The 114,003-nt window shown below is 34.9% G+C and carries 83 protein-coding genes; 43 read left to right on the plus strand and 40 right to left on the minus strand.

Features of this window, described 5'->3' with window-relative positions:
- Window positions 1-45 precede the first annotated feature (45 nt).
- Complete coding sequence (locus VB776_RS05785; protein WP_323326920.1) at window positions 46-1,056, minus strand: GntR family transcriptional regulator; 1,011 nt, start codon at window positions 1,054-1,056, stop codon at window positions 46-48.
- A 358-nt stretch (window positions 1,057-1,414) separates the two neighbouring features.
- Here VB776_RS05785 and rhaT point away from each other — a divergent pair, with 358 nt between their 5' ends.
- From rhaT to VB776_RS05800, 3 genes are all read left to right on the plus strand, one after another.
- Window positions 1,415-2,491, plus strand: a complete 1,077-nt coding sequence (gene rhaT, locus VB776_RS05790) for an L-rhamnose/proton symporter RhaT (protein WP_323326922.1) — start codon at window positions 1,415-1,417, stop codon at window positions 2,489-2,491.
- A 446-nt stretch (window positions 2,492-2,937) separates the two neighbouring features.
- The gene (locus VB776_RS05795; RefSeq protein WP_323326924.1) at window positions 2,938-4,077 is read left to right on the plus strand and encodes an FIST signal transduction protein; all 1,140 of its coding nucleotides are present in this window, start codon (window positions 2,938-2,940) and stop codon (window positions 4,075-4,077) included.
- A gap of 5 nt (window positions 4,078-4,082) precedes the next feature.
- Window positions 4,083-5,606: an ATP-binding protein gene (locus VB776_RS05800; RefSeq protein ID WP_323326926.1), complete on the plus strand. Its 1,524-nt coding sequence runs from the start codon at window positions 4,083-4,085 to the stop codon at window positions 5,604-5,606.
- A 60-nt stretch (window positions 5,607-5,666) separates the two neighbouring features.
- Here the strand turns inward: VB776_RS05800 and VB776_RS05805 are convergent, their stop codons facing one another.
- Both VB776_RS05805 and recQ read right to left on the minus strand, forming a co-directional pair.
- Window positions 5,667-8,546 carry a PAS domain S-box protein gene (locus VB776_RS05805; RefSeq protein WP_323326928.1) on the minus strand — a complete coding sequence of 960 codons (2,880 nt, stop codon included), beginning with the start codon at window positions 8,544-8,546 and terminating at the stop codon, window positions 5,667-5,669.
- 637 nt (window positions 8,547-9,183) lie between these two features.
- The gene (gene recQ, locus VB776_RS05810) at window positions 9,184-11,328 is read right to left on the minus strand and encodes a DNA helicase RecQ (protein ID WP_323326930.1); all 2,145 of its coding nucleotides are present in this window, start codon (window positions 11,326-11,328) and stop codon (window positions 9,184-9,186) included.
- Between the two features lie 121 nt (window positions 11,329-11,449).
- Here recQ and VB776_RS05815 point away from each other — a divergent pair, with 121 nt between their 5' ends.
- Together VB776_RS05815 and VB776_RS05820 are read left to right on the plus strand one after the other, a co-directional pair.
- A complete protein-coding gene (locus VB776_RS05815) occupies window positions 11,450-13,411 on the plus strand; it encodes an ATP-binding protein (protein WP_323326932.1) in 1,962 nt (653 codons plus the stop codon).
- A gap of 37 nt (window positions 13,412-13,448) precedes the next feature.
- A complete protein-coding gene (locus tag VB776_RS05820; protein WP_323326934.1) occupies window positions 13,449-15,173 on the plus strand; it encodes a M3 family oligoendopeptidase in 1,725 nt (574 codons plus the stop codon).
- A 174-nt stretch (window positions 15,174-15,347) separates the two neighbouring features.
- Here the strand turns inward: VB776_RS05820 and rpsJ are convergent, their stop codons facing one another.
- The 3 genes from rpsJ to VB776_RS05835 all read right to left on the minus strand — a co-directional run bounded on the left by rpsJ (window position 15,348) and on the right by VB776_RS05835 (window position 17,198).
- Window positions 15,348-15,653 (minus strand): 30S ribosomal protein S10, encoded by a 306-nt coding sequence (rpsJ, locus tag VB776_RS05825; RefSeq protein WP_184135098.1) that lies wholly within the window; start codon window positions 15,651-15,653, stop codon window positions 15,348-15,350.
- 121 nt (window positions 15,654-15,774) lie between these two features.
- On the minus strand, window positions 15,775-16,278 hold the full coding sequence (locus VB776_RS05830) for an SgcJ/EcaC family oxidoreductase (RefSeq protein ID WP_323326936.1): 504 nt from the start codon (window positions 16,276-16,278) through the stop codon (window positions 15,775-15,777).
- Window positions 16,279-16,364: 86 nt separating this feature from the next.
- Complete coding sequence (locus tag VB776_RS05835) at window positions 16,365-17,198, minus strand: helix-turn-helix domain-containing protein (RefSeq protein ID WP_323326938.1); 834 nt, start codon at window positions 17,196-17,198, stop codon at window positions 16,365-16,367.
- Window positions 17,199-17,428: 230 nt separating this feature from the next.
- Here VB776_RS05835 and VB776_RS05840 point away from each other — a divergent pair, with 230 nt between their 5' ends.
- Window positions 17,429-18,136, plus strand: coding sequence for a hypothetical protein (locus tag VB776_RS05840; protein WP_323326940.1), 708 nt, complete (start codon window positions 17,429-17,431; stop codon window positions 18,134-18,136).
- Between the two features lie 6 nt (window positions 18,137-18,142).
- Here VB776_RS05840 and VB776_RS05845 read toward each other — a convergent pair whose 3' ends face one another.
- Window positions 18,143-18,853, minus strand: coding sequence for a pseudouridine synthase (locus tag VB776_RS05845; protein WP_323326942.1), 711 nt, complete (start codon window positions 18,851-18,853; stop codon window positions 18,143-18,145).
- A 463-nt stretch (window positions 18,854-19,316) separates the two neighbouring features.
- Between VB776_RS05845 and VB776_RS05850 the strand changes: the two genes are divergently transcribed.
- A complete protein-coding gene (locus tag VB776_RS05850; protein ID WP_323326944.1) occupies window positions 19,317-20,588 on the plus strand; it encodes an aminotransferase class V-fold PLP-dependent enzyme in 1,272 nt (423 codons plus the stop codon).
- Between the two features lie 135 nt (window positions 20,589-20,723).
- Here VB776_RS05850 and VB776_RS05855 read toward each other — a convergent pair whose 3' ends face one another.
- The 8 genes from VB776_RS05855 to VB776_RS05890 form a co-directional block, all read right to left on the minus strand.
- Complete coding sequence (locus VB776_RS05855; RefSeq protein WP_323326946.1) at window positions 20,724-20,972, minus strand: acyl carrier protein; 249 nt, start codon at window positions 20,970-20,972, stop codon at window positions 20,724-20,726.
- 92 nt (window positions 20,973-21,064) lie between these two features.
- A complete protein-coding gene (locus VB776_RS05860; RefSeq protein WP_323326948.1) occupies window positions 21,065-24,127 on the minus strand; it encodes an efflux RND transporter permease subunit in 3,063 nt (1,020 codons plus the stop codon).
- 31 nt (window positions 24,128-24,158) lie between these two features.
- Entirely contained in the window at window positions 24,159-25,208 is a 1,050-nt protein-coding gene (locus VB776_RS05865; protein ID WP_323326950.1) for an efflux RND transporter periplasmic adaptor subunit, read from the minus strand.
- Between the two features lie 32 nt (window positions 25,209-25,240).
- Entirely contained in the window at window positions 25,241-25,804 is a 564-nt protein-coding gene (locus VB776_RS05870; protein ID WP_323326952.1) for a glutathione peroxidase, read from the minus strand.
- Between the two features lie 19 nt (window positions 25,805-25,823).
- Complete coding sequence (locus VB776_RS05875; RefSeq protein WP_323326954.1) at window positions 25,824-27,206, minus strand: TolC family protein; 1,383 nt, start codon at window positions 27,204-27,206, stop codon at window positions 25,824-25,826.
- Between the two features lie 120 nt (window positions 27,207-27,326).
- Window positions 27,327-27,773, minus strand: a complete 447-nt coding sequence (locus tag VB776_RS05880; protein WP_323326956.1) for a PaaI family thioesterase — start codon at window positions 27,771-27,773, stop codon at window positions 27,327-27,329.
- Window positions 27,766-28,380: a TetR/AcrR family transcriptional regulator gene (locus VB776_RS05885; RefSeq protein ID WP_323326958.1), complete on the minus strand. Its 615-nt coding sequence runs from the start codon at window positions 28,378-28,380 to the stop codon at window positions 27,766-27,768. The genes VB776_RS05880 and VB776_RS05885 overlap by 8 nt, the downstream gene beginning before the upstream one ends.
- Before the next feature lie 43 nt (window positions 28,381-28,423).
- Window positions 28,424-28,846, minus strand: coding sequence for a DUF2147 domain-containing protein (locus tag VB776_RS05890; RefSeq protein WP_323326961.1), 423 nt, complete (start codon window positions 28,844-28,846; stop codon window positions 28,424-28,426).
- Between the two features lie 320 nt (window positions 28,847-29,166).
- Here VB776_RS05890 and VB776_RS05895 point away from each other — a divergent pair, with 320 nt between their 5' ends.
- Entirely contained in the window at window positions 29,167-29,928 is a 762-nt protein-coding gene (locus VB776_RS05895) for a phosphosulfolactate synthase (protein WP_323326963.1), read from the plus strand.
- A gap of 117 nt (window positions 29,929-30,045) precedes the next feature.
- Window positions 30,046-30,687: a VTT domain-containing protein gene (locus VB776_RS05900; protein WP_323326965.1), complete on the plus strand. Its 642-nt coding sequence runs from the start codon at window positions 30,046-30,048 to the stop codon at window positions 30,685-30,687.
- Between the two features lie 80 nt (window positions 30,688-30,767).
- Here VB776_RS05900 and VB776_RS05905 read toward each other — a convergent pair whose 3' ends face one another.
- The 3 genes from VB776_RS05905 to VB776_RS05915 all read right to left on the minus strand — a co-directional run bounded on the left by VB776_RS05905 (window position 30,768) and on the right by VB776_RS05915 (window position 32,714).
- Window positions 30,768-31,583, minus strand: coding sequence for a phytanoyl-CoA dioxygenase family protein (locus VB776_RS05905; protein WP_323327086.1), 816 nt, complete (start codon window positions 31,581-31,583; stop codon window positions 30,768-30,770).
- A 33-nt stretch (window positions 31,584-31,616) separates the two neighbouring features.
- A complete protein-coding gene (locus VB776_RS05910) occupies window positions 31,617-31,835 on the minus strand; it encodes a hypothetical protein (RefSeq protein WP_323326967.1) in 219 nt (72 codons plus the stop codon).
- A gap of 156 nt (window positions 31,836-31,991) precedes the next feature.
- Window positions 31,992-32,714: a phosphatase PAP2-related protein gene (locus VB776_RS05915; protein WP_323326969.1), complete on the minus strand. Its 723-nt coding sequence runs from the start codon at window positions 32,712-32,714 to the stop codon at window positions 31,992-31,994.
- Between the two features lie 275 nt (window positions 32,715-32,989).
- On the opposite strand from VB776_RS05915, the gene msrA reads away from it, so the two are divergent.
- Complete coding sequence (gene msrA / locus VB776_RS05920) at window positions 32,990-33,556, plus strand: peptide-methionine (S)-S-oxide reductase MsrA (protein ID WP_407653796.1); 567 nt, start codon at window positions 32,990-32,992, stop codon at window positions 33,554-33,556.
- A 227-nt stretch (window positions 33,557-33,783) separates the two neighbouring features.
- Window positions 33,784-35,862, plus strand: coding sequence for a protein-disulfide reductase DsbD family protein (locus tag VB776_RS05925; RefSeq protein ID WP_323326973.1), 2,079 nt, complete (start codon window positions 33,784-33,786; stop codon window positions 35,860-35,862).
- Between the two features lie 54 nt (window positions 35,863-35,916).
- Here VB776_RS05925 and VB776_RS05930 read toward each other — a convergent pair whose 3' ends face one another.
- Window positions 35,917-36,402: a YdcF family protein gene (locus VB776_RS05930; protein ID WP_323326975.1), complete on the minus strand. Its 486-nt coding sequence runs from the start codon at window positions 36,400-36,402 to the stop codon at window positions 35,917-35,919.
- A gap of 146 nt (window positions 36,403-36,548) precedes the next feature.
- Here VB776_RS05930 and VB776_RS05935 point away from each other — a divergent pair, with 146 nt between their 5' ends.
- The 5 genes from VB776_RS05935 to VB776_RS05955 all read left to right on the plus strand — a co-directional run bounded on the left by VB776_RS05935 (window position 36,549) and on the right by VB776_RS05955 (window position 44,184).
- Window positions 36,549-37,070: a cupin domain-containing protein gene (locus VB776_RS05935; protein WP_323326977.1), complete on the plus strand. Its 522-nt coding sequence runs from the start codon at window positions 36,549-36,551 to the stop codon at window positions 37,068-37,070.
- Between the two features lie 458 nt (window positions 37,071-37,528).
- Window positions 37,529-38,131: a TetR/AcrR family transcriptional regulator gene (locus tag VB776_RS05940; RefSeq protein WP_323326979.1), complete on the plus strand. Its 603-nt coding sequence runs from the start codon at window positions 37,529-37,531 to the stop codon at window positions 38,129-38,131.
- 7 nt (window positions 38,132-38,138) lie between these two features.
- Entirely contained in the window at window positions 38,139-39,488 is a 1,350-nt protein-coding gene (locus tag VB776_RS05945; protein WP_323326981.1) for a TolC family protein, read from the plus strand.
- A gap of 59 nt (window positions 39,489-39,547) precedes the next feature.
- Window positions 39,548-40,711, plus strand: coding sequence for an efflux RND transporter periplasmic adaptor subunit (locus VB776_RS05950; protein ID WP_323326983.1), 1,164 nt, complete (start codon window positions 39,548-39,550; stop codon window positions 40,709-40,711).
- A gap of 119 nt (window positions 40,712-40,830) precedes the next feature.
- Window positions 40,831-44,184: an efflux RND transporter permease subunit gene (locus VB776_RS05955; RefSeq protein ID WP_323327088.1), complete on the plus strand. Its 3,354-nt coding sequence runs from the start codon at window positions 40,831-40,833 to the stop codon at window positions 44,182-44,184.
- Window positions 44,185-44,244: 60 nt separating this feature from the next.
- Here the strand turns inward: VB776_RS05955 and VB776_RS05960 are convergent, their stop codons facing one another.
- Window positions 44,245-44,481 (minus strand): hypothetical protein, encoded by a 237-nt coding sequence (locus VB776_RS05960; RefSeq protein ID WP_323326985.1) that lies wholly within the window; start codon window positions 44,479-44,481, stop codon window positions 44,245-44,247.
- A 137-nt stretch (window positions 44,482-44,618) separates the two neighbouring features.
- A complete protein-coding gene (locus VB776_RS05965; protein ID WP_323326987.1) occupies window positions 44,619-45,875 on the minus strand; it encodes a T9SS type A sorting domain-containing protein in 1,257 nt (418 codons plus the stop codon).
- A 335-nt stretch (window positions 45,876-46,210) separates the two neighbouring features.
- On the opposite strand from VB776_RS05965, the gene VB776_RS05970 reads away from it, so the two are divergent.
- The 3 genes from VB776_RS05970 (at window position 46,211) to fusA (ending at window position 50,392) form a co-directional block, all read left to right on the plus strand.
- Window positions 46,211-47,164: a N(4)-(beta-N-acetylglucosaminyl)-L-asparaginase gene (locus tag VB776_RS05970; RefSeq protein WP_323326990.1), complete on the plus strand. Its 954-nt coding sequence runs from the start codon at window positions 46,211-46,213 to the stop codon at window positions 47,162-47,164.
- Between the two features lie 293 nt (window positions 47,165-47,457).
- A complete protein-coding gene (locus tag VB776_RS05975) occupies window positions 47,458-48,003 on the plus strand; it encodes a hypothetical protein (RefSeq protein ID WP_323326992.1) in 546 nt (181 codons plus the stop codon).
- Between the two features lie 295 nt (window positions 48,004-48,298).
- Window positions 48,299-50,392, plus strand: a complete 2,094-nt coding sequence (gene fusA / locus VB776_RS05980; protein ID WP_323326994.1) for an elongation factor G — start codon at window positions 48,299-48,301, stop codon at window positions 50,390-50,392.
- A gap of 80 nt (window positions 50,393-50,472) precedes the next feature.
- Here fusA and VB776_RS05985 read toward each other — a convergent pair whose 3' ends face one another.
- The gene (locus tag VB776_RS05985) at window positions 50,473-51,426 is read right to left on the minus strand and encodes an AraC family transcriptional regulator (protein WP_323326996.1); all 954 of its coding nucleotides are present in this window, start codon (window positions 51,424-51,426) and stop codon (window positions 50,473-50,475) included.
- Between the two features lie 281 nt (window positions 51,427-51,707).
- Between VB776_RS05985 and VB776_RS05990 the strand changes: the two genes are divergently transcribed.
- The 3 genes from VB776_RS05990 to VB776_RS06000 all read left to right on the plus strand — a co-directional run bounded on the left by VB776_RS05990 (window position 51,708) and on the right by VB776_RS06000 (window position 55,597).
- Window positions 51,708-53,258, plus strand: coding sequence for an aldehyde dehydrogenase family protein (locus tag VB776_RS05990; protein ID WP_323326998.1), 1,551 nt, complete (start codon window positions 51,708-51,710; stop codon window positions 53,256-53,258).
- A gap of 182 nt (window positions 53,259-53,440) precedes the next feature.
- Window positions 53,441-53,818 carry a DUF779 domain-containing protein gene (locus tag VB776_RS05995; protein WP_184135146.1) on the plus strand — a complete coding sequence of 126 codons (378 nt, stop codon included), beginning with the start codon at window positions 53,441-53,443 and terminating at the stop codon, window positions 53,816-53,818.
- A 753-nt stretch (window positions 53,819-54,571) separates the two neighbouring features.
- Window positions 54,572-55,597, plus strand: a complete 1,026-nt coding sequence (locus VB776_RS06000; RefSeq protein ID WP_323327001.1) for an NAD(P)H-dependent glycerol-3-phosphate dehydrogenase — start codon at window positions 54,572-54,574, stop codon at window positions 55,595-55,597.
- 76 nt (window positions 55,598-55,673) lie between these two features.
- Here VB776_RS06000 and VB776_RS06005 read toward each other — a convergent pair whose 3' ends face one another.
- The 3 genes from VB776_RS06005 to VB776_RS06015 form a co-directional block, all read right to left on the minus strand.
- Window positions 55,674-56,066: an HIT family protein gene (locus tag VB776_RS06005; RefSeq protein WP_323327003.1), complete on the minus strand. Its 393-nt coding sequence runs from the start codon at window positions 56,064-56,066 to the stop codon at window positions 55,674-55,676.
- A gap of 18 nt (window positions 56,067-56,084) precedes the next feature.
- Window positions 56,085-56,594, minus strand: a complete 510-nt coding sequence (locus VB776_RS06010; RefSeq protein WP_323327005.1) for a gamma carbonic anhydrase family protein — start codon at window positions 56,592-56,594, stop codon at window positions 56,085-56,087.
- Between the two features lie 161 nt (window positions 56,595-56,755).
- On the minus strand, window positions 56,756-57,313 hold the full coding sequence (locus VB776_RS06015; protein ID WP_323327006.1) for a hypothetical protein: 558 nt from the start codon (window positions 57,311-57,313) through the stop codon (window positions 56,756-56,758).
- A 211-nt stretch (window positions 57,314-57,524) separates the two neighbouring features.
- Here VB776_RS06015 and VB776_RS06020 point away from each other — a divergent pair, with 211 nt between their 5' ends.
- Window positions 57,525-58,631: a DUF2911 domain-containing protein gene (locus VB776_RS06020; RefSeq protein ID WP_323327008.1), complete on the plus strand. Its 1,107-nt coding sequence runs from the start codon at window positions 57,525-57,527 to the stop codon at window positions 58,629-58,631.
- A gap of 55 nt (window positions 58,632-58,686) precedes the next feature.
- Here VB776_RS06020 and hemB read toward each other — a convergent pair whose 3' ends face one another.
- The gene (gene hemB, locus VB776_RS06025; protein ID WP_323327010.1) at window positions 58,687-59,658 is read right to left on the minus strand and encodes a porphobilinogen synthase; all 972 of its coding nucleotides are present in this window, start codon (window positions 59,656-59,658) and stop codon (window positions 58,687-58,689) included.
- A 617-nt stretch (window positions 59,659-60,275) separates the two neighbouring features.
- On the opposite strand from hemB, the gene VB776_RS06030 reads away from it, so the two are divergent.
- The 6 genes from VB776_RS06030 (at window position 60,276) to VB776_RS06055 (ending at window position 68,478) form a co-directional block, all read left to right on the plus strand.
- The gene (locus tag VB776_RS06030) at window positions 60,276-62,099 is read left to right on the plus strand and encodes a glycosyltransferase (protein WP_323327012.1); all 1,824 of its coding nucleotides are present in this window, start codon (window positions 60,276-60,278) and stop codon (window positions 62,097-62,099) included.
- Between the two features lie 145 nt (window positions 62,100-62,244).
- Window positions 62,245-63,789 carry a GH3 auxin-responsive promoter family protein gene (locus VB776_RS06035; protein ID WP_323327014.1) on the plus strand — a complete coding sequence of 515 codons (1,545 nt, stop codon included), beginning with the start codon at window positions 62,245-62,247 and terminating at the stop codon, window positions 63,787-63,789.
- A gap of 118 nt (window positions 63,790-63,907) precedes the next feature.
- Complete coding sequence (locus VB776_RS06040) at window positions 63,908-64,261, plus strand: winged helix-turn-helix domain-containing protein (RefSeq protein ID WP_323327016.1); 354 nt, start codon at window positions 63,908-63,910, stop codon at window positions 64,259-64,261.
- A gap of 119 nt (window positions 64,262-64,380) precedes the next feature.
- A complete protein-coding gene (locus VB776_RS06045) occupies window positions 64,381-65,118 on the plus strand; it encodes a sulfite exporter TauE/SafE family protein (protein WP_323327018.1) in 738 nt (245 codons plus the stop codon).
- 189 nt (window positions 65,119-65,307) lie between these two features.
- Window positions 65,308-65,808 (plus strand): molybdopterin-dependent oxidoreductase, encoded by a 501-nt coding sequence (locus VB776_RS06050; protein WP_323327020.1) that lies wholly within the window; start codon window positions 65,308-65,310, stop codon window positions 65,806-65,808.
- 111 nt (window positions 65,809-65,919) lie between these two features.
- A complete protein-coding gene (locus tag VB776_RS06055) occupies window positions 65,920-68,478 on the plus strand; it encodes a TonB-dependent receptor (RefSeq protein WP_323327022.1) in 2,559 nt (852 codons plus the stop codon).
- 86 nt (window positions 68,479-68,564) lie between these two features.
- On the opposite strand, the gene VB776_RS06060 is transcribed toward VB776_RS06055, so the two are convergent.
- From VB776_RS06060 to VB776_RS06085, 6 genes are all read right to left on the minus strand, one after another.
- Window positions 68,565-71,021 carry a TonB-dependent receptor domain-containing protein gene (locus VB776_RS06060; RefSeq protein WP_323327024.1) on the minus strand — a complete coding sequence of 819 codons (2,457 nt, stop codon included), beginning with the start codon at window positions 71,019-71,021 and terminating at the stop codon, window positions 68,565-68,567.
- A 121-nt stretch (window positions 71,022-71,142) separates the two neighbouring features.
- Entirely contained in the window at window positions 71,143-71,964 is an 822-nt protein-coding gene (locus tag VB776_RS06065) for a helix-turn-helix domain-containing protein (protein ID WP_323327026.1), read from the minus strand.
- A gap of 65 nt (window positions 71,965-72,029) precedes the next feature.
- Window positions 72,030-72,602, minus strand: a complete 573-nt coding sequence (locus VB776_RS06070; RefSeq protein ID WP_323327028.1) for a cytochrome c oxidase subunit 3 — start codon at window positions 72,600-72,602, stop codon at window positions 72,030-72,032.
- A gap of 167 nt (window positions 72,603-72,769) precedes the next feature.
- Entirely contained in the window at window positions 72,770-73,576 is an 807-nt protein-coding gene (gene ispE / locus VB776_RS06075) for a 4-(cytidine 5'-diphospho)-2-C-methyl-D-erythritol kinase (RefSeq protein WP_323327030.1), read from the minus strand.
- 48 nt (window positions 73,577-73,624) lie between these two features.
- Window positions 73,625-74,470: a glycerophosphodiester phosphodiesterase family protein gene (locus tag VB776_RS06080; protein WP_323327032.1), complete on the minus strand. Its 846-nt coding sequence runs from the start codon at window positions 74,468-74,470 to the stop codon at window positions 73,625-73,627.
- A gap of 104 nt (window positions 74,471-74,574) precedes the next feature.
- Window positions 74,575-75,417, minus strand: coding sequence for an AraC family transcriptional regulator (locus VB776_RS06085; RefSeq protein ID WP_323327034.1), 843 nt, complete (start codon window positions 75,415-75,417; stop codon window positions 74,575-74,577).
- A gap of 121 nt (window positions 75,418-75,538) precedes the next feature.
- On the opposite strand from VB776_RS06085, the gene VB776_RS06090 reads away from it, so the two are divergent.
- From VB776_RS06090 to VB776_RS06100, 3 genes are all read left to right on the plus strand, one after another.
- Window positions 75,539-76,408, plus strand: a complete 870-nt coding sequence (locus tag VB776_RS06090; RefSeq protein WP_323327036.1) for a 3-keto-disaccharide hydrolase — start codon at window positions 75,539-75,541, stop codon at window positions 76,406-76,408.
- 33 nt (window positions 76,409-76,441) lie between these two features.
- Window positions 76,442-76,837, plus strand: coding sequence for a Dabb family protein (locus VB776_RS06095; protein ID WP_323327038.1), 396 nt, complete (start codon window positions 76,442-76,444; stop codon window positions 76,835-76,837).
- A 198-nt stretch (window positions 76,838-77,035) separates the two neighbouring features.
- Window positions 77,036-77,497 carry a GNAT family N-acetyltransferase gene (locus VB776_RS06100; protein ID WP_323327040.1) on the plus strand — a complete coding sequence of 154 codons (462 nt, stop codon included), beginning with the start codon at window positions 77,036-77,038 and terminating at the stop codon, window positions 77,495-77,497.
- Window positions 77,498-77,549: 52 nt separating this feature from the next.
- Here the strand turns inward: VB776_RS06100 and VB776_RS06105 are convergent, their stop codons facing one another.
- Both VB776_RS06105 and pdxR read right to left on the minus strand, forming a co-directional pair.
- Complete coding sequence (locus VB776_RS06105) at window positions 77,550-79,064, minus strand: serine hydrolase domain-containing protein (RefSeq protein ID WP_323327042.1); 1,515 nt, start codon at window positions 79,062-79,064, stop codon at window positions 77,550-77,552.
- A gap of 266 nt (window positions 79,065-79,330) precedes the next feature.
- Complete coding sequence (gene pdxR / locus VB776_RS06110; protein WP_323327044.1) at window positions 79,331-80,785, minus strand: MocR-like pyridoxine biosynthesis transcription factor PdxR; 1,455 nt, start codon at window positions 80,783-80,785, stop codon at window positions 79,331-79,333.
- Between the two features lie 93 nt (window positions 80,786-80,878).
- Here pdxR and VB776_RS06115 point away from each other — a divergent pair, with 93 nt between their 5' ends.
- The 7 genes from VB776_RS06115 to VB776_RS06145 all read left to right on the plus strand — a co-directional run bounded on the left by VB776_RS06115 (window position 80,879) and on the right by VB776_RS06145 (window position 92,730).
- Window positions 80,879-81,535: a pyridoxamine 5'-phosphate oxidase family protein gene (locus VB776_RS06115; RefSeq protein ID WP_323327046.1), complete on the plus strand. Its 657-nt coding sequence runs from the start codon at window positions 80,879-80,881 to the stop codon at window positions 81,533-81,535.
- 83 nt (window positions 81,536-81,618) lie between these two features.
- Window positions 81,619-82,140 (plus strand): DinB family protein, encoded by a 522-nt coding sequence (locus VB776_RS06120; protein ID WP_323327048.1) that lies wholly within the window; start codon window positions 81,619-81,621, stop codon window positions 82,138-82,140.
- 106 nt (window positions 82,141-82,246) lie between these two features.
- On the plus strand, window positions 82,247-82,840 hold the full coding sequence (locus VB776_RS06125) for an RNA polymerase sigma factor (RefSeq protein WP_323327050.1): 594 nt from the start codon (window positions 82,247-82,249) through the stop codon (window positions 82,838-82,840).
- Between the two features lie 165 nt (window positions 82,841-83,005).
- Window positions 83,006-84,124 carry a FecR family protein gene (locus VB776_RS06130; protein ID WP_323327052.1) on the plus strand — a complete coding sequence of 373 codons (1,119 nt, stop codon included), beginning with the start codon at window positions 83,006-83,008 and terminating at the stop codon, window positions 84,122-84,124.
- Between the two features lie 150 nt (window positions 84,125-84,274).
- Entirely contained in the window at window positions 84,275-87,628 is a 3,354-nt protein-coding gene (locus VB776_RS06135) for a TonB-dependent receptor (RefSeq protein ID WP_323327054.1), read from the plus strand.
- Between the two features lie 11 nt (window positions 87,629-87,639).
- Entirely contained in the window at window positions 87,640-89,277 is a 1,638-nt protein-coding gene (locus VB776_RS06140; protein ID WP_323327057.1) for a RagB/SusD family nutrient uptake outer membrane protein, read from the plus strand.
- Window positions 89,278-89,358: 81 nt separating this feature from the next.
- Window positions 89,359-92,730, plus strand: a complete 3,372-nt coding sequence (locus tag VB776_RS06145) for a VCBS repeat-containing protein (protein ID WP_323327060.1) — start codon at window positions 89,359-89,361, stop codon at window positions 92,728-92,730.
- A 1-nt stretch (window position 92,731) separates the two neighbouring features.
- On the opposite strand, the gene VB776_RS06150 is transcribed toward VB776_RS06145, so the two are convergent.
- From VB776_RS06150 to VB776_RS06160, 3 genes are all read right to left on the minus strand, one after another.
- Complete coding sequence (locus VB776_RS06150; protein ID WP_323327062.1) at window positions 92,732-93,964, minus strand: alkaline phosphatase family protein; 1,233 nt, start codon at window positions 93,962-93,964, stop codon at window positions 92,732-92,734.
- A gap of 225 nt (window positions 93,965-94,189) precedes the next feature.
- Window positions 94,190-95,305 (minus strand): Fic family protein, encoded by a 1,116-nt coding sequence (locus VB776_RS06155; protein ID WP_323327064.1) that lies wholly within the window; start codon window positions 95,303-95,305, stop codon window positions 94,190-94,192.
- A 164-nt stretch (window positions 95,306-95,469) separates the two neighbouring features.
- Window positions 95,470-95,607: a hypothetical protein gene (locus tag VB776_RS06160; RefSeq protein WP_323327066.1), complete on the minus strand. Its 138-nt coding sequence runs from the start codon at window positions 95,605-95,607 to the stop codon at window positions 95,470-95,472.
- 84 nt (window positions 95,608-95,691) lie between these two features.
- On the opposite strand from VB776_RS06160, the gene VB776_RS06165 reads away from it, so the two are divergent.
- On the plus strand, window positions 95,692-96,681 hold the full coding sequence (locus VB776_RS06165; protein WP_323327068.1) for a sterol desaturase family protein: 990 nt from the start codon (window positions 95,692-95,694) through the stop codon (window positions 96,679-96,681).
- A 262-nt stretch (window positions 96,682-96,943) separates the two neighbouring features.
- On the opposite strand, the gene VB776_RS06170 is transcribed toward VB776_RS06165, so the two are convergent.
- Both VB776_RS06170 and VB776_RS06175 read right to left on the minus strand, forming a co-directional pair.
- Window positions 96,944-98,650, minus strand: coding sequence for a restriction endonuclease (locus VB776_RS06170; protein WP_323327070.1), 1,707 nt, complete (start codon window positions 98,648-98,650; stop codon window positions 96,944-96,946).
- A gap of 398 nt (window positions 98,651-99,048) precedes the next feature.
- On the minus strand, window positions 99,049-100,689 hold the full coding sequence (locus tag VB776_RS06175) for a M28 family metallopeptidase (RefSeq protein WP_323327072.1): 1,641 nt from the start codon (window positions 100,687-100,689) through the stop codon (window positions 99,049-99,051).
- 663 nt (window positions 100,690-101,352) lie between these two features.
- On the opposite strand from VB776_RS06175, the gene rpoB reads away from it, so the two are divergent.
- From rpoB to rpoC, 3 genes are all read left to right on the plus strand, one after another.
- Window positions 101,353-105,213, plus strand: a complete 3,861-nt coding sequence (gene rpoB / locus VB776_RS06180; RefSeq protein WP_323327074.1) for a DNA-directed RNA polymerase subunit beta — start codon at window positions 101,353-101,355, stop codon at window positions 105,211-105,213.
- 77 nt (window positions 105,214-105,290) lie between these two features.
- Window positions 105,291-107,282, plus strand: a complete 1,992-nt coding sequence (locus tag VB776_RS06185; protein WP_323327076.1) for a glycosyltransferase family protein — start codon at window positions 105,291-105,293, stop codon at window positions 107,280-107,282.
- A 52-nt stretch (window positions 107,283-107,334) separates the two neighbouring features.
- The gene (rpoC, locus tag VB776_RS06190) at window positions 107,335-111,669 is read left to right on the plus strand and encodes a DNA-directed RNA polymerase subunit beta' (RefSeq protein WP_323327078.1); all 4,335 of its coding nucleotides are present in this window, start codon (window positions 107,335-107,337) and stop codon (window positions 111,667-111,669) included.
- 247 nt (window positions 111,670-111,916) lie between these two features.
- On the opposite strand, the gene VB776_RS06195 is transcribed toward rpoC, so the two are convergent.
- Window positions 111,917-113,845, minus strand: coding sequence for a hypothetical protein (locus VB776_RS06195; protein ID WP_323327080.1), 1,929 nt, complete (start codon window positions 113,843-113,845; stop codon window positions 111,917-111,919).
- Window positions 113,846-114,003 lie beyond the last annotated feature (158 nt).

Raw genomic sequence — 114,003 nt, forward strand, 5'->3', positions numbered from 1 at the left:
CTTTGGGCAAGGACAATTTATAATTCATAATTCACAACTCATAACTCAAAGTGTTTCTCTCCGAATCATATAAAAAGGATTTTTTACTTTTATTTTCTTTTTATCTAACAACAAAGCCGCAGCAGTTCTACCCATTGTTTCAAAGTCAGTTGTGATAACAGTGATGCCTAAGAGTTCTTTTAAGGTAGTTTCGTTGAAAGAAACCACTCCGATTTCATTACCTAAAGTATAACTTGATTGACGAACTTTTTTAACTAATTCAGCCAAATCGTGTTCTTCAACAACTACATAAGCTGTTTGTGGAGTGAGTAATTCTTCATCAACGTTTTCTCTGATGATAAATTCTTTGTGTGCATTTACACAAAAGTAACGAACGCCTCTTACAATATCAGCAGGATAATTACCATCACTCGGAAAAACCAATACAACTCGCTGATACTTAGCAAATAAATCATTGGCACTTTCTAGTGCTTCTGCTACATCACGCTCAAAATCTTGATAGACCGACAAACACTCGTTTTTATATTCTGGTAAATCTTTATCAAGTAAAACCAATTCATCTGAAGGGATTTTCTCCAAAGCCTTCATGGCAATAGCTTTTTCTGAATCTGGAAAAAAATGTGGCATAACTACATAATAGTTGTATTTACCAAGATTTTTATCAATGATTTCATCGAAAAGGCGAGCATTATAATGATGAATTTGTAAGTCAACTGAAGCTTTATCGCCCAATACTTTCAGAAAAGCATAGTAAATTAATTTCTTATAAGAACTTAATTTGTTGAAAATCAACAGGATTCTCATTTTTCTGCTTTCTCCGCTATTCACATAATATCCTTTTCCTTGTACAGAAGTAATAAAGCCTCTTTCTTTTAATTCACGATAAGCTTTTTCTACGGTGTCACGGGCTAAATAATACTCTTCACTGAGTTCACTGATAGATGGAAGCTGTTCGTTTTTCTTCAATACATTGCGTTCAATATCCGAAATAACCGATTGGATTATCTGCTTGTATTTGGGTGTTTTATCGTTTGGATTGAGTTTGAGCTGGTACATGATTCTTTGGAAACTCAGCTTCACACATTTTCTCTAGATAAGAAGCGTTAAGGCTGAGCATTAATTTTACTATACATTACTTTTAATTTAAATCTTTTGAGCAGGGAAGTGCATGATAGTTCCCTTTTGTTTTTGGTTTATCCTTGTAAAATTTTATACGATTCCAAGAAACAAATTTACAAACTATTCTTTCAAAGAACTAGATTTATAATAATTACTCTAAAAATGTTATTCAATTTTTAAGATGATGTTTTGGGGCAATTCTTAGGTTTCGCTTAGATACAAAATATTCATTCTAACAAAAAGCAAACATAAAAAAGGAGTGTTTGCCAAGCAAAATTCAAATATATAATTGATTATGGGAGCAATTTTAGGTGTTATTTTTCACTTTATTGGTGGCTTTGCATCAGGGAGTTTTTATATTCCTTACAAGAAAGTTAGAGGTTGGTCATGGGAAAGTTATTGGATTACAGGTGGTGTTTTTTCATGGTTAATCGTTCCACCTTTAGCGGCTTATCTCACCATTCCAGATTTTACTTCCATTATTTCTAGTAGCGAAGGAAGTGTATTGTTTTGGACTTACGGAATGGGTGTTTTGTGGGGAATTGGGGGCTTAACTTACGGTTTAGGAGTACGGTATTTAGGCATTTCATTGGGTAGTTCTATCATTCTTGGGCTTTGTTCTGTTTTTGGTTCTTTGATTCCTTCGGTATATTATTACTTCAATAAAACGGCTGGAAAAGATACAATCTATGATTTGGTATCTACCAATTGGGGACAAATGGTGTTGCTAGGCTTGGCTGTTTGTGTGTTAGGAATTGTGATTTGTGGAAAAGCGGGTGGAAGTAAAGACAAAGATTTAGCAGGAAAAGCAAGTGCTGAAAATCAGGAGTTTGATATTGTGAAAGGACTTACTTTCTCGATTATCTCTGGTTTGTTGAGTGCTTGTTTTAGTTTTGGTATTGAAGCTGGTTCGGCGATGTCGAATGTTGCAAATGAAATTTGGGTAGCTAGTAATCCTGGACAAGGTGAATTTCTGTATCGTAACAATGTTGTGTATATCGTTATTCTTTGGGGTGGCTTAACCACCAATTTGATTTGGTGTATGTACTTGAATTTCAAGAACAAATCTTTTGGTGATTATACCAATGCTGAAACGCCTTTATTGAAAAACTATATATTTAGTGCCATCGCAGGCACAACTTGGTTTTTACAATTCTTCTTCTACGGAATGGGCGAAAGTAAATTAGGAAACGGCCCAAGCTCTTGGATTCTCCACATGGCATTCATTATTTTAGTTGCTAATTCATGGGGATTAGTATTGAATGAATGGAAAGGCGTTTCTAAGAAAACTTTAACTACAATCATCGTAGGTATTTTAACGATTGTACTTTCGGTATTAATTGTAGGTTATGGTAACTCTTTGAAAGGTTAAAGAAATAAAAAAATATAAAAAAAGGAGCATCAGATTGAAAAATTTGATGCTCCTTTTTTTTATGTTAAAATATTATCTTGTGGTAATAAATATTTGTACTAAACGATGAAATTTTTTGATAAATGTCTTTTTTTAGCTCAAATATTTTTTTTGATTAAAATTGGTATGTTATTTGACTTATTTATTATGATAAATGAAGGATATTATACGTTAATATTTATTTAAATATGAAATGCGTCAAATATTTTTTTTTTAATAATAGTAGTATCTTTGAGTAAGATGACAAATTTTTTATCCAATTACAGATAAAATTAGCCTAAGGTTTTATCTGAAAATAAAAAATTTGAGATGAATAAATCCAAGTTTGTTCGTCAATATCTGCAAAATTGGTTTGATGTAAATTGTGAAATTTCCTAATCTCAATAATTTCCTAAGCTTTACTGACTATGAAAACCCAACAAACTGTATTCAAAAACAATCAATGGAAAACAATCTCTGAAAATGAAGGCTTTGTTGCCTCAAATGCTAATTGGGTATTAGTATTTGGTGAACGCATTGTTTTAGAGACTATCAAACCTTTTGATTATCTTAAAAATCTTTATCCTAATGCCGATATTGTTATTAATTCAACTTCTGGAGAAATCTACCAAGATTCAGTACACGATGACTCAATCATTGTAACTGCCATACAGTTTGATAAAACCTTGGTAAAAAGCGTTGAAATAGACATTAATTCGCACCATGAAAGTGGTATTGCAGGTGAAAAAATAGCTGAAGCTTTAGCGGGAGACGATTTGAGAACAATTTTTATTATTTCGGATGGAGCAAGAGTAAATGGAAGTGAATTGATAGCCAGCTTAAATAAAAAGACAGATGAAGAAATTCTGATTTCTGGAGGTTTGGCGGGTGATGCAGCAAGATTTGAAAAAACCTTAGTTGGACTAAATCATAATCCTGAAGAAGGAAAAATTGTTGCGATAGGTTTATACAGTAAAAATCTCAGTGTTGGGCATGGCACAATGGGAGGTTGGGATGGTTTTGGTCCTGAACGTGAAGTAACAGAATCTGAATACAATATATTATATAAAATTGGGGATGTAGCCGCTTTAGATTTATACAAAGAATACTTAGGGAAATATGTGGAAGGTCTTCCAGGAGCAGCTTTACTCTTCCCTTTATCAATGCGTGAAACCGAAGATGCAGAACCCGTTGTAAGAACTATACTTTCTATTGATGAAGAAAAGAAAAGTATGACTTTTGCAGGAGAATTACCAAAAGGCTCTTTGGTTCGTTTTATGAAAGCAAATTTCGACCGTTTGATTGACGCTTCTGCAAAAGCTGCTCAAGATTCAATTCAACCTTTTGGAGCTTCGCCAGAATTAGCAATTTTAGTGAGTTGTGTAGGTAGGAAACTTGTACTTGGGCAAAGAACTGAAGAAGAAGTAGAAGCGGCTCGTGAAATAATGGGCGATGAAACCGTAATAACAGGGTTTTATTCTTATGGCGAAATATCACCATTAAACTCTAATGCTCGTTGTGGCTTGCATAACCAAACCATGACAATCACCACACTTTCTGAAAATTGATTAGAATGAATAATACAACATTTCACAGATTACTTGCCAAGCAAATCAAAAAACATTTGACAGACGAATGTCTGGAAAATGAAAATTTTCAAAATTTTATTAAAGCAGTTAATGAATCTTACTTGAGCTTTGATAGAGATAAGGAACTGTTTGAACATTCATCTCAATTGAATGAAAGAGATTATGCCGAAATCAATAATAAGCTCAAAGATGAAATCAAACAGAGACGTCTTTCTGTAGAAAAATTGATTGAAGCGATTTATTCTTTAGAGGTAAGTGAAGAAACAGAAGAAAAACCTTTAAATCCTGATGATATGTTAGGATTGATGGATTTCTTGAAAGTTCAAATTGATAATCGCAAGCAGCTTGAAGCAGATTTAAGAAAATCAAAAGAATTAGCAGAAGCAGCTACTCAGGCAAAATCGGAATTTCTTTCAATGATGAGTCATGAAATTCGCACGCCTCTAAATGCCATTGTGGGGCTTACTTATTTGATGCAACAAGAAGAAGTATCAGATTCATTGGCTGAGAATTTGAAAATCCTTCAATTCTCAACGAATAATTTGCACGTACTTATCAACGATATTTTAGATTTCAGTAAAATTGAAGCAGGAAAAGTTGAGCTTGAAAGAGTGCCATTCGACATTAAACAATTGGTTTCAAACATCAAGAAGGCTAATCAAATAAAGGCTGAGGAGAAAGGGAATAAAGTGAGATTAATGATTGATGATGATGTACCAAATGTTTTGATTGGCGATGCCTTGCGATTGGGGCAAATTATCACAAATTTAATTTCAAATGCGGTAAAATTCACCAAAAATGGAAGTATTACGATAGAACTTTCTCAACGCCGCCGTACTGCAACTCATGTTACAATTGACATCTCTGTTATTGATACTGGAATAGGTATTCCTTTAGATAAACAGGCGATGATTTTTGATAAATTTACGCAGGCGAATTCAGAAACTACTCGTCAGTTTGGTGGTACTGGTCTTGGGCTTGTCATCACAAGAAGTTTGTTGCAGTTGCACGGAAGTGATATTCATCTTGAAAGTGAAGAAGGTAAAGGTTCAACATTTTACTTTACTTTAGACCTTGAAATAGGAACAGAATTAAGAACGAAAGTAAACGAAGCACACACAGAATTATTGAATGAGAATACGCTGAAAGGCGTAAAAGTACTTTTGGTAGAAGATTATCCAATGAATATCAAAGTTGCTACCAAATTCTTGGAGCGTTGGCAAATTGTAATTGATGTAGCCGAAAATGGGCAAATCGCTTTGGATAAATACGAAAGAGGAAAATACGATGTGATTTTGATGGATATTCAGATGCCAGTATTAGATGGTTACACGGCTACAGCAAGAATCAGAGAAACAGATACAGATACTCCAATTATTGCTTTGACAGCCTCTGCAACACTCAATAATCAAGACAGAGCATTTTTAGTTGGGATGAACGATTATGTAACCAAGCCTTTCAACCCCAATGAATTATTCCAAAAAATTGCAAAATATAGTTATCGATAGATAATAGAAATACTAATAAAATTAAAAGGCTCAACGAATTTTTCGTTGAGCCTTTTAATTTTATTGTGCTAATAATTTGTCTAATTCTGCTCTCAGCACAGGAACACTTTCGGCTAATTTTACTTGAAATAAGCTCCACATGTATTGTAAACTTTCATACTCTGGTTTTTCTTTTGCTCGATTTTCAATGCCAATTAATGATTGCTCCAGTTCTGTAAGCCCAACCATTCCTAATGTTGGTTTTAGTTTATGTGCCAGCTTTCTTAGGGCTTCCCAATTTTGTTGATGAATTAAGTTAGATATTTCTTGAAAATCAGGCAAAACATCATCTAGGAAAGTCTGAAAAATATCAGCAGCATATTCTCTGTCATCACCATAAAGGTCGGTTAGTCGTTCATTATCAAGGAAAATATTGTTTTCGTAAGTTTTCGTAGCAGTATTTTCTTCATCTGGAACCATTACAGCATATTCAGATTTCGTATTTACATAATTCTGAATAACACTTAATAAATGGTTAGGTGAAAATGGTTTAGTAACGAAATTATCCATTCCAACTTCAAATGCCTTATTCTTTTGGTCGAGCATGGCAGATGCCGTCAGAGCGATAATTGGCGTATTTTGATTCGGATTTTTGGTATTTCGTATCGTAATTGTCGCTTCATATCCATCCATATTTGGCATTTGGATGTCCATCAAAATAATATCAAAACGTTCTTTTGATGCTTTATCGACTGCTTTTTTACCATCAGAAGCTATTGTATAAGTAAAATGCCATTTGTTTAATAAACTGCTGATGTATTTTTGGTTCATCGCATTATCTTCTGCAACAAGTATTTTGCAAGATTCTAAGCTACGGTCAGCCTCTTTAATTACATGGTTATTTTTAACGACTTCATTCTTAGACCTTTGGAAAGGCAACGTAACCGTGAAAGTAGTACCATCACCTTCTCTACTTTTTACAAGAATGCTACCGCCTTGAAGCTCAACTAATTGCTTGGTAATGGCAAGTCCTAGCCCAGTTCCTTTATGTTTATGACCTTGTTCTGAATCTACTTGTTTGAATTTTTGGAAGATTAAATCCAATTTATCTGCTGGAATTCCGATACCTGTATCTGAAACTTTGAATTCAATCCAGCAAGTTTCATCTTCTTCTTTTAAAAGCTTAACCATTACATCAATACTGCCATGTTCTGTAAACTTTTCAGCATTGCCTATAATATTCAACAAGATTTGGTTTAGGAGTAAATCATCTCCTAAATAATTACCAGTGATTTTGACATCCGTCAAAAGATTAATTTCAACAGGGCTACTATCCAGTTTTATCTGGAAAACTCTTTGAATTGTGCGTAGCAAACCAACCAAATCGAACGGATGCTTGTGAATTTCTATTCGTCCTGCTTCTATCTTTGCCATATCAAGTAAATCTGAAATAAGACTGTGTAAAAAGTCAGCTGATGTTTTCAAGATGTCCAAGTATTCAAATTGTTCATTTGTTGGACGAGTATCAAACATCAAGTGTGTCATCCCAATAATAGCATTCAGCGGAGTACGAATCTCATGACTCATGTTTGCCAAGAATTGCTTTTCAGCCTGTCTGGCTTCTTCTGCAACTTCTTTCGCTTTTTCTAGTTCTTGTTCTAGTAATTTTCTCTCAGTGATGTCATAATGAATACCCATTGAGGCGACGGTAACACCGTTTTCGTCTATAATAGGAGCACCACTGATTAATACCCAAATAGGAGTACCGTCTTTTTTAATTAAGCATAGCTCATAAGAGCTTGCTTCTCCTTTTTCACGTTCTTCTTGCTTTTCGTTTACTTTCCCTTTTTCGTCTTCGGGTAAAAATAATTCTTTGGCGTTCTGCCCTACAAGTTCTTCATTGGTGTAGCCCAACATTTCGCAGAAACGATCGTAAGCTCTTAGAATTTTATGGTTTTTGTCAACTTCCAATAAGCCGAGTTCCATATTATCCAAAATACCTCTGTACTTTTCTTCGCTTTTACGAAGACGCTCATGAGCAAAATGTTTATCTGTTACATCTGAAAAATTATATAAATGACCTCTGTATTGTCCTTCAATAAAAATTGGAATATAGTCTCTTTCAAATATTCTACCATCGACCATCTCAAGTCGTTCATCAACAACAATTTCTCTTTTTTCTAGCACTTCAGTTACTCTGCTAATGAAATTTTCAGGGTCTTTGAAGTGCCCTTGAATTTCGTCAGCTAATGAAACACAATTCATCCCAATAAGGTCGGAAGGAGATAAATTGATTGCAAATAAATCACAAAAAAGCTGATTGACTAAAATGATGGTACGATTTTCGTCTTCAACAAGTATTCCTTTTTGAAGATTAGAAATAAAATTGCTAAATCTTGCTTGAGTAGCTCTAAGAGTATCTTCTGTTTTTTTGCGTTCAGTAATGTCACGGGCAACTGCTACCAATTCAATAGACTCGTCATCGTTTTCGATGCGTCGTACATTCTGCCCAATCCAAACAAGATTACCGTTTTTAGCTTTAATTGGAAATTCATTATAAGTACTTTCTTCCTTATTCTGAACCATTTCCGCATAAAAATTAATGAGTGCTTCCTGATAGCTTGGTAAAACTAAAGTAGAGAAGTGACGACCAATAATTTCTTCTTCAGAAAAGCCTAATCTTTCTTTGATAACTGGATTGACATAAGTAAAAATGCCATCAGTAGAAATTTTATAAATAATATCTTGAACAGATTCTATTAAGTGGCGATATCTTTTTTCAGTCTTTTTTAGTTCATCAACAGAACTTTTTACTTGTTGTTCAAGATTTTCGTTGAGCATTTGCAATTGTTCGCTGGTCTCGTAGAGTTCCAAAGCCTTTTTTTCCAAGATAATCTCGGTTTGCTGATGAGCTTGTTTTTCTAGCTCTATTTGGCGTTTGAGCTTTTCTATTTCTTCCATATTAATTTTTACACAATCAAAAGTTTTACCTCAACTTACTTATTAAGTATCAACTCATCATAAATTATTCCAAAATATCATTTTGATGATTTTTCTGATACTTTTCTTTACTTAGGCTACAAGTTGAAGCTTTTACTCAATTTTTATAATGAATTATAAATGATTAATGCTTTTTAGTACTCAATATTTGGGGTCAAAAGATATCTATTTTAATAAAATATTCAGGAGTAAAAATGGCTTGTGGATATAGCCAGTTCAATACCCATTCATGTTTTCTACATTTTATAATTAATTGAAGCTTTTGTAGGAAGATAAATTGTGAGAATATTTCGCATTTTACCGAATTAAGCAAGTACATCAATGCTGTTTTGTTTTTATAAAATGATGATAATTCAAATAAGTAAATCTTGCTTGCTTTGCTTTAAATTGCTTTCAAAAATTGAAAACGTGAAATAACGAAATCTAATTTAGGATTAAGAGTGAAACACTTGTTGTTCGTGAATCTTCGAGATTATTTGAAAAAGGTTCAAGTTAAATATCAATGGTTTTATTATGTTAAAAATTTGATGAAATTTAGCAAAATTTTATCAAAAAAAATGTGTAGCAACAATAATTGTATAAATAAAATATTAAAGTTTTATTTTTTCTTTTCTGCAATTAAAAGAGCAATTCTGATTTTATGGTATTCGAACCTAGCATCCATGGCTTCAAAGAGTGGCTTGATAGGATCTCCTTTTTTTACATTCATTATTTTTGCGGCTCCAATAATCTGTTGGTATTCTGTTTCAGTTATAAATGCTGAAATATTAATATCTTCGCCGTCTTCATACAATTTTGCAAGGTGTGAAAAAATCGTGACTGGATTCAAATTTCGCTGTTCTGCAATTTCTTCTACTGACAAGCCTTCTTTGTATAACTGAAAAGTATAATGAAAAGTATCAATGCCAGTTGATGTACTTCCTTTCGGAATTGTTCTCAGAAAATCTCTGATTTCTTTTAAAAATACTTCTCCGAATTGTCGATACTTTTGTTCACCAACGCCCGAAACGTTGAACATTTCTAATTGATTCAAAGGCTTTTTTTGTGCCATGTCCGAAAGTGTCGCATCCGAGAAAACCACAAATGGCGGAATATTTTTTTCATCAGCAATTTGTTTTCTGAGTACTCGCAGGCGTTCAAAAAGTTCATCTTTAATGATTTCTCTTTTCGATTTTTCTTTCGGAATATTGGCTTCACGTTCGGCTTGTTTTTCTTCAAAAGGTCGGTAACGCACCAACTGTACTTTTCTGCCTTCCTTTAAAATTGCCCAAGAAGCATTATTGAGCTTGTAAGCATGGGCTTCGTCGTAAGCAATATCCATCACGCCCGAATTCAACATTTGCTGTAAATAGTCTGCCCATTCGTCTGCTTTTAATTCTTTCCCAGCACCAAAGGTTTTGATTTCGTGATACTTATGTTCAATGATTCGTCTATTGTTCGAACCTCTCAGAATATCAATCAACATACTCATCGCAACATTTTCACCAGTTCTGGCAATGGCTGAAAGGGCTTTTTGGGCAATCAGCGTAGCATCAAAACGGATGGGCGGATTTTTACAAACATCGCAATTACCACAGTCGTTTGTAACCTCTTCGTTAAAATAGCTCAAAAGGATGCGTCTGCGACAAATTTCTGCTTCGGAGTACTGCTTCATACGGTCGAGTTTGGCTACTTGTACTTCTTTCATTTCCGCAGGAAGTTCAGAATTTGCAATCATATCTTTTCTGACCAATAAGTCATTGTAAGTATAAAAAAGCAAAGTGTCTGATTTTACGCCATCACGCCCAGCACGACCAATTTCTTGATAAAAACTTTCTACATTCGAGGGCATCGAATAATGAATTACCCAACGCACATTCGATTTATCAATACCCATTCCGAAGGCAATTGTGGCTACAATTACCTGAATATCATCTTGAATAAATTGATTTTGTACTTCTGAACGTTCTTGTGCTGGCATTCCAGCATGATAATACTTGGCATTGATGCCTACTTTCCGAAGAGCTTCAGCTACGGTTTCGGTATTTTTTCGACTCAAACAGTAAATAATTCCACATTGTCGAGGACGCTCAGTAATGAAATTTTGAATGATTTTAATACGATTTCGCCCCGCTTGTACGGAAAGCGAAAGGTTGGGTCTATCAAAAGATGAAATAAATATTTTAGCCTCTGGAATTCCCAGTTGTGTCAGAATATCTTTACGAGTTACTTTGTCAGCAGTAGCCGTTAAAGCAATCATCGGAACGTTTGGAAGTGCTTTCTTCAAAACACTCAATTTTGTATATTCTGGTCTGAAATCATGTCCCCAAGTAGAAACACAATGCGATTCATCAACGGCAAAAAGACTGATATTAAGCGAAAGTATCCACTCTAAATATCCTTGCGTAAAAAGTTTTTCAGGCGAAATATATAAAAGTTTTAGTTCACCATTTCTGCATTGGCGTTCTATGGTACTTTGTTCCTGAGAAGTAAGGGAAGAATTAACATACTCTGCCGCAATGCCGTTCGCTTTTAGGGCTTGCACTTGGTCGTGCATCAGGGCAATTAATGGTGAAATTACCAGCGTTAAACCTTGCATCACCAAAGCTGGAATTTGAAAGCAAAGTGATTTCCCACCACCCGTTGGCATCAACACCATAGCATCTTGCCCGTAAAGTACCCAGTCGATAATTTCAGCTTGTAATGGACGAAAGGCATTGTAGCCGTAATATTGTTTTAAGATTTGTTCTTTGGTGAGTGACATGAAGTATAAGAAGTTTAAACGAAATTACAATTTTCATTTAACTTTTTAGGCAAAACTAAGGCCTATCTATTACATTTGATAATATTTTATATAAAAGCATATTAAATAAATAATCATTCTCATGAATTTTAATATTGATTTAAAAGAGCTTTCTACTCGTGAAAGTGAAAGAGTAGAATGGAAAGAAAATGGAGATAATGTCAATATTGTAAATAGTATTGTTAAAACTATTTCAGCTTTTGCTAATGATATATCAAATTTTGGAGGAGGTTATGTCGTTTGTGGGGCAAAAGAAACAAAAGACGAATATGGTTTTCCTAAAGTTCAATATACAGGTCTATCAGCTAATAAATTAAAGGAAATAGAAGGTAAAGTAACTCAACATTGCAGAGATTATGTTAGTCCCACGATTGCTCCGATTGTTCACGAAATCAACAATCCATTTGATGCCAGTACCAAAGTGTTGGTTTTTGTGATTCTTGCTACTTCTGAGGCGCATAGTTACAGAGATGGGACGACTTCCAATTACTATGTTCGTATCAGTAGAGAAACAAAAGAAGCAAGAAATGGTGTACTTGCTCAGCTACTTATTAAGAAACAGAAATTAGAGTATTTTGATAAAAGAGTAAACCCAATTGCTACTCAAGCAGACATTGATATTCTTTTTTTTCGAGACATTTTACAAGAAATGAGTCTTCTTTCTCCTGAAAAATCTTTAGAAGATTATTTTTCAGATAGAGAGCAAATTGCAGAATTAGTTGTGCCATTATTTGCAAAAATCAACTTGGATAATATACTTAGACCAAGGAATTTTACAGTACTCATATTTGGAAAGAAACATAGTATTACAGTATTTTATCCAGAAGCATATACTATTTTTTCAATTTATAAAGGAGTTGATAGAAGTGAACCTACTGCTGAAAGATATACTCTGACTGGCAATATTATTGAGCAAGCAAAAAAAACTATTGAACTCTTAAACACACAATCTTATACAGCTTTCGATAAAACAAGCCATAAGCCTAATCAGGTAAAATATCCAATGAGAGCCTTGCAAGAGGCTGTAGTTAATGCTATCGTACATCGAGACTATGAAATTCCTGAACCAATTCGTATTACTGTATTTACTGATAGAATTGAAATCAAATCTGCAGGCTCACTTCATTGGGGAGTTGATAAAGAAAAGTTTTTGAAAGGAAAAGCAAGCCCTAAATGGAGAAATCAAAGTTTTGCTTATTTATTTAATAAATTACAGTTAGCTCAGTCAGAAGGACAAGGAATTCCCACTATTTTTAGAACGATGAAAGAGGAGGGGTGCCCTGAGCCTATATTTGAAATTGAACCTGAGAATGTTACTTGTATTCTTCCTGCACATCCTCGACATCAAATTATTAGAGAACAACAAGAGATACAGGATAAAATAATTTTAGAAAAGTATCAAGAAGCTAAAGAACAAGTATTAACATTATTAGATAAGGATTTATATAATTTTAGGACTATTGACCTTTATTGTGAAATAATTACTAAGCTTAGACAACCTCAAGATTTATTCAACCTCTTAGAAACTAAAAAAGTAGATTTCTATTCTGTAAATCCTAATACATTAATAAATATTGCAGAGATTTTAAGTTATGATAGAGATAATATTCAATATCAGGCAGTTGCTAATCGAGCATTATCAGTTGCATTGTCTGGCAAAATTGAAGAAAGTCAAATTATAAAAGCTGTTGTAAGCCTCAAAAAAATTGGAGAGCCAGAAGATGTTGTGAAGTTTGTAAGTGATGCAATAAATAAATATCCTAATTTAACTAACAATACTACACTATTAGAAAAAAGAGCTACTTCAAAAATGGACTTAGCGAAGAAATGTATTAATACTGCTAAAGATCATCAAAGTAACCCTAAAACAAAGGCAAGAGCATGGGAAATGTGTCGACAGTTATTAGATGAGGCAGAACGTGATTTATTATTTGCTATGAATAATGCTGAAAGTCTTACTGAGAAATCCTTTATTGACAAGGATATAAAATTTCTTGAAAGTATGAAGAAAGTATCAAAAAAACCGAATAAAAAATCTTTTTAAGAAAATTATGTATTAAGACTTCTTTGATTAAAATATAATGACAAAAACAATAAACATTAATCCGCCAGTTCGTAAGTTTTTGGCGGCTGATTTTCAATTAAGCACTTGGGAAAGTGTAAAACCTTTATTCGATAATTTGGTAGAACGTTCTATTGATAACGTGGACGATTTACGCAAATTTTTTACCGACCGCTCTGAATTAGAAAGTTACCTTTCGGAAAACTTCGCTTGGCGTTATATCAAAATGACTTGCGATACGGGCGATAAGGAAATTAAAGCTCATTTTGACCAATTTGTGACGGAAATTCAACCACATTTGGCTGAATACGATGATGTTTTAAACAAAAAAACACTTGAAAGTCCGTTCTTGGATGAATTAACCGAAACTGGTTTTGACATCACGATTAGAGGAATGAAAAAATCGACTGAGATTTTTAGAAATGAAAACATTGCTCTTTTTACCGAAATCCAAAATCTGTCAAGCCAATACCAAGCAACGGTAGGAGCAATGACGGTTGAATTGGACGGGCAAACTAAAACACTTCAACAAGCAGGTGTTTTCTTGGAAAATACCGACCGTACTTTAAGAGAATCTGTTTATAGAAAAATTCAGGAACGTCGTTTTCAAGACCATGAAAAGATGGACGAAATTTTCAATAAACTGACAGCTTTGCGTCATCAGATTGCTTTGAATGCAGGTTTTGAAAATTACCGTGATTACTCTTTTGCCGCTTTAAAACGCTTTGATTATACTCCTGCCGATTGTTTCAATTTCCACGAAGCGGTGGCTGAAACCATTGTTCCAATTTTAAATAATGTAGCGACTGAGCGTAAAAATGCTTTACAAGTAAGTGAGCTACGTCCGTGGGATAAATCTGTGGATGCACAAGGTCGTGCGGCTTTGCATCCCTTCAATGGTGGCGAAGATTTATTGAACAAAACCATTGAATGTTTCACCCAATTAGACCCATTTTTAGGCGAATGCCTAAGTATTATGAAAGAAATGGGTCGTTTGGATTTGGAATCAAGAGTAGGCAAAGCTCCTGGCGGATACAATTATCCTTTGGAAGAAACAGGTTTCCCATTCATTTTTATGAATGCTTCGTCGCTGATGCGTGATGTAATTACGATGCTTCACGAGGGCGGTCATGCGGTGCATTCAATCGTAACGAAAGATTTGATGTTGAATACTTTCCGTAATTTTCCTTCGGAAGTAGCAGAATTGGCTTCGATGTCGATGGAATTGATTTCGATGGATTTCTGGAACGTGTATTTTGATAACGAAGAGGAATTGAAACGTGCTAAAATTCAACATTTAGAAGATATTCTCAGTACACTTCCGTGGGTAGCGACGGTGGATAAATTCCAACATTGGATTTACGAAAACCCAACGCATAGCGTAGAAGAACGCACAGCGGCTTGGCTAAGTATTTATGAGAAATTTGCAGATTCAGTAACGGATTGGTCTGGTTTAGAGGATTATAAATCTTGGATGTGGCATCGTCAATTGCATATTTTTGAATTACCCTTCTATTATATCGAATATGGAATTGCTCAATTAGGAGCGATTGGCGTATGGAAAAATTATAAAGAAAATCCACAAAAAGGTTTGGAAGGTTATTTAAACGCTTTGAAATTGGGTTATACCAAACCGATGAAAGAAATTTATGCGGCAGCCAATATTCCTTTTGATTTCTCGAAAGAACATATTGCTTCACTAATGAATTTCGTTCAAGCTGAATTAGCGATTTTGAAGAAATAAGCACCTTAAAGTATTTTTCAAAAAGTTTCTGGAATATTAATATTATCAGCTTATTGAAAGACAAACGATTAACGGATTTCAGATAACTGATAACTTGTACGAAAGTACTTATAAACTAAAAAATCCCTTCTAACAACGTTAAAAGGGATTTTTTTATGTTCTAAGCAAGGAAAACTACACCTTGATTTCAACATCAACACCTGAAGGCAATTCTAATTTCATTAACGCATCAACTGTTTTTGGAGATGATGAGAAAATGTCAATTAAACGCTTATAAGTACATAATTGGAATTGCTCACGAGCTTTTTTGTTTACGTGTGGTGAACGCAAAACTGTGAATTTCTCAATTTTAGTAGGCAAAGGAATTGGACCTGAAACTACTGCACCTGTAGCTTTAACCGCTTTCACGATTTTCTCAGCCGATTTGTCCACTAAAGTGTGGTCAAATGACTTCAATTTGATTCTGATTTTTTGATTCATTGTATTGGTACGTTAAAATTTGTAATTCCCGTAACGAAAGTACCATTAGCTTCATTTTCGGGACTGCAAAATTAGTGAATTTATTAATATTCAGAACGATAAGGGTAAAAAATATTCTGAATTATTCTTTAGGCATTTTATTAATAGGATTACTTTGTTGTGCGGCTTTGTTGATAACTACATTTTCTGCTGAAGTTAAAAGCCATTTTCCAGCTTTATTCACAAAAACCATCAAGGCTAAGTTTTCTGCTTCTTTGTAGTAATTACCATTGGGCGAAGTATAAGCTCCCATGTGCCAATAGAGATGAACAACCGCTACGTCGTTGGTAATAAATCGGGTATGTACACTTGTTTTGCTCAAAGGTGTGTTCTGAAACATTACTTTATGAAAAACCTGATGGGCATATTGTACTTCTTTTCGGTTTTTCCACCACATCCCTACCACATTTACCCAGTCGGCATCTTCGGTAGCATACTCTTTCATGTCGTCGTAATTGTGATTATTCCAACTATTAATTACGGCATCGACTTGTTTTTCGATAGCCATTTTGTCTTGTGAATGGTCTTGAGCAAAGCCAGAAGATAGGCTTGTAACCCAGAAAAAGGAGAGGAGTAAAGATTTCATAATCATGTTTTTTTAAGTTTATGATTACAAAATTAGGCTGAGGCTTTGCCTAAGAATAGTACAAATGCGACATCTTTGGCGATAAGTTAATCGTCATAAAATTGACTTCCGAGATAGTATGGAGAATTTTTGAATTCATCTTCGATAACGGAAGGCGAGATTCCACAGAAAGCTTTAAAGTCTCGAATTAAGTGCATTTGGTCAAAATAGCCACATTCGTAAGCAATTGTTGTCCATTTGCTATCAGGAAATTTTTCTTTTAATGTCCAAGCCTTTGCGAAGCGTGTCATTCGGGCGAAAAATTTGGGTTGAAGTCCCAAGCGTTGTAAAAACAAACGTTCTAACTGGCGAGTACACACACAAGCTTGCGAAGCTACTGTATCAATATTTACCAAACCTCCACTTTTACTTATTAGCGGTAATACATCATCCAGCGGAAGTTTAGGTTTTAGTACTTTCAACTTGCTCAAAAGGAAGTTTTGAACAATTTCGAGCGACTTTTCTAAAGAAGTCGTTTCTTGTAATTGTTCAATTATGAATTTGATATTTTTGTCTAAAAAATAAGCGCTTTCTAAAGATTCATCCATAATCATTTCGGTCATAGGTATCCCTAATAAACGATATAATCCGCCCGGCTGAAAACCTACTTTAATTGTAAAATTCCGATGAGGCATTTTCAATTTTATCCGATTTACTTGCGGACCAACCAGAATACTTTGTGGGAGAATTACCTTTTTCTGGCTGGTTAAATATTCACTTTCTGGTACTTCAAAAGGATAAAAATAAAGGCATTGTTCGGCCAAAGGAGGAAACGAAATCGTAGGTGGTTTTTCATGTAGAGGAATGTCTAATTGAAAAACCATGATGTTATTGACAAACTCTCGCAGAGCTGGATGTGGCTGAAAAACCTTGTAAAACATACCTTTATTTTGAAAGAATAATCAGATTCAATATGACATTACTACTCTAAAAGTATTTACTGAACAGTGAATGACGCTTGTCAATAATTCAGTATAAGTATGAAATTTAATATTCTGTATATTGTTGATTATCATAAAGATAGTTAATTTTTTCAAAAAAAGATAAAAATATTTTCCAACTATTTTAACAAGAGGAGGGTCATTGGTGAAACAAACTTTAAAAAAATATCATGAAAAAAATCATTTTAAGTTTATTCGTAGCCTCTATTCTATCTTCATGTGCATTGGAAAGTACACCTTACATTCCGACGTTTTATATCAATGAAAACTTCAATACTTCTATAGAAGGTTGGAAGGGGGACTTCGCTGATTATCCAGTTGGTGAAGAGAATTTTTACGAATTAAAGTACAGTCAAGCCAAGTTGCCAATGCCTTTGGATACTACTAAAAAAGCACTTAGAATTTCTGGCAATAACCACAGTGACGACTTGTTTATGTTCTTGAGCCGAAAGTATTCAGGGCTGAAAGCTAATCAAAAATATACGATTAGCTTCGAAGTAGAACTTGCCTCTAATGCTCCTTCAAATGCTGTTGGTGTGGGTGGTGCACCTGGTGAGAGTGTTTATTTTGGTTTAGGTTTTACGACAATTGAACCTAAAAAAATACTTGACAGTACTTCGAAGCATTATACCATGAATATTAAAAAAATGCAACAAGCTACTAATGGAGATGATATGAAAGTTTATGGTAATATTGCGAATGGTACAGATAAAAGCGAGTACAAATTAATTAGAAAAACAGGAGTAGCTACTGGTAAAACTGATGCAAATGGAAACCTTTGGCTGATTTTGGGAACAGATTCAGGCTTTGAAGCTACCACGACTTTGTACTACACTCGTTTGGCTGCAACAGTTCAAGAAGTAAGCGGTAACATCTAAATTTTCTTACAGTTCTGCTGTATTCATCCCAATTTCAGAAAGTACTCGGATAAATTCTTCGTTCATCGGAGCAATAATTCGGGTACTTTCTTTGGTAAAAGGATGTTCAAAAACTAATTCTTTGGCATGTAAAAGCATGGTGTGTAAATCAAATTTCTCTTCAAACATTTTATTATGTTTGCATTCGCCGTAGGTTTTATCACCAATTAAATAATGCCTCAATTGTGCAAAATGCCTTCTGATTTGGTGCATTCTACCTGTTTCGGGCGAGATTTCTGCTAAAGAATATCTTGAAGTTGGATAACGACTTACTTCTATCTGGAGTTCTACTTGTTGTAAACATTTAAAGTGCGTAATCGCATCTTGAAAACCTCCTTTTTCTCGCTCCAATGGTCGGTCGGTCATACCCGATGCTGGCAAATAACCTCTTACCAAAGCCAAGTATTTTTTCTGAATGGTGTGTGCTTCAAATTGCTTTTTTACTTCTTTGTCGGCTTCGGAAGAAAGAGCAAAAAGTAAAACGCCCGAAGTTTTGCGATCTAATCTATGGCATGGACTTACCCAACAATTCAACTGGTCACGGAGTAATTGTAAGGCAAAAACACTTTCATCGGCAGCGATAGAAGAACGATGGACTAATAAATTATGCGGTTTGTTAATAGCAACAAAATGTTCGTCTTGAAAAAGTATTGGAAGTGGCGGAAATTCTTGGGACATTCAGAATAAGATTACAAAATACTTCTGCAATTTACGACGCTTTTGTTGAAAGCTTATGCTAATTATGAATGATGAGTTATGAATTATAAATTTCGGTACTGTTACAAAGTAATTGAATCTATACAATCATGTCGTTTTTACGAGGGAACTTATTTTGTCTTCTTACATAAATTCTGTAATTTCAAGAGAAGCAAAAATTTGATAGTATATTTAAAAACTAAGATTTTTCAAATATATCATAAAGCTTTCACGATGAGAATAGTACCAAAGATTACTTTCCTATTTGAATCATGATTTGTAAAAGTTAGTAAAATTAAGCAGTAGTGGCAAACCCTTGCGGTTGCCGTTTCGAGTAAGGCAACCGCAAGGGTTTGCCACTACACAAAAGATTAGTTTAAGTACTTTGTAAGGTTATATTTCATCATTCAAAACTCATAACTAAAAAAATCCTTCACTTCAAACAATGCCAAATCTCTCCAAACGTCAGTTTCTTAAAACATTTACAGGTATTTCTGCGGTTTCAATGATTGATATTGAAAACCTTTTAGCTAAATCTGCACAGATTCTAGCCCAAAAATTGGCGGAAGATGAGGCTTTTTGGCAACAAATCAGAACAGCCTACAATTTCACGCATGATTTTATTCATCTCGAAAATGGCTATTATTCTTTGGCTTCCAATGAAGTATTAGAGGCTTACATTCAGCATATTCGTGATGTCAATAAGGTTTCTTCTTATTATATGCGTACTCGTCAGTTTGATGATAAATTGGTTTCCAGAAAACAATTGGCGGAATTATTGGGCTGTTCGCATGAAGAATTGATTATTACCAGAAACACCACTGAATCTTTGGACACGATTATCGCAGGATTTTCTTGGAAAGAAGGCGACGAAGCCATCATGGCGGAGCAAGATTATGGGGCAATGTTGGATATGTTTAAGTTACAAGCTCGCAGATATGGCATCGTTAATAAAATGGTTTCTGTACCGAATCATCCAAAATCAGATGAAGAAATTGTGGAGGTTTATGAAAAAGCCATCACACCTAAAACTCGTTTATTGATGATTTGTCATTTAATAAATATTACAGGACAAATTTTGCCAGTAAAAAAAATCGTAGAAATGGCACATCGTCACGGCGTAGAAGTAATGGTGGATGGCGCTCACGCTTTCGGGCATTTAGATTTTAAAATTGAAGAACTTGGCGGTTGCGATTATTATGGAAGTAGTTTGCATAAATGGCTTGGCAATCCGCTTGGAGCTGGAATTTTGTATGTGAGGAAAGATAAAATCAAACAAATTTGGCAATTGTACGGCGATATGGGTTTTGCCGATGATGATATTCGCAAGCTAAATCATACTGGAACAATTCCCGTAGCAACAGATTTGGCGATACAAGATGCCATTAAATTTCACCAAAAAATTGGTATTCAACGCAAAGAAGCACGTTTGAGATTTCTTCAAAAATACTGGACAGATAAAGTACGTGATAACCCGAATATTATCTTGAATACTCCAAAAGAAATAACACGTTGTTGTGGCATTGCTAACGTAGGCGTAAAAGGGAAAACGCCTTCGGAATTATCGAAGCTACTTTTTGAAAAATATAAAATCTTCACGGTAGCGATTGCAAACCCCAAAGCTGATGTAATGGGCGTAAGAGTAACGCCACATTTATACACAACAACAGCAGAATTAGATGTTTTTGTGAAGGCATTGGCTGAAATTGCTGGTTAAAATTTAATTATCAAAAAAAGGGTTAGCAATTCACACGCTAACCCTTTTTTGATAATTATTAAATGATTTTGGACAAGATTAAATTTATATTAAAATGTTCCAAAACACATATTGACGTGCTTAATTCTTGACCGATTAAGCTTTTACACGAACAAGATTCGCTTCCATTACTTCAGATAATTGTTTTATCGTCTGAATTTTATCCACTTCATTGTCTGGCAAAACAATTCCGTAAGTATTTTCTAAATGCACAATCAATTCAAGGAACTCCAACGAGTTCATACCCAAATCTGCATAAAAGCGTTTCTGTGGTGCAATTAATCTCGGATTAATATAGAAATGCCGTGATAAAAATTGAATTAGTTTACTCGTGCTGAATTTCATTGATTTAAAATTTTAATTTAATAGATAAAATTCTCTCTGTTAGAACGCTCAATGATATTGAAATAGTATTCCTCGAATGATTGTGCAAATAATTATGCCAGTGCTGTTTTTTTATGAATAGTTGGTGGTAGCAATTTGTACATTACTGGTGTAACCAAACGAGCCAATAAAGTAGAACTTGTAATACCGCCAATTAACACAATTGCTAAAGGTGAATATAAATCAGAATATTCAATGACTAATGGAATTAAGCCTCCGATAGCCGTGAAAGAAGTTAACAAAATAGGTACAAAACGAATTTCACCTGCTTGGTGAATGGCTTCGTCTAATTCCATTCCATCTTCTCTTAACTGATTGGTAAAATCTACGAGTAAAAGCGAGTTTTTGATTTCGATACCAATTAAGGCGATAAAACCAATTACGGCTGTAAATGATAAATTTTCTCCGGCAATTAACAGTCCGACAATCGCACCAACAATCCCTAGAGGAATCACAGAAAGTACAATAAGCGTTGATTTGAAATTCCTAAATTCAAGGATAAGAATCGCAATCATGCCAAAGACAGTTATCAGGATAATTACCCCTATGCCTCCAAAAGATTTTTCTGCATTTTCTGCTTCGCCAGAAACTGTATAGTAAAATCCTTTCGGGAATTTGAATTTATTCAGCTTCTGAATCAACTCTTGATTTACTTTTGCCGTGTTATAACCCGATTTCAAGAAAGTAGAAATGGTTACGTAACGGTCTTTATTATAGTGCTTTATCTGATTTGGTGAAGTTTCAAATTTTACTTCAATCAATTGCTTTAAGGGAATGGCTGTTCCTAAAGTATTGTTTACATATAAATTATCAAATACCTCAAAACCTTGTTTTGCTCCAGTTCTTGGAATCGAAACATTGATGTTATAATCATCAATTTGTCCTTCTTCACGATAAGTACCAACGTTCAAACCTGCAATTCCCATCCGAACAGTGCGGTCGATGTCGGAAATATTTACGCCCATCAAACCTGCTTTTTCTTTATTGATGTGTACTCTTAAATCTGTTGGTTGTACTTTTAACGGATTGTCGGTATAAATAGCACCTTCTTGAGCAGACAAAATATTTTCAATTTGTCCAGCAATAATTCTTAAACTATCTAAATTATTTCCGAAAACACGATAGGCAATTGGAGCTTCCAGAGGTGGACCTTGTTCAAAATCTTTTACTTCAATTTTAGCATTCGGATAGCTCGTTAATTTTCCTCTGAGGCGGTCGATAATGGCTTTTTTCTCTTTGGTTTCAACATCTTGCAAAAGCACGAAAAGTTGACCAAAGTTTTCTGCTTCTGCTCCGCCGATTACGTTATAATAAATTCTTGGATTTCCTCTACCAATATTGGCTGCAATGTTTTTGATTTCTGGCTCTTTCTTAAGTTCATTTTCTACAAAACGCACTACTTCGTCGGTGGCTTTTAGGTTTGTTCCAACGGGCGTTGAAACGTTCACTAAAAACATCGGTTTTTCGGAAGTTGGGAAAAGTGAGAAGCCCAAAAAGAATTTAGCAATCAACATTACTCCGACAAAAATCCCCAAAGCACCCGTTAATGTGATTTTTGGATGTTTTAAACACCAATCCATTAGTTTACCATAAGTTGCAGAAATCAAACGTTTCATGCCTCTTAAAATAAAATTTCCATCAGCATTTTCGTGATTTTTCAAGATGACACTTGATAAAAACGGCACAATCGTCAATGCCACAACCATAGAAGCTAATACCGTAACACTAACAGCCATAGGCAAACTTCGGATGAATTTTCCAGCCGCTTCTGGTAAATTAGCAACAGGTAAAAATGCAAAGATTAACAATACTGTACAACCAACTACGGCTAAACTAATTTGTTTGGTAGCATCAATGGCGGCCTGTTTTTTGGGAATACCCATCCGCATAAAACGTTCAATATTTTCTACAACTACGATGGAATCGTCCACCAAAATCCCCAAAGCGACAATCATCCCAACGATTGAAAGTTGGTTAATCGTAAAGCCCAAAGCGTAGAGTAAAGCCAAACCAATTGCCAATGAAAGTGGAATAGAAATCATTACGACCAAACTTGCTCGTGAACCCAAAGGCAAAAGTGTAATCAAAACCAAGAGAATGGCAATGCCGAAATCTTTGGCAAAACGCATCAAACGTTTATCAACAGATTCGGCTTGGTCGAATACTTTTACTAAATCGACCGATTTTGGTAATGTCTTTTTGAATTCTTCAATTTTTGGGTCAGTTGCTGCTCTTACTTTAATAATGTTTTGTCCGAATTTCTGGCAAGCCGTTACGAAAACACTTCTATGTCCATTCAAACGAGTTTTATGGGTTTCGTCTTCGTAAGCGTATTTTACTTCGGCGATGTCTTTTAAATAAACGATTTTTGTACCGTTGGTAAAGACAATTACATTTTTGATTTCTTCAATGTCTTTAAAATTTCCAGAAGTTTTTACATTGAATTTTTTGTTTGAAAGATTCAATGAACCGCCCGGAATATTCACATTTTCAGATTGAATTGCTCCTAAAACTCTATTCACAGGGATTTTGTCTTGTGCCAATTTCGCCTGATTCAGTTCAACCGAAATTTTACGTTCTGGAAAACCCCAACTTTTAATGTTTTTGAGCGAACGGTTTTTCTCTAAAGTTTTCTCTAAATCGTCAGCATACTTTTCTAATTTAGAATAGGGGAGAGTTTCGGAAACTAGAGCAAATTGATAAATATTTACACCGTCGGGCTGATACCTTTCGATACGAACATCCAACACATCGGCAGGCAATTCTTTCCTGACGGCATTCATTTCACGCACAATTTCTTGATACTTCTCTTCTGGGTCAGACTCAAAAGCGTATTCCACCTGAAAAATGGCTGCACCATCAAAAATACTTGTTCTGATACGTTCAATATTATCTAATTCGTTAATGCGTTTTTCAACGACATCCGCTACTAATTGCTCAACATCTTTGGGCGATGCACCAGGGTAAATAACCGTAACACCAAACTGAGGAGAAGAAAACTCAGGGTCTTCTCCACGAGGCATATTCAATAAAGAGTAAATCCCTATTGAAAGAATACCTAAAAACACGACCAGCGTGAATTGGTAATTTTTAACTGAGAATTCAGAGATTTTCATAATAAAGTTATTTGAGTGTGAAACTCTCTTCTTATTGAATAATTTTTACTTTACTTCCTTCTACCAAATAAGCTGAACCATCTGTAATTACTTGTGTGATAGCTGTTGAAGAATTTTGGATAAATACTTTGTCGTTATCAATTGAAAGGATTTTTATCGCTACTTTATGGGCTTTGCCATTTTCAATTACGTAAACAAAAGCGTCGTTCCCGTTACCTTCAATCACGGCATCAATCGGTACTGACGTATTTTGCTGAGTAAGGTTGGGCGTAATCAAAGCATTGCCAAAAAGCCCAGTTGCCATTTTTTTACCTTGCGTATTCAACTTTAATTCAGCTTGATACAAACCCGAACTTTGGTCAGCACCTTGCGAAAGATTGGAAACCGAAGCTGTAAAAGGAGTATCTGGAAAAGCATCTAATTGAATAGTAGCTTTATCGCTCAAATGCAGGCGAGTCCAATCTTTATCGGCAACACCAACTTTTAAAACCCAGTCGTTTGCACCTGTTGCGTTCATGAAAAATACGGGAGTTCCTGGACCAGCCAATTCGCCTTCGTTCATTAGTTTTTTTACAATTACACCGTTTGAAGTAGCGTAGATTTTAGAAAAACCTTGATTGTAATTAGCAATTTCTAAGTTTTGTTTGGCAACATTCAACGCCGTTGTAAGATTTTGTACTTGTTCTAACGTAGCTACGGAATCTTTGTAAAGGTTGGTCACACGTCTTAAATCACGCTCGGCTTTTTGTACGCCTTCAGTTGCTTGCTGTACTTGTGCGTTGATTTCAGTCAGATTCAAAGAAGCCAATAATTGTCCTTTCGAAACATTTTGACCTTCTTTTACATAGATTTTGGCGATGATTCCTCCCGTTTTGAAAGATAAACGAGCCTCCTCTAAAGATGCCACCAAGCCCGAAGCTTTGATTACTTCATTAGAATTCGCTTGACTAACGTTAATTACTTTTACGGCAATTACATCTTCATCAGCTAGTGATTTTTTTTCTTCCGCTTTTTTTCCACAAGCCATCAGCAAGGAAAATATGAACAAGAAGCCAAGAGAATAAGAGATAATTTTTTTCATTTCTTTAGCGTATTTATAATTTAAATATTGATTTAGATTCCTATAGCTTTTTTGAAAGAAGGATGTTCTGGCTTGATATTCGAGCCAAAAAAATGTGTCAATTCTCCTTTTTCGTTGATTAAATATTTACAGAAATTCCAGCTTGGCTCAATATTATTCCAGCCATTTTTTTGTTCTTCCGAAAGCCATTGATAAACTGAATGTTTATCTTTGCCCGAAACACTTACTTTTTCGGTAATGGTGAACGAAACGCCATAATTTACTTGGCAGAATTCTTCAATTTGCGACGCCGTTCCAGATTCTTGTGCCAAAAAGTTGTTGGCAGGCAAGCCGATAACCACTACTTTATCGCCAAATTTTTCATGGAATTGTTGCCAATCTTCATACTGTGGTGTGTAGCCACATTTTGATGCCGTGTTGATTAAGAGTACTTTCTTTCCTGCAAAATCAGCAAAGTTGATTTCTTTTTTACCTGCTAAATTGTTGATTTTTAAATCGTAAAATGATTTTTTAGCAGGTTTTGAATTACTTGGTTTGGTGATAATATTATCTTTTTCGGTAATATTTCTATAAAGGCTTTTGATGGTCTTAAACATGATTACTTGTGTTTTAGGATTATTTTAGTTCGTAACTGGCTTTGGCTCTTTCTACTTCTACCCATTTTTGCCAAACATCGAACAATGAAATAGATTGTTGTAATTGTGCGGTCGTGATTTGCGTTTGAGCGTCCAAAAGTTCGATGAAATTTAGGTTTCCTTCTTTGTATCGACGCAACATATCACGATAATATCTTTCCGCCGTTGAAATCTGCGAAGCTTTTGATTCAAATACTTTTTTGGCTGAATTCAGGGAATTTTGTGCCGTTTCTGCTTGTAAGGCTAATTGATTTTTTACTTGTTGTGCTTGCGTATCCAAAGCCGCTAAATCCATTTCAGCTTGTTTTACTTTCAATTGATTTCTGCCGAAAGAGTAAACGGGTAAATCGAAAGAAACGCCGAGTAAAACAAAGGCATTTGGGTTGAAGAAGTTTTTATCGCTACTCGCAATTTGGGCAAATCGTCCCTGCGAACCAAGATCTAAAGAAGCTCCTACTTTGAGCTTTTTATAAGATTGACTCAAACCAACGAGTTGTTTATTGATATTGATTCCTGCTTGAATTTTGTCTAATTCTTCTCGATGTCCTTCTTCCAAATTTAAGTTTAGGACTGAAGTGTCCAAATTGTCAATCTCAATTTTGGAATTGAAATCTTTATTCAAAAGGAAATTGAAGTAAGCTGAAGCATTCAACTGATTGCCTTTGGCATTGCTGATTTCGGCATCAATTTTTGAAATTTCATTGCGAGTACGTACCAAAACCGTTGGATTTGCCGAACCATTTTTTATCAGACTTTCGTTTACCCTTTCGCTTTCTTGCAGAATTTTCAAGGCATTTTCATAAACTTTTACGGCTTCCGTCGCTTTCAAATAATTGAAGTAGGCAATTTTAATATCACGTACTAATTCTCGTTTATAAACTTGTATTTCAGTTTGTTGTACGCTGATTTGCTCTTTTTTGATAGCTTGATTGTACCTGATTTCAGCATTCAAAATAGGCATGGTGGTTTTGAAACGTAAATCATAGAAATCTTTAGGAACAAGTTGCTCAGAAGTATTTGAGATTTGTGGAAATCTTGTCGAGTTTGTCAAAGCATTTAGCGTTGTGTAAACTGGATTAACCAAATCTCCGACTGGGATTTCAATTTTTCTACCGCCTTGAGCCGCCGAAACAGTTGTATTGAAACTCACATTGGGTTTGAACATCGCTTTGGCTTCTTCAAGAGCATACACGGCTTTTTGCAATGAAAATTGCTGTTGCTTGAGTATTTGGCTATTGTTTAAACCTTCTTGAACATATTGATTTAAAATATCCGACTGTGCCAAAGCATCAGTGAAAAAGCAAATCGTTAAGAGAAGTATCATCACCAATTTTGAATAAGCATGATGGGAAAATTGAAGCATTTTTTTGAAGTTTCTGAGGGTTTTCATAAACGTTATTTAAAATATAAACAGTGTTTAGTTGTTGAGCAAAATAAAAAGCACTTAGTCTCGAAAGGTTTATTAGTGCTTTTGGGTAATGTTTTATAAAGATTTTATTTCGTTGCTGGTAGATACCAAATTGGTGGTACATTTTGCAATAATTTTACCTTGTTCATTTCTGATTTCTCCTTCGGCATGTGCAATTTTTTTACCAACCCTGATAATTTTTGATTTAGCAATTACTTTTTCGCCAATTTTCGCTGAAAATAAGTAATCAATAGAAAGATTAACGGTAGCGTAAAAAGCAGTATGTCCCATGCTGAAAATAGTCATTCCAATGATATCATCCATCATGGTAGCGGCAACGCCTCCGTGCAGAATGTGCGCTGGATTACACATATCTTTTCTGATGATGTATTCTACAGAAAGAGAATCTTCTTCTAGTGCTACTAAAACGCCATCTAACCATTTTGAAACAGGCGATGGACTATTTTCGGCGATAGGTTTTCCAAGATTATTTTTAAAAAACTCAAATGTTGGATTAGTCATTTTGTAAAAGTGCGATCATTTGTTCTACTGATGCCGACATTAAATTTTGTATATGTTCTTGTGGAAAAGTTTTGAATCTATTTCTGATTTTCAATGAAACCAGTCCGTGCATAAATGACCAGATTGACATTGTTGCTACTTCTAATACTGTAATTTTAATGAGTTTGCTATCAATACATTGTTGTACTTCATCGCATATAATTTCAAAACATCTATGACCACAAACCCACTCTTCATTTTCAAAAATGGCTTCCATGGGTGCATTTTGAATAAACATCAAATCGTACATGGCTGGGTTTTCCAAAGCGAACTTCATATAAGCATAACCTTGCTGGCGAAGTCTTTCTATGGGATTTTTAATTCCTTCAACTGCTTCGGACATTTGGTATATCAATTTTTCAAAACCTAATTCATGCACAGCAAAGAAAATTTCACTTTTGTCTTTGAAATAAAGATATATCGTCGCTGGACTGTACTCCACTCGGTCGGCAATGGCACGAATTGAAGCTTTTTCATAACCATCTTCAATAAATGCTTGTTGTGCGGCTTCTAAAATCAAAGACCGAACTTCTTGTCTTTCTCTTTCTTTTCTCTCGATAATACCCATATTTTCAATTTCAATTAAAATGTGGATACAATTTCCACAAAAATCATTTAACTTTTGTCCAGACGGTTGTTCTTCCTAGCAAAGAAAAACCTATGAAACCTCTGATTTCTAATTCGTCAGTACTTTTTAATTTCATATTACAAGAGTACGTCTTGCCATTGTTGGGGTCATAAACGCTACCGTCTTCCCAAGATTTTCCTTTAAAAACAAAGTCTTTTAAAATAGTAGAACCAATGATGTCTCTATGTCTTAAAGAAGCATCTGGATTTTTTTCATCTTTTCTGCCAGTAGCTTTTCCCCAAATTACTTTTCCAAAATATTTCTCACCTTGTTTGAAAATTAATACTTTTCCGTCTTTGTCTTGCGATAACCATTCACCTAAGATGGCATCTTTCGTGATAGACTGTGCATTTCCCACACTAATTATGAACAGGAACATGACAAACGTATTGATGATTTTTTTCATTTTTGGATAAGTTAAAGATTAGTCTTTGCAAAAGTAATGAACAGTGTTCATTAAAAAAACACCTTTTTGTTTAAATTTAATAAATCTAAGAAAAATTATTTTTCAAAAAATATTAAGTGTCTGTTAATGAATAGTTTATGTGCTGTAGGTATTGAATTAACACAATATATTAACATTCTAATTTGCGGGATAAAAAGGATATATTTAATTTTGCAATTCACGTTCTTGTCTTGATTCAATAATATGCTTTTTTTAAAGGATTTATGGAGAAATTAATATGAGAAAAACGATAGGTGACAACTGATAACCGATAGCAAAATATGAATTATCCACTTACTCAAATTCCTGAGAGAACTACTAAACCACGCCAAAAAGGATACACAATGGTGATGGACAAAGGTCTAAGTATCAGACAAATAGAGGATTTTTTGGAGACGAGTGCTGCTTATACCGACATCGTTAAGTTGGGATGGGCTACTTCGTTCGTTACACCAAACTTGAAGGAAAAATTAGCCGTTTACAAATCAGCAGGTATTCCTGTATATTTCGGAGGAACTTTATTTGAAGCTTTTATTATTCGTAAACAATTTGATGAGTATCGTCGTATTTTAGACGAATTCGGGATGGAGTACGCAGAAGTTTCTGATGGTTCTTTAGAAATGGAACAAGACGATAAATGCGAATATATCAGAACTTTAGCTAAACAAGTAACTGTACTTTCTGAAGTAGGTTCTAAAGATGAGGCGAAAATCATTCCTCCATACAAATGGATTAAATTGATGAAAGCTGAGTTAGAAGCTGGTGCTTGGAAAGTAATTGGCGAAGCTCGTGAAGGCGGAAATGTAGGTTTGTTCCGTGCATCTGGTGAAGTTCGTCAAGGATTGGTAGAAGAAATTCTTACAGAAATTCCAGAAGAAAAAATCATTTGGGAAGCTCCACAAAAATCTCAACAAGTATGGTTTGTGAAATTAGTAGGAGCTAACGTAAACGTTGGAAACATTGCACCACACGAAGTAATTTCATTAGAAACGATTCGTTTGGGTTTAAGAGGTGATACTTTCACTCATTTCTTAGATAAGTAAACACTTCACATCGACAAACATGTAGAATCAGTTATCAGTCAAGGCGAGTTCAAGAAGTCCCTTTTCTCATAACTGATTTTTAATGTATAATACTTACTAACAAACCCAACGAACACAATGGAAATTATCAACTTTTTTTTACAACTCCTCAAAGACCCATTAACCGCACTTTCTGATTTTATCAGCGAACATGGAACAGTTACTTACGGATTACTTTTCTTGATTATTTTTGTTGAAACTGGATTAATCGTAATGCCTTTGTTACCGGGAGATTCTCTACTTTTTGCAGTAGGTGTTTTGGCAGCAGCAACAGGTAAAATTGAAATTACGTTTGTGATTCCTCTTTTGATTGGAGCCGCACTTTTGGGCGATAATGTGAATTATTTTATCGGAAAGTATTTCAGTGATTTTGTGAAATCGAAAGATAAAATTCTATTTTTGAAACGTGAGCATATTACACAAACTGAAGAATTTTATGCAAAACATGGCGGACAAACTGTTATTATGGCTCGTTTTGTGCCGATTGTTCGTACAGTAGCTCCATTCGTAGCAGGTGCAGGAAGCATGAAATACAGTACTTATATTACTTTTTGTGTTTTAGGTGCTGTGCTTTGGGTTACTTCAATTACTTTGCTAGGTTATTTCTTAGGAAACAACGAATGGGTAAAACACAATTTTGAAAAAGTAGTTTTAGGTATTATTGCAGTTTCTGTTTTGCCAATGATTTTTGCTTTTGTGAAATCAAAACTATCGAAGTAAATAAAGCTTCATTGATAAAATACATCAAAAAAGCCTGCGAAAATCAAATTTCGCAGGCTTTTTTATATTCAAACAATTACTTATTTCTGAACCACTTTTGCAAAACGGTGATAAAATGGCGTTTTGCTGTTTTCGTTTTTCGGCATGTATTTACCAGTAATAATTGGTACATACATTACTCTACGACGAGACTTTTCTCCGAAATTTGGAGAAACCTCTACACGGTGCCATAAACGCCCATCATGTACTGTTAAATCTCCAGCTTCAATTTCAAAACCTACTTCTCTCGCATCTGGAGTATGATCAATAAACTGTTTTTTACCAAATAAAAGTTTTAAAACACTTTGGTTTTGTGTACCAGGTAATACTCTCAAGCCACCATTAGTACTTGGACAATTATCTAAGTGTACACCAACGTTTAACATTGGGAGAATTTTTTGTCCTAAAAATAAATCACGAGGGCTGTCTGTATGCCATCCCATTTGTGTGAATTTACTGTTTGGAGCATTTACATAGTGGTTAAAAACCAGTCCATCTTTTTCGTTATCGCTAATACGACCGTCGTAAGGAGCTAATAATTCAACCAATAATTGTAAACGTGGATCTTTCAAAAATTCGCCTAAGAAAGTACTATACTTGTTTGTAAAGCACATTCTTTGAATCATTTTGTTGCCGTGTTCGTCTTTACCAAACTTCAACGGAATACCATTGATTTTCTCAATGCCATCAGCCAACCATTGCTTTTCAATTTTATCTAATTCGCTGATAAACGTTTGAATCGTTTCAGCATTAATGAAATTTTTAAATTGAATTACACCATACTTGCGGAAATACTCTTTCTGCTCTTGTGTTAGTTTCTCTCCCAATTGGAAGGTTTTCGACTCAAACTTTACCATATTTTTACCCTGAATTAAAGTGGTTTGCAAGAACTATATTTGATAAAAAGTTCCTGGTACAAAACTAATTTGTTCAACCAAACCAGTTTTATGAAAAATTGTACAAAATAAAGTTAAACGATTTTGACAATCGCTTCGTAAACGTAGTTGGGCAGAACCACCTTTACTTAGTTTTAGAAAAATGAAAAGTTTTCTTTTTTCTGGTAAAACAATGCAAATTAATTGAATGTAATCAAATTGTAAATTTTTCATTAGAAAATTTACAATTTACCTCTGTTAATTCACAATCATTAGTTACAAGTTGGATAAGTCTCCAGAATGCACTAATCTATGACTTGCAAAATTAAAGGATTAATTAATATATTTTCTATCATTTCCTTAAAATACAAAGGATTATGATTTTTGGACTTAAACTATTTTATTGCTAAACCAGAAAAGTGTTTCTAAAAATAATAAAAACAATAATAACACACTACAAGTAATTTGCCATTGCTGTTTGTTGAGATAACGAGCAATTACATAAGAAAGTGCAGTAAAGAAAAAAGCACCAATTACATCTGCTGTATAATGAACGTGCTGAATCAACAATAAAATAGCAATAGCAACACCCGTAATAGCTGCTAAAGCTTTTTCCCACGGTTTTTCAAGAAACAACCAAATCATTACCATCGTTGCAGTATGCCCCGAAAAAAATAAATCTTTTGTGATAGGTTCTGTATCTCCATAAATGAGTAATTCCGCAAAAGTATCGTGAAGTGGAACTAAGTCTAAGGGAGGATTCAAAGGGAAAAAATAAATGGTTGACATCCTCAATACGGTTTCAATCACGAACGTTATCGTAAAAAGTAGAAATAACTTTGGTTTGACCAATACTCTACAAAGCAAGAAAACCAACATTCCATAGATAAGAGCAAAAATTGGTGTTGAAACATCAACTGCTGGAAGGTGGTTTAATACAAAATCAGAAAGATAAGCACCATCACGCTTTTGAATATTGATAAAAAATGAAGGAAATTGTGGGGCAGACCAAATAGCTATACCAAGTGTTGTCAGTAATTTAATAATAAATCCATTCGTTTTTAAAGCATCTTGCCAACGTTGTTGAACAACTTGAAGATAACTTTTTGGCATCTTTGGTGGTTTTGTATTCGTAAGTATGTCATTCATCAGACAATCTAATTTTTTAATTGGTATTATCTTTGGATATTCTCTTAGATGAAAGCATTATTTAACGATTAAAATCTTTATCGAACAGAATTCTTTCATAAAAAATACAAACTTACATCAAGTTTTAAACGTTATCAACAATGAAATCGAAAATTAATGTCGTACTTCTTGGAATATTTACATTGCTCGTAAATATCTCATGTGCTAAAGGTTCTGATAATCAGAAAAATACAGAAAAAATGAACAATGAAAAAGTCAATCTTGAAGGAACAGAAGTTGTGACGTTCGGAGCAGGATGTTTTTGGTGTGTAGAAGCCATTTTTCAACAAGTAGAAGGTGTTGTAAAAGTAGAGTCGGGCTATTCAGGCGGAAAAGTTAAAAACCCAACTTATAAAGAGGTTTGTACTGGACTTACTGGTCATGCTGAAGTAGTACAAGTAACATTCGACCCTAAGAAAATTTCTTTCGATAAAATCTTAGAAATTTTCTGGAAAACACATGACCCAACCACTTTGAATCGCCAAGGTGCTGACGAAGGTCCACAATATCGTTCAGCGGTTTTTTATCATAACGAAGCTCAGAAAAAAACTGCCGAAATTTGGAAAGCGAAATTGAATGCAGAACACGTTTTCCCGAACCCAATTGTGACAGAAATTACAGCTTTCTCTGTGTTTTATCCTGCTGAAGATTATCACCAAGATTATTACGAATTGAATGGTCATAATCCTTATTGCCAAGTAGTGATAAAACCAAAATTGGAAAAATTCACAAAAGTCTTCAAAGAGAATTTGAAGAAAATGAACTAGTTCAATAGAGACAATTATTTAAAAGGTTAAATTTGAGAAAATTTAGCCTTTTTTATTTTGAATAAAAATTAAGAAAGTCGTCAATAAGACATTTATCAATATTAATGTCTATTAAATTTGAGGCTGAATCAATACAAAGTGTCAAAAAGTTGTATTTTTAAAAGATAGAACTCACAGCCACAAATTACTGTTTAGAAAATTAAGCATATTATACAATCCATCAACAGATGAAAAAGTTATTTTTAAGTTTATTTATTTTACTTACTTGTTCTGTAGCAATTTCTGCTCAAAAAATTACACCTGCCAAATGGTCTTGGGCTTTATCAAAAGCAAATCCTGCTGTTGGAGAAACGATTGACATCGTTTTTACTGTCAATATTCAAGATGATTGGTATTTGTATTCTTCTGATTTTAGTGAAGATTTAGGACCAACCGTTACCACAATTAAATTAAAAGCGAACGATACTTATGAGGCCGTTGGTGGCTTGAAGGCTATTAATCCATCAAAGAAATTTGACAAAGAAATCTGGAACGGAGAATATACTTATTTCAAACACAAAGCAACTTTTCGTCAGAGTGTCAAGGTTTTAAAGGCGAAATTTTTAATTGAAGGTGCTTACGATAGCCAATCTTGTTCAGACGTTTCAGGTCAATGTGTTCCTGTAAAAGGTGTTTTCTCTTTAGCTGGAGCTGAAAAAAAAAACAGCAATGAAATTGAAGAAAAAGTAGCAAATTCAACTGAAGCTACTGTTATTCAGCCTGTTGTTAATAAAGATACGGTTTTAGCAAAAACAGATTCAGTTGTAAAAGCTGATACTTTATCTTCTGCGAAAACAGATGCACCAATTGAAACAAGCGTTGAAGAAACGCCTGTAGCACAAGAATCACTTTTTGCGTTCTTCTGGGTAGCTTTTGGAGCAGGTTTATTGGCATTATTAACACCATGTGTGTATCCGCTTATTCCGATGACAGTAAGTTTTTTTACTAAACAAAAAGGCGGTAGAAAATTAGCATTTCTTTATGGTTTTTCGATTGTAGCCATTTATGTATTATTCGGTACATTAATCGCTGCCTTGGCTGGTCCAGGCTTTGCCAATTGGCTAAGTACGCATTGGATTCCTAATATGTTGTTTTTTGTCATTTTTGTTTTCTTCGGAATCTCATTTTTAGGCTGGTTTGAAATTGTTTTGCCTTCCAATTTTGTCAATAAAATAGATGCACAGTCAGACAGAGGTGGAATCATCGGGGTTTTCTTCATGGCATTTACTTTGGTTTTAGTTTCGTTCTCTTGTACTGGTCCAGTGGCTGGGTCGATTTTGATTGCTTCTGCCCAAGGAGAAATTATCAAGCCTGTTATTGGTATGTTGGGCTTTTCATTAGCATTTGCTATTCCATTTACTTTGTTTGCTATTTTTCCACAATGGTTGAAAAACTTACCAAAATCTGGTGGCTGGATGAATTCAGTGAAAGTAATTTTAGGCTTTTTAGAATTGGCTTTAGCTCTTAAATTTTTAAGTACAGCCGACCAAGTATATCACTGGGGAATTTTAGATAGAGAAGTATATTTGGCCTTATGGATTGTAATTTTCGTTTTGATTGGTTTATATTTATTAGGGAAAATTCAATTGCCACATGATGATAAAACTGAAAAAGTAAGTGTTCCAAAGATGTTGATGGCAATTTTGGTTTTTTCTTTTGTCGTTTATATGATTCCCGGAATGTTCGGAGCGCCTTTAAAGGCTTTGGCAGGTTGGTTACCTCCGCTTACTACGCAAGATTTTGTTTCGTCTGGTGCATCGGTAAAAACTGAAGGCGATGCAAATTTTCCGAAACCGAAGTATAGTGAGTTCCTTACTTTGCCACATGGACTTCAAGGTTTTTTTGATTATGAAGAAGCTGTAGCATATTCTAAAAAAGTAAATAAACCAATCTTTATAGATTTTACAGGTCACGGTTGTGTGAACTGTAGAAAGATGGAAGAAAACGTGTGGTCAGACCCAGCAGTGTTGAAACGTTTGCAAGAAGATTATGTAGTCGTGGCTTTATATGTAGATGATAAAACAGAATTAGCCAAAGAAAAATGGTACACTTCTAAAGATGACGGACAAGAAAAAACTTCGATGGGCGACCAGAATTTAGATTTTCAGATTGTAAGATTCAACGGAAATGCACAACCATATTACTGTTTGGTGAATCCTAATGATGAAAAAGGTACTTTGGCTACTCCTAAAGCTTTTGATTTGAATGTTGAAAACTTCGTAAAGTTTTTGGATGAAGGAAAAGCTAAGTATGCTTCCAAACAATAAACGATTATAGTAAAGTAAAATGAAGAGAGGTTTGCATTTGTGAACTTCTCTTTTTTATGGTAAAAACCTCAAACGATTGAGTGCTTGTTGTTCAAGTCTGACTAACCTTTCCATTTCTTCTTCATATAAATTTGATTTTACTTCTAAGAAAATAAAGAATTGATAATCTGAATACTTTTGAAAAGTAAAACGGATTCTTTCTACTTGAAAATCCGAAGTAATAACAGCAACCATGTCTGGCTCGTAACGATTGATAATTCTTTGACAAAGTTGAATATCATCCATTACATTTTCACCAAGTGAAAATTCTACAAAACGATTATGAGCAATCCCTTCTTCTACCAAGAAATTTTGTAAATATTGAGCGTGCGGATATTCAGAAGTATTAAAATGGCTACCAAAACCGCCCGTACAAAGCACATGAAATTCTGGATTATTTTTCAAGAATTTCAATGCTCCTAATACTCTATCAATCGCAATCGTAGAAAGATTACCATCGTAAGTATTAGTATCAGCCATTACAATCAGCAATCCATTCATCTTAAAATACTATTTAATAATTTATTATTCTTATTTGATAGAAGTGTTCAACAAAGATAAGCCTAGAAATCGCAAATAGTTTTTCTCTTTGAAAAGGAATTTCTTCAAAACGTTTAACTTTGTGACTCAAAAAACTGTCAAACCTTATGAATCTTACCCTTTCACAAGATGCTGATAAGGCATCTATCTTTGAACAAATTGCTACTGCTTTGGCAGAGGAAAATTTTACTGTTGTAAAGCAAGACCAAACTCGTCCTTGGGGAGGTTTTTTTGTAATTGATGAAGCACAAGCACCCGCTTTTGCAGCGAAGTATTTTCCACATTTGGAAATGTCTGAAATTCAAATTACCAATAAATTATCACCTAAAATTTTGGTAGTAGCACCAGAGAAACGTTTGTCTTGGCAATACCATTTCCGTCGTGCTGAAATTTGGAAAGTAATTGCTGGTACAACTGTCGGAGTAAAAATTAGTGATACCGACGAAGAATCTGAAGAAGTAAAAGTGTTAGAATCTGGAAGTTTTATTCAGATGGATACTGGCGAACGCCACCGTTTAATCGGTCTATCTGGTTGGGGTATTGTTGCAGAAATTTGGCAACATACTGACCCTGAAAAACCTTCTGATGAAGACGATATTGTGAGATTACAAGATGATTTTGGAAGATAATTCCAACCATTAATTCATAAATTACGTCACTGGTTTATTAGTGCATAAATCAATAAATAAAAAAGACCGTCAAGAACATGATGTTTTCTGGCGGTCTTTTTTGTGTTATATACTTTTAAAAAAAGAATGTGAGATATGGTAAAATTGGTATGTTTTTTGACTAATAATTTTTTTTACATAAACATTTTTGAGAAATTATTTATACTCAGGATAGAGAGGGATATAAAAAAAATACAAATAATTTTCGAGTGATTAAAGTGCTTTACTTTACAATTATTTAACATAACCTACACATATTAAATATATAGGGAGTCCAGAAAGTTGTAGCCGTTTATCATAGTCATTTGCCTTTTCTAAAAAAAATCATAAAAAACTTTGTGACAGATGAAAGTTTCCATAGTTTTGCAATAAGAAACTTTGAATGTTTCTAAAGTTTCCGTACCAAATTTTTATATCAATTGGAAATTAAAGAAAGAATCATCAAAAAGTCGAAAGAACTTTTTTTCCGTTACGGGGTGAAGTCCGTTACGATGGATGATATTGCAAACGAATTGGGAATCTCCAAAAAAACAATTTATCTACATTTTGACGACAAAGACGATATTGTGTATCAATTGTTTCTGGGTGAAATGATAGAAGATAAATGTGAATGGGATGATTTATACAATAATACCAGCAATGTCATTGAAAGAATGGTAAAATCAATGGAGTTAATGAAGCAGGCATTTTCTGAGGTAAATCCTACAACATTGTTTGACATCAAGAAGTATCATCCCAGATCATGGAAGATTTTTCAAGAACATAAGCAACACTTTATTTTTGAAAACCTTAAAAAAGATTTATTAGAAGGCATTGAACAAGGTTATTTTAGACCAGAAATAAAAATAGATATTCTGGCAAAAATGAGATTAGAACAAATTGAAATGGGTTTTGACCCTCATATTTTTTCCATTACTCAACATACTTTAGTAGAAGTACAATTAGAACTTTTAGACCATTTTATTCGAGGCGTTTTAACGAATAAAGGAACACAAATTTATAATGAATACCAACCCAAGTAAACTTCCAATGAGAAAAATTCTAAGAAGTAATTTGCTGTTATTTAGCATTTTAATTACTTCACAACTCGTAAAAGCTCAGCAAAGCTACTCTCTTCGTGAAGCGGTAGATTATGCTGTTAAGAATCATACCTCTATTAAAAATGCTCAAATTGATATTCTAAGCGCAGAAGCAAGAGTAAGTGAGTTAAAGGGTATTGGTTTACCTCAAGTAAATGGTAATGTTGGTTATACCAACAATTTAATTATTCAGAAAGTATTTATTCCAGCTAAAACATTTGACCCAAGTGCTAAAGAAGGAGATGTGATAGCGGCTGAATTTGGAGTTGCTAATAGTGGGCAAGCAGGTGTAAATCTTAGCCAGATTTTATTTGATGGTTCTTATTTGTTAGGCTTAAAAGCAGCTGATGTTTACAAAGAATTATCTAAAAAAACTTTGGTTCAATCAAAACAAGAAGCAGCTGAAAGTGTAACGAAAACTTATTATGCAATTTTAGTCAATGACGAAAGAATCAAATTATTTGGTTTAAATGTGGGTCGTCTGGATTCATTAATGCGTGATACAAAAGCATTGAATGCACAAGGGTTTGTAGAAAAAATTGATGTGCAACGCCTTGAAGTACAGTTGAATAATTTGAAAATTGAGATGAAGAATGTAAGTCGTTTACAAGATTTGACTTACAATCTTTTGAAGTTTCAAATGGGTAAGAAAGTTGAAGAGGAAATCATTCTGACTGATAAATTAGCAGATATTAAGCTTGCTGAAGTACTACCTGAAAAACCACAGGATTTTAAATATGCTAATCGAATAGAGTATTCTATTTTAGAAACTCAAAATCGTTTGGCTGAATTGGATTTGAAAAACCAAAAGGTAGGTTATTTGCCAAGAGTTATGCTTAATGGTAGTTACAGTTATTCGGCTGGTCGCCCTAAATTTTCTGACTTAGTCACTAAACCTTGGTTCAATGCCGCAACACTTGGTTTGTCGATACAAGTACCAATTTTTGATGGTTTCCAAAGGAAATATAGGATTGTTCAGGCACAAAATGCTTTACAAAAAATCAAAAATACTTTTGAGTTGTATGAAAATACAATCGACTTACAAACAAAACAAGGACATATTACTTTGAAAAATGCTTATGAAACCCTACAAGAGCAAAAAACTAATATGGATTTGGCGAAGGAAGTAGTAAGAGTTTCTAAAATAAAATACCAACAAGGTGTAGGTTCAAATTTGGAAGTTGTGAATGCTGAGATTGCTTACAAAGAATCTCAAATCAATTACTTCACTACTTTCTATGATGCCTTGGTTGCAAAAGTAGATTTAGATAAAGCACTTGGTCGTCTTTACAGTGAATAAATTCAAATTAAGAACATTAAATAATTTAGATTATAAAAGAAATTTACCCTCATATCAACATGAAATCTTTATTGAATAAATCAAATACCTCTAAGCTCGCTGGGCTTCAATTATTATTGGTGGGGAGTATGTTAACAAGTACTTTATTCTTAACGTCTTGCAGCAAACCAGTTGACAAAAAAGCTGAATTGGCAGCACTGAAAGCTGAACAAAAAGAACTTGATGTTAAAATCAAAGCCCTTGAAAAAGAAGTAGGTTTAAGTTCAGAAAAAACCGAAGCCAAAGTAATCACAGTTGCTGTAACACCAATCCAAGCAGAAAACTTCAAACATTTTGTAGAAGTACAAGGTGTAGTTACTTCCAAAAATATTCTTCAGGTTACACCACAAATGGCTGGTACAATTACGAGTTTATTAATTGTGGAAGGACAATCTGTCAAAAAAGGACAATTGGTCGCAACAATTGATAATAATGTATTGAAAGAATCTTTGGCTGAAATCAAGCACCAGTTAGAATTGGCAGTTACTTTATACAACAAGCAAAAAACACTTTGGGATCAGCAAATTGGTACTGAAGTACAATACCTTCAAGCAAAAGCTAATAAGGAATCTTTGGAGAAACGTATTGTAACCATGGAAGCGCAATTGGCAATGAGTAAAGTATATGCGCCGATTTCTGGAACAGTTGAAAAAATTAACCAGAAAGCAGGAGAGATGGGTTCTCCGGGTGCAGCAATTGCTCAGATTGTTAATGTGGGTGACTTAAAAATCACTGCAAAAATTGCGGATACTTATGTTGGTTCTGTAAAACAAGGTGCTAGTATGACAGTAAAGTTTCCAGACATTAACAAAGAGCTAAACACAAGAATTTCTGTAGTAAATGCTTTGGTTGACCCTTTATCAAGAACATTTGGTATCGAAGCTAATATTCCGAGTTTAGGAGGAAGTTTAAAACCAAACCAAGTGGCTATTGTAAATATTAATGATTTAACAAAAGCGAATTCATTGGTTGTGAATCAAAGCATTATTCAAAAAACAGAATTGGGTGATATTGTATATGTGGCAGTGACTGAAAACGGTAAGAAAATAGCACGTAGTAAAGTTGTCAAAACGGGTATTTCTTACAACGGGAATATTGAAATTTTAGAAGGACTTACTGCGGGTGATTTGGTAATTACACAAGGTTATCAAGAATTAGTAGATGGTACTCCTGTGGCTTATTAACATTCATAACTGCCCAAACCACCATTTAATAATACTATCACTCAACGTTTATCATGAAAGAGCAAGAAGAAAACGAAGCCCTCACCAACGAAAAACATGGTGCAGGGGCTATATACAACATGATTGGTTGGTTGGCAACTAATCAGAAAACGGTGTATCTTTTCACCGTAGTGCTATTTATTGTCGGTATTGTTATTTATAATATTTTACCGAAAGAACAATTTCCAGATATTAAAGTACCGCAAATTTATGTGCAAACAATTTATGCTGGTACAACCCCTGGAGATATTGAAAATACGATTACTAAACCCATTGAAAAGCAAATTAAGACGATTGCTGGGGTGAAAAAAGTAAAGTCTAATTCCTTACAAGATTTCTCGATTATTCTTGTAGAATTCAATCCTGATGTAAAAGTTGACGATGCTTTAAGAAAAGTAAAAGATAAAGTTGATATTGTTGAATTACCAAAAGATTTAACAAAAAAGCCTGTTGTTCAGGATGTTAACTTTTCTGAGTTCCCTATTATGAACATCAACTTGGCTGGGAATTTCCCTTTGGCGAAGTTGAAAGATTTTGCGGAAGATTTACAAGATGAGATTGAAGGTTTACCCGAAATTACTCGTGTAGATATTGTTGGTGCATTAACTCGTGAAATTCAGATTAACCTTGATTTATACAAAACGCAATCTGCTGGACTTACATTTAGTGATGTTCAAATGGCAATTCAAGGTGAAAACGTAAACATTTCGGGTGGTGAACTCAGTGTTGAAGGTATTCGTAGAACGCTAAGAGTAAAAGGTGAATTTAAGTCGATGGAGCAAATCCAAAATATTCGTCTTCGTTCATCTTTAGGAGCAATGATTCGTTTGGGAGATGTTGCCGAGGTAATAGACAGTAGCGAAGAACAACAAGATTTTGCTCGTTTGAACAACAAAAAAGTTGTTACTTTGAACGTCATCAAACGTGGTGGAGCCAATTTGATTGCTGCTTCTGAAAAGATTGAAAAGATCATTGAAGAAGCTAAGGAAACACGTTTGCCGCAAGGATTAGAAGTGAAAATTACAGCCGATTCATCTGAAAGAACTAAAGGCGATATCAACGATTTAATTAATACAGTAATCTTAGGTTTTATCTTCGTAGTATTGGTTTTGATGTTCTTCATGGGTGTTCGTGATGCCATTTTTGTGGGGTTATCAGTTCCTTTGTCGGCTTTGTTAGCATTTATTCCATTGTATTTCATGGGCTTTACTTTGAATACAATCGTACTTTTTGCCTTCTTGTTAGGGCTTGGTATTGTAGTGGATGACGCCATTGTGGTTATCGAAAACTCACACCGTATTTTCAATCGTTATCGTCATATTTCAATTGTAGATGCAGTGAAATTAGCAGCTTCCGAAGTGTTTATTCCTGTATTATCAGGAACAACTACAACGGTTATGCCTTTTGTTCCTTTACTTTTTTGGCCGGGTATCGTTGGTGAATTCATGAAATTCTTACCAATTACCTTGATTTGTACTTTGATTGCTTCTTTGATTGTTGCTTATGTGATGAATCCTGTTTTTGCAGTTTCATTCATGGTACGTCATGACGAAAACGAGCATGTTGATACAAGTGTAGCATCCTTAAAAAAGCCTTTGATTATATTGGGAGTTTGTGCTTTGTTGGGTTATTTAGTAAATGTTGGTTTGGGTAATTTCTTTGTGTTGATTATTCTTTTGTATGCTTTCAACCATTTTATACTTACGCCAAGAATTATTATTCCTTTCCAAGAAAAATCATTACCTGCTTTCAAAAATAATTATCAAAAATTGATTTCTTGGGTAATTACAGGTTATCGTCCAGTTTTTGCGGTAATCGGAATGGTTGTTTTGTTGATTTTTACTTTTGTGTTGATGGGGATTGTGCAGCCGAAAGTAATTTTCTTCCCTAGTGGCGACCCTGACTATGTTTATATCTACAACAATATGCCAATAGGTACAGATGCTAGAGTAACAGATTCGGTAACTAAAGTAATTGAGAAAAAGGTTTTTGAAGTATTGAAAAAAGAAAATGCTGAAGGAATTGTTAATTCGGTGATTTCAAATGTTGGTAAAAATGCTGGTGATCCTACCAATCCAGACAGAGCGCCAACGCCACATAAATCTAAAGTTACCGTTGCTTTTGTCAGTAAAGTTAACCGTGGAGGAATTTCTTCTGAAGTAATTTTAGATAAGGTACGTAAAGAAATTAAAGCTTTGCCTTTGCCAGGTTCAGTCATTTCGGTTGATAGAGAAAACAATGGTCCGCCAACAGGTGCGCCAATTGCCATTGAAATTGCGGGAGATGATTTCAACGAATTGGTAAAATTAGAAAAACAAGTTCGTCTTGCTATTGATAAATCGGGTATCAAAGGAATTGAAGAATTAAAATCTGATTTAATTACGAACAAACCTGAAATTATTATTGACGTTGACAAAGAGAAAGCACAACGTGAAGGAATTTCGTCTGCACAAGTAGCAATGGCAGTTCGTACAGCCTTGTTTGGTACAGAGATTTCTAAATTCAGAGATGATAAAGATGAGTATCCAATTCAATTGAGAATCAAATCTGAAGACAGAAATCAGATTGAAAAATTATTGAGCTTGAATATCACTTATAGAGATATGGTAATGGGTGGAGCTTTGAGACAAGTACCATTGAACTCTATTGCTAATATTTCATATTCAACATCATATAGCCAGATTAACCGTAAGAACCAAGAACGTGTGGTTACTTTGAGTTCAAACGTTGTTCAAGGATATAATGCTAATGAAATTGTAGCTGATATTCAGACTTTAATTGATGATATGGAAGTAAAGAGTGGCTATACGCTTCGTATGGGTGGTGAGCAAGAAGACCAAAAAGAAACAGGAGATTTCTTGGGAGGAGCACTTATCGCTGCGGTATTATTGATTTTCTTGGTATTGGTGATGCAGTTTAACTCTATTTCGAAACCAATTATCATTTTTGTAACCATCTTACTTTCGTTCATTGGAGTATTGTTAGGTTTCATGGCATTTGGTCAAACTTTCTCAATCATCATGTCGGGTGTTGGTATTATTGCTTTGGCTGGTATTGTGGTAAAAAATGGTATTCTTCTTATCGAATTTACTGATGAGTTAGTTCATCGAGGTTATCCATTGAAAAAAGCCATTGTCGAAGCTGGAAGTACTCGTTTAACGCCGGTAATCTTAACGGCTGCTGCCGCAGTGTTAGGTTTGGTACCTTTAGCGATTGGTTTAAGTATCGACTTTGTGGCGATGTTTACTGAACTAAACCCACATATTCATACAGGTTCTGACAGTGCAGCATTCTGGAATATTTTAGCTTGGACAATTATCTACGGACTTACGTTCTCTACGATTCTTACCCTTGTTATTGTTCCTTGTATGTATTACATCAACGAAAGAATCAGACAAAAATACTTTGGAAAAACAGTAGTTCCAGAAGTATAAAATACAAAGAAGCCACAGCAAAAGTTGTGGCTTCTTATTTTTTAAAAAATTACAGACGGACTATTTGTGAAAAGAATCAACAAAGGTTTTCTTAAGTAATTTGCCTTTTTTTACTCTTTGCATTTCTTTGAAACTTTTCTCAATATCTTCAAGTGGTTCGATTTCTTTATTTTGTGTAAAAGCACCTTCTAGTTTTTTCAGGTCTTGATGTTTATCTGTTATAATTTCCCAGATTTTTATTGGTATAACAACAGCGGTCGTTTTCCCATGGGGGTCTGATAAGTATTGTAGTGCCATAGTTGTGATTATTTAAATGGATTTCATCGGCGGTTGTTTAATCAAATATAACATATTTTGCCTTTTCTTGGCTGTTTATATTTTGTATTTTAACAAGAATTAGGATAGAATAAGTACATTTACTTAGACTTTTGAGCTTATTTTGCAATAATCAATTTATGTTCTTTGATGTCACCCAAGGTTTTTACTTTTAGAAAATAAGTACCTTCTGGAAGTATAGATGAAGGAATAATTTTGATTGAAGTTTGTGTGACATTGATTTTTTCGAAGTTGATAGTGCTACCACGTGAATCAAAAAAACTAAGTGTTGCTTCATTAACATCTTCCACTTTTACATAAAATTCTGAGGCATTTGTAGGATTTGGAAATACTCCGAATGGAATGTTTTCATCTGAAATAATAACAGACTGAGGACGAAAAATTTGCTCTTTCTTATCTTTATCTACTTGTTTTAAACGATAATAGTTTGTTCCGAACAATGGATTTTCATCAACAAATTGATAATTAACCGTTTTTGAAGAACTACCAGCAGCATTTATTTTGCTGATTTCGGTGTAATCAATGGCGTTTCTACTTCTTTCCACAACAAAAAAATCACTATTAATTTCTGTGGCAGTTGCCCAAGTAAGTGCTACTCGCTGATTTCCTGAATGTTGAGCTTTGAAAAAAATCAGCTCAATAGGAAGTACCACGAAATCATTCTTAATGATGAAATTATCAAAATCTAAAGTCGGAGAACCAATAATACTTTTTGTTAAAATCTTAAATTGCGTTAAGTTGCCCAAGGTATTATTTAATGATAAATCATTGCTAATTAAGCTTGTTCCAACATACAAATCATACTTTTTTGCATCAACCGTTCCACTTCTTGTTCCATCGTTGTAAGTCATAGAACGATTATCATTGTTAATGAATAAAGTAACGGTTAAAAATTGCGTAGCGACTTGGCTACTACCTTGAATAATCAAGCTTGAAGGAGTATTAACACCAAATTTGATACTCATCACAGGAGTAATGGGTGCCGTTGTAGTATTATCAAAATTAGCACCATTTCCGAAATAGAATTCTACAGCATCGGGGTTTTCTGCCCCAATACTACTGGCTCTAACCGAAAATTGTACATATAAGGTGGGGGGAATGGGTGAAAATTCGGTACTTCTAGTAGCTCTGCAAATGGAATTATTGCCGATGAATTTTAAAAACTTTTCGCCCGTTGGCGTAATCAAAGCATTGGTAATATAATTGAACTGACCAATTGTTGGAGCGCTGGCATTTTCAAATGGAGTTTGCGAGCTAGTGGTAGCAGTATTGAAGTTTTGACTAAAGTAAATAGTTTGTGCTTGACAGATTGAGAAAAAAAATCCCCAAGTAAGTAGTGTAAGTGTTGGTTTCATGAGGTGAACAGGTTTTGATTTTGTAGATTTTCCACACTAAAATAATCAAAAAAATAATTTCAGAATATCTTTTTTTGAAATTTTATCTCTGAAAATCAATTGATTGTGCCATTTTGGAAGACTTAATAAGCAAATGGACTAATAAGTATCTCAATAAATGCTTTATGAGCTTTTGAAATTAATAATTAGGTACAGAAATTGTATATTTCAAAACGAAAGAGTTTTAAATGATTAGATTTTTTGATAAATTGATGAGCTATCTTTGTAGCATTATTATCCTTATCTTTTAAAATCTTTGGTAGAAATAAAAACTATCTTTAATCAACAAATACTTCATGCAACGCAGAACCTTTATTAAACAAACCACCGCTTTGTCGGTAATTGCCTCAGTAAGTGCTAAAGCTTCCAATAATGAAAATGTGGCTAAATTTCCTGTAGTTATTTCAACATGGAAAAATGAAAAAGCCAATACTGCTGCTTGGGAATCACTCCAAAAAACAGGAAGAGCTTTAGATGCTGTTGAAGCGGGTGCAAGAATCCCTGAAGCAGATCCAAATGATACTTCGGTAGGATATGGTGGTTTTCCTGACAGAGATGGCAATGTTACTTTAGATGCCTGTATTATGGACGAAAAAGGGAATGCAGGTTCGGTTACTTTTTTACAGCATATCATGCATCCAATTTCTGTAGCGAGAGCAGTAATGGAAAAAACACCACACGTAATGCTTTCGGGTGAAGGTGCTTTACAGTTTGCACTTTCTCAAGGCTTTAAAAAAGAAAATCTCTTAACTGAAACGGCCAGAAAAGCTTGGGAGGAATGGAAGAAAACGTCTAAATACGAACCTAAAATTAACATAGAACGCCACGATACTATTGGCTTACTTGCTTTAGGGAATCAAGGAGAAATCTCAGGCGCTTGTACAACAAGTGGATTAGCCTTTAAGATGCACGGAAGAGTAGGGGATTCTCCTGTAATTGGTGCTGCCGTTTTTTGTGATGATGAAGTTGGTGGTGCTTGTGCAACAGGTCTTGGTGAATTTGTGTTAAAAACCCTTGGCTCATTTCTAATCGTGGAATTGATGCGTAATGGAAAGACACCTCAGCAAGCTTGTGAAGAAGCTATCATGAGAATTGTAAAAAGATATAATTACAAAGAATTCCAAATTGGTTATTTGGCATTGAATAAAAAAGGAGAATATGGTGCTTATGCAATCCAGCCGGGCTTCAATTATACTTTAACGACTAACGGAGTGACTAAAGTGCATGAGTCTGCGTCATATATGAAATAAGTATTTAATAAAAAGTAAAGCGTTAAGACAACCATTAGGAGATTTTACACGTCTTTACTGTTAGTGCTGCATAGGGTAGAGTTATTTTTTATTTGTAAGCAGTCAACTATTGATTACAGCGTTGAACAAAATAATTACCGTATAATAAATTAAAGAAGACATAATGTTAAGTCTTTTGTAACTTTCGGAAAATAATTTGTAATTTTGTAGTTGAAATATAAGAAAAGTACAATTAATATTTATTGAAAAAAGAAATTAATAGCTTGTAAAAACAATTGATTTCAACAAAACCTATGAAACGAATTTTAAAAAACAATCCTATAGTAGTAATCTCCATTTTGTTGCTTTCGATAGCAACTGTTATTACCTACAGTAGAAATATAGAAGCCTTGAATAATGCTAACAAAGGTTTTTTCTCAGGAAAAATCAATTTTGGAGATAGCTACAAACATGTTATTTACTCTGATAAAGTAGAAGTTAAAAAAGGTACAGAAAGAGGTTTGAAAACTTTATCAATCGCAATAATTGATGAAAAAACTTCAGAATCTGTTTTTATTAAGCTCTACGATGTTCAAGAGAAAGGCACGTTTTTTATTCCGGGCGAAGGTAAAGTACAAAATATAGGAAATTTGATAAAAGACGTAAACCGTTTTAGAGAATTGAATAATTTTTATCAAACAACATTATCAAATGATGAAGGTTTGAAAAACGGAGTAGGTAGAGTAAATATTACAAAATTGACTGATACTGAAATAGAAGGAGAACTGATAATTATCGGTAATAATTCTGAAGGAAAACAAGCTCAATTAGAATCTGCAAGGTTTAAAGCAAAGATTTAGCATAAAATGAGTACAATATTGCTCATTTAACAATATTATATTTAGTGGTTAGGTGATACTAAAACGTCTGTAGCAATTGCATCAGACGTTTTTTGTTTTTTTAAGGGCTTAGATGTGACTGATAATCAAAACAAAACACACAAAGTTTTTGTATTTAACTAAGATTGCGTAATTTTGCACCCTAATTTATTAGGATAAAGGCGAACATAATTAAAAAAGTTGTTTTTAATTATATTTTGTTCGTCACAATTAACCTAAGAAAAACGATAAAAAACAAATAATCAACATATTAACAATGGCACGTGATTTAAAGTACACAAGAAACATTGGTATTGCTGCTCACATTGATGCGGGTAAAACAACAACCACTGAACGTATTCTTTACTATGCTGGCGTAAGCCACAAAATTGGTGAGGTACATGATGGTGCAGCAACAATGGACTGGATGGAGCAGGAGCAAGAAAGAGGTATTACCATTACTTCAGCTGCAACTACTGTAAGCTGGAAATACAGAGAACAAGATTACCACATTAACATTATCGATACTCCTGGTCACGTTGACTTTACCGTTGAGGTAAACCGTTCTTTACGTGTATTAGATGGTCTTGTGTTCTTATTTAGTGCTGTTGATGGTGTTGAGCCTCAATCTGAAACTAACTGGCGTTTGGCAAACAACTATAACGTAGCTCGTTTGGGTTTCGTTAACAAAATGGACCGTTCTGGTGCTGACTTCTTGAATGTTTGTCGTCAAGTAAAAGAAATGTTAGGTTCTTATGCTGTGCCTTTACAATTACCAATCGGTGCTGAAGATAAATTTGAAGGTGTTGTTGACTTAGTTAACTTCCGTGGTATCAAATGGAACGAGCATGATAAAGGAATGACTTTTGAAGTTGTGCCTATTCCTGATGATATGATTGATGAAGCAACTGAATACCGTGAGAAACTATTGGAAGCAGTAGCTGAATTTGATGAGTCTTTGATGGAAAAATACTTCGAAGATCCAGAATCAATTTCTGAAGATGAAATCTTAGCTGCTCTTCGTGCTGCTACGATTGCGATGAAAATTGTTCCAATGCTTTGTGGTTCTTCATTCAAAAACAAAGGTGTTCAAACAATGCTTGACTATGTGATGGCATTATTACCTTCTCCTTTGGACAAAGATAATATCGTAGGAACTGACCCACGTACTGATGCTGAAGTAATTCGTCAACCTTCGACTAAAGAACCTTTCTCTGCATTAGCATTCAAAATTGCAACTGACCCTTACGTAGGTCGTTTATGTTTTGTTCGTGCTTATTCAGGTGTTTTGGAAGCTGGTTCTTATATCTTGAACAACCGTTCTGGAAACAAAGAGCGTATTTCTCGTATCTTCCAAATGCACGCTAACAAACAGAATTCTATCGAAAGATTAGAAGCTGGTGATATCGCTGCGGTAGTAGGATTTAAAGACATCAAAACTGGTGATACTTTATCTGATGAGAAAAACCCAATCGTTCTTGAATCAATGGTATTCCCTGATCCAGTTATCGGTTATGCTATTGAGCCTAAGAAATCTGCTGACCAAGATAACTTCTCGAAAGCTATTGGTAAGTTAATCGAAGAAGATCCAACCTTACAAGTAGAATCTAACGAAGAAACTGGACAGACTATCATCAAAGGTATGGGTGAGCTTCACCTTGAAATCATCATCGACCGTATGCGTCGTGAATTCAAAGTAGAAGTAAACCAAGGAGCTCCTCAAGTAGCTTACAAAGAATCATTGACGAAATCTACTGAACACCGTGAAGTTTATAAAAAACAATCGGGTGGTAAAGGTAAATTTGCCGATATCGTATTCGAAATGGGACCAAGAGAAGATGGTAAAGAAGGTTTAGAATTCGTTAACGGTATCGTTGGTGGGGTTATTCCAAGAGAATTTATTCCTTCAATCCAAAAAGGTTTCGAAGCAGCAATGAAAAACGGTGCTTTAGCTGGATACCCAATGGATTCAATGAAAGTTCGTTTATTCCACGGTTCTTTCCACGATGTCGATTCAGATGCGTTGTCATTCGAAATGGCTGCTCGTATGGGTTACAAAGAAGCTGCTAAACAAGCTGGTGCTAAAATCATGGAACCAATCATGGCAGTAGAAGTTGTTACTCCTGACGAATACACTGGACCTATCACTGGTGACATGAACCGTCGTCGTGGTATGATGAAAGGTATGGATTCTAAACAAGGTGCTGTAATCTTGAAAGCAGATATTCCTTTATCTGAATTGTTCGGTTATGTAACTGACTTACGTACTATGTCATCTGGACGTGCTACTGCAAACTTAACTTTCTCTCACTATGAATTCGTGCCACAAAACTTGGCTGAAGAAATCGTGAAAAAAGCGAAAGGTTTGTAAGAACCATTCAGAATAACAATAAAAAAGCCTTCACTTTAACGAGTGAGGGCTTTTTGCTTTTCTGTAGCCTAACAATTCTACTAAGTAAGTTTTAAAATATTTTTTCCTCCCGATAACATACACATTTCCTTAAACTTTCCGGGTGTAATGCCTACATGTTTCTTAAAGATGATAAAAAAGTAATTGGTACTTCCAAAACCTGCTTTGAAACAAGCGTCGCTAATATCATTTCTGGTTTCTGCCAATAATTCTTTGGCTATTTTGATTCTCTCTTGATTAATAAAATCAATCGGTGTAATGCCTAATTCTCTTTTGAATTGACGAAAGAAATTGGGTTTACTCATACAAGCTAAATCACACAACTTTTCAATACTCAATTTTTCAGTAATGTGTTCTTTGATGTACTGAATCACAAAGGCAAAACGATTGGTATTGGCATATTTCTTATAATTATCTACAATTAATACTCTTGCTTGTGTTTGCATTAATCTGATTAACAATTCATTAATCATAAAATTGGCAAATAAATCTTTCGCTGAATTGGTTTCTGTGGAAACTTTTACCAGACGGTCAATCGTGTTAGTTACTTCTAAAGAATTCTTTAAATGGAAAGTATCTAAGTCTATTTGCCAAGATTCATGTTCTTCTATTTTGGCATATTTTTCATTCAATAAATTTACGGTTTCCTTAATTTGCTCGCTTTTGATGGCTAAAGCCATACATTGTGTTGGGTTTGAAAAATCAGCTTCTGGAAAATCTATCTTCATTTCTTCGTTCGCTGGCACAATGACAGATTCACCAGGAAGATATTCAAAACCTTGTTTATCAAAAAGGTGCATTACTTTCTTTCCTCTGAACATCGTAGTCAGTACAAAGCTGTTGAACTTCAAATGAACATCTTCACTCTTTTGATGTGTTTCAAAAATATTCAATTCAAAATTATCTAATGAATATACAGTACGGTTCTCGACAAGTGTCAGTAAATCCTTTATCGGCTTTAAAGTGGGCGACTGGGGTTTATGGATTTGTCTCATGTTGATTTTGTACTTTGTGTTTTATTAGGATTCAAATTCTTTAAAACTTTCTTACAATAATACAATAGCTAGATTATTGATGCAATTGAGTCAATCTTCAATGATACGATTGTCAATTTTTATGAGAGTATCGTCAATTTATTAGCCATCTTATTGAATTACAGCATTTACTTATAATGATACTATCATCAAGTTTTGTGATATAAAAGTAAATACTAATGGTAATAATTCAAGATAAATTTGTAAAAAATAAATCATTCAAAACGAATTTAATTTTTATTATGGAAAATCTTGAAATAGATGCTCCTCTAGTAGAGAGCTCAAATACCGACAATCTTGTAGCAAGACCAATCTTTAGAAATCAATACGAAAACTTTATCGGCGGTCAGTGGGTTGCTCCTGTGAAGGGTCAGTACTTCGAAAATCCTTCGCCAATTGATGGTAGAGTATTTACAAAAGTTGCCCGTTCTACTAAAGAAGATGTAGAATTAGCCTTAGATGCAGCACATGAAGCTTTTAAAACTTGGTCAAAAACTTCTGCTACAACAAGAAGTAATATTTTACTAAAAATTGCTGACATTATTGAACAAAATCTCAATTACTTGGCTGTTGTAGAAACGGTGGATAATGGTAAGCCAATCAGAGAAACAATTTTAGCTGACTTACCTTTAGTCGTTGACCACTTCCGTTACTTTGCTGCATGTATCAGAACAGACGAAGGAACTGCTTCTGAACATGACCCCAATACACTTTCTTTAATTATTCACGAACCACTTGGTGTGGTTGGTCAGATTATTCCTTGGAACTTCCCACTTTTAATGGCTACTTGGAAAATGGCACCTGCTTTGGCGGCTGGTTGTACTATTGTGATGAAACCTGCCGAACAAACGCCAGTAGGCATTATGTGTTTGATGGAATTATTACAAGATGTTTTACCAGCGGGTGTTGTGAACATTATAAATGGTTTTGGTTTAGAAGCTGGTAAACCTTTGGCAAGTTCTACCAGAATTGCAAAGGTTTCGTTTACGGGTGAAACGACTACTGGACGCTTAATTATGCAATATGCTTCAGAAAATATCATTCCTGTGACGATGGAATTGGGCGGAAAATCTCCGAATATTTTCTTCCCAAGTATCATGGATGCTGATGACGAATTCTTTGATAAGTGTTTGGAAGGTGCAGCGATGTTTGCTTTGAACCAAGGTGAAATCTGTACTTGCCCTTCAAGAATTCTTGTACATGAGTCTATCGCAGATGCCTTTATTGAAAGATTAATTGCCAGAGTAAATGCAATCAAAAAAGGGCATCCATTGGATATGACGACGATGATTGGTGCGCAAGCTTCTAATGACCAATACGAAAAAATCTTATCATACTTGAAAATTGGTGAAGAAGAAGGTGCTGAAACACTTTGTGGTGGCTCGGCTCACTTACAAGAAGGTGACGCTGCTAATGGTTATTATATCCAACCAACTATTTTGAAAGGACATAACAAAATGCGTGTTTTCCAAGAAGAAATCTTTGGTCCAGTAGCGGCTTTAACGACTTTCAAAACAGTTGAAGAAGCAATTGAAATTGCTAATGACACACTTTATGGCTTAGGGGCTGGTGTGTGGACTCGTGATGCACATGAATTATATCAAGTACCAAGAGCTATCCAAGCAGGTCGTGTTTGGGTGAATTGTTATCATGCTTATCCTGCTCATGCTCCGTTCGGTGGTTATAAAAAATCAGGCTTTGGTCGTGAGAACCACAAAATGATGCTCGACCATTATCGTTCTTGCAAAAATATGTTGATTTCTTATGATAAAAAGGCATTAGGATTCTTTTAAATTATGAGTGTTGAATGCTGAGTGAGGAGTTTTTTAAATGTGAAGTGAAGAGAGCTGAGTGAGGTTTCATTTTACTCAGATATTTTCTGAGTGAACAGTTTTTAATCTCGAACTCTGAAAATATATTTCCAAAACTAAAAAAATCCTCACTCAGCATTCAACACTCCTCACTCAATAAAATCATGGACAAAACCCCAAGAGTATTACTCACTGCTGCGGCAGAGGAACTAATTGATAGACTTCGTGCTGAACATGGTTCAATCATGTTTCACCAAAGTGGAGGTTGTTGTGATGGCTCTGCTCCGATGTGTTTTCCTGTAGGGGAGTTTAAAACGGGGGAAAATGATGTTTTGTTGGGAGAAATTTACGGTTGCGAGTTTTATATGAGTGCCTTCCAATTTGAATATTGGCAATATACTCAACTGACTTTGGATGTAGTGGAAGGAAGAGGAGCAAGTTTTTCGTTAGAAATCCCTTTAGGCTTACGCTTTATCATTCGTTCACAAGTTTATACTGAAGAAGAATTAAAAAACCTAAGTCCAGTTTCAAATGGAGCTTAGGTAGTTTTGACGCTAATTTTACAAAGTATCAACAAACCATTTTACAAAAAGTCTCAGATAGTGGCGTTTCTCCATTGTTTGAGGCTTTTTTGTTTTATCAGCATTTACCAATAATGAGATTAGAAAAGAGTATGTGGACAATGCTTCAGAGGAAAATTATTTTAGGATTGTGTACTTTTTAAACTGAATTGCGGAAGATGAAATGGTCATTGCGGAAAATTATTTTAGGATTGTGTGCTTTTCAAATTGAATTGCGGAAGATGAAATGGTCATTGTGGAAAATTATTTTAAGATTGTGTAATTTCAAACTGAATTGTGGAAGATGAAATGGTCATTGTGGAAAATTATTTCGGGATTGAGTAATTTCAAATTGAATTGCGGAAGATGAAATAGCCATTGCGGAAAATTATTTTAGAATTGTGTACTTTTAAACTGAATTGCGGAAGATGAAATGGTCATTGCGGACAATTATTTTAAGATTGTGTACTTTTCAAGAAGGCAAGAGTACCGATAAAAACTAGAGAATCTATGAGATGATTAAACACTTTACAAGCCTATTAGGCTAAACTCTTCAAAATATTGTTTGCTTTTGTTTTCTTTTTGCTCAGAGCCTTGTTAGATTTGTAAATCAACCTTTGCATCTCAATCAGATGTTTTCAAACATCAACCTAGATAAAAAGGATAATAATTGATACTTGCGCTAATTGTCTTAGTAAAAGTATTTTGAAGAGTTTTTCTTCCCTTAAATTTAATATGACAGAAATACCTGCTTTCAAAAAAGGTTTACCCACACAAATTGCTGTATTGGGCGGTGGTAGTTGGGCAACGGCTATCATTAAAATTTTAACTGAAAATAATGTTAAAGTGAAGTGGTGGCTTCGCCGTAAATCGGATGTGGATTTTATCAAAAAGTATAATCACAATCCAAGCTATCTAACCGACGCATTACTGAATCCAAGAAAAGTAAAGGCTTATTACAAAATGTATGATGCTCTTTATGGTGTTGACTATGTGATTTTGGCTGTGCCAGCGGCTTTTGTGCCTGATGCTTTAAAGAATCTTACTCGTAACCATTTTGCAGGAAAGAAAGTAGTATCGGCTATCAAAGGGATGATTCCTGATGAGAATATGTTGGTGACCGACTGGATGGAAAAGGTATTTGGTGTGCCATTAACACAGATGTGTGTGATTGCTGGTCCTTGCCATGCCGAAGAAGTTGCCTTAGAAAAGCAGTCGTATTTAACCATTGGCTCGCCAAATATTAATTTAGCCCAAGAATTTTCGAATTTATTAAGTTGTCGATACATCCAAGCGAACCCAATTGCAGATTTATATGGCGTGGAATACTGTGCTGTTATTAAAAATATCGTAGCAATGGCTTGTGGTATTACGCATGGTTTGGGTTTTGGGGATAACTTCCAAGCAGTGATGGTTTCTAATGCGATGCAGGAAATCAAACGTTTTTTAGATTATGCTTATCCACAGGCTTCTCGTGATTTGAATAATTCAGGATACTTAGGTGATTTATTAGTGACTGCTTATTCTCAGTTTTCAAGAAACCGTACTTTCGGAAATATGATTGGTCGTGGTTATTCCGTAAAATCAGCTCAAATAGAAATGAATATGGTAGCAGAAGGATATTATGCCGTAAAAAGTATTCATCAAATCAATGAAAAATATGGTGTGGATATGCCAATCATTGATGCCGTTTATAGAATTTTATACGAAAAAGCTGCTCCAGTAGCCGAAATCAATATATTGAAGACACATTTGAAATAAGATTTGAAAATTTGAAGATTTGAAAATGATTAACAATTCTTTCATTTTCAAATCTTCAAATGACCCAATTTTCAAATTATAAAAAGCTCGTAATTTTCTCCGCAATTGCCTTCAATTCTTCCTGACTAACCTTCATTTTTTCTCTTGTAAAATTAATATCGTTCATAGAATTCAAAGGAATTAAATGAACATGCGTGTGCGGTACTTCCAAACCAATTACCGAAACACCGATTCTTCTACAAGGCACTGCTTGTTGTAAAGCAGGTGCAATTTTCTTAGCGAAAATCATTAATCCAGCCAATAAATCATCGTCTAAATCAAAGATATAATCAATTTCTTTTTTCGGAATCACTAAAGTATGTCCTTCGGCAAGAGGCGTAATGTCTAAGAAAGCAAGATAGTTTTCGTCTTCCGCAATTTTATGGCAAGGAATTTCGCCATTAACAATTTTTGTGAATATAGTTGACATGATTGTATTTTTTTAAAACTATTTAAACCATTCGGCATACATGATATAATTATTGGCAGTTCTCATAAATACCTCAGCAGCATCTGGAGAAACATTTTTCAAGAATTTAGCAGGGTTTCCCGCATAGATTGTCCCAGCAGGAACACGAGTATTTTGGGTAACAATAGCACCAGCCGCAATGATTGAACCCGTTTCTATCACAGCACCATCCATTACGATAGCACCCATTCCAATCAATACTTTGTCCTCAATCGTACAACCGTGAACGATAGCATTGTGTGCGATAGAAACATAATTGCCGATAGTCGTTTTCGTTTTTTGATAAGTACAATGAATAATTGCTCCGTCTTGAATATTCGAATTATCACCAACGATTACCGAATTTACGTCGCCTCTTACCACAGCATTAAACCAAACGGTACAGTTTTTCCCAAACTTCACATCTCCGACGACAGTGGCGTTTTCTGCCAGCCAACAATTTTCACCTAAACTAGGCGATACTCCTTTTACAGGTTTTATTACAGGCATTTTTTGAATGATTAAACGTAAATTTTAAAACTTTAAGATGCGACAAATATACAAACGAAAATACTTTGGCAATAAAAAAAGGTTGTTCAGTGAAACACCGAACAACCTAGCATGAACGTAAAATATAAATTGTTTTTGATTGAAAATAATACATTTTTAGATTACTCCTTGATGTCAAACCGACCATCTTTCAATGCCAAAATTTCAGAAGGCTTTTCTTTGTTCTGAAAAGTTACGCTAAAAGTACCCGAATAGATTTTTGAAACAGGGTCAAAACGGGTAATATTCACTTCGTTTTCACAGGTTTGGCAAATAGCGTATTGCGAGCAATTGCCGTTAATACATTTTTGATAGACGCTCGCAAAAGGAGTAAATTCAACAGCATTTTTAGGGAAATATCGCATGAATTGGTATCTGCCTGTATCCTTCACATTATTAATCATAAAGCTCATCGACTCCAAAGTATTCTGATTAGTTACAGACAACCTGAGTGTAGCATTTTGATATTTTCCCCACACTACAGGAACAGGCTTGAAATTCGGATTAGCTTTATATCGTTGGAAGGGCGTCCAGATAGTACCATTAATTTTTGCACCAAAAGTTTGCTTGCCAATCTGAGTAACCGCTGGTAATGCTTCTGGCTGTACATAATCGTTCATCTCGCAGCTAAGGAGTGATACTAATGTAAGCAGAATGATTAGGTAACGATTTGTTCTCATAAATGAACGATTTAATCTATCGCTACGAATTTATAAATAATCTTTAATTAAAATGTATTAATCTAAGAAATTTATTTTAAATTATTTTAAAAATAAGATTCTCAACCCAAATACCTACGTAAAATATGTTTGGTCGGTACCATCTATCATAAATAAAAATTTCAGTCTCAAATATTCTCTTTTTTTGTCGAAAAATTTAAAGCTAGAAAACATGAAAAAAGTCTTCTTATCATTTCTCTTGTCAACGTTTTTGATGTTTGACATCACTGCTCAATTGACCGTACCGCCGAATGGTGGCAACAAAATGGCATCGGTAAGTGAACGAATTGGTTTAACAGATGTAACAATTAATTATCATCGTCCGGGAGTAAAAGGGCGTGAAGGTAAAATTTGGGGACAATTAGTGCATTATGGTTTTGCAGATTTGGGTTTTGGTACTTCGTTGGCTGCACCTTGGCGAGCAGGCGCTAATGAGAATACGACGATAAGTTTTTCAACGCCAGTGAAAATTGAAGGACAAGCTTTGCCAGCAGGAAAGTATGGTTTAATGATGGCTGTGCAAGAAAATGAAGTTACGGTGATATTCACTAAAAATACAACTTCTTGGGGAAGCTATTATTATGATGAAAAAGAAGATGCTTTAAGAGTAAAAGTAAAGCCACAAAAAGAGCAAGCTTTTGTAGAAAGATTGAAATTTGAATTTTTAGACCAAACAGAAGCTTCTGCAACGATTGCCTTGCTTTGGGAAAAATGGAAAATTCCTTTTAAAGTAGAAGTAGATTTGCACGAAACCGTTTTCGCTTCTATGCGAAATGAAGTCAGAGGAGAGAAAGTGTTTGATTGGAGAGCATTTAATCAAGCTGCAAACTATTGTTTAACCAATAAAGTAAATTTGGAAGAAGGGTTATCTTGGGCAGAGCGTTCAATCAAAGAGCGATATATTGGCGAAGCTAATTTTACCACATTAAGTACAAAAGCTGAAATCTTGAAACTATTGGGCAGAACAGCCGAAGCCGAAACAGTCATGAAAGAAGCTTTACCCAAAGGAAATATGCTGGAAATCCATCAATATGCCAGAGCTTTATTGAAAGAGAAAAAAACACAAGAAGCTTTTGAGGCATTTAAACTCAATGCAAGTAAAAATCCAAACGAATACACTCCTTTGGTGGGTTTAGCAAGAGGATATTCGGCTTTGGGAGATTATAAAAATGCTTTGAAACAAGCAAAATTAGCCATAGCCATTGCACCAAGTGATGTAGAAAAAGATAATGTCGCCAAAATGATTAAAACACTTAGCGAAGGAAAAGATATTAATTGAATGAAAAAGGGTAAAAGTCTATCGAACTTTTACCCTTTTTCATTAATACTCATCATTACTTTGTAAGGCTTGCGTATTCTTTGGCGAAGTAAGTTAAAATTACTTTTGCGCCAGCTCTTTTGATAGACGTTAAACATTCTACCATTGTTTTGGTGCCGTCTAACCAGCCATTTTGAGCAGCAGCTTTTACCATCGCATATTCGCCAGAAACATTATAGGCAGCAATCGGAATATCAAAATTATCGTTCAAAGATTTGATAATATCCAAATAAGCCAAAGCTGGTTTTACCATTAAAAAATCTGCTCCTTCGCTGTAGTCAAGTTCAGCTTCAATCAACGCTTCACGTACATTGGCAGGATTCATCTGATAGGTTTTCTTATCTCCAAATTTTGGAGCAGAATCCAAAGCATCACGGAAAGGACCATAAAAAGCAGAAGCATATTTGGCAGAATAAGCCATGATGGATACATTAATAAAACCTTTGCTATCTAATGCTTCACGGAGTACTCTTACTCGCCCGTCCATCATATCCGAAGGTCCAACTATATCAGCACCAGCTTCTGCTTGAGCTACAGTCATTTTTGCTAAAATCTCTAAACTTTCATCGTTCAGAATATTTCCTTTTTCATCAACATAACCATCGTGTCCATCAGAAGAGTAAGGATCCATCGCAACGTCTGACATGATTGCGATTTCTGGAAACTTACTTTTAATTTGATGAATCGCCTCTAAATATACATTTCCTTTACGGTAACTTTCGGAAGCAATTTTATCTTTTTTATCTTCAGCCAAGAGTGGAAAAAGTGCGATGGAACGAATGCCTAAATCTTGAACAACAGACATTTCTTCTAATATCTTATCAATTGAGTATCTGTAAATACCGGGCATAGATTTTACCTCACTTGTAAGATTATTGCCTTCCATGACAAACATCGGATAGATAAAATCATTTACCGACAAAGTTGTTTCTTCAACCATCGCACGGATTGCGGCTGACTGGCGGTTTCTTCTGGGTCTTCTTAGCATAATTATAATTATTGTTCTCTGGTTTTTGCTGATTTACTCGGATACAAAGTTCGTAAAACCATTAAACAAATGTTGGAATATTTTAACTTTAATATTATTACGATATAGGAAGTATTATCTGAATTTTTGAATCCACTTAGGCTTTTTGTTTCGTTTCAAAGAAATTTCAGCCATTTTTATCCATCTCTTTTAGAACCACGATAAAGTATTATTTTGTTCAGTGATACTCCGAAAATGTGAAAAAAAACTGAACATTAATCGCTAAAAAGAGTAAATACCATATTAATTACTCTATAATCCTAAAAGCACTAAATATTAATTAAAATTAAGTACGAAATTGTCTTCATTCTTTTAGATTTGTATTCAATTAATTTTCAATGAGTATTCATTCCTGAATAACAGTATAGCATTGTAATACTAAATTGAAAGCTGAGCTTTATTTAACTGAAAGCAATTTTTATAAATAAATATAGATTATAATTTATTCCTTTAGCTTGAAAAGATACTAGAATTATGAATATTTTCAAATTGATTTTATTTTAGTTTTTCTTGAAATATGAATATTTTTGATATATGTTTATCTAACGAAAAATATCCTAAAACTTAATTACCGACGAATGGAAATTCAAAATCCTCTCACATCATCCGCTAATAAGCAAAAAGTTTTAATCGAGATTGCTTGGGAAACCTGTAATCAAGTTGGTGGAATCTACACCGTAATTCGTACCAAAGTACCATCAATGGTTGAAAAGTGGGGTAATAATTATTTTTTATTGGGGCCATATTTTCCGCAAACAGCTTCGGCAGAGTTTGAGCCAATTCATGATTTGGATGATTCAATTTTGGGTAAAACTATCCAAAAAATGCGTTCTATGGGTTTAGGAGTACATTATGGATATTGGTTAGTAACCGGAAAACCTAGAATTGTATTGTTCGATTTGGCAACAGTTACGCCTAAATTGAATCAAATTAAGGCGAGTCTTTGGGAAAAACATCAAGTTTCTACTTTACATGTTGAAGATATTGTGAACCAAACGATTTTGTTTGGAGAGATGATTCGTATTTTCTTAACCGAATTAGCTAGTGACCAAGCCAGTAAATCTGATATTGTAGCGCATATCCATGAATGGATGTCGGCTACTTGTTTGCCTGATTTGAAAAAAGATGGCGTGAAAATAGCTACAGTTTTTACAACTCACGCTACGATGCTTGGTCGTTATTTAGCTGGAAATGTACCTGATTTTTATGATAAATTACATACTTTCAATTGGCTAGACGAAGCTCGTCATTATGGCATTGAAGCACAAGCCACCATTGAACGCTTGGCAGCAAATATGTGTCATGTAATGACGACGGTAAGTGATGTGACCGCCCGTGAATGTGAATTTTTATTAGGTAAAGTGCCTGATTTAATTTTACCGAATGGTTTAAACATTACAAGATTTTCGGCAATGCACGAACATCAAAATTTGCATACGCTTTTCAAAGACCGTATCAATGAATTTGTGATGGGGCATTTCTTCCAGAGTCAACCTTTTGACCTTGGTAAAACACTTTACTTCTTTACTTCTGGTCGTTATGAGTTTTCAAACAAAGGTTATGATATTACGCTGGAAGCTTTGGCTCGTTTGAATTGGAAAATGAAACAAGCGAAGATTGATAAAACGGTGGTTATGTTTTTTATTACCAAACAGCCTTATCATTCAATCGACCCAGAAGTATTACAATCGAGAGCGGTAATGGACGAAATCCATGAAACTTGTAATGCGATTGAAAAGCAAATTGGTGAAAAACTGTTCAATGCTTCGGCTTCGGCAACAGATTTACAAATGCCAGATTTGAATGGGTTCATTGACGAATATTGGCGTTTGCGTTTGCGTAGAACGATTCAAACTTGGAAAACAAACAAGCGTCCGAAAGTTGTAACACATTTATTGAAAAATGAAGACGGCATTACGGATTATACTAAGAAAGCGAATTTGTTGAATAATCCAGACGATAAAGTAAAAATTGTATATCATCCAGACTTTATTGTATCTACAAATCCACTTTTTGGACTTGATTATGGACAATTTGTACGTGGTTGTAATTTAGGCGTTTTTCCAAGTTATTATGAGCCTTGGGGATATACTCCGCTAGAATGTATTGCTCGTGGTGTTCCTACGATTACTTCAGACCTTTCTGGTTTTGGAGACTATATGATGCAAATCATGCGTGATTATGAACAATGGGGTGTAATGGTTGTGAATCGTAAAACACAAGATTTCCACAAAGCAGCAGAACAATTATCAGAAATGATGTTGAAATTTGTGAAACAATCACTCCGAGAAAGAATTACGCAAAGAAACAGAGTGGAAAGTATTTCAGATACTTTTGATTGGAGTAACCTGAGAGCTTATTACGACACTGCTCAAGATTTAGCACTCAAAAGAAGAAAATAAATAAAATGAGAAGTCGGCTGTTTGAGGCTGACTTCTCCATTTTGGAAGCCAGCGACACCAAAATTTACTTACTTGATACATTCAATAAATTCTATTAAGTTTGTAAATACACAATCTCTAATATAAAAGCCGATATTCTTAACTTATGGATATTCTCAATGAAACAATCGCTTGGTTGATGAAAAGACGTTTGCCTCGAATCCAGTCGTTTATGGAACGACCTATGGAAACGCAGGAGGAAATGTTCTGGAATCTGATTCAATCAGCAAAGTACACAGAATGGGGAAAAAAATATGAATATCAATCGATTGCTTCTATTAAAACTTTTCAAGAGAGAGTACCCATTTCAAATTATGAAAGTCTATTTCCATACATAGAACGTATGATGCGTGGCGAACAGAACGTTCTGTGGAGTTCAGACATTCAATATTTTTCAAAATCTTCTGGTACAACCAACGCTCGCAGTAAATTTATTCCTGTTTCTAAAGAATCCCTTGAAGATTGTCACTTCATGGGTGGGAAGGATATGATGACGCTTTTGGTAGAAAACAAACCTGATACAGAAGTTTTCTCTGGAAAAGGACTTTCTATCGGTGGAAGCTTGCAATCTAGTCAACTGAATTCTCGCACTTATTTAGGAGATGTTTCTGCTGTAGTGATGAAAAATTTACCAATCTGGGCGCAACTCATTCGCACGCCTTCCTTAGAAGTAGCGCTGATGGATGTTTGGGAAGAGAAAATTCAGAAAATGGCGGAGGTTACTTCACAAGAAAATGTGACGAGTATTTTAGGCGTTCCAACTTGGACTTTAGTCTTGATTGAAAAAGTTTTAGAAATTACTGGCAAGAAGAATATTTTAGAAGTATGGCCGAATTTTGAGTTTTTCATTCACGGTGCGGTGGCTTTTCAGCCTTATCGAGAATTGTTTAGTCATCAAGTTTTTCCATCTAGTTCGGTAAATTATCTTGAAATTTATAATGCTTCGGAAGGCTTCTTTGGAATTCAGGACGATTTTAATCGAAAAGATGAAATGTTGTTAATGCTTGATTATGGTATTTTCTACGAATTTATTCCGATGGAAGAAATTGAATCTGAAAATCCTAAAGTGTTGACTTTATCCGAAGTTGAATTGAATAAGAATTATGCGATTCTGATTTCTACTAACTCAGGTTTATGGCGTTATAAAATTGGAGATACTGTAAAATTTACTTCACGCTATCCATACAGAATTAAGATTTCCGGTAGAACCAAACATTTTATCAATGCTTTTGGGGAAGAGCTCATCATAGAAAATGCTGAAAAAGCCATTACTCGTGCTTGTGAAGCAACTAATGCTATTTTGAGCGATTATACTGCTGGTCCTGTTTATATGGAAAATAAACAACAAGGCTGTCATGAATGGATTATAGAATTCTCGCAAGTACCAAACGATCAAGTACTTTTTAATACGATTTTGGACACAACACTCAGAGAAATTAACTCTGATTATGATGCCAAAAGATATAAAGATATGGTGTTGTCAGCCCCAAAAATCAATGTTGTACCCAAAGATACTTTTTATCATTGGATGAGAAATCGTGGCAAATTAGGTGGACAACATAAAGTACCAAGATTGAGTAATTCACGTGAGTTTTTAGAACAGATTTTGGCTGTCAGCGTTGAGATGCGAGCTATGAGCTGTGAGTTATGAGCTTTCAGCATTGTTAATTAAGTCTTGCATCTTGCGTCTAAAATCTTGCTTCTTAAAGTCCTAAAGTCCAAAATCCTCAAGTCTTAAATCTTGCTTCTTGTCTCTTTCGTCTAATAAAATGAAAAAACTTATTCCTACCACCAATCCCGTAAAAGTAACTGGAGCAATTTGGATTGAAAATCAGGATGGCTCAGAGCGATTTTTAGGAAAAGGACGTATCCAATTATTAGAACTCATCATCGAACACGGTTCAATTTCCAAAGCCGCCAAGGCGATGGGAATGTCTTACAAAAGAGCGTGGGATTTAATTACCTCTATGAATGCCCAAGCCACAAATCCTTTTGTTATTACTCAAGTTGGCGGAAAAAGTGGTGGTGGAGCAATCGTTACTCCCGAAGGACTTCAAGCCATTGAAGCCTATAAATCTCTTCAAGCACGCTTTCAAGCTTTTCTTGCACAAGAAAATAGTTGAATTAGCTGTCGGATTTCAGCTATCAGTTTTCGGTTTTGGGAAACACTTTTTTCTTTCTCGAAATCAGATTTCGATTTTCTGCTATACTTCGCTATATTTGTTAAAATATAGCGTTTTGTATGGATTCAAATTTTCTTTTGATGCTTTTTCTTTTAAGCATTGTCGCATTTTTATATTCTTCGGTGGGTCACGGCGGAGCGAGTGGCTACTTGGCAGTAATGGCGATTGTAGGTGTTTCGCCTACTTTGATGAAATCTTCCGCTTTGATTATGAATCTCGCCGTTTCACTCTTTTCTTTTTTAGGTTTTTATCGGGCAGGCTTTTTCAAGCTAAAACTCTTTTGGCCATTTGCCGTTGCCAGTATTCCCTTGGCGTACTTAGGCGGAACGATGACGCTTTCAGATTCTATTTATAAGAAAATTTTAGCTCTTTGCATCTTAATTTCCATTGCTCGTTTATTGTATCAGTTCAAGCAAGAAGAAGGCGAAAACCGTGAAGTTCCGCTTTGGGCTGGACTTACTTCTGGCGGTGTAATTGGCTTACTTTCGGGCATGATTGGTATTGGTGGAGGCATCGTTTTGAGTCCGTTGATGCTATTGATGAAATGGGCAAAACTTAAAGAAACCGCAGCCGTTTCGGCACTTTTTATTTTTGTAAATTCTCTTTCAGGCTTGTATGGTCAATTGATGAAGGGAAATATTCAATTGCCTGCTAACCTGCAATGGGCAATAGCCGTAACAGTTTTTGGGGGTTTGTTAGGTTCGTACTTCGGAAGCCAAAAATTCAATTTACCCACACTTCGTTACTTATTGGCTTTGGGTTTAGTAATTGCTTGTGCCAAATTGATTTTTACCTAAAGTTTAGTACAATGATTATGCAAAATGTTTGTATCTCAAATTAATATTTTAGTAGCGGTAAACCCTTGCCGTTTCGGGTGAGGCAACCGCAAGGGTTTGCCGCTACTAATTGAGCCTAAAATTAATGCTAAATATTTGCCGTTGTCATTAATTTTTCACTCAAAGATTTCAAAAACAACACTCAATTTTATGAAAAAATTACTTTATACATTGCTTTTATCTTTTATTATTCACTCAATTCACGCTCAGTCAAGAAGTGAAAGTATTACTATTCTTGGAAATGTAGAAAATTCTTTAAACTTGACAATCAAAGATTTACAACAAATGAATGTTGTAAATGGAACAGATTTTAAAGTTGTCAGTACTTCGGGTGAAGTAAGAAAAGAATTCAAAACTTACAAAGGAGTATTATTAAGCGAGCTTTTGGATAAAGCCAAAATCGTTCTTCAAAGTCCAAAAGAAAAAGGGAAAATTTACTTTGTAGCTACTGCTACTGATGGTTACACCGCTATTTTTTCTTATCATGAAATTTTCAATAATCCTGCTGGCGATAAAGTATTGGTACTTTTTGAAGAAAATGGAAAAGAAATCGACAAAGACGGAGCTTTTGTACTCATCTCTGCCACAGATAAAATCACAGGTGCAAGACACGTAAAATGGCTGAAAAGTATTGAAGTTAAAAAACTTTAATGAACATCATTTCCCTAATTCCTTTATTATTTCTCCATGAACACTTTTTTGATTTTTATGAAAAAAAATATACATTTTTATTTATCGCTATATTTTAATAAATATAGCGTTTTGAAAATAACAAATACGCTTTTACTCATTTGCATTTTACATTTCAATCTGAAAGCACAAAAGAAAGTACAGCCAATTGTTTATAAAGATACTGTTAGACAATTATCAGAAGTAGTAGTAACGGCTTCAAGAATGCCTGAAAATGTGTTGAAATCGCCGATTAGTATTGCTTTGTTGGATAATCGTGCTATTCAAAATTCGGCAACGCCTTCTTTTTATGATGCCCTCGAAAATATCAAAGGCGTTCAATTACTTACGCCAAGTTTGGGTTTTAAAGTGTATAATACTCGTGGTTTTGCCAACCCGACCAATGTACGTTTTGTGCAATTGGTTGATGGTGTGGATAACCAAGCACCGCATATTGGTTCGCCCATTGCCAGTGCTTTAGCTCCCACAGATTTGGACGTGAACCAAGTAGAAATTTTACACGGAGCAGCCTCGGCACTTTACGGCATGAATGCCCTGAATGGTTTGGTCAATATTTTTTCTAAAAACCCATTTGAGCATCAAGGCTTAAGCTTTCAGCAGAAAACTGGAGTAAATCATTTTAACGATAATAATACTTCTGTTCATCTGTTTAGTGAAAGTTCGCTTCGCTGGGCAAAGGCATTTAACAATACTTTTGCCACAAAAATCAACTTTGAATACTTGACGGGCTACGATTGGATTTCGGATAATAATACCGATTTGAACCCGAATGGAAATGCGTCTTTGAATCTTTTCGGAACGGATAATCCTGCTTATGATGGCATCAATGCTTATGGAAATGAATCGTCGAACCGAAGAAATTTGACTTTGGGTGGCAAACGTTATTCCGTTGCCCGAACTGGTTATCTAGAAAAGGAAATTGCAGATTTTTCACTCAGAAATATCAAAGGCGATGTGAGTTTATTCGTTCGTCCGAAGAAAGATTGGGAAGTTTCTTATACTTATCGTTTCGGCATTTTGGATAATCTTTACCAGCGAACAAACCGTTTTAGATTAAGCGATTATCGCATCGACCAGCACAGTATTAGTTTTAAATCGCCTTCGATTCAAGCGAAAGCTTATTTGACGCATGAAAATACGGGACAATCTTATAATATCCGTTCGATGGCGGAGAATATTGAGCGTACTTTTAAAACAGATGATGCTTGGTTTACAGATTTTACCAATCAATTTAATGCTAATACAAAAGCTGGAATGAGTGTCACAGATGCTTTACAATCTGCAAGAAATCTGGCTGATAAAGGCAGACCACAACCGCACACGGCTGAATTTGATGCTTTAATTAAAAAATTAGGCGACATTAATAATTGGGATGTTGGAGCGGCTTTGAGAGTACAATCTTGGTTGTATCATGTGGAAGCCCAAGTAGATTTGACACAACAGTTGTTTAGTACTTTACGTCAAAAATACGGATTGAGTATTTTGACTGGTTTTGATTATAGAATGTTTGAAGTACTGCCCGATGGAAATTATTTTATCAATCCAGTAGAAGCAGGCAAAAATTTGACTTACAACAAAGTAGGCGGTTTTGTACAATTGACGAAATTGTTGTTGAATGATAAACTAAAACTCAACGCTTCGATGCGTGCCGATAAAAATCAGTACTTTGATTTAAGTTGGAATCCAAGATTGGCGATTGTTTATTCTCCAACCGATGACCAAAACATTAGAATTTCTTACCAAAATGCCTATCGTTTCCCAAGTCTTTTTGAGGCTTTTTCTAACGTAAACAGCGGAGGCGTAAAAAGAGTAGGCGGTTTGCCGATAATGTCGCAAGGAATTTTTGAAAATTCATACTTCAAAACTTCCATTGATGCTTTTCAAGCTGCCATTACCAACGATGTAAACAAAAATGGTTTAACAACGGCACAAGCGGTTGTTAAAAATAAAAGCTTGTTGAAAAAGAACGATTATGGTTACATTCAGCCAGAATCGGTAAATAGTTTTGAAATCGGTTATAAAGGACTTTGGTTTGATAAACGCTTGTATGTGGATGTTGATTTTTATTACAATCAATACCAAAATTTCATGGCACAAGTAGAAACAAATTTGCCTTTAACCCAAAGTACCAATGCCGATTCTATCGCTTTTGCGTTAAATGACCGCACAAAAAATCAGCGTTATCGTTTGTGGACAAATTCAAAAACTACGGTTTTTAATTATGGCGGAAGTATTGGTTTGCGATACAGAATTTACAAAGATTTTATGCTTTCAACCAATGCTTCTTATGCACAATTAGACCGCAAAACCACAGACGACGGTTTGGAAGAAGCCTTCAATACGCCTCGTTGGATTTTGAATTTTTCACTCAGTAATCGGAAAATTACAGAACGTTTGGGCTTTAATGTAAATTGGAAATGGCAAGAAGATTTTCTGTGGCAATCGTCATTGGCAACGGGAAATGTACCTGCATATTCTACAATTGACGGACAAATTAGCTACACTTTACCAGCACAAAATTTGACTCTGAAGTTAGGTGGAACAAATCTGCTGAATAAGTATTACTACAACTTTTTGGCTGGACCAAGCGTGGGCGGTTTTTATTATTTGAGTGCTACTTTGAATCTGTAAATAGCATTTGGTTTTGTGATTGTAATAATCACAAAACCAAATTTTCAATTCTGCCAAAGTAAAACTATAAAGTACTCTTAAATCCTCTAAAACTCTTTTTCTCCGAACTCACTCGTAGGAAGTTTCGTCTTTTTGTCTGTCTTATTAAAACTATAAGTAAGATTCAATAAAATAATGTTCGTTTCTTGAATATAATTAGTGGTAGTATAAAAATCCTTTCCAAAAGTCGTAATACGCTGCTCGTTGACTTTCATCTGCCCCAAAGCCATATTTTGCCACTGTAGTCCAATCGCAAGTTTATTATTCATCAATGATTTTTTGAGTGAAAGATTGGGCTGGAAAAATCTTGAATCTACTCCTTGTGCTGTATTTTTTGCAGATAAGTATGATAAATTAAATTGGGTGCTTAAACTTGAACTAATTTGATAACTAATATTCGAATTGATGGAATATACCCAAGCATTGTTATTAACAGCAACAGTGTTATTAAATAATGAACCATTCATCTGAAGATTGTAAGTATTTGCTCCAAAGAATATTTTTACTTGTTTGATGGGCAAATATGTAATCCCTATTTCAGAACCAAGTAATCGAGCTTTGCCTGCATTGGTATAAATACGATTCAGAATGGTATCATTATAGACGCTGTTTACTCGGTTCACAATATCATTGATAAATTGCCCATATACATTCCAATAAATAGAAGCCTTTTTTAAATCTTTGGTTAGTCCAACTTCTAAGATGTCTATAAATTCTGGGCGAATATTAGGGTCACCTTGTTCTAAAGTTTCACTGTGTTCTCGTTCTGGATATGGATTTAGCTCATTGTTGGTCGAACGTTGTACACGTTTACTATAGCCCAATTTAAGCTTGAACGAATTGTCGATACTGTATAATAAATTAGCAGAAGGGAATAAATTAGAAAGTTGTAAAATCGTTGGAGCGTTTCCTTTATTGTCTTTGAATTCTCTAAAAGCATTTTCGTAACGTAAGCCTGTCGAGAATTCTATATTTTTGAAGCTACCAGCGTATTGCATATACATGCCATGAATACGGTTTAAAACCTTGATTTTTGCTGTAAATGCAGGGTTTTGCATAAAAGGACTATTACTGCCTTCTTTTTCAAGATAGACAAAATCGCCATCTTGCTGTTGATGCCTAAATTGATAGCCAATCGACAGTTTACCGATGCCTATCGTTTTTTCATAATCAGCCTTCAAACGCAATGCTTTCAAAGGATTATAAGTCGTATTGAGCGTATATTGTAGTGTATCTTTATAATCCTTAATATTTAGATTACGGTTTTGAGTGTATCCGTCGATTAAGGCATTTTCGTACAAGGTAGATAAAGTAAGTGCTGAAGCATCTTTGAATTTATGAGTATAATCGAAATTATAGACTTTGAATGAGCCAGATTTTAGTACCAAATTGGTATTATAATAATTAGAACGACCAATGATTTGATTGGTATTCAAATCTGTTTTGGTATTATTATAAAAAATATCTGCCCTACGATATTGGTTACGTTCACCCCAATAAACCCCAGCTGAAAGTTCATCTTGTTTCGTTAAACTATAAATTAACGATGCTCGAAGTCCATAATTTTGTCTTTGAAGACTGCGTTCACCTTCACTTGGAAATTGTGTGAAAACCTGATTAATCGTCGTATTTACATCTCCTTCTCTTCTGCCAGCAATATCGTTTTGAAGATAATTTCCTGATAATGTTGCCTCTAATTTTCCTTTTCTGTAATTGAGAGTGGCATCTGAACCATAACGCTTTGGTTCTGCTTGATTATAATACGTTTTTATTCGAGGGAATCCATATTGTACATTTGTAGTGAGCGATAGCCCATCGTTCGTGCCAGACTTTGTAACAATATTGATAATGCCTGCTTTTCCATCAGCATCGTATTTTGCCGATGGAGAAGTAATCATTTCGATTTTATCAATGGTATTCGCTGGAATTTGTGCTAAAATTGTGGCTACATCAACCTGAGTAGGTTTACCATTTATTAAAACCAAAAATCCTTTAGAACCACGAACAGAAATTTCACCTTCTGCATTGACCATCACTGATGGAATATTTTTTAAAACATCTGTGGCTGAACCTCCTTTGGCAACTTCAAATTGGTCAGCTTTAAAAACTTGTTTCTCAAGCGTTGCCACCATATTGGGTTTTACCCCAGTAACAGTAATTGATTCAAGCAATTGGCTTGTTGGGCTTAGGGTAATCAAACCTAAATCGGTTGTTGGTTTTAATGAATTAATTTCAATCACCTTTGTTTTATAACCCATGTAATCTACTTTGATTTGATATTTCGTTGCATTGAAATTTACAAATCGAAATACTCCTTTATCATCAGCAAGCTCTACCAAAGGCTTTGTATTAGTCCCTAAATCCAAGCGAACTGTTGCAAATGGAAGAGGCTCATGCGTGAGCGAATCTACAAGTATGCCTTGGAGAATAGTATTTGGTTTTTGTGCATACGAATAATTGAAATAAAACAAAAACGATAGGAATGCTAGAGTAATTTTTTTCATAAGTATCAAGGAAATATTTTTGTGTTCTAATTGGTTAAAGTAAGGACTTTTTCGAACTACAAAATTCTAATACTCTTGCTTGATACTATGGTACATTTGAAAATATCATGGTAGTAAAAACTTATTGCATCCTAAAAACTTGTGGAGTTACGCCCGTATGGCGTTTGAAGTATTTTACAAAATGGGAAGCGTCTGAAAAATCTAATTTATATGCAATTTCTGCAATGCGATTATCTGTATATATTAATTGTCGTTTGGCTTCATTGATGATATGTCCTGAAAGTATTTGTGTGGCAGTAAGATTTACCGTTTTTCGGCATACAGCATTGAGGTTTTGCGGAGTTGTATTTAATATTTCGGCATAGTAAGCTACTTGGTTTTTAATAATCTGCGATTGACTTAGTAACTCGTTAAAACGTTGATAAATAGTAGTATTGGCAATGTCCGGCTCTTGCTCAATTTTAGCAATCATTCCCAATAATTTAGCTAATAATGCTTTTAGCAAGCCTTCAATCAGCGTAAAATTATCTTCCTCTTCATTAGCACATTCCAATACAAGTAATTGAAATAATAATTCGATTGTCTCGGTGTTTTGTACATACAGACTGGTATAATTACTCAATTTTGAAAAAAGCTTTTTCAACTCACCGTCTAAACTTTTTTCAATAAATCCATTTTTTAAAATTACAACATATCCCTCTGGTTCACTTGTAAGTTCCCAATGATGTACTTGTTCTTTTCGCATAAAAAAAAGCGTTGAAGGCTTTATTTCATACCGATTATAATCAATTGTGTGGCTTCCGCTACCGTCTGATAAGTAAATAATTTCGAAGTAATTATTATGTTTATGCGGTACTGTAGTACGAATATTCTTTTTGAATCTGGCGGCTTTAATAAATTTCTGAGATTCTATTTTATCTTTAACAGTTAGTGTTGCATTCATATTAGGAATTGACAAACTTATTATAAATAACTCTTACATTTTAATATGATGAGGGCATTATTCTATCAATTCTGCCAAAGTAAAAACAAAAATAATATTACCCAAAGCAAATCTACAAAGTGCCAGTAAAATACTATTAAATTGATTTTTAATTGATTGGGCGGATTTACTGAATAAACGAATGATTCAATATATGAGGCTCTTTTGATGGCTTCCAGAAAAATCTTTACTAAAAAAAACAAACCAATTACAATATGTAAAATATGTAAGCCTGAAAGTATATAAATAAAACCTCGTGAAGTACGAATGGAGGCGTCGGCGTTTAATGCGAAAAGTTGTTGCCAGCCCCATAATTGCATTCCTACAAACAAAAAACCGAGCAAAAGCGTAAAGCCCATGTAAATTCTATAACTCAAGAATTTGTCTTCCTTAAAGTTTAAATTTGCTAAATGAAGCGTTAGGCTACTAATCAAAATCAGCAAAGTACTTACCCAAAAAACAACAGGTAATTGTATTTTTCCAAAGCCAGCATCAGGTCTTTGCAAGCCCAAATAGGTTGTTAATAAGCCTAAAAACATCAATCCACTTCCGAAGATTGACATTTGAAGCATAAATTTAAAAGGTTCTCTGCGTTGCATATCTCTTTTTACAAGTTATCGGTTAACCGTTAATTGTTATTAGTTTGTCTAAAAAAGGTTGGAATCAATTTGAGACAGATGGAACTAATCTGATAAAGAGTCCCTACATTTTAACCGATAACCGATAACCGATAACCGATAACCGATAACCGATAACCGATAACCGATTATAGTTTCCCTTGCCAAATACTGTATTTTTCAAAATGGTTTTTTGTATCTATTTCTTCCTCAAAAATCCCAAAAACCGTAGAGCCTGAGCCTGTCATACTTGCGTAAGCTGCCCCGAGTTCATACAATTGATTTTTGATATTTTCGATAGCTGGATATTTGGGCAAAAGATGTTTTTCAAAATCATTTTTCACCAAATCTTTCCACTCGTTTACTGGTTTCTGTAACACTTCTTGCAAATCAATTTCATTTTTCAGCGGTTTCACCCCCGAATAAGCCTCAGCGGTTGAAATATGAATATTCGGATTCACCAATACAATGTACTTTCCTGCTAAATCGACCGAAATGTTCGCAAATTCATCGCCTTTGCCAAAACAATATTGTGGGCGATTTTGAATGAAAAAAGCACAGTCGCTTCCTAATTTACGAGCGTAGTTTTCCATTTGTTCCACTGATAAGTGTAACGCAAAAAGCTCATTCAAAGTTTTGATTGTAAAAGCACAATCTGCTGAACCGCCGCCCATGCCTGCCCCAATTGGCACAACTTTGTGGAGGTGAATACTTACGTGAGGAATGTCAAAATCTTGCTTTAAAAGATGGTAAGCCTTTAGGCATAGATTACTTTCGGGATTTCCTGGAATATCCAAACCCGTACTTTTGAAACTTAATGTTTCGGCTGGTAAAATTTCTAAAATATCGCACCAGCCAACGGGATAAAAACAAGATTCAAGATTATGAAAGCCGTCTGCACGTTTTTCGGTGATGTATAAACCAATATTGATTTTTGCGTTTGGAAAAGTAACCATTGGGTTTGTTTTTAAGACATTAAAAAACAAAAATACTTTACAAAAAAGCTATTTCCATAATTTTAAAGCCCTGTCTGGATAATCAGTGATGAGTCCGTCTGTGCCTAAGGCTTTCATGGCTAACATATCGTCGATTTCGTTGACTGTCCACGGAATTACTTTGATGCCTTTTTGGTGGCACATCGCCAATTTTCTTTTGGTTAATTGCTTGAAGTACGGACTAAAAACGTCTGGTAAAAAGCCTAATTTCTGCAAAGAAGGTTCAACGCCTTCACGTTCGACTAAAGCCGACAAAGTAAATTTTGGATACTTTTTTGTTTGAATTTGCTGATGCCAAAACCGAAGTATATTAAAATCAAAACTTTGGATAATAATTCTCTCGGCAGGAATGAATTGTTTCAAAACCTGATAAACCAAATCAGAAAATACTTCAATACTTTCGGGCTGAGAAAACCCATACTCTTTTTCTTCCGACTTGATTTCTATATTATAATGAACCGCTTTGAGTCCTTTTTGTTGAATATAATTTTCACAGAAAGCCAACATTTCGCTCAACAATGGTTTATGAGTTGCCAATTTTTGTTGTGCTGGAAAAAGTTTATTCCCACGCAAACCCGTATCAAATTGTTGAATTTCTTGATAATTCATTTGATACAAATTCAGTATTTTTTCCTCTTTTTTCAGCACAGGCGAACCGTTTGGATGTGAAGTAAAAAGTGCGTTCATGTAAGGCTCGTGCGATACAACAACTTGGTGGTCTTGACTGATACAAACATCTAATTCTAAAGTATCAACACCCAAATCCAAAGCTTTTTGAAAAGCTGGAATGGTATTTTCGGGCATCAGTCCACGGCAACCTCTGTGACCTTCTATTTCAAATGTATTTTGTTGCATAAGAAGTTATTGAAAACAGCAAAATGCTATAGGCTTTAGGCTGTAAGCAGTAAGCTAAAAGTAAAATGATTTTTATGAAATTGATGGGCAATTTTGCCTAAAGCCTATCGCCTAATAGTATTTTTTCTAAAAGCAGTTGGCGTATTTCCTGTATATTTTTTAAACTGTTTACAAAAATGGCTTTCGTCGGTAAAACCAAATTCGTCTGCAATTTCTGTCAGTGTTAGTTGACTGTACAACAAACGGGCTTCTATCAGCTTGATTTTATGTTTGGTAATGTACTGTTTCAGCGATTCGCCAGTCTGTCTTTTAAAAAAAATACTAATGTAAGCAGGAGCATAGTTGAAAACTTCCGCCAAATGTTCTACACTGAGTTCGGAAGGTTTGTAGATATGTTGCTTGATATACATCAAAATCGCTTCTACAGAATCTTGCAAAATGGGTTTTACGGGCGTTTGTCCAAATAAATTTCGAGCCAAAATCATCATCATACTTCTCATCAAACTATCACGAATGATTTCAAAATATTGAGATTGCTGATTTTCATATTCACTTTCAAGTACTGATAGCAAGCTATGAAGTTTCTGTTTTTCTTGCTTATCCTTCACGATAGAACCACGGCTTTGCGAAGAAGTATATAACAGCGTTCTCATAATTTGCTGCCAAGTACTGTCTTTTTCGCCCATTTGTTGATGAAAGGATTCATTGAAACGAATAAAGCAAAATTCTGTTAATTCTTGGATTTCAAAATCGTGATAATCTTCTGGTCCTAACAAAAAAACGTCTCCTTCGGCATACTGAAAAGCATTGCCGTTGATGTTATGAATGCCGTTTCCTTGCAAGATAAAAATAATCTCGAAGTAAGTATGTTTATGCACCGAGTGCATCCATTTTTTAGCTTCGAAATGATAAATATTAAAAGGAGTATGGAGGATATATCGTTTCATCAGTATTGAATTTAGACTGGTTATAAAAGTACCGATATATATTGGATTTTTACAATTATGACAGATTTGCTTTGATTAGTTTTGCAAAGAATAATCATTGATTTCAATAACCCATACAACTATGAAACGACTGCTATTATTAATTACGCTTTTATCTTCGCTGATTTTACTGCCTTCTCTCAATCAATCAGATGAATGGGAGCTACTTTTAGACAAAAATCTAACAAAATGGGAAAACTATTTAAGTTATCGTCATAAAAGTGATTATAATGGAAAAATACCGAAAGATGCTTCTGGAAACCCTATTCAGCCTATTGGATATAATAAGGATGAAACAAAGGTTTTTTCGGTCTTGAATGAAGCCAATGGTCCAGTGCTAAAAGTAAGTGGCGAAATTTATGGCTGTCTGTTTACGAAGAAGTCTTACGAAAATTATCATTTAAAACTTCAAGTAAAATGGGGTGAAAAAAAGTATGAACCAAGACAAAACAAATTGCGAGATTCGGGTATTCTCTATCATTCCAACGGCGAAGCGGGTGCAGAATATTTTCGCTCTTGGATGCTTTCTCAAGAATTTCAAATTATGGAAGGACATACGGGCGATTTCTGGTGTCAAGCCAATTCTGCCATTGATATTCGTTCTTTTCCTTCAGAAGGAATGATGAATAATATTGCCGACGAAAAGCAACCTTTTGCTACCTTTAAGAAAGGAAGTGATTTTTATTGTATGCGTTCAGGAAATTATGAAAGTCCTAATGGCGAATGGACAACCTTGGAACTAATTTGCTACAAAGGCAAAAGCTTACATATTGTGAATGGAAAAGTGGTAATGATATTAAAAAATTCACGCTTTATCACGCCAGAAGGGAAAGAAGTGCCGATGACCAGTGGAAAAATTCAATTACAAAGCGAAGCCGCTGAAGTATTTTTTCGAGACATTCGCATCAAACCAATTGCTGCGATGCCTAAAGCTTATGAAAAATTATTTTAAGGATTTTACAAACGATAACAAATTGATAAACAAATGAAAAGACGTTCATTTTTGACCAATGCAGCCATTGCTTCTGCCTTGGGAGTAGGAGCTACTTTGCCAACAGAGGCAAAACCAAAGAAAAAAACTTTTATCCACCACGTATATTTTTGGTTGAAAAACCCATCAAGCGAAGCCGATAGAAACAAGTTAATCGAAGGACTAACGGCTTTATCGAAAGTGCCAACCATTCGGTTTCATCATATCGGCTTGCCAGCCAGCACCAATCGTAGTGTGATTGAACGCAGTTATTCAGTATCGTGGATGTTGTTTTTTGATAATTTAGCTGAAGAAGAAGTATATCAAACGCATCCGATTCACTTAAAATTTGTAGCAGATTACTCGTATCTCTGGGAAAAAGTAACCGTTTTTGATTCGGAAGAAGTTTAAAAAATTGAGCTTCGTAATATCGTCGTATTGATTCAGAAAATGATTCATTACGACGATTTTTCATTTTTAAGCCAACAAGTAATCGCCTCAAATATTATTCAAGTTTCAATAAAATTGTTGGTTAATAATTCGCTTTTTTTAACTTCAAATAAATTTAGAAAATCATAGTTAATTCTTTGCCATCTTAGACTCAAATCCATGAACATAATCAAAGTAAGAAAAGCCACATTTGATGATTTAGAAACACTTTTTCGTTTTGAACAAGGTGTTATCGAAGCCGAAAGACCTTTTGATAATACCTTAAAAGACGAGCAAATACACTATTATGATATTGAAGGAATGATAAGGGCTTCGCATATTGAGTTGTTGGTGGCTGAATCTGATGGCGAAGTAATAGGTTCGGGATATGCTCGTATTGAAAGTGCCAAGCCTTATCTCAAACACTTCAATCATGCTTATTTAGGTTTTATGTATGTTGACCCTAAGCATCGTGGCAAAGGAGTAAACAAGAAAATAATGGATGGATTGAAAGATTGGGTTCGTTCTCAAAACATTACTGAATTGCGTTTAGACGTTTATCACGACAATATTTCAGCCATTAAAGCCTACGAAAAAATTGGATTTACAAAACACATGATTGAGATGAGGTTGGGGCTGTGATAAAATGTGCTGTTGTTGGTACTTTGCCAACAACAACACATTGGTTTTATTTCTATTTCCCAACTAATTTAATATGATACTCCTGAATCAAAGCTGGATTCTCAGGCGTCAATGTAAAGCTAATTTCAATATTTGCTTTTTCGCCTTCTAAAGTGAAAGTGCCTCTCAAGTTATTTTCAGGTTTGATTTCTTTTAAACCGATAATCTTTCCTGCATTTTCAAAAATGGGTATTGCTTCTTTTCTTAGACTTTCTTCAAAGTAGTCAAGGAAAAAATTCTCTGCAAAAATGCCTGTACTTTCTGCATTTTTCCAAGTGGGCAATACCGCAATTAACTCTTTTGTTCTTTGTTGCAAAATCGAAGAAACTGGAATAGCTCTTGGTTTTAAATGGGTGAGTGCTACCAAAGTATCCAAAACTTGTACATTAAAATAGCCAGCATTGGCATAAGTAAGATTACTGAATGAAATTACGCCCAAGCCATAATCTTGTAAAATACGCCAGTTACTTCCGAAACCGGGCAAACCTCCGCTATGACCAACCGAGCGTCGTCCTTCTGCATCTGTGGCATGTCCTAAACCATAGCCATAAGCATTTGCCATTGCCACTTTACGACCAGTAGGGTATTTATAATTTTGATTAACCCCAATAAACTGCCAAGGCTGCTGCATTTCACGCACAGAACTTCTTTTCACTGGTTCTTTTTCAGGTGCATCACTTGCTGGCCAAGCCGATTGATGAAAAGCTACGTACTTTGCAAAATCATCAATTGTTGTAATCATTCCGCCCATTGCACCATACGCACCGTCGTGCAATAATGGTTGTTCAACCCAATTTTCATTTAGCCAACGATAGCCGTGTGCTAATTGTTCTGCTGGTACTTGGCTGTATTCCCAATAAGTATGGTTCATGCCCAAAGGCTTCAAAATATTTTCGTTGATATATTGTTGATAAGTTTTTCCAGATACTTTTTTGATGATATAACCCAACATCGCAAAACCCATGTTGCTATATTCATAAGCGGTACTTGGGTTGTTAGAGAATGAAATGCCTTTTCGAAACATCTTCAACATAGCCTCATCACTGATAGCTAATTGTCTATCGCCCCAAGGATTATCTTCTGGAAAACCAGCCGAGTGTGTCAATAAATTACGAGCAGTAATCGCTGGAGCATCTTTGGTGAGTAATTTTTGATTTTTTAATTCAGGAATGTACAAATAAGCAGGATTGTCCAGTTTCAATTTTCCTTCATCTCTTAACTTCAAAATCGCCATTGCAGTAAAACTTTTGGACATACTGGCAATTCTAAAATCTGATTGGTTGGTTGCTAATACTTTTTTCTCCAGATTAGCATAGCCAATATTTCCTGAGTGAATCAGTTTTCCATCCAACACCAAACCATAAACAAAAGCTGGATAATGGTTTTTCTCGGCATAATCTTTAAAAATTTGGTCAATTTTGGGTAACGCTTCTTTGATATTTTTCAGCCGCTCGTCTTGTGCTTTTACTTGGTTAAAGGTAGTAACGATGCTACAACAAAAAAAGAAGAGTAGTTTTTTATAATTCATGATGTTTGTTGGTAAGAATTGAAATGATTAAACAAAATACTTATTTTTCATGGTTAGCTCAAGATAATTAGTAAGAAATAATTCAAATTTTCTCTCGAAATGGCAGTCTTTTTAATTCTGGTTTGTTTTATCAGTTTTTATTGAGAAAAATTGTCAGTAATACTTGTAGTGGCACCCCTTGCGGTTGCCGTTCTTGATAATAACCTTCTGTCAAAACGGCAACCGCAAGGGGTGCCGCTACATGAGTTTAATTATTCACATCATAATTATTTAAAAATCCCATTCTTCAAAATCTTCACCGCATCTTCTGTTTCCTTAAAATTCATGGAAGCGAAGCCTATTCTGCACGCATTTTCGGTTGGATAAGCCGCACCGTCTGAGAGGTACAAACCGTTTTTGGCTAATTTCGGAGCGAGTTCTATCAAAGACATACTTTTATCAAATTTTGCCCAAATCGCCATTCCGCCGTCTGGTACTTTAAAATCAATCACATCTCCTAATTCCTTTTTCAATAAATCACAAGTAAAATCTCTTCGTTCTCGGTAAATCTTCAATACTTTAGCTGCGTGCCGTTTCAGCGTGCCGTTTTCTAACATATCTGCCAAAGATAATTCTAAAATAGTATCACCTTGTCGGTCGATGATGCGTCGTAATTTGGCTAATTCTTCAATAATTTCCTGCTTAGCTACCACATAACCCACTCGAAAAGTTGGGGCAATTTTCTTCGTAAAAGAACCAATATACACCACCAAACCGTGTCGGTCGGCACTCGCCAAAGGTAAAACAGGTCGATTGGCATAATGAAAATCATAGTCGTAATCGTCTTCAAGAATATAAAAACGATACTTTTCTGCCAAAGCCAACAATTTAATTCTTCGTTCAGGCGTAAGCGTTACCGTAGTAGGATGATAATGATGGGAAGTAACATAAATTGCCTTGATGGGCTTTTTCCGACAAATTTCTTCAATAGCATCTACCACAATTCCCTCTTCATCAATCGGAATGGTGTTCAATTTTGCCCCCAAAGTACCGAAAGTCATGTTGGTAGCAGGATAATTCAAATCTCCGACGATTACTTCATCGCCTTTTTCAAAAAGAGCCAAACCCACCAAATAAATCGCCATTTGGCTACCACGAGTGGTAATAATTTGTTCGGACGAAGTATTCATGCCACGGGTTTCGTTCAAGACTTTCGCAAAGGTTTCTCTGAAACGCAAAGCCCCATAAACAGAAGTATAATACAGCACCGAAGGCTCGCCAAATTTAATATACTGCGAATACAAACGAGCCAATTCGTCTCTCGGAGCTAAACGCACATCGGGCAAACCATCGTTAAAAGCCAACCTTTGTGTAATAATTGGAGGAATTTTTACCAAAGTATTTTTGGCAAAATTCATCGAAAAATCATCTTTACTTTTTGCTTCAAAATCTTGTTTTGAAAGCTGAACAGGCTTTACATTCGGAAGATGTTGAGCGATAAAAGTACCTTTTTTTGGAAAAATCTCAATCCAACCTTGTGAATATAATTCATCATAAGCCGCCACAACGGTTTTTCTGTGAAGCGACAAAAGCTCCGCCATTTGCCGAGAACTGAGGAGTTTCGTTCCCGTTTTCAACATTCCAGACTGAATATTTTTAATAATCTCATTGGCAATTTGTACGTAAATCGGCAAAGAAGATTCTTTCTTGAGGTCGATTAAAGTTTTAAAAGGTATTTCCATCTGGACTACTTATAAGTAAAACTGTGGAGCATTAAACTAATCCAGCAAAGTTAGAAATTTGTAGAAAGATTTGAAGATAAACCCTTTAAAATTATGGCAACATTACCAATTACCGAAAGAACAAAAATTAGTCGCTCAGCAAAAAAAGGCGATTATACCGAAGAAACCATTTATAGTATTTTAGATGAAGGACTTTTTTGTCATGTTTCTTACGTAGAAAAAGAAACGCCAATGTGTATTCCTACGGGTTACGGACGCATTGGCAACAAATTATATATTCATGGCTCAGTAGGCAGTCATTTTATGCGAGCCATTGCCGACGGCAGAACGGTTTGTTTGAGTGTTTCTTTGATTGATGGATTGGTATTGGCAAGGTCGGCGTTTAGTCATTCTGTCAATTATCGCTCAGTAGTGATGTTTGCCAAAGGAACGGTTGTGACGGACGAAACAGAGCGTTGGGATTCATTGATTGCTATTACTGAGCAATTTATTCCTGAGCGTTGGGACAATGTACGTTTGCCAACTAAAAGTGAAATGCAGAAAACCATGATTATTTCATTTCCATTAGAAGAAGCTTCTGCCAAAACAAGAAGCGGACATCCAAACGATGAAGAAGAAGATTATGATTTTCCAGTATGGGCAGGCGTTTTACCGTTGAAATTGCAAGCACAAACTCCGATAACCGACCCAAAAATGCAATTTGATTTACCTGTTCCAGAATATGTTAGTAAGTTAATTGTGAATGAGTGATTAATTTTTAGTTTTGTCAAATCTTTAAGATTTGACAAAACTGGCTTAAAAATTCACAATTCACTAAATCATAATTAAAAAACATGCAAATTCAACCTCCATTACCCGAAGAAAATTTTGGACATTTTAGCAATTATATCAATAAAGTAAATACGCTTGAATTGCTAAAAGGCTTAAATAATAACCAAGAAGTATTAACCCAAAAAATACTTGCTTTGGATGAAGCAACATTGAATTTCAAGTATCAACCCGATAAATGGACGATTAAAGAAGTAATCGGTCATGTAATTGATACTGAGCGAATTTTTGCCTATCGTGCCTTACGTTTTGCCCGAAAAGACAAAACACCATTGGCGGGTTATGATGAAGTTTTGTACGGAGATACTTCTAATGCTGGACAAAGAGAAATTCAAGATTTACTAGAAGAATTTACGGCTGTCCGAAAAGCGACCGTTACTTTATTCAAAAGTTTCAATGAAGAAATGCTTAACGAAAAAGGGATTGCAAGCAATTTTACCATTTCTGTAAGAGGCTTGGGCTATGCCATTTTAGGACATTGTACGCATCATTTACAGATAATTGATGAGCGGTATTTGGTGGGCTAAACCTACCAAATACTTTTTCTTTGACCTCTGGAAATATTCTTAAAAATATAAAGTATTGTTATTTTTAGATATTGTTGGTTATTTCGTGTAAATTTTATGTTGAAACATGAACCACAATATTAAAAGCAAACAATTGTCGCAAGAGCAAATACTCTGGAATTTATTCAGAGAAGGCGATGAGGTGGCTTTTACCCAACTGTCGAAACAGTTTTATAAGACGTTGGTGCATTATGGTGGAAAGTTTACTTCAAATAGTCAAATTATTGAAGATGCTATTCAGGATTTACTTATCAAACTTTGGCTTCGCCGAGCTTCGCTAACAGAAGTAGAATCTGTGAAGTTTTATTTATTGAGGGCTTTCAGAAATCAACTTTTCAAAACCTTACAAACTTTCAAAGCTGTGCCTTTGGAAGATGATTTTGATGATATTCATTTTGAAGATTCTTCCGAAACTTCTTTTATCGAAGAAGAATCTTCAAAAACTATGCTTCATAAAGTTTCCTACTCTTTACAACAGTTGCCAGAAAGGCAACGTGAAATCCTCTATTTGCGATTTTACCAAGACCTTCGTGTGGAGGAAATCGCTCAATTACTTCAAATCAAACCGCAATCAGTCAGTAATACCATCCAACGAGCTTTAGCAACGCTTCGTGAAAATTGGGAAATTATTTTGATGTTTTTTTGCTGGTTTGTCTGCTAGCTTTTCTTCTCCAATTTCATTTTAACATTATTTTATCTTCCTAACATGCTGAAAAATAGCATGAAAAAATTTATTGTATAATTTTTTTAAAAAATTGTCTTTTTTGTGAGTATCCGAAACGCACTTTGTGGATGTTAGCAGTAGAATGTCTATTAAATCATTTATATGATAACTAATAAAGAGTTTCAAGAGCTATTAGAAAATACAAGTTTTAGGACTTGGGTATTCGAAAAAAATGCACAAGATGATGCTTATTGGACATCTTGGGTAGCTGAAGATATATCCCGAAAAGAATTAGTTGAAAGAGCGAGTGCTTTTTTGTTTTCTATACAAGGTAAATCTGTTGATTTAGAAGAACAGTATATTGACTTACAAATTCAGAAAGCCATTCAACAAGCTAAAAAAGAAGAGAAAACGATTGTTGAAGAAATAGAAATCAACGAAGTTGTACCGCTTTGGAAACGCTATTGGGCAGTTGCGGCTTCGGTGATTGTATTGCTTGGTGCAGCTTGGTTTGTCCTGAATAAAGATGCCAGTAAACAAGAATTTGCATTATATCAACAACAAGTTTTAGAGGCAAAAGTGAGTAATGAACTCGTAGAAGTTATTAATGAAGGAGAAAAAAGTAAGTTGGTACAATTGCCAGATGGAAGTTCGATTGTTTTGCAAAAAGACAGCCGATTGAGCTATAAAAAAGCTTTTGATGCTGATAAAAGAGAAGTTTACTTGGTTGGAGAAGCCTTTTTTGAAGTAGCCAAGAATCCTGAACGCCCGTTTTTTGTATATGCCAATGAATTAGTAACAAAAGTATTGGGAACAAGTTTTACTATCAAAGCTTTTGGCAAAGACCAAGACATCAGAGTAATTGTAAAAACAGGGAGAGTCTCGGTATTTACCCAAACGGATAATAACGCCATTCAACTTAAAAATAATCGTGAATTAACAGGAATGGTTTTGACCGCCAATCAACAAGCCATTTATCAACGTCAGGAAATTCGACTGGTGAAAGCCATTGTTGATAATCCTGTGATATTAACATTACCTATTGAAAATCAAAAATTTGAATTTGTAGCAACACCCATTTCAGAAGTATTTAGTATTCTCGAAAAATCTTATGGTGTTGATATTGTATATGATGAAGAAGTAATGTCTAAATGTAGCATTACCGCTAAACTTGGCGATGAGCCACTCTTTGAAAAATTAAAATGGATTTGTTCAATCACAGAAGCGAGTTACGAAGTTTCGGATGGACAAATTATTATTACTGGAAAACCATGTAAGTAAATCCCTAAAATCAATTATAAAAAAGGGTGAATGATGTTCCCGCATCATTCACCCGAAAAGTCCCCTTCGCTTTGCTTCGACACAAACATCCAGAAATGGATGAGGGGATTGCTTTGCCAATTCTTTCCAACTAACAAATCAGTCAAAAGTATGAAAAAAAAATTGCCATCGTATCAAATTTTACGAAAAATCATGAAAATCAGTTTACTGCAAATCGCCTTATCAGTTTTGTGCATGAGCTTTTCTTTTGCTCATGACACCAAAGCACAAGATTTGTTAAACAAAAAAGTAACGATTCATTTGAAAAAGAATGAAGTAGAGAATGTTTTACAGAAAATTGAAAAACTAGCAGGTATCAATTTTATGTATAGCCCAGAATTGATTGAATCAAAAAGAAAAGTTTCAATTGATGCTGAAAGCAAACCTTTATCAGAAGTTTTGACGGATTTTTTATCTCCGCTAAGTATTAATTATGAGGTGTCAGGTCAACAAATTCTCTTAAAAAGAAAAAACGAAACCCCAGTAGAAAACAAAACCAACATCATTCAAGAATCCGAAAAAATTGAAGAGGTTATCACAGGGACAGTTACGGATGAAAAGGGAGAAGCACTTGTTGGGGTGAGTATTCAAATTAAAGGGACGACTCGTGGTACGACGACTGACCCAAACGGAAAATACAGAATATCAATTCCTAACGACCAAACTGTGTTGGTTTTTACTTCGGTAGGTTATGTCAAAACAGAAGTAGCAGTTGGCAAGCAAACTTCATTGAATGTTGTTTTGAAAGCAGATATTGGAAACCTTGACGAAGTAATTGTGGTGGGTTATGGTACGCAAAAGAAAAGTGAAATTTCTGGAGCGGTATCTGTCGTTACTCCAAAAGAAATTTCACAGAATCCTTCACCAAACTTGAGTAATTCATTGGTTGGACAAACTGCTGGGCTTATCGCTACGCAACGTTCGGGTGAGCCTGGAAAAGATGCTTCAAATATTTATATCAGAGGGATTGGTACAACGGGAGATGCTTCTCCAATCTTTGTAATTGATGGAATTGTACGTTCATCAAGTGATTTTGCACAATTGAATTCAAGTGAAATCCAGTCTTTTTCTATCTTGAAAGATGCTGCAAGTGCCGCTGTTTTTGGTATTCGTGCGGGAAACGGAGTAATTCTTGTAACGACTAAAAGAGGAGCGGAAGGAAAAATGCAAATCAATTTTTCTTCTAATATCGGCGTACAAGAAAGAACTAGAAACCCTCAGTTTTTAAATTCTTATGAATTTGCATCACTTTACAATGAAGCTTTAGCGAATGAAGGGAAATCGCCACTTTATTCAGCAGACGATTTAGAGAAGTATCGTACACATTCAAGCCCAGATACTCATCCTGATTCAGATTGGTTTTCTGTATTAAAGAAAAGTGCTTTAATGCGTAGTTATAATCTTTCGGCTACTGGAGGTACTGATAAAATACGCTACGCAACCTCTTTTGGGTATTTAAAACAAGACGGGATTGTTCCTTCAAACGTATTTGATAGATATAATTTTAGAACCAACATAGATGCCAATGTAACAAACACTACTAAATTATCTTTCGATATTTCTGGTCGAGATGAAAAAACCAACAACGTAGCATCAACAGAAGTATTTCGCTGGATGTCGGGAACACCACCCAATAGAGCGCCAATACAATGGTCGAACGGACAGTATTCTAATGGTCCTTCATATTTAACGCTTCCTGATAATGGCTACAGAAAAACTGGAATTCAATCGTTTAGAGGTAGAATTGAATTAGAACAACAGTTACCTTTTATTCCTGGTTTATCAATAAAGGGTATTGCTGCTTATGATAAAACTTTTACAAGTGATAAAAATTGGGCTTTCACTAAAGTTCCTTTTTATACCAGAAACCCAGATGGCACTTTTGTTGAAGGAGCAAAAGGAGCAAGCATATTAGAGCAAAGAAATTACGATGACCAAGCGATAACACTTGAAACTCACTTGAACTATAAAAAAACCATTGGATTAAGTTCATTATCTGGTTTGTTACTATATACTCAAACAACGCAAACATGGAATTCTTTATGGGCTTTTAGAGATGGTTATAATCTAGGAATTGATGAGATAAATTTTGGTGCGGCAGCTAATCGTAACAATAGTGGTTATTCAGGAAGTAGTGGTCGTCAAGGTATTGTTGGTAGATTTAATTGGTCTTATGACGATAAATATACACTTGAAGGTAGTTTTAGAGCCGATGGTTCAGAGCAATTTGCCAAAGGACAACGTTGGGGCTTTTTCCCATCAGTTTCTTTGGGTTATGTGATTTCTCAAGAATCGTTCTTGAAACAATCATCAACGATTGATTACTTAAAGCTTCGTGGTTCTTACGGTATTTTAGGAAATGACCGTTTAGGAAATCAAAGATTCCTTTACTTACAATCTTACTATGTAAATAGTTCGGCTGTTTTTGGTAATGGAAGTGTTCAGCCTGGTATTGACGAAGGGCGTTTGTCAAATCCAAACGTAACTTGGGAAACGGTTAAAAAACTTAACATCGGAGTTGACGCAACACTTTGGAAAGGAAAATTAACGGCAAGTGTTGATTATTTCTTCGATAAAAGAAGTGATATTTTGGCGGATAGAAACCTTTCTGTTCCTAGTCTTCTTGGTATTGGTTTACCTATTGAAAACTTAGCAAAAGTTAATAACGGCGGGGTAGAATTTACTTTAGGACATAGAAATAAAGTAAACAAAGATTTGCGTTATTCGATGAGTGGAAACTTCACTTTTGTGAAAAACAAAATTGTATTTATTGATGAAGCCAATTCTGAAAACCCAAATATTAGAAGAACTGGTCAGCCTCTTTATACACAATTTGGTTTAAGAGCAATCGGATTGTTCCAAACACAAGAAGAAGTAAACAATGCACCAACTCAAATTGGTAAAACAGGCCCTGGAGACATTCGTTTTGAAGATATTAACAAAGACGGAAAAATCAATGACCTTGACAGAGTAGCCATCGGAAAGTCTAATACCCCTGAAATCATCTTGGGTTATAGTGGAAATGTACAATACAAAAACTTTGAGTTTTCATTCTTATTCCAAGGAGCGACCAATGTAGATCAATATTATGCTGGAGAAGGAGCATGGCCATTTTTTGTGGGTGCAGGTGCTTTGAAAGCTAATTTAGACCGTTGGACACCATCAAATCCAAATGCTAGTGAACCTCGTGTATTAATTGATGTAAGTAATCTTAACCACAGTGAGTCTTCATTTTGGATGAAAGATGCTTCTTATGTACGTCTTAAAAATATAGAATTAGCTTATAATCTTCCAGTAGAGAAATTAAAACAAAATTTTATCAAAGGTTTGCGTATTTATATCAATGCAAATAACATCGTTACGTGGTCGAAAATTAAAAATTATGACCCAGAAAATGCAAGTGGTAGAGGCTGGGATTACCCACAATTTAGAATTTGGAATGCAGGTGTAAACTTTAAATTTTAGAAGACATTAAAATGAACAGAATCATAAAAAATACATTACTATTCAAATGTACACTTTTGTGTATATCAATACTTTTGGGTTGTGACAGTGCCATTCTTGATAAAGTACCCAAAGATTCTTTAACAGAAGAAACCGTTTGGACTGACCCACAAGGAGCAACGCAATTCGTTAATGCAATTTACGGTAGAATGCCTTCGGGTTTTGACCGTAACTACCAAGGATGGGCGAAAGGACTCTATTTATTAGATGGCGTTTCTGATGATGGAGAGGTTTGTATGCCTTGGACGCACTCTAACGAACTACAATCGGGTAACTTTTTGCCTTCTGGAACTCCTTGGGGTGAAACTTGGGGTGATTATTATGCTTTAGTTAGAAAAACGAATGTTGCCCTAGAGAATCTTTCAAGACTTGGTGATGAAAAACTCCGAAATCGCCTAATGGGTGAAACTTACTTTTTGAGAGGATTTATTTATCATGAACTTTTGAGACTGTACGGTATGAAATCTACAGGAGCTGAGGCAACGGGCGTACCGCTAATTAGCAAAAGTTTGACACTGAATGATAACTTTCAATTACCTCGTTCAACGTATGATGAAGTAGTTGATTTTATTGTTGCTGACATGGATAAAGCCGCATCTCTACTTCCTAAAAGAGGAGCAATCGAAGCGGGTAGAGCAACTTCTGGTGCGGCAAACGCTTTGAAAAGTCGTGTGTTATTGTATGCAGAACGTTGGCAAGCAGCGGCTGATGCAGCAAATAAAGTAATTAATACAGACTATACTTTATTCAACGATTACAGAACGCTGTTTCTGACAAAAAATAATAATGAGATTATTTTTGCCAAGAAATTTCAAGCACCTGATAAAGTTCATTATGGTTTGAACAACGGATTTGATGTTGTTAATTCACCCCCTTCGTTTAAAGGAGGTAGTGATGCTGGTTGGGGAGGTAATGTGCCAACACAGAATTTTGTGGATTCTTATGAAATGATTGACGGAAAGTCTCAAACTACTTCACCTTTATATAAAGCCAACGAGCCTTATACAAATCTTGACCCTCGTTTTGAAGCAACTGTTGTACATAATGGTTCTACTTTCCGTGGAAGAGTAATAGAATTATTTCCGGGTGGTGCAGACGTAACAGGTAAGCCAGAAGATACCAAAACGGGTTATATGCTTCGTAAATTTCATGAAGAGCAATACGTTATTTATACAAAAAGTAGTGACCAAGATTGGATTTTTATCAGATATGCAGAAGTATTGTTGAACTATGCTGAAGCAAAAAATGAAGCGACTGGTTCAGATGCGTCGGTATATAATGCCATCAACGCTATCAGAAAAAGAGCAGGAATGCCAGATTTAGAAACTGGACTTTCGAAAGAACAAATGCGTGCTAAAATCAGAAATGAACGTAGAGTAGAATTAGCTTTTGAAGAACATCGTTTCTTTGATATTCGTAGATGGAAAATTGCAGAAAGTTTATTGAATGGCCCATTATATGGTGTTAGAGTAAATAAAACAGGAAATACGCTTTCTTATACACGTTATGCTTTTGAAACTAGAACTTTTCCTTCTAAATTATACGTGTTACCGATTCCACAAGGAGAAGTTGATAAAAACCCTGCTGCCAAGCAAATTGCTGGTTGGTAGATTTTTGAGATTTAACTAACAAAAAGAGGTTATCAAGAATTTTTCTCGATAACCTCTTTTACTATTATTAATATTTTTCTAATGAAACCAAAATTCATCCTTTTACTGCTTTTTCCAATTATTTATGCCTGCAATACGGCTTCTTCTGAAGAAACCCTTTTTCAGCTTGTTAAGCCCGAAAATTCGGGAATTAACTTTGTGAATAATATTCAAGAAGACGAAAAGCTTAACCTATTAGAGTATCAATATTTGTACAACGGCGGTGGTGTAGCCATCGGCGATGTGAATAATGATGGTTTAGCAGACATCTATTTCTCTGGAAATATGGTGCCTAATAAATTATATCTCAATAAAGGAAAATCAGGAGATGCTTCTTTTCATTTTGATGACATCACAGAAATCGCTGGTGTGGCAGGAAGAGAAAGATGGAAAACAGGAGTAAGCATGGCGGATGTGAATGGCGATGGTAAATTAGATATTTATGTTTGTTACTCTGGCTCAGGGACGGATTTTGAACGTAAAAATGAATTGTACATTAACACGGGTACTAAAAATGGTATCCCTACTTTTGTGGAAAGTGCGGCAAAATATGGCTTGGATGCTGTTGGAACTTACACAACACAAGTAGCTTTTTTTGATATGGACAAAGATGGCGACCTCGATATGTTTATGGTAAACCATGCTGAAATGTTCTACAATGCCTTTTTTAATACACAAAGACTTCGTAAAACAAGACATCCTCAATATGGAAATAGACTTTACAGAAATGATAATGGTTTCTTTAATGATATAAGTGACGAAGCGGGAATACACGGAAGTGGTTTGAATTTTGGTTTAAATGTTGCTGTTGGCGATGTCAATAACGATACTTGGCCTGACCTTTACGTAACAAATGATTATAACGAACAAGATTTTTTATACCTCAATCAGAAAAATGGACATTTCTCTGAAACGCTCAAAGAAAGTATCGGACATATTTCTAAGTTTTCGATGGGGTCTGAGATTGTTGATTTTAATAATGACAATAAAGCTGATATTATCACAGTGGATATGCTGCCAGAAGATAATCGTCGTCAAAAATTATTGAAAGGTCCAGACGAATATGATACTTATCAACTATTGGTTGATAGCGGTTTTCATCATCAAAACATGCGAAATATGCTTCAAGTAAATGTTGGAAACAACAGTGAAGGTATTCCACAATTCAGTGAAATCGGACAATTAGCAGGTATGTCGAATACAGATTGGAGTTGGAGTCCATTAGTTTGTGATTTGGATAATGATGGTAAAAAAGATTTGTACATCACAAATGGTTACTTGCGAGATTACACCAACATGGATTTCTTGAAATATACTTATCAAGAAGAGGTGGATAAAGCGAAAGCACAAGGGCTGAAAGTCAATACTTGGGAATTAATCAAAAAGATGTCTAGCACCAAAGTTAGTAATTATTGCTTCATGAATAAAAATACAGATGAAGGATTAATCTTTGAAAATGCTACAGCAAAATGGGGTTTGGCAGAACCTTCTATTAGTACTGGTGTAGCTTATGCAGATTTAGATAATGATGGTGACCTTGATTTGGTCGTAAATAACAGTAATTCACCCGCTATGGTTTTTGAAAACCGTAGTCGTCAGCTTTCTAAAAATCATTATATCGACCTAAAATTAAAAGAAAGTACTGCAAATCGTTTTGCTATTGGAGCAAAAGTATTTGTACAAACTGCTAATACTTCCCAAATGCAAGAGTTGTACTCTGCACATGGTTTTCAGAGTAGTGTTGAGCCTTCTTTACACTTTGGTTTAGGAAAAGACGAACAAGTTAAAACCTTAAAAATTTACTGGACGAATGGAAAAGTAACAACCTTGAATAACGTTAAAGCTGATACTACACTTACGATTCAAAGTAATACTGGTATTGTTCCAACTATTCAACCTGAATCTAAGTCATCACCACTTTTTTCTGATTTTACAGCAAATACAAATATTACTTATCAACATCAAGAAACCCCTTTTGTCGATTTCAAACATCAATCTCTTTTACCTTATCAGCTTTCAAAACAAGGTCCATTTATTGCTAAAGGAGATGTAAATGGAGATGGATTGGAAGATATTTTTATCAGTGGAAACCAACAACATGCTGGCGAATTATTCTTGCAAAAAAGCAATGGGACTTTTCAAAAATCCCCTTCTCAGCCTTGGGCAAAAGAAAGCCTTGCAAAAGATGCTGGAGTAACGTTTTTTGATGCCGATAATGACAAAGATTTAGATTTATTCATCGTCAGAGGTGGTACTGAATTAGAAGCCCATGCACCGCTGTATCAAGACCAACTTTATCTAAACAACGGGAAAGGCATTTTTACTAATACTTCTGGTGTTTTGCCCGATTTAACCAGTAATGGAAGTTGCGTTGCCGCTGCTGATTATGACAAAGATGGAGATTTGGATGTTTTTGTTGGTGGTCGTTCAATGCCAAGTAGCTTTCCTGAACCTGATTATTGTTATTTATTAAGAAATGAAAGTAAAGGAGGAAAACCTCTTTTTAAATATGCGACTGAGCAAAAAGAACCTTCTCTTCGTCGTCCGGGCATTGTTACTTCAGCTTCATGGACAGACATTAACAAAGACGGTTGGATAGATTTAATCATTGCAGGAGAATTTATGCCAATTACAATTTATGAAAATCAGCGTGGACAATTGGTTAATCAAACGCAAAAATATGGCTTAGAAAACACCAATGGATTTTGGGCAAAAGTCGTGGTTGAAGACATGGATAATGATGGAGATTTGGACATCATTGCTGGAAACTTGGGACAAAATACTCAATTCAAAGCTTCAGAAAAAGAACCTGTTACGCTTTGTTATGCAGATTTTGACCAAAATGGAACAATCGACCCATTGATTTGCTATTACGTTCAAGGTAAAAGCTATCCACTAGCTTCATTGGACGAATTAGCGAATCAGTTGCCAGTTGTTCGAAAGAATTTTTTAAAATATAAAGATTATGCAGAGGCTAGTTTAGAAGATTTACTTTCATCAGAACAGCTAAAAGGAGCAAATACTTTAAAAATTAATACATTAAGTACTACCTATTTTGAAAATGCAGGCAATGGTAAATTTTCCGCCAAAGTTTTGCCTTTGTCTGCTCAAGTTTCGTTAGCTTCCTGTATTACGGTAGAGGATTTTAATCAAGATGGTAAAAAAGACATAATGATAGCAGGAAATTTCTATCCGTGGCGTGTACAATTGGGTAAAAATGATGCTTCGATGGGTTCGCTTTTGTTAGGAAATGGAAAGGGTAAATTTACTCCAATTTCTAATCAACAAGCTGGTTTAATGTTAAATGGTGATGTCAGAGATATGAGTACAATTCAACTGGCCAATCAAAATAAAGCCATGATTTATACTCGAAATTCGGATAAAGTGGGCGTTTTGAGACAATTGGTGAAGTAAACTACTTCACCAAAACCCAACGATTCACCGTATTATTTCGTCCTTCTATCAAGATTTTATAGAAGGACGATTTTTTTTGACTGACATCTACCGAAATACTTTCTTGGGCATTCGGCACGGTGTCGATTAATTCATAGAGGTCTTTGCCTCCTTCTTCAAAATGGTTGGTTGTACTCAGCCAAATTTTTACTTTACCTTTTTTCTCTAAAGCTTTCCACGAAATTTGTAAACTATCTTTTACTAAAACGGCATTCGGATTGGCTACTGAAATAGGATTGATTAATGCTACGCCATCCATTTCAACAAGATTTTCTGCTGGAATTTCCAATCCCATAAAACGAGCCATCGTTGGCATAATATCTACAATAGCAGGCTGGTTTTCCTGAAAATAATTATTCAAAGGTTTGGCATTAGTCACTATCCAAGTAGTACGTTCTCTGTCCGACTGTCCACCGTGATTTTTGCCTGTTTTAGCATCTCTTCCATGGTCGGTCGTAATTACGATTAGCCAATCTTCTTTAAAGTTTTTCTTTCTGTACGCTATCGCTTCCCACACTTTGCCGATTTGATTGTCCACATAACCCAAGGCTTTCGTGAATTGTTCGCTATCACCATACTTATGTCCCATATCGTCAGAATATTCTAAATATACCCATGACAAATCTGGAGCATTTTCTTTAATACTTTTAGCCGCTTCATCGCTTACTTTTTCGTCAATTTTATGAATGTATTCGCTTTGTTTATCGTGCGGATAAGTAGCTGTGTCCAATTCATAGCCATCGGCTACAAAATCCATTTTAATACTGCCAGCACTGGTCAGAGACTCGCCAATCAATTTGGTTCTATTATCTAACCATGTAGAGTAAACGCCTATTTTCTTTTCGGGATATTGGCTTTTCAATAACCTAAAAATATTCCAATAATGATAATTCGGCTTACGAATATCATTGCCCCAAACGTTATGTTTATTTACCCAAGTACCCGTCAGCAAACTGTTGTAGCCCACAGCAGAAATCGTCGGCGTTTGTGAGTATTGTCCTTTTTCACCGCCAACAAATGCTCTTTTATACGCTCCGATGGCACTAATTTTCTTCAAATTAGGCATTTCAGCTTTTTCGATGGCATCAGCAGGAATGCCGTCAACTATCATAAAAACTACTTTTTTAGTCCCTTTTTGAGCAGAAATGGTTGAAGAAAAAATAAGGAAAGTAAAAAGAATTTTAAGCGTTTTCATATTTTAATATCTCTTTGTTAATGAAAGTTTACAAAATTGCTTTTTCTTCTTCATAACTCTATCATTCTTTATTTTAATTAATTGTTAATAAGCGGAAAGATTTGGATTTGGGATGTTGGGTTTTGGATGTCGGCAATCAGATTTCAGGTGTCGGATTTCTGAATAGATTTCTTTATTCAATTTAAAATCACTCAATCATTCACTAAATAAAAGAGCTGTCTTGTCCTAATATTTTCCTTCTAAGATTGCAAGTAAGCGTTGATTGACATACAATTTTTCTTTTCCAACTTTCACAGATTTTAAAAAGCCATTTTCTTCTAATGCTATCAGATAGTTTCCTACTGTCTTTGAGTTTCCTAAATTCTCATTTATTAAATGTTGCTTTTTGGTATATGGCAAGCGAAACAAAATTTCTACCAAATCTTTAGAATAGATTTTGGGTAGTTTCATTTTGATTTCTGTTGAAGTTGTTTCTATTTCTTTTGTAATACGATTCAGTCTTTTCAATCCATTCATCGAAGTTTCCTCTATCATATCTAACATGTACAGAATATAGTTCTCCCAATCATTATGTTCAGTTACATTTCTCAGATTGCAGTAGTACTCCACCTTGTTTTTGATAATGTACTCACTTAGGTAAATGGCTGGTGTGTCAAGCAAACCTGATAGTTTGAGGTATAGTAATAGTAAAATTCTACCTGTTCTTCCATTACCATCTGCAAAAGGGTGAATCGCTTCAAACTGATAGTGTAATAATGCCATTTTTATTAGCGGGTCAATTCCATTGTCTTCATTGATAAAGGTTTCTAAATTAGCCAACTTGTCTCGGATAATACTTTCGCCACTTGGTGGTGTGTATATCACTTCGCCTTGGCTGTTAGCTAATGTTGTGCCGGGTGTAACTCTAATAGAAGCATTATTTTGCTTTATGCACTGAACAATTTTAATACACAGATTTGTGGTAATGAACGGCTTGGTTTTAAGCTGTTCCAAGCCCAACCAAAGGGCTTCTTTATAGCTTAAAACTTCTTTTGTCGCAGTGTTTTCTATCTTCTTTTCTGCTATTAGCGATTGATATAGTTCATCGTTAGTAGTAATGATATTTTCTACCTCAGAACTGGCTTTTGCTTCCTGCAAATAAATGGTATCTAAAAATAAAGTTGGATTGGGCAAATTAAGTAAAGTCCCATTCAGTTGAGCTAAGGCTCTACCTGCCGAAATTGCTTTGCGGAGTATGTTTTTCGTTTCAATGTCTATCTGAGGAGGTAAAGGAGGCAAGGCATTGTACGGCTTTGTACGGTCAAAATTAATCATATTTTCAAAGGTAAAGGTTACACTCATTTTTAATTCAAGAGTAAAAATATGATTTTTTTACTCTTGTTTGTACCACGATGGTAAAATTTACACTTATTACGAACATAAATTCATTAAGAGATATTTTTTGAGACTCAATGATGAGGATTTTGGATTTGGGAATATCGGATTTCGGGGAAATAATACTTAGGTCATTTAAAATCACTCAATAAAACATCTCCCCACAAATCAGCAGAGTATTTATAAATGGTATTTATATTTTCGTTTTTATTGATGAAACTAAAACGGAAAATACTCATGGCATGACTAACCTCAGTCTCTTTTCTCAAAGTAACTTAATAGTCATACCATGAGTAGATAATAACTTATCAAAACAATCCATAAATCACTCATTCACAACTCACTAAATAGCTATGGAATTTTTAGAAACACTTTACAACGAAATCGTCGGCTTTTTTAATTTTGGCGGACTGATTGAAATTATCGAAACCGACAATTACAAAGCCTTATTAACTCAAGATGGTATCGGCAAAGCTTTAGGTCCACTGATTCCCGTTTTGTTGCTTGTCGAAATTATCCGTGCCTTATTTTATCGCCGACTTACTTTTACGCAATACAAAATTTCGTTTTTTACTTATGTTTTCAACCGCTTTATTTCTCGTTTTATTTCTATCGGAATGGTCGGGCTGTGTATTGCTTTCTTTGAACCTTATGCCCTTTTCAAGACTGAATTTAATGGTTATTGGTTTATTTACGGATATATAGCTTGGGAATTTGCCCATTTTATTTACCATTTTTTGGGGCATAAAGTACGCCTTTTTTGGTGTTTGCACTCTACCCACCACGCACCCGAATACATGAATTTATCGGTAACCTACACACACTTTTTTCTGGAAGCTCCTTATGCCGATATTATTCGCACAACAATCTGTATTTTGTTGGGTGTAAATCCTCCATTACTTTTTCTGATTATGTTTATAGATGGTACTTGGGGTGCTTTTATTCATATTGGCGAAAATATTATGGTGGATGCTCGTCTGGGGTTTTTGAATAAAATCATTCTTACGCCTTCGCATCACCGAGTACATCATGCCAAAAATCCTTTGTACATGGATACTAATTTTTGTAATCTACTAAATATTTGGGATAAAGCTTTTGGTACTTTGCAAGACGAAAAACACGAAGAAGTCATTGAGTACGGCATTACAAGACCGATGAAATCAGGAGATTTTTTAGATGCTTATTTTGGTGAAATCACTTTATTGTTGAAAGACGTTTACCAAGCTCCAACACTCAAAGACAAGGTTTTATACATTTTTATGCCACCCGGCTGGCATCATTCTGGCGACCATAAAACCGCTACAATTGTGAAGAAGGAGTATTTTGATGCTATTAAGGGATGAGCTGTGATATATTAGCTTTGAGCTTTTGATTTTAATACTGATGGCATGACTTCAAGTCATGCCATCAGTGATAGAGTTCACTTAGATTGGTCTTATAGAGTACTCCGAGTGCATTAGAGTTCACTTGAAACGGTCTTGTATCGTACTTAGAGTGCATTGCTTGGAGTCTGTTCAACATCTCTGTAATATAATGATAAATAGTAAGCAGTTACAGATTACTTTGTATTAATATCACAAAATATGACTTAGAAAAGCTTTTTTTCTAAGTCATATTTTCTTTAGCCTCTTTAATATCAATTCTTGCTTTATATCCGTGTTTTTCCAGTAAATAAAGCAGGTTTGCCCCGTTCATAATTGTTAAAGGTTTACCTTTAACAAAATCGTATGAATCAGGACCATAATCGGCAGTTGTAACAAGAATTCCTTTTGTTGCACCTTCGCTCATAACTGTTCCGTATAAATCTCTGACAGCTGAAACACTAACTGTATTTGTATATCTTTTTGCTTGAATTACAATTTTGCCTCCTCTTATTGGGTCAGGATCAAAAGCAATAGCATCTACACCGCCATCTCTACTGGCTCGTGTTACTTTTACTTCGCCACCATTTGAACTAAACTCTTTTTCAAAAACTTCTCGGATTAAATGTTCAAAATCTTTCCAGTCCATTGAAGCTAAATTTGTTGAACTATCTATTGAATCCGCAATTGCATAATGATTTGTAAATCGTTTGTCTGCCCTACTAATTTGTAAAATTGGTTGAATTGCAGTTAGTCCATAAAGTTTGCTACTTCCAACTCCTTTTAAATTTTTAAAACAAGCTTTAGGTTCAACCTTACTTAAATTGATTTCAATAAATTCAACTTTTTTTACTTGAATTGATAAAATGCAATTACTTTCATGGTTTCCATTTGCTTCATTTATAGCATTTACCCAGCCATTAAAGGAAATAGCATCAATTGCATTTGCTATATCTGCTTCAAAAAGCTCATGAATTGTTCTCAACGTAATATTATATATTGTATTATCGAACATTTTGGATATTTGAGCATCTGAAATATGATATTCTTTAATTTCTCCCTTTATTACTCTTACTTCGCTTAAAGTAGGTAATTGCTCGATTGAAGGAAGTGAATAGTCAACAATTAATATTTTTGAGTCTGGATAATATTCAATTTCATAATCCTTAGGAAAACTTTCAGGATAAATAGATTTTTTTAAAACCATGTCGCAATATTCAATCACGGAACTTGTGTTTAGGCTCAGATACAATTCTCTAATAGAATCTATTTTTGCATTAGTCTCATCTTGCATCAAAATGAAATCGGCTTTTTGATTTTTCCATTTTTTGATTTTCTCAAGATTCTCTCGCTTTATCTTTTCTATTTGCGTTTCATAAATTAATATTTCTTGTTGAAATTTTTCTTTTAATGTTTGGTTCTTTTCATCCACTTGAGAAGATTTAATTTTCCAATTTTCAAGGGCGTCTTCAAATAGCTTGTATGCTTGCTCAATTTTAACATCTTTTTTTGATTTAATTATACTGTCAAAAAATGAGAGCTTAGGTTGAAAATGTAAAGATTCAGGTTTCTTTGGAAGTTGAATATATTTAGGCTCTTTTGGCTTTTTTATCCCAGAAAGTAGTTTATCTAGCTCTTCTTCAGGGGGGAGAATACCAAATACAGATTTATCTTTAAATTGCTCCCAATTCAAAGTTTTTTCAATTTTCAAAGCGTCTAGCAATATATTATCAATTTCAGAAAGAGATCTTGTTAGCTCTTTATTTAAAATTTCTGAAATATAGGTTTTTACCTTTTTCTTCAAAGTACCATTATCATAACTATCAAAAGAAATTAAGATTACAGAATCATTTAGTCCATGTCTAGTAATTTCTGCTATATATTTTGTATTAAAAAATCTATCTGCAAAAAGTTCTTCTCGATAATTAATTTGGATTAAATTTTTGGTCATTTTGATTAATGTTTACTTTTGTCGCTGTTTCATTAAATAATAATACAAGTTTTTATTTAAACATACTTGATTAAAATAATAAAACGATGTGATGATTTCTATATACTTGTGACAGTTACACAATTCCATAAAAGTCAGCAAAGCAAATTCTCTTTTCCTCAATCCATTCTAAAAACTGTGTAATTTAAAGATAACTCATTACACACAATACCCATTCTATTTTCCACAATTCACTAAAAAAAGTACACAATCCAAAAATAATTTCCCTCAGAATTATTTCAAATTACTTTTCCCTAAAAACAAAACATAGCTCCCCAAAATCAATACGACTATGGAAAGCTATGTTTATAATCGTCAAAAAGCTTACAGCCCATTGCCTACAGCTTAGAGCTTAAAAGCTATTTCCCAAACTTCCCTCCAAAGAAATCGCCTTTGTTCCATGTTGGGGCGGTGTTGTCGTTGGCGGTGAAATAGCCGATTAGGAAATTTACTTTTACGTGTGTTGCCGCTGCTTGGAAATCGAAGGGCTGATTCATGTCGTCTTGTGGCGTGTGATAAATGGTACTTCGCCAAGCTACGTCCGATTTACTTCTATCAACGCTATCTTCTGGCACGGTCATAAAACCACTTTTGATAAACAAAGCTGGAATGCCTTTTTTGATAAAACTAAAATGGTCGCTTCTTACAAAAACTACTTGCTCAGGAAATGGGTCGGGACTAACCTTTAAATTCAGTATTTTCGTAGCCTGTGCTACTTGTTTTGAAAGACTTGAATGCTGTGCTCCGTAAGGCACAATATCTAAAATCGGGTGAAAGAAAAAGGGCATATCAATCGCTAAATTGGCAACCATTTTGGCATCTTTAATAGGAAGATTATTGGCGAAATAATCAGAACCCAATAAGCCGTACTCTTCGCCCGTTACCACCGCAATTATGATAGAACGCTTGGGAGCTTTGGGCAAGGCACGATAAGCATGAGCAATTTCCAAAAGAATAGAAACTCCAGAAGCGTTGTCGTGAGCTCCATTATAAATTGAATCGTTTTTCACGGCTGCACCGATACCGAAGTGGTCGAGATGGGCGGCATACACTACATACTCATCTTTTAGTTTCGGGTCGCTTCCTTCGATTACTCCTACTAAGTTTGAACCTTGCACAAATTGATAAGCCGTTTTTACTTTCAGTTTTGCAGTGATGTTTAGCGGAAAAGATTGAGCTTTATTGGCTTTGGCATTGGCGTAAATTTCCTCCGCTTTTTTGCCTGAATTACTGAATAGTTTTTCAGCATATTCATTGTTTAAAGTAACAATTCCTTTCAATTCTGGGAAACCGTCTTTGGCGATGTTATTTTCGTCCAACCATTTAAAAGAGCCTTGCTTCGAGCGACGGACTGTGGCATCCCAAGTACTTCTTTTGTCGGTTGGTACGCTGAAAGTAATTGCTCCAACAGCTCCACGCTTGATTGCCTCATTGAATTTTACGGTATTGTTGGTAAAGTATGCACGCTCGTTTGAGCCAAAAGATTCGGGTGCGGCATTGAGCATTACTACAATTTTACCTTTTACATCAATGTTTTGATAATCGTCATAATTCAATTCTGGAGCATGAACGCCGAAGCCTACAAAAACCAAAGGAGCTTCGATTTCTGAGTTTTCATTGATAAAATTTGGACTGAAAATAAAGTGTTTGTTGTAATCTAAAACCTCCTCTTTTCCGTTCACGAACAAAGATAAAGTACTTTCTTTTTCTCGGACGATGCCTTTTCTAAGCGGTACTTTTTGCAGATAAGAATTGCCGTTGATGGCGGGCTTCAAACCCAAAGCCATAAATTGTGTTTCGATATACTTTGAAGCCAAAGCAAAACCACGTGTTCCGGGTTGACGACCTTCTAATAAATCATCTGAAAGATAAGTCATCGTAGCTTTAATTGCATCAGGATTGATGGCTTGAAGGGCTTTTTTAGGAACAGATTGTCCGAAAAATAAAGTTTGTGAACATAGAAATAGGAGTGAAATTTCCGTTATTAAGTTTTTTTTCATGTTGATGAATTATTGAGTAAGTAATTGAGTGAATGAGTTGTGATTTAGTGATTGATGAATTAATGTTAGATAAATAAAACGAAATAGCACTTCTGATATAAAGAAATTTATTCGAATTTTTTCTATTAGCTGGTAACTTAAGTCTCCAGCTAATAGAAAGTGATATTAATATTTCAAGATAGCCTGAAGCATACAGCATTTTTACAAAAATACTTAACAAAGCCAGAGTTTGTAATGCTTTATATTTATTCTTTGAAGCGAGTAAATAAAATTGAAAAATTCATAAATTTTCTAGTCTAATCCCTTGATAATCAAATTAAAATCTGTACTTTTGCAAGCTAGTTGAAATTCGACGAAATCTCATTGAGTTTTAATAAAGGTAATTATTTCCGAGACACATCCTTTTTTCGTAGGAAGAATGCAAGGGAAATGATTTACTCACTTCTACGAGGCTCCATTTTCGCTTACGCTAATTTGTTGTAAGTCATTGATTTAAAGATTTTTTAGATATGTTTTTAGTAGGAATTGAAAGGTGTTTCAATGCAAAAATTTCTCTTATGATGTTCGATTCTTGAATGTCAAAGATTTTTTTATTGCCCTTACATTTTACCGATTAAGAAATATCAGATTGTAAACTTCAAAACAGTAACAGCCTTGACACAGATGACAAAAACGGGCAGAATTTCTTTTGCCAAAGTCAAAAACTTACTCGAATACCCAGATTTCTTGGATATTCAGGTTAAGTCGTTTCAGGATTTCTTCCAGTTGGAAACCGCAGCGGAGAATCGTACTGACGAAGGTCTTTTCAAAGTATTTGCTGAGAACTTCCCAATTGCCGATTCTCGTGAAAACTTCGTCCTTCACTTTATTGATTACTCAGTAGATCCACCGAAATATTCAGTTGATGAGTGTATCGACCGTGGTCTTACGTATTCAGTACCTTTGAAAGCAAAGTTACGCCTTATCTGTAATGATACAGACAACGAAGATTTCGAAACTATCGAACAGGAAGTGTTCTTAGGAAATATTCCTTACATGACCGAACGTGGTTCATTCGTAATTAATGGTGCTGAACGTGTAATCGTTTCTCAATTACACCGTTCTCCAGGTGTGTTCTTCTCGCAGAGTCGTCACACAAATGGTACGAAATTATATTCAGCTCGTATTATTCCATTCAAAGGTTCTTGGATTGAATTTGCTACAGACGTTAACAACGTAATGTATGCTTATATCGACCGTAAGAAAAAGTTCCCAGTAACGACTCTTTTACGTGCGATTGGTTATGGTTCGGATAAAGACATTTTAGATTTATTCGGTCTTTCAGAAGAAATAAAAGTTGACCGTGCTAATTTGAATAAAGCTGTTGGTCGCCGTTTGGCTGCAAGGGTTTTAAGAACTTGGCAAGAAGATTTCGTAGATGAAGATACAGGTGAAGTAGTGTCTATCGACCGTAACGAAGTATTATTAGAACGTGATTCTACCATTACTTCTGACGACATCGATACAATTATTGATGCTGATTTAGACACAATCATTCTTCATAAAGAAGATATGAACGTGAATGATTACAACATCATTTATAATACTTTACAGAAAGATTCATCGAACTCAGAAAAAGAAGCGGTTGAGCAAATTTACCGTCAGTTGCGTAATACAGAAGCACCTGATGAGCAAACTGCTCGTGATATTATCCAAAACTTGTTCTTCTCTGACAAACGTTATGATTTAGGTGAAGTAGGTCGTTATAGAATTAACAAGAAATTGGGACATGATATTCCGATGGAAACAAAAGTATTAACGAAAGCAGATATTATCTCTATCGTGAAATACTTAATCGGATTGATTAACTCAAAAGCACTCATTGATGATATTGACCACTTGTCTAACCGTCGTGTTCGTACAGTAGGTGAACAATTATATGCACAATTTGGTGTTGGTTTGGCTCGTATGGCTCGTACAATCAAAGAGCGTATGAACGTTCGTGATAACGAAGACTTCAAACCAGTTGATTTGATTAATGCTCGTACACTTTCGTCGGTAATCAACTCATTCTTCGGTACTAACCAGCTTTCACAATTCATGGATCAGACCAACCCATTGGCTGAGATTACGCACAAGCGTCGTCTTTCAGCACTTGGACCAGGTGGTTTATCTCGTGAACGTGCAGGTTTTGAGGTTCGTGACGTTCACTATACGCACTACGGTCGTTTGTGTACGATTGAAACTCCAGAAGGTCCAAACATCGGTTTGATTTCATCACTTTGTGTGCATGCTAAAATTAACTCGATGGGCTTTATCGAAACTCCTTATCGTACGATTGAAGACGGTAAAGTAAAAGTAGATGAAATTACATTCTTTACTGCTGAAGAAGAAGACGGCAAAAACATTGTACAAGCAAATGCTCGTTACGATGAAGATGGCGTATTTACTTCTGACCGTGTAAAAGCTCGTTTTGAAGGTGACTTCCCATTAGTAGATCCTAAAGAGGCTCAATTGATGGATATTGCACCAAACCAAATTGTATCGGTTGCGGCTTCTTTAATTCCTTTCTTGGAACATGATGATGCTAACCGTGCCTTGATGGGTTCAAACATGCAACGTCAGGCTGTACCATTGTTACGTCCTGAAAATCCAATTGTAGGTACTGGTCTTGAAGCAAGCGTTGCTTTAGATTCACGTACTTTAGTTGTTGCTGAAGCTGACGGTGTAATTGAATATGTTGACAGTATCAAAATCGTAGTTAAATACGATATGTCGCCAGAAGAATATTTAGTAAGTTTTGACGGAGATACGAAGGAATATAAATTAATTAAATTCCGTAGAACCAACCAAGATACTACTATCAACTTAAAGCCAATCGTTCGTAAAGGACAGCGAGTTTCAAAAGGACAAGCACTTTGTGAAGGATACGCTACTCAGCAAGGAGAATTAGCATTAGGTCGTAACATGAAAGTGGCCTTCATGCCATGGCAAGGTTACAACTTTGAGGATGCGATTGTAATTTCTGAGAAAGTTGTTCGTGATGATATTTTTACTTCTATTCACATTGAAGAATTTGAATTAGAAGTACGTGATACAAAACGTGGTGAAGAAGAATTAACAGCGGAAATCCCGAACGTAGCAGAAGAAACTGTGAAAAACTTGGATGAAAGCGGTGTAATTCGTGTAGGTTCTGAAGTAAAAGAAGGAGATATCTTGATTGGTAAGATTACACCAAAAGGAGAATCTGACCCAACTCCAGAAGAAAAATTATTACGTGCTATCTTCGGTGATAAAGCAGGTGATGTGAAAGATGCTTCTAAAAAAGCTCCTCCATCATTGAAAGGTGTTGTAATTGATACAAAACTTTTCAGCCGTCCTAAGAAAGATAAAGACGAACGTGAGAAAGCTAAGAAAGAAATCGCTTCTTTATCAAAACAATTATCTAAAGATTTGACTGCCATCCGTGCAATGATGATTGGTAAGATGATTGAATTGTTAGAAGGTAAAATTTCTGGTGGTATCAAACATAAATTCGGAACGGTAATTATTGAAGCAGGAACGAAATTGACAGGTCGTATGATCGAGGAAGCTTTGTTCCCAGCTAAAAACTTATACCGTGACGATAGTTCATATAGCGTTCCTGAAGAAGCTAACTTATTAGCTGACTTAATTCTTGAAAATGCTACTGAAGAATCTGAAATCAACATCTTATTGTTACAAATGGTGAAAAACTATAACGTTCGTCGTAACGAAGTAGTAGGTCGCTACAAACGTGAGAAGTTTGTTTTAGAAGTTGGAGATGAATTACCAGCAGGTATCGTGAAATTAGCGAAAGTATATATCGCTAAAAAACGTAAGTTGAAAGTAGGTGATAAAATGGCGGGTCGTCACGGTAACAAAGGGGTTGTTGCCCGTATCGTTCGTGATGAAGATATGCCATTCTTGGAAGACGGAACGCCAGTAGAAATCGTGTTGAACCCACTTGGGGTACCTTCACGTATGAACATCGGTCAGATTTATGAAACCGTATTAGCATGGGCAGGTGAAAAACTTGGTCGTAAATACGCTTCACCAATCTTTGATGGTGGTACAGAGGCTGAAGTTGCAAAAGAATTAGCAGAAGCAGGCTTACCAGCATGGGGACGTACTTACTTATACAATGGTTTAACAGGAGAAATGTTTGACCAACCAGTAACAGTAGGTATTATCTATATGTTGAAATTAGGTCACTTAGTTGATGATAAAATGCACGCTCGTTCAATCGGACCATACTCATTAATTACACAACAACCATTGGGTGGTAAAGCTCAGTTTGGTGGTCAGCGTTTTGGTGAAATGGAGGTTTGGGCATTAGAAGCATTTGGTGCAGCCAACATCTTGCAAGAAATCTTGACAGTAAAATCTGATGACGTGATTGGTAGAGCAAAAGCCTACGAAGCTATCGTTAAAGGAGAAAGCATGCCAAAACCAGGTATTCCAGAATCATTCAACGTATTGATTCACGAATTAAGAGGTTTAGCATTAGAGATTACTTTAGAGTAAAAATAGATTGGCACACGAGTAATCGTGTGCCAATTAAACGATAAGAAACGTAAAATGTAAAGGTCAATCAGTAATTTATGCGTCAATATTCAAAAAAAACCTTCGTTTGGATTGCTTGGATGTGGATGATTTTTTTTCTGATGCCAACATTTGAAGGTGTTCACGAATATACTAAAGGACTCGACCCCTCTTGGTGTATTGCATTGAAAGTTGCGATTGAAAATAAATTTCGTTTCGGACAAGATTTCTTGTTTACTTACGGTCCTTTGGGCTTTTTAAATACAGGTTATATTCCAAGTGGTTTTGTTTATCAACTCGTTTCTTTTTTAGTTCATTTATTAATACAAGTCGGTTTTGTTGTATTAATTATTGAAATCGTAAAAAAGTCAGCATCAAAAGTGATTGCTTTATTTTTTGCAGGGCTGTGTTTTTTCCCTTATCGTTTTGTAGGAGATTTATCATTTACCTTATTGATTCTTCAAATAGGATTTTTGTTACTCTTTCTTCAAAATAAGAAAATTTACAGTTTAGGCATTGTTACAATCATTACAATTACTGCCTTTTTTATCAAACTGAATTTAAGCCTAGCGATGCTAGTAATATGGTTCAGTTCGTTATTGTTCTTTGTTTTAAGGCGTTATTTAACAATAAAGTTTGCTACAGTTTTAGCAAGTTCGACAATCGTACTAATGCTAATACTGGCATTTATATTACAAACAGATATTTTGATTTACCTGACATCAGGGGTGAAATTGATAGATGGATATATAGATGCACAGGCTGTGATGAACGATATTAATGGAATTAGGCTTGTTTTAGCTTTATTGGCATTATTGGTGATAATATCTCTGTTTCTAGGAATTTGTTGGGATTATCTACCATTCAAAGTGAACAATAAGGAATTAATTGCAGACCGTTTCTATGTGATTTGTTTGATAGCAATGTCTTTGTTTTTGAGTTACAAACAAAGTTTTGCTTCTTTATCATCAACCAATTTATATGGCTTTTTCTTGTTTTTTCCAGTAATGATAGGGTTAATCTTATTGGTTGAAAACAGCAAAAAAATACAGATAAAAGTAATTGTTTTGATACTCTGTAGTCTTTTGTTTAGAAATGCGATCCATTGGTATTGGACGGGTAATTTAAGAGATTACGTATTTTCAGCTTTGCCAACAGCTAAGAAAGACTTAGGTAATTGGCAACACAGAGAATCCACTCTTGAAGGCATCGGTACTTTTATTAGTACTTCTTCGGTAGTAAGGTTTTTTACTCATTCATTTGATGATGAAATCGTTACTTATACCAAAGAAGATGTACTTGAAAGAAGTTTCCCACATTCTGTAAATGAGTATTTGAATAAAGGAACAGTCGATATTTTGCCTTGGGAAATATCTTATATTATGGTTAATAAACTAAAGTATAATCCAAGACCCATTGTGCAAACTTATCAGGCATATTCTGGTTATTTAGATAGTTTGAATGCTCAGAAGTATCAATCTTCAACAGCTCCAGATTATTTATTATATCAGGAATTTCCTTACAGAGAACAGTACTTTTTTTGGGATGAAGACAGAACAAAGTTGAGTATGCTTGCCAATTACAAAGTTGTTGATACGCTTGCCGTCAAACAATCTATAGGTTACGATAGTCTGTTGGTTTTAAAGCAAAATGCGAATAAGAAAACAGTTCAGTTCAATCGGGCGAAAAAAGTTATACTAAAGACTTTTGAAAAGATTGACTTACCTGATTCAAATGAATTACTTTTTGTGAAATTCAACCTGAAATATTCTTTGTTCGGACAAATTACCAGATTAGCTTTTCAACCACCTTATTTGTTTGTAAGCTTTGTTTATGACGATAATCGTGTAGAAAGGTTTAGAGTAATTCCATCAGTATTAAAAGGAGGAGTTATTGCCAATATTAAAGTAAAGAGTTTTTCGGATGCTAGTACCTTTTTTAATACTAAAGGTTTGAAAAACACCAAGATTAAATCAATTCAATTAGATAGTCCTTATCAATGGGGCTTCAGTGATTCTACTGAGATTTCGATTGAAAAAGTGATATTTTAATAGTTTTCATCTGATTGATAATTAATTGAACGTCAATAAAATACATTCTTATATGTCATTCAAAAAGAATAGAAAATTAAACAGTGAGTTCTCTAAGGTAACCATTTCATTGGCGTCACCTGAGTCGATTCTTGAAGGATCACACGGAGAAGTTACTCAACCGGAAACAATCAATTATAGAACTTATAAACCAGAAATGGGTGGTTTGTTCTGTGAGCGTATTTTCGGCCCTACAAAAGACTGGGAATGTCACTGTGGGAAATATAAACGTATTCGTTATAAAGGTATCATCTGCGACCGTTGTGGAGTTGAAGTTACCGAGAAAAAGGTACGTCGTGAGCGTATGGGACACATCGAATTAGTTGTGCCTGTTGCACACATTTGGTACTTCCGTAGCTTACCAAACAAAATTGGTTACTTGTTAGGTCTTTCTACAAAAAAACTTGACCAAGTAATTTATTACGAAAGATACGTAGTTGTTCAAGCTGGGGTAAAAGCTGAAGATGGTGTTAACAAAATGGACTTCTTAACAGAAGACGAATATTTGGACATTATCGACAAATTACCTCGTGAAAACCAATTATTACCAGACGAAGATCCTCAAAAATTCATTGCTAAAATGGGTGCTGAGGCTTTGGATATGTTGTTGAAACGTACTGAATTAGATAACTTATCTTATGATTTACGTCACTCGGCAGCAAATGATACTTCTCAACAACGTAAGGCTGAAGCCTTGAAACGTTTGAAAGTAGTTGAAGCTTTCCGTGAAGCGGGTACTCGTATCGAGAACAAGCCAGAATGGATGGTTATCAAAATGGTACCAGTAATTCCACCAGAATTGCGTCCGCTTGTACCTTTAGATGGTGGTCGTTTTGCGACTTCGGATTTGAACGACCTTTACCGTCGTGTAATTATCCGTAACAACCGTTTGAAGCGTTTGATTGAAATCAAAGCTCCAGAAGTAATCTTGCGTAACGAAAAGCGTATGTTGCAAGAGGCTGTCGATTCATTATTCGATAACTCACGTAAAATCAATGCTGTTCGTTCAGAAGGTAACCGTGCTTTGAAATCACTTTCAGATATGTTGAAAGGTAAGCAAGGACGTTTCCGTCAGAACTTATTGGGTAAACGTGTCGATTACTCTGGTCGTTCGGTAATTGTGGTTGGTCCTGAATTGAAAATGCACGAATGTGGTTTGCCAAAAGATATGGCTGCCGAGCTTTTCAAACCATTTGTTATCAGAAAATTGATTGAAAGAGGTATCGTGAAAACGGTAAAATCTGCCAAGAAAATTGTTGATAGAAAAGACCCTGTAGTGTGGGATATTTTGGAAAACGTAATGAAAGGACACCCTGTTCTTCTAAACCGTGCCCCTACGCTTCACCGTTTGGGTATCCAAGCATTCCAACCTAAATTGATTGAAGGAAAAGCAATCCAATTGCACCCATTAACTTGTACTGCATTCAACGCCGATTTTGATGGTGACCAGATGGCGGTACACGTACCACTTGGACAAGAAGCAATTTTGGAAGCATCTCTTTTAATGTTAGGTTCACACAATATCTTGAACCCAGCCAACGGAGCGCCTATTACTGTACCTTCGCAAGATATGGTTCTTGGTTTATACTACGTAACTAAAGGACGTAGAAATACACCAGAATATGAAGTGAAAGGTGAAGGCATGAAGTTCTACGGTTTCGAAGAAGTTGTAATCGGTATGAACGAAGGTGTTGTTTCTAAACACGCTAATATTGAAGTAAAAGCTCTTGTTCGTAAAGATGATGGTACTTTGGTTTCTGAAATGGTGAAAACTGTAGCAGGTCGTGTATTATTCAACCTTTGCGTTCCTGAAGAAGTAGGATATATCAATGAATTGTTGACTAAAAAGAAATTGCAACAAATCATTGCTACAGTATTTAAAATCTCTGGAGTTGCTCGTACTGCGAAATTCTTAGATGATATTAAAGACTTAGGATACCAAATGGCATTCAAAGGTGGTCTTTCAATGGGTATTGGTGACATCATCGTTCCTGAAGAAAAAGCTGCTTTGGTTGCGCAAGCAAAAGATAGAGTATCTGAAGTAACAGATAACTATTTGATGGGTTTAATTACAGATAACGAACGTTATAACGCTGTAATTGACATTTGGACATCAGTAAACAAGAAAATTACTGATACTTTGATGAATCAAATGGAGAACGACAAACAAGGTTTCAATGCCATCTATATGATGATGCACTCTGGAGCTCGTGGTTCTCGTGAACAGATTCGTCAGTTAGGTGGTATGCGTGGTTTGATGGCGAAACCTCAGAAGAACTTACAAGGTTCAGTTGGTGAAATCATCGAAAACCCAATCCTTTCTAACTTTAAAGAAGGTCTTGACGTACTTGAGTACTTTATCTCTACTCACGGTGCTCGTAAAGGTCTTGCCGATACAGCCTTGAAAACTGCCGATGCGGGTTACTTAACTCGTCGTTTGCATGACGTTGCTCAAGATGTAATCGTAAATGAAGAAGATTGTGGTACTCTAAGAGGTATTCAAACTTCAGCATTGAAAGATAACGAAGAAATCATTGAACCATTATCAGAACGTATCTTGGGTCGTGTTTCTATCCATGATGTGTATGATCCTGTTACTGGTAAATTGTTAATCACAGCAGGTGAAGAAATCAGCGAAGAGGCAGCTCTTTCTGTAGATGATACTGCGATTGATTCAATCGAAATACGTTCGGTATTAACTTGCGAAACTCGTTATGGAGTTTGTGCTAAATGTTATGGACGTAACCTTTCAACAGGTAGAATGGTAAGTATCGGTGAAGCTGTAGGTGTAATTGCATCGCAGTCAATCGGTGAGCCAGGTACGCAGCTTACACTTCGTACATTCCACGTTGGGGGTACTGCTCAAAACGTAACGTTAGATGCAGCTATCAAAGCTAAATTCGACGGTATTATTAAATTTGAAGAGATGCGTACAGTTTCTTCTGTTGACCCAGAAGGTAAACCAGTTGAAATTGTAATGGGTCGTTCAGGTGAGGTTCAAATTTTGAATGCTAATAATCCTCAACAAGTATTTATCGCTAATAACGTTCCTTACGGTTCTTATTTGAGAGTTAAAGACGGACAGACGATTACTAAAGGTGAAGAAATTTGTGCTTGGGATCCATATAATGCTGTAATCTTATCGGAAGTTGAAGGTACTATTCAATTCGATGCTATCGAAGAAAATGTTACTTACAAGGAAGAAGCCGATGAGCAAACAGGTTTGCGTGAGAAGGTAATTATCGAATCTAAAGATAAGACTAAAAACCCTGCAATCTTGGTTGTTGTGAAAGGTGCTGACGAACCAGTAGCTTACAACGTACCAGTAGCGGCACGTTTATCAGTAGAAAACAAAACGAAAATTAAACCGGGACAAATCTTGGCTAAAATTCCTCGTGCTGCTGGTAAAACTCGTGATATTACGGGTGGTCTTCCACGTGTAACGGAATTATTTGAAGCTCGTAACCCATCTAACCCAGCAGTAGTTTCTGAGATTGACGGTGTTATTACTTTAGGAGGTATCAAACGTGGTAACCGTGAAATTTATGTACGTGCTAAAGATGGTGGCGAACGTAAATACTTGGTGCCATTGTCTAAACACATCCTTGTTCAAAATAACGACTTTGTGCGTGCTGGTGTACCACTTTCAGATGGTGCTATTACGCCTTCAGATATTTTGGCTATTAAAGGACCAACTGCTGTACAAGAGTACTTAGTAAATGAAATCCAAGACGTTTACCGTCTGCAAGGTGTGAAGATTAACGATAAGCACATCGAGGCTATCGTTCGTCAGATGATGCAGAAAGTAATCATCGTTGAATCGGGAGATACAATGTTCTTGAACGGACAAAATGTTGACAGATTCTTGTTCCGTGAGGAAAACGATAAAATCATGGATAAGAAAGTAGTAATGGATGCAGGTGATTCTGAGAAAATGAAAGTGGGTATGATTGTTTCTGCTCGTGCTTTACGTGACGAAAACTCTTCATTGAAACGTCGTGATATGAAGATTGTTACAGTACGTGATGCTTCACCAGCGGTTTCTCAACCAAACTTACAAGGTATCACACAAGCATCTTTAGGAACTGACTCATTCATTTCTGCGGCTTCTTTCCAAGAAACAACGAAAGTATTATCTGAAGCATCTATCCGTGCAAAAGCTGATACATTAGATGGCTTGAAAGAAAACGTAATTGTAGGTCACTTGATTCCAGCAGGTACGGGTGTTCGTAAATATGCTGACTATGTGATTACTTCTAAAGAAGAATTACAACAAGTAGAAACAGCTAAAGAAGCCAAAGCCCAAGAAAAGGTTGGAGGTTATCGTAAAGCTCGTTGGATAGTATAATCTGATTTTGTATCAATATAAAAAAAGCCCTTTGATTAATTTCAGAGGGCTTTTTTTTGACTTTTGACTTTAGGATTTTTTTTAAGACTTGAAGACTAAAAGATACAAGACACAAGATTTTGACTTTAAGATTTTGTTCCTCGGGGTCTCTGACTTCGTGGGTTAGATATTTAGAAAGGAAGAGATTTGAATTACGAGATGCTTTACTCGCTAATCCTAATTTTGTTACTGTCTTGTCACTACCAATCTATATTATGTTTTGATTATCTATGTCGTCATCTATTTTTAAAAGTGTCAAAATAATTATCTTAATTAGTTTATAATAATCAGCTATATGATCCTTCTCAGAAAGACTATTTGTTCCGTGTAGATATTTATTTCTAAGATCAAATCCATTTGTAAATTCTTTTTTATTGAGGTAATAATTTAAATAGTTTATTTCTTGTTTTGTAAATAAAGTATTCTCTGTAATTACTAATCCTTTCACAATTAGTTCGTCAATTTCATCTCTTATATTCTTATGATAATTCCAATAACTAATAACTTCTTTCTTGTGAAACTCACCAATTATATAAATCAAAATGTGATTATTTAAAACTACGTCTTTCTCGTTATTAACTACTAAATAATTATCTCTTATCAGGCTTTCAATTGTTTCTTTCTGATAATTTTCAAAATATTCGAATTTCACATTTTCATTTGTTAATAAATCATATAAGTTATCGTATTTATCTTTGAAATGTTCTATATAATATAAACCACTTTGGTCTGAGAAGAAAAAATATTTAAGTTTAAGAATTAATTCATGATTTGAATAGCAATATTTTTTTTCTTTTAAACTATATATTTCGCTAAATCTTGTTGCTGATGAGTCTATCTGAAGTAGTTCTAAGTCTATAACTTTTTCGTCAACAAAAAATTTAAACTGTTTGAGTAAAAATTCGAAAGCAGGTGCAACATTTCTTATTTTTTCTAAATAACTAGTTTTGGTTGATACAATTTGGAATAATATTTTATGTGGTTTAATTTTATTATTGATAAAATCAATGTAAGAATTAATTAATGACTCAATGCTATTGTCTTTTCTATGTAAATATTGTTTATAAACAAACAACATTAAACTTGCTAAGTTTTCCTTTCTGTGAAAGGAAAAACCAGTTACATATTCATTCTTAGACTTCATAGATACCCTTTCTAAAACACTCAATTCACTTTGCTTACTAACCAATGCAATTAAGTTTGTTTGGTCGACATAGCAGAATAGAAACTTGAAAATTAAAAATAAATTTATATTGTCTGAGAATTGGTCTATAAACTTTTCACTGAATGATATTACTTCTAAATCTGTATTCTCATAACTATATTTAACGGGTTCAATTTGTTCCTTAGAAAATGAAATACTGATTCCTATTTCCCAAGAATTCTCATTTTTTAAAATTTTGTTGCTTAGCTCTTCTGATTTTTGTTTTGCTTTTAATCTTGTTTTCGCATTTATTTTAAATTCACTGGTGTCTTTTGAATTTTTTATTAGTCTAACATAATTTAAATTAGGTTCTTTAGTATTTAAGAAATCATTTATTATCTGTTCTTTGTCTTCTAAACTTAGACTTTTGGGAAAGTAATAGGTCTCTTTGTTAATAACATTGCCTTTTTCTTCTGTATTTGAAAGTATAATTTTAGCAGAATTATCATAGGTCATTAAAAACGCTCTAACTGCTTTATCAAATTTCTCAACTAATCTCTTTTCTTTAAGAATATTGTAAATTTGCTGTTGATTTTTTTTGAGTAACTCAGCAAATACTTTCTCACTAATGTTTTTATAAATATTTAAATTATTAACCAAACTCCAAAAATCATCGTAGTATTCATATTCTAATTGGTTTAATTCACTTTCTAATGTGGTATCATCAATTATTAACAATCTGTCTTTGAGTTTTTTAAAAACTTGTTCAATTATTTTGATATACAGCTGTTTTTCTTGCCCATTCCATTTTACTAGAAATAATTGATTATCGAAGTATTTCTTAATATTATAAAATTCAAATAAGTCTAATAGAGTTAATTCATGTTCTTGATTGTAATTTTCAAACAGATTCTCTGCTTTTGAGAGTTCATACCCAGTTGCTAAGTTTTCTTTAGAATAAAATTTAATTCTATGTCTTTGAATTTCTGTCATTAGTAGAGTCAGGGATTAAATAGTTGTTAATGTTCAAGCGACACTATCCCTAATTTTGTGTAAGTTGTTTTTTGTATTGATTATTTGTTTTTGATTCTTTGGTCAAAAATAAGGTAAAATTGGTTGATAATAATTCCCCAGTTATGAATGGGTTTAGT

The organism is Arcicella gelida (assembly GCF_034931025.1).
In the GTDB taxonomy this organism is placed as follows: Bacteria; Bacteroidota; Bacteroidia; order Cytophagales; family Spirosomataceae; genus Arcicella; species Arcicella gelida.

Bases quoted from the DNA above. Each gene is read 5' to 3' on its own strand.
- VB776_RS05905 (WP_323327086.1), bottom strand. From the start codon at position 31,583: ATGGTAAAGTTTGAGTCGAAAACCTTCCAATTGGGAGAGAAACTAACA.
- VB776_RS06010 (WP_323327005.1), bottom strand. From the start codon at position 56,594: ATGCCTGTAATAAAACCTGTAAAAGGAGTATCGCCTAGTTTAGGTGAA.
- VB776_RS05975 (WP_323326992.1), top strand. From the start codon at position 47,458: ATGAAACGAATTTTAAAAAACAATCCTATAGTAGTAATCTCCATTTTG.
- VB776_RS06145 (WP_323327060.1), top strand. From the start codon at position 89,359: ATGAAACCAAAATTCATCCTTTTACTGCTTTTTCCAATTATTTATGCC.
- VB776_RS06155 (WP_323327064.1), bottom strand. From the start codon at position 95,305: ATGAGTGTAACCTTTACCTTTGAAAATATGATTAATTTTGACCGTACA.
- VB776_RS06170 (WP_323327070.1), bottom strand. From the start codon at position 98,650: ATGACCAAAAATTTAATCCAAATTAATTATCGAGAAGAACTTTTTGCA.
- ispE (WP_323327030.1), bottom strand. From the start codon at position 73,576: ATGGTTACTTTTCCAAACGCAAAAATCAATATTGGTTTATACATCACC.
- VB776_RS06065 (WP_323327026.1), bottom strand. From the start codon at position 71,964: ATGAATGCAACACTAACTGTTAAAGATAAAATAGAATCTCAGAAATTT.
- VB776_RS06030 (WP_323327012.1), top strand. From the start codon at position 60,276: ATGGAAATTCAAAATCCTCTCACATCATCCGCTAATAAGCAAAAAGTT.
- VB776_RS06060 (WP_323327024.1), bottom strand. From the start codon at position 71,021: ATGAAAAAAATTACTCTAGCATTCCTATCGTTTTTGTTTTATTTCAAT.
- VB776_RS05890 (WP_323326961.1), bottom strand. From the start codon at position 28,846: ATGAAAAAAATCATCAATACGTTTGTCATGTTCCTGTTCATAATTAGT.
- VB776_RS05895 (WP_323326963.1), top strand. From the start codon at position 29,167: ATGAATTATCCACTTACTCAAATTCCTGAGAGAACTACTAAACCACGC.
- VB776_RS05840 (WP_323326940.1), top strand. From the start codon at position 17,429: ATGAAAAAAATCATTTTAAGTTTATTCGTAGCCTCTATTCTATCTTCA.
- VB776_RS05925 (WP_323326973.1), top strand. From the start codon at position 33,784: ATGAAAAAGTTATTTTTAAGTTTATTTATTTTACTTACTTGTTCTGTA.
- VB776_RS05915 (WP_323326969.1), bottom strand. From the start codon at position 32,714: ATGCCAAAAAGTTATCTTCAAGTTGTTCAACAACGTTGGCAAGATGCT.
- VB776_RS06185 (WP_323327076.1), top strand. From the start codon at position 105,291: ATGCGTCAATATTCAAAAAAAACCTTCGTTTGGATTGCTTGGATGTGG.
- VB776_RS06100 (WP_323327040.1), top strand. From the start codon at position 77,036: ATGAACATAATCAAAGTAAGAAAAGCCACATTTGATGATTTAGAAACA.
- VB776_RS06095 (WP_323327038.1), top strand. From the start codon at position 76,442: ATGAAAAGACGTTCATTTTTGACCAATGCAGCCATTGCTTCTGCCTTG.
- VB776_RS05865 (WP_323326950.1), bottom strand. From the start codon at position 25,208: ATGAAAAAAATTATCTCTTATTCTCTTGGCTTCTTGTTCATATTTTCC.
- VB776_RS06135 (WP_323327054.1), top strand. From the start codon at position 84,275: ATGAAAAAAAAATTGCCATCGTATCAAATTTTACGAAAAATCATGAAA.
- VB776_RS06005 (WP_323327003.1), bottom strand. From the start codon at position 56,066: ATGTCAACTATATTCACAAAAATTGTTAATGGCGAAATTCCTTGCCAT.
- VB776_RS05875 (WP_323326954.1), bottom strand. From the start codon at position 27,206: ATGCTTCAATTTTCCCATCATGCTTATTCAAAATTGGTGATGATACTT.
- VB776_RS06175 (WP_323327072.1), bottom strand. From the start codon at position 100,689: ATGAAAAAAAACTTAATAACGGAAATTTCACTCCTATTTCTATGTTCA.
- VB776_RS05885 (WP_323326958.1), bottom strand. From the start codon at position 28,380: ATGGGTATTATCGAGAGAAAAGAAAGAGAAAGACAAGAAGTTCGGTCT.
- VB776_RS06015 (WP_323327006.1), bottom strand. From the start codon at position 57,313: ATGAGAACAAATCGTTACCTAATCATTCTGCTTACATTAGTATCACTC.
- rhaT (WP_323326922.1), top strand. From the start codon at position 1,415: ATGGGAGCAATTTTAGGTGTTATTTTTCACTTTATTGGTGGCTTTGCA.
- VB776_RS05800 (WP_323326926.1), top strand. From the start codon at position 4,083: ATGAATAATACAACATTTCACAGATTACTTGCCAAGCAAATCAAAAAA.
- VB776_RS05935 (WP_323326977.1), top strand. From the start codon at position 36,549: ATGAATCTTACCCTTTCACAAGATGCTGATAAGGCATCTATCTTTGAA.
- VB776_RS05995 (WP_184135146.1), top strand. From the start codon at position 53,441: ATGGACAAAACCCCAAGAGTATTACTCACTGCTGCGGCAGAGGAACTA.
- fusA (WP_323326994.1), top strand. From the start codon at position 48,299: ATGGCACGTGATTTAAAGTACACAAGAAACATTGGTATTGCTGCTCAC.
- VB776_RS05860 (WP_323326948.1), bottom strand. From the start codon at position 24,127: ATGAAAATCTCTGAATTCTCAGTTAAAAATTACCAATTCACGCTGGTC.
- VB776_RS06080 (WP_323327032.1), bottom strand. From the start codon at position 74,470: ATGCAACAAAATACATTTGAAATAGAAGGTCACAGAGGTTGCCGTGGA.
- VB776_RS05805 (WP_323326928.1), bottom strand. From the start codon at position 8,546: ATGGAAGAAATAGAAAAGCTCAAACGCCAAATAGAGCTAGAAAAACAA.
- VB776_RS06020 (WP_323327008.1), top strand. From the start codon at position 57,525: ATGAAAAAAGTCTTCTTATCATTTCTCTTGTCAACGTTTTTGATGTTT.
- VB776_RS06125 (WP_323327050.1), top strand. From the start codon at position 82,247: ATGAACCACAATATTAAAAGCAAACAATTGTCGCAAGAGCAAATACTC.
- VB776_RS05880 (WP_323326956.1), bottom strand. From the start codon at position 27,773: ATGACTAATCCAACATTTGAGTTTTTTAAAAATAATCTTGGAAAACCT.
- VB776_RS06115 (WP_323327046.1), top strand. From the start codon at position 80,879: ATGGCAACATTACCAATTACCGAAAGAACAAAAATTAGTCGCTCAGCA.
- VB776_RS05955 (WP_323327088.1), top strand. From the start codon at position 40,831: ATGATTGGTTGGTTGGCAACTAATCAGAAAACGGTGTATCTTTTCACC.
- rpsJ (WP_184135098.1), bottom strand. From the start codon at position 15,653: ATGAATCAAAAAATCAGAATCAAATTGAAGTCATTTGACCACACTTTA.
- hemB (WP_323327010.1), bottom strand. From the start codon at position 59,658: ATGCTAAGAAGACCCAGAAGAAACCGCCAGTCAGCCGCAATCCGTGCG.
- VB776_RS06120 (WP_323327048.1), top strand. From the start codon at position 81,619: ATGCAAATTCAACCTCCATTACCCGAAGAAAATTTTGGACATTTTAGC.
- VB776_RS05785 (WP_323326920.1), bottom strand. From the start codon at position 1,056: ATGTACCAGCTCAAACTCAATCCAAACGATAAAACACCCAAATACAAG.
- VB776_RS05965 (WP_323326987.1), bottom strand. From the start codon at position 45,875: ATGAAACCAACACTTACACTACTTACTTGGGGATTTTTTTTCTCAATC.
- VB776_RS05855 (WP_323326946.1), bottom strand. From the start codon at position 20,972: ATGAAATTCAGCACGAGTAAACTAATTCAATTTTTATCACGGCATTTC.
- VB776_RS05985 (WP_323326996.1), bottom strand. From the start codon at position 51,426: ATGAGACAAATCCATAAACCCCAGTCGCCCACTTTAAAGCCGATAAAG.
- VB776_RS05795 (WP_323326924.1), top strand. From the start codon at position 2,938: ATGAAAACCCAACAAACTGTATTCAAAAACAATCAATGGAAAACAATC.
- VB776_RS05815 (WP_323326932.1), top strand. From the start codon at position 11,450: ATGAATTTTAATATTGATTTAAAAGAGCTTTCTACTCGTGAAAGTGAA.
- recQ (WP_323326930.1), bottom strand. From the start codon at position 11,328: ATGTCACTCACCAAAGAACAAATCTTAAAACAATATTACGGCTACAAT.
- VB776_RS05845 (WP_323326942.1), bottom strand. From the start codon at position 18,853: ATGTCCCAAGAATTTCCGCCACTTCCAATACTTTTTCAAGACGAACAT.
- VB776_RS06070 (WP_323327028.1), bottom strand. From the start codon at position 72,602: ATGCAACGCAGAGAACCTTTTAAATTTATGCTTCAAATGTCAATCTTC.
- VB776_RS06035 (WP_323327014.1), top strand. From the start codon at position 62,245: ATGGATATTCTCAATGAAACAATCGCTTGGTTGATGAAAAGACGTTTG.
- VB776_RS06000 (WP_323327001.1), top strand. From the start codon at position 54,572: ATGACAGAAATACCTGCTTTCAAAAAAGGTTTACCCACACAAATTGCT.
- VB776_RS05820 (WP_323326934.1), top strand. From the start codon at position 13,449: ATGACAAAAACAATAAACATTAATCCGCCAGTTCGTAAGTTTTTGGCG.
- VB776_RS05945 (WP_323326981.1), top strand. From the start codon at position 38,139: ATGAGAAAAATTCTAAGAAGTAATTTGCTGTTATTTAGCATTTTAATT.
- VB776_RS06050 (WP_323327020.1), top strand. From the start codon at position 65,308: ATGAAAAAATTACTTTATACATTGCTTTTATCTTTTATTATTCACTCA.
- VB776_RS06130 (WP_323327052.1), top strand. From the start codon at position 83,006: ATGATAACTAATAAAGAGTTTCAAGAGCTATTAGAAAATACAAGTTTT.
- rpoC (WP_323327078.1), top strand. From the start codon at position 107,335: ATGTCATTCAAAAAGAATAGAAAATTAAACAGTGAGTTCTCTAAGGTA.
- VB776_RS05930 (WP_323326975.1), bottom strand. From the start codon at position 36,402: ATGAATGGATTGCTGATTGTAATGGCTGATACTAATACTTACGATGGT.
- VB776_RS06165 (WP_323327068.1), top strand. From the start codon at position 95,692: ATGGAATTTTTAGAAACACTTTACAACGAAATCGTCGGCTTTTTTAAT.
- VB776_RS05830 (WP_323326936.1), bottom strand. From the start codon at position 16,278: ATGAAATCTTTACTCCTCTCCTTTTTCTGGGTTACAAGCCTATCTTCT.
- VB776_RS05835 (WP_323326938.1), bottom strand. From the start codon at position 17,198: ATGTTTTACAAGGTTTTTCAGCCACATCCAGCTCTGCGAGAGTTTGTC.
- VB776_RS05990 (WP_323326998.1), top strand. From the start codon at position 51,708: ATGGAAAATCTTGAAATAGATGCTCCTCTAGTAGAGAGCTCAAATACC.
- VB776_RS05850 (WP_323326944.1), top strand. From the start codon at position 19,317: ATGCCAAATCTCTCCAAACGTCAGTTTCTTAAAACATTTACAGGTATT.
- rpoB (WP_323327074.1), top strand. From the start codon at position 101,353: ATGACAAAAACGGGCAGAATTTCTTTTGCCAAAGTCAAAAACTTACTC.
- VB776_RS06045 (WP_323327018.1), top strand. From the start codon at position 64,381: ATGGATTCAAATTTTCTTTTGATGCTTTTTCTTTTAAGCATTGTCGCA.
- VB776_RS06085 (WP_323327034.1), bottom strand. From the start codon at position 75,417: ATGAAACGATATATCCTCCATACTCCTTTTAATATTTATCATTTCGAA.
- VB776_RS06090 (WP_323327036.1), top strand. From the start codon at position 75,539: ATGAAACGACTGCTATTATTAATTACGCTTTTATCTTCGCTGATTTTA.
- VB776_RS05910 (WP_323326967.1), bottom strand. From the start codon at position 31,835: ATGAAAAATTTACAATTTGATTACATTCAATTAATTTGCATTGTTTTA.
- msrA (WP_407653796.1), top strand. From the start codon at position 32,990: ATGAACAATGAAAAAGTCAATCTTGAAGGAACAGAAGTTGTGACGTTC.
- VB776_RS05950 (WP_323326983.1), top strand. From the start codon at position 39,548: ATGAAATCTTTATTGAATAAATCAAATACCTCTAAGCTCGCTGGGCTT.
- VB776_RS06105 (WP_323327042.1), bottom strand. From the start codon at position 79,064: ATGAATTATAAAAAACTACTCTTCTTTTTTTGTTGTAGCATCGTTACT.
- pdxR (WP_323327044.1), bottom strand. From the start codon at position 80,785: ATGGAAATACCTTTTAAAACTTTAATCGACCTCAAGAAAGAATCTTCT.
- VB776_RS05870 (WP_323326952.1), bottom strand. From the start codon at position 25,804: ATGTTTAAGACCATCAAAAGCCTTTATAGAAATATTACCGAAAAAGAT.
- VB776_RS06150 (WP_323327062.1), bottom strand. From the start codon at position 93,964: ATGAAAACGCTTAAAATTCTTTTTACTTTCCTTATTTTTTCTTCAACC.
- VB776_RS06195 (WP_323327080.1), bottom strand. From the start codon at position 113,845: ATGACAGAAATTCAAAGACATAGAATTAAATTTTATTCTAAAGAAAAC.
- VB776_RS05960 (WP_323326985.1), bottom strand. From the start codon at position 44,481: ATGGCACTACAATACTTATCAGACCCCCATGGGAAAACGACCGCTGTT.
- VB776_RS05970 (WP_323326990.1), top strand. From the start codon at position 46,211: ATGCAACGCAGAACCTTTATTAAACAAACCACCGCTTTGTCGGTAATT.
- VB776_RS05900 (WP_323326965.1), top strand. From the start codon at position 30,046: ATGGAAATTATCAACTTTTTTTTACAACTCCTCAAAGACCCATTAACC.
- VB776_RS06140 (WP_323327057.1), top strand. From the start codon at position 87,640: ATGAACAGAATCATAAAAAATACATTACTATTCAAATGTACACTTTTG.
- VB776_RS06040 (WP_323327016.1), top strand. From the start codon at position 63,908: ATGAAAAAACTTATTCCTACCACCAATCCCGTAAAAGTAACTGGAGCA.